This window comes from Fusibacter ferrireducens (assembly GCF_015352425.1).
Lineage (GTDB): Bacteria > Bacillota > Clostridia > Peptostreptococcales > Acidaminobacteraceae > Fusibacter_A > Fusibacter_A ferrireducens.
This window is the reverse complement of the sequence record NZ_JADKNH010000008.1, coordinates 1-115,343: the sequence shown is the minus strand read 5'-3', so window position 1 is coordinate 115,343 and position 115,343 is coordinate 1. Positions and strand designations below refer to the sequence as shown.

Sequence of the window (115,343 nt, the reverse complement as noted above, 5' to 3'; positions counted from 1 at the left end):
AGCGGATGTCTACCACGCCCCTTCAACGGGGTACGCTGGAATCGTTGGAAGTCTCGCCAAAAGACGGTATGGGAAGCCACTAATCATAACAGAGCATGGCATTTACACAAGAGAAAGAGAAATTGAGATTATAAAGGCCACATGGATGAAAAACTACTATAAAAATATGTGGATCGAGTTCTTCTATAACTTATCCAGATGTTCATATGATTATGCCGATCGAGTAATTACTCTTTTTAATCGGAACAAAGAAGTAGAGATTACACTGGGCTGTAATGAAAATATCATTAGCATTATTCCAAATGGCGTTGATTATGATGGTTTTTCCAAACTGGCAAAAGTAGAACCCATTCGGAAACCCAATTTGAAATACTCGGTGGGTGCTATTGTAAGAGTGGTTCCCATAAAGGATATAAAGACCATGATATCGGCATTTGCATTGGTTAAGCAAGAATTACCTGAGACGGAGTTCGTTATTATTGGTCCCATAGATGAAGATGAAGATTACTACAATGAATGCATACAACTTGTGGAGGACCTAAAACTCAAAGATCTTACTTTTACAGGTAAAGCGGATGTAAAGTCCTATATACCTCATTCGGATCTTTTCGTACTTTCAAGCATAAGTGAAGGTCAACCGCTATCGCTACTTGAAACCATGGCCTGTGGCAAGCCGAACATCGCCACAGATGTTGGCAGCTGTAAAGAAGTAATTTATGGCAGTGCAGATAGACTGGGGAAATGTGGTGTTGTTGTGCCGATTATGGACTATGTGACGCTTTCAAAGAGCATCGTTAAGTTATTGAGAGATGAACCTTTGAGGAAAGAAATGGGTGAAATTGCCATGAAACGTGTGGACAATTACTTCAGAAGAGAAATGATGGTGAACAGTTATATGGATATTTATGAAGAAATGGGTAATAGGTGATCTGGAATGGCAGGAATTGGATTTGAACTGAAAAAACTCTATAGTGAAAGAGGCATATTGAGAGGACTAAGAGCATTTCTCTATTCATTTGTGGTTACAGTTGGGCCGATGATTTTATGTATTTTACTCATTACTTTCATGCAGTATCTATTGGAAGAAAAAGGTGAAAATTATCTCAGCCGTCAAGTGTTTGTGGCAGTGATTCAATATGCATTTATCTTTTCTTTGCTCATATCTGGCGGAGCCGCCATGTATCTCTCTCGATTTTTTGCTGATATGATGTATGTGGAAAAGCTGGAGGAGATTCTCAACGGACTTGATTTCGCAATTATAGTATCCCTTGCAATAGGGACGGTTGAAGCACTTGTATTTTTATATTTTTCAAGCCTTGATTTTATTACGGCTCTTATGGCGTATTGCTTGTTTATGATTCTCATAATAGTGTGGGAGTATGCTATAATAATTACAGCGATTAAGAACTATAAGAAAATTTTCAGAATATACCTTTCAGGGGTGCTGATAGGCGTATTGGTGACGATTATCATGTTCATATTGGATGTGAGAAATTCGAATTATTATCTCTTTGCGATTTTGGTGACTTTTAGTATCATTGCCACAAGGTTGATTTATTATATTCGATCTGTATTTAAAACACGTGAGCAGTTTAGCGTTCGAGTGATTGAAAGCTTAGACATCTACGGGCGTTTGGTTTGGGTGGGCTTTTTTATGAATGCAGGCATTTATATACAGAATATGGTGTATTGGATGACTGATGATGCAACTGTTGTGGCGACGACGTTTAGAGTGGCACCCTTTTATGATGTGCCGATGTTCTACGCATTTATGACTGTCATTCCTGCAATGATATTTTTTATTATTTTCTTTGAAACAAACTTCTACGACCGATATAAGGACTATTACGATCAAATCATACATGGTGGTGGGCTTAAGGAGATGGAATCCTCTAAGAAAACCATGATTCGGGCACTCTATCAGGAGTACTCTGGCGTTATGGAGATTCAGTTGTTTTTCACAATTGTATTCTTACTTTTAGGAAGAGTATTGCTTCCAAGAATGGGCGTATCTCAATCTTCAGTGGACATATACAGCATTTTGACGTTTGGATGCTATATTTATGCGGGAATTTATGTGTGCGTCATGGTTCTACTCTATTTTGACGATATTCAGGGGGCCACAATGGTGAGTTTTTCGTTCTTTATGACGGATTTGGTGTTCACCATAATCTCATTGAGGTTTGGAGATCGTGCTACAGGTTTTGGATTTTTCTTATCAACTGTGGTTACTTTTGTAATTGGATATTATAGATTAAGCTACTATATGAAAAACTTAGATTATTATACCTATTGTAACCAGCCGTTGTTGCAAGTAAAACCATCAGGATTGTTTTCCAGATTGGCAAAAGTGGTGATGATGTTTGGAGCCAAATCTTGATAGTAGGGGGAGCGCATGAAACGAAGCATTAACATTAATACGATATTGATTGCAATCATATTCATTTTGATTTTATTTTTAGGCTATTCTATGTATCAAGCTTACTTGGATGTGGATGAGCGCGTAGAAACGCATTATGAATATCCCTATGCTGAACCTGTGATTGAGTCCAGCATTCAAATACCTATAGTAGACAACGAAAGCGTTTACTCAAATGATAAAGATGGCGAAGTGATTGATGTATATGTCACTATCCTTCAACCTGACAGTGATAAGTATTCAACACATGATGATCTTTTGGCGTATAAATTTGCCTATGATAGTGTCAATAAAAAACCTGCAGCCAAAGCCGTTTTTCAAATTGGAGATGAGAATGGCCCAAAACAAGGGATATTGAGCATGAGTCCCAAAGTAGCCAATGCTATACTTGAACCCAGAGGCAGGTCAACGAGTCGATCGCCATATAAGTCTTACAAGATTACGCTCTCAGATAAAGCGGCACTTTGGGGCGGTCAAAAAGTGCTCAATTTGAATTATCATCCCTATGATAAGAGTCGCGTTAGAAATAAGCTGAGCTTTGACTTTTATGAGATTTTGCCAAATGTTGCTAGTTTGAGAACCCAGTTTGTCAGACTTCATATCAAGGATAACTCAAAGGGGACAGAAGGTGAATTCGTTGACTATGGTCTGTTTACACATGTTGAACAGGTCAATAAAAGATATTTAAGTGCTCATGGTTTAGATCGAGAAGGTCAACTTTACAAGGCCAACAGCTTTGAATTTCACAGATATTTTGACACCTTAAAGCTAAAAACGGATACGGATTATGATCAAGAAAAGTTTGATGAGAGATTGGAAATAAGAGGCAGTGATGACCACAGTAAACTTTTGAACATGTTGAATGATCTCAACAATAATGCCATAGATATAGATGAGGTTATAGAGAAACATTTTAATCGAGAAAATTATTTGACTTGGCTTGCGTCTAATATCATTATAGGCAACAATGACACAGTGAGTCAGAACTTTTTTCTCTACAGTCCACAGGCCATTGAAAACTGGTATTTTATACCTTGGGATTGTGATGGTGCATGGGGATGGATCGATGAGCACAGTTTAGAGGACCGCAATAGTCTTTACTCCGAATGGCAGTTTGGGATTCAGAACTTATGGGGATCGAAACTCAATAATCGTTTTTTGAGAAAGAAAGAAAATGTGGTTCAGTTGGATCAAAAAATTGATGAGCTGATACGTTTTTATAATGAAGATCAGATTAATCATTTTTTATCGACATATTACCCAGAGGTCTTAAAATCTCAATCGAAACCAGAAGCCTTGATGAGGATGAATTCTTCACCTGAGGCATTTGCGAAAGCCTATAATTTGATACCATCTATACCTCAAAAAAATTATGAAACCTACGAGGCTTCCAAGCAGAAACCCATGCCCTTTTTCCAAAATCCAGTGGAGATGAGAGATGGAGAGGCGTATTTCAGCTGGGGGAATTCTTTTGATTTACAAAATGATCAGTTGGTGTATGACCTAGAAGTTTCAACGACTCCGGACATGATGAATATTGTATATTCGGCTTTGGGACTCAACGAGACAGAAGCTTTTTTGAAACTGGAAAAGGGCACTTATTATATGAGAACGAAAGTAAGAGATACTTCTGGCAACTCAATGATTGCGTTTGACACCTATACAGATCTCGAAGACGTGTCGTATTTCGGTGTGCTTGAAGTGCAGGTGGATTGAAGCTATGATGAAAATGAAGCTTAGAAATGAACTCAAATATCATATTGCCTATTTTGACTATGTGAAGCTCAGAAACATCCTCAAAGCCACTATGATGATGGATGATCATTCAGGTGAAGAGGGGTATTTCATTAGGAGCCTTTACTTTGATGACATTTGGGACAGTGCTTTATATGAAAAAAATGCTGGTGTTCTCAATCGAAAGAAGTTTAGAATAAGAATTTATAATTATTCTGATCAAGTTATTAAATTGGAGCGCAAGAGAAAATACAATCAGAATACCAATAAAGAGGACTTTTCGCTTACACGTGTTATGTTTGACGATATTATGCGTGGCGATGTTGGCGCATTGATTGGTGTGAAAGATAACGTTGCAAATGAGTTTTTTGCCGAGTACAAGTCCAAATGGCTTCGACCGAAAGTTTTAGTTGACTACACCCGGGAAGCCTATATCATGAAAGCAGGGAATGTAAGGATTACTTTTGATAAAAAATTGAGTGCATCTAGCAATATTGGAGAGATGTTCGCTGACACCGTGGGTAGGCCGATGATGCCTGACAATCAATTGATTTTAGAGGTCAAATACGATGACTTTCTGCCTGAAATTATAAAGCAGTTGCTTTCAAATGTTGACAAGAAACCACTTTCTATATCCAAATATGTGATGTGCAGAGAGGCATTAATAAACAACGATTGGGGATTAAAATGATGTTATTAGCTGAAACGAATTTCACAGATATTATTAAAAACAGTGTACTCAACAGTGATAAGTTCGGTAGAATTTCTACGGTGGACATTATAATTGGCCTGGTGATATCGTATCTGGTTGGGATGTTTATCTACTTTGTTTACAAAAAATCTTTTAAAGGTGTCGTCTATAGTTTTACATTTAATTACTCACTGGTTCTAATGACCATGATCACCACACTGGTGGTTATGACCATCAGCTCGAATATTGTGTTGTCTCTGGGAATGGTTGGGGCACTTTCAATTGTAAGGTTTCGTACAGCCGTTAAAGATCCGCTGGATATTGTTTTTATGTTTTGGGCCATCACAATGGGAATCACCATAGGAGCTGGTATTTATCCGCTTTCGTTTATGGGCTCAGTTGTGATTGGCATGGCCATCTTATCCATGAACTTATATAGAAACAAGGATAAGACCTTTATCTTGATTGTCAATTATGAGGAGAAGGCATATTCGGGGATTAAGAGCGTACTCAGCAGATTCCCATACTCAGTCAAATCCAAGTCAATTAAAAATGGTAAAATCGAACTCACTGTTGAAGTCAAACTCAAGACTTCGAATACGACATTTGTTGAGGAAATCTCAGATGTTGAAGGCGTTTCAGAAGCGATCTTAGTCAATTACAATGGTGAATATGCCCAATAAAATGATGTGAAAAAGCTGTCTCAAAGGATGTCTTGAGACAGCTTTTTTATTGGACGTTAAAAGAGGACATTGGGAGCAATCGGCTTGGAAGTTGAAAATTTGTTTTGGATATTATTCCAATTCGAATGCGGTTGCCTGACGCTATATCCATGCTTGAAAGCGGTACCTTATACTCCGACGCAGAATCTCCAAAGGCATACTCTGTGTGCATAATTCTTTGAAATGCCCAGTCAGAACCGTTGCCGATGTATTTGTATAAGATATTGTTTTCGATTAAATAATCCACACCAGCATTTTGCCATCTATAAGTCTTGTAACCCGTTGAGGCGGAATGATCTGTATCCAGATAGATTGAAATAATGCCATCGGAATGGATGGGTTCATAAATTAAATAAAGCGAGCGCATGTCGTTTGTAACACTGAAAATGGAGAGTTCTTTTGGAGAAACATAAAAGGGTATATTTTCAACCCAATCGGAATTGGAGCCATCCAATTTTATAGGACTCTTAAAAGGCTCTAAATTCAAATCCCCTCTTTCAGGCATTTTGAAAAGTGGATCATAAAATTTTGAAGAAAGATCTAAGTTTGTGGCAGCTTTATAAGCCGTGAAGCCGATATACTCTCGATCCTGCCATCTGAAGTAAGTGTCATTCATGCCAGCTGATGAAAAATAGATGTTGTTGGCAAGTGTAATATTTTTCGCAGGGAGTTCATTATAGAGTATTGGATAGTATTTTTTATCTCTTGAGAAGTTGGGTTTTTGAGTTTGAGAGCTGTAGAAAATATTGTCTGTGATTTCAATGTTTTCACTGATTTTTAGCGTTATTTCACTTTGATAACTCTTGCCAGCCAAATTGTTCTTATAAGTCTTGTTTAAAGTGATGTCACAATCTATAACCGATCCCAAGCCTTCCTTATATCCGCCTATGGCGATGCCGGATTTCTGATTCTTGTATACGACATTAGAGGTAACTGTAACGCCAGAGACCGTTTTTCCAGGGGTTTCACATCCCAGAGTGATGCCATAGTCTGAGTCCGTAACAACATTGTTCGAAACGACGAGATCTCTCCCGCCATCCACGTATATGCCTGATGCAGCGCCGCTGCCATAATCAGACTTACAATCTATTAATAAATTGCTATCAATTAAGCCGTTGCGCGCTTGATTCGTATCGGGATTGCCCTTATATTCGCCGTAGTGTCCAGCAATATCGATTCCAATGTTAGTCACATGATTAATGGTATTGTGTGCAATGGTAAAATCTGTGGTGTTTCCTGAGAGTACTAAGGCTTCCGAAAAACCGAGAATGCAATCATAAATGTGATTATTTTCTATGGTAAGATTGTAGTTTCTCAGTTTTTCGTCATAACTTTTAACCGTGATGGCATTGGCACCGCCGAAATTGTCTTTTTCGAGCTTGGTGGTGTTGATATCGTGGAATGTATTGCCACTTATGATGATATCATGGCTCCCATTTAGGATATAAATGCCCCTTGCGTATTCGAGGTTCAAGTTTCTAAATTCAAGGCCTTCTATTTGAATATAGGATTGCCCTTCAATTCGAATCAATTCATCGGATGCCACTTTTGCATTGATTCTTGAGCCGTCGATAATGGCGTGCTCTGACGCATAAGGAGTGATTTTAATGTATCCGTCAGCTTGATTTCCCGAACGGTTTACGTTGAAGGCTTCGTAGTAGATGCCATTGCGCAGCTGGATGGTGGTACCCGGTGAGGCGATATCGATGGCGTGTTGAATACTCGCCAAGGGCTGATTTATTGTACCATCATTCAAATCATTCCCATTTGGAGAGACAAATAGAATCTGAGCATTCTGATCGGTGTATTGCGCCTGTGACACCCCGAACGAAAGTGCAGAAAGCAGGACATATAATATCATAATGGATAAAGAAAAATTCTTTTTATTCATGAAATACCTCTAATCAAATTGTTTTAGATAGACTTATATTAAAGTGTACCTTAAAATAATCCATCCAAGCAAGAAATTTTTAATCAAAAGGTCAATACTTTAAGTTTTAAAAGTTTAATGGGAGCGTCTAAAATAGGCGTAGGACATTTCAAAATGAATATTAATGAGAAAGAGGGCATATAGATACATATTTCTCAGGAGACGGATAGTTTGTGTTTTGTAAAAAAAACATTGATACATAAATGCGTAAAATGGTTTTAGAACATAAAAAAAAGCTTTACAGATGGGTCTCTATAAATTATAATATAGAATAATAATTCATTAAGTAGATTTACATTAAGTAGATTTACATTCGGTCGTTTTGCATATTTATAGAGTTTATGAGAGTAAGTAAATATAGATTGTATTTAATGTTGTAGATACATTTTTCAGGCGAATTATGAAGTGTTTAAATTCGCATAAAAATGAGTGTTTCTACTTTTTTTTATTATAAACGGCCATCAGGTAATAATGGACATCTATAATTTTACATTAATCTAGAAATGGGGAGTGATTAAGTGGAAATGGAAATAAATGCGTTGAAAGAACTCTTATACAAAGCAGAAGATCAAATCGCTGAGTTGGGTGAGTACATCAGCAATGAAATTTTTGAGCATCCTGAATTGGGAGATCAAGAATTTTATTCAGCAGAATTTTTGACAAATCAGATGAGAAAATTGGGTTTTGAAGTGACCTATCCTTACTGCGGTTTGCCCACTGCCTTTAGATGTGAGTATGGCGATGATGAAGGGCCTAAAGTGGCTTTTTTGGCCGAATACGATGCTTTACCAGGGTATGGCCCCAATAAGGATGAATTGGGACACGCATGTGGGCATAACTGGATTGCAGCAAGTACATTTGCAGCTTGCGCGGCCTTAAAGTCAATTAAGTCACATTTTAAAGGTAAAATTGTTTTCATTGGAACGCCGGCAGAGGAAACCGAAGGGCGTAAAATTGATATTATGGAAGCTGGTGGCTTTGACGATTTGGATGCTGCTTTTCAGATTCACTTAGGAGAATACAATGCTGTGGAATGTGTGGCACTTGCCTGTACAGATCTCACATTTGAGTTTAAGGGATTTGCCGTTCACGCATCGGCAAGACCTGAAGACGGTATTAACGCACTTGACGCTTGTCAGTTGACTTTTGCAGGCGTCAACGCACTTCGGCAACATGTGTCTTCAGACGTTCGCATTCACGGTATTATAAAAGAAGGTGGTGCTGTGTGCAACACTGTACCAGATCAATGCAGTATGCAGTTATTCGTTCGTGCAGCAGACAAAGATTATCTAGAGAAAATTGTACAGCGTGTGATCAACTGTGCACGTGGTGCTGAACTCATGACAGGTGCGACACTGACCTATAGAAGGGCTAAAAACACGTTTTATGACTATAAAATGGTACCAGAATTACAGGAAAAATTGAGGCAAAATATGATGGCGCAAGGCATCACAGAGTTTGTAAAGGAAGATATTTATCATGCAGGGAGTACGGACATAGGCAATGTATCTTACGCCTGTCCGACGGCTTATGGCTACATCGGTACAGCTGCATACAGTAAGGCACAGACACATGATGTCGAATTTTTAGATGTGGCCAATTCGAAATTTGCGTACGAATTGCTCCATAAAGGGGCAAAATCAATGGCGGCAACAGCACTGGATATTTTCTGTGATGAAAGTTTTCAATCACAGATCAAGTATAAATAAAAAAATGGAGGGATATTATGAAAAGAGAAAAAATGAATATGCAATCAATTAAAACAATAATGACACTTTTATTAGCTGTAATTCTTGTTTTGGGGGGCTTAAGTGGTTGCGCAAAGAAAGAAGAGCCAGCAGCAGCAGACAAAACTGAGGTTCAAGCAGAAGAAAAAACGGAAAATACGGAACCTGCAAACTTACTTGAAAAAATTAAAGCAGAAGGTAAGCTACAAGTTATTATGGAACCTTATTTTGCGCCTTATGAATTTATTGATGTAAATGAAACGGGTCAAGATCAGTACAAAGGTGCTGATGTTCAACTTGCAAAGTATATTGCAGAGCAATTAGGTGTTGAACTTGAAATCGTACCGCTTGAGTGGTCGGCAGTGTTGACAGGAATCTCTACAGGTAAATACAACATGGCGATTTCTGGTATGGGATATACACCAGAAAGAGCTGAAGCGATGGAATTGAGTGATTCATATTATGATACAGATTCAAAACATGGCTTTGTACTAAAAGCAGATACTGTGGATGCCTATCCAGATTTAGCGGCATTTACAGGCAAAAAGATCGCGTACCAAAAGGGAACACTCCAAGAAATGTATGCTAATGCGCAAGTTAAAGATTTAGTAGGTAAACCTTTTGATAGTGTTCAAAATGCAATCTTAGCTTTACAATCAGGTAAAGTGGATGCAGTGGCAGTATCTTATGACAATGGGGCGCTCTTTGTGGATGCTAATCCTGATTTAGCAATGGCAACACCTATTTTTGAGGGAACAAAGGACGTTACTGTGGTCGCTTGTCCAAAGGGAGAAACTGAGTTAATTGAAGCGGTTAATGAAGCCATTGCTAAGATGAGAGCAGACGATCTTTATCTTAAATGGTGGGATGAAGCCACAGAACAAGCTCAAAAATTAGGAGAATAATAAATGATTGATAATATTATTCGAATTCTAGATAAGTACTGGATGGTTTTTCTAGTAGGTCTTTGGTATACCATCTGGATTGCATTAGTTGCTGTTATATTGGGTACAGTTTTGGGCACTCTAATCGCTATTGTGAGAATGTCTAAGAACAAAGTATCCAAATCAATTGCCTTGGTTTATATTGAAGTCATTCGCGGAACGCCTATTCTTTTACAGTTCTATCTGTTTTGGTTGGGATTGCCTTATATCTTCCCTAATATTTCAGATTTAACCAGTGTTTTAATTGCACTCTGTATCAATTCTAGCGCCTATGTGGCAGAATGTGTTCGTGCAGGTATTCAGGCAGTTGATTCAGGACAGCGGGAGGCAGCGCTTAGTTTAGGGCTTACAGAACGCAATATTATGCTTAAAGTCATATTGCCGCAAGCGATTAAAAATATATTGCCTGCACTTGGAAATGAATTTATAGTTATGATCAAGGAAACGTCTATTGCTTCAATATTCTTTGTTGGAGAGCTTATGACCGCATTTAAAACCGTTCAGTCCAACGCATTTTTGGCACTTGAACCATTGATTATCGTGGGATTCATATATCTTGTGATCACACTGACTTTATCCCACGGGATGAAAGTGGTTGAAAGGAGGTTAAATGCAAATGATTGATAAACCTTTAATTGAAATCGTGGATTTGCATAAGTATTTTGGTGAACTTGAGGTCCTTAAAGGCATCAATGAAACCATCAAAGAAAAAGAAGTTGTGACGATAATAGGACCAAGCGGCTGTGGCAAGAGTACACTCTTAAGATGTATGAATCAGCTTGAAATTCCCACAGCAGGCAAGGTGATCTTTGAAGGCACTAATATTTTAGATAAAAGTGTTGACCCAACCATTCACAGAAGAAAGATGGGCATGGTTTTTCAGCATTTCAATGTCTTTCCGCATCTGTCTGTTCTTGAGAATATCACACTTGCACCTGTTTTGAATAAGGTGATGACGAAGGAAGCCGCAGAGCAAAAAGCACTGGAACTGCTTGAAAAAGTAGGCTTACAAGACAAAGTCAATGAGTATCCTAGAAAATTATCTGGGGGACAAAAGCAAAGGCTTGCCATAGTGCGTGCCATGGCAATGGACCCTAAAGTACTGCTCTTTGACGAACCAACTTCATCACTTGATCCTGAGATGGTCAAGGGCGTGCTGGAAGTTATTAAGTCACTGGCGATTACAGGAATGACCACTGTAATCGTCACACATGAAATGGGCTTTGCCAGAGAGGTAAGCGATCGTGTTTGGTTTATGTATGAGGGTGTTATTGCAGAGCAAGGGACACCAGATGAAGTCTTTAATCATACGAAGCATCCACGTGCAATAGAGTTCTTATCTCAGATATTATAATTTATATGCGATACAAAGCAGCAAATACAAAAGCCGTACAGCTCTAGATTCAGAGTTGTACGGCTTTTTGATCGTACTAAATCATGTTTAAAATATAAAACCACCGGTTGCTTTCCATAATTGCATCATCATAAAATTGGAAAGATGGATAGAAAGTCTTCTTTAACTTACAAGCTAATAGGTGGGCTTGATCCATATACTGCTTATATGCAGATGCGTGTGTGCTAGACGACTTTTCTGGCCATGTCTGCTCTGGATCATCTAAAGCAGTCCTGAGACCAAACGGCGATATGGTGTTCTCCATATTGAAGTGTTTTGGCGTCCATGCACCAGATTTGCGATCCAACTGATAGTCTTGCAAGAAGAGATAGCCAAAATCAGCGACAAAGTGGATGGCATCTATGATAAATTTCACTTGCTCTGAAGACATGGCATAATGAAAGTTGACACGAACCCATCCCGGTTTAAGAGAGTGTGTCCCTTTACTGATGAAATCTCTGAAGATTTCAGAGGTGTTTCTGTCGATGCCAAGCAAAGCATGACCATATGGACCTGCACACGCGCAGCCTGCACGGGATTGAATACCAAATAAGTCGTTTAAAAGACGTGCCACAAATCGGTGGTGTAGATAACGGTCTTTGTATTTGATATTAAAGGATAAAATACTGATGCGCTTATTGGGATCCATAGGGCCTAAAATTTCAATGTTCGAATTTTCTGATAGATGTCCCATGACGATGGCAATGTATTGACGTTCAATGGTTTCAATTTTTTCGGGGCCAATCTCCGCTTTGAGTTCCATAGCGAGACACGTTTTTAAGATTTGGAGAATACCCGGTGTACCCGCTTTTTCACGCGACTCGGGATCAGAAGTAAAATCATAGCCAAATGAACTGACATAATCCACAGTTCCTCCACCAGCCACAGTGGGCGCCAAGGTACAATCATATATATTCTTTTTGATGACGAGCAAGCCACTTGAACCGGGGCCTCCTAAGAATTTATGCGGGGAAAGGTAGATGGCATCGAAATAAGAGACGGCATTATAATTCATGTTGATTTCCACATAAGGACCACTTGCTGCAAAATCAAAACAGGCCAAAGCGTCATGGGCATGAAGGATTTCTGCAATTTCATATAATGGGGATTTGACACCGCTGACATTCGAAGCAGCTGAAAACGATCCTATCTTTAAACGGTTATTATATTGGGGTTGTTGGAGCTTTAATTTGAGATCGTTTAGGTCTATGCCACCTTCTTTATTCAGGGCAATTGTGACGACTTCAGCAATACTCTCACGCCAGATCAGATCGTTTGAATGGTGTTCGTATGGTCCGATAAAGACCACAGGCGCTTGTTTTACATGAGCTTCAAGAGTGCCTTCTAAATAATGATCTAGCTTTGGCGGCACGTACAAGCCCAAGATTTCACACAGCTTTTGTATGGCACCTGTGGAACCTGTGCCCACAGGGATTACATAATGATCATCGGTAGCATGGAGGAGTGCTTTAATTCGATTTTCAGCTTGATGCAGATAGGTGGTCATGGCTTTGCCTGTATAGCTGTCTTCAGTGTGTGAGTTGGCATAGGACTCTTGAAGATTCAGCAGATACTTTTCTATAAAATGCACAGTTCGACCAGATGCGGTGTAATCTGCATAAGTGAGAAGACGTCTGCCATAAGGGGTTTGAATCTCTTTACTATTTCCAATGATTTCGTTTCTCAACGCATTTATCGTTAAATTCATTTTGACCTCCAGTATTAAAATTCTGGCGCCAAGTGGGATTCCCATCTGGCGCCAGAATGAAAGCTATAGGTTAACTTTTAGGACCTATTTTTTTCTGTAAAAATTGACTTCACATTTGTCATAGCCTTGAGCAATGGTCTTGCCGAGTTCAAAGTCAAATTGATCAAAACGACTTTCAATACCTCGATCGCCACACATTGCAATGTCACAGAGCTTATCCAAAAATTCGCCTTCAATCCCCACAGATTGCCATGCAGTAACAAGAGGGCAGTGACCGTACTCTAATCTGAGGACTTCTTCTGTGATCTCGGTAACCTTAATTTCAAAGATATTGCGAATATCTTCTGTGAAAAATGTGTTTCCAAAATCCACAAGACTATCCTTATCCGTCATGCGTTCTTTGATGCCATCGCCATGAATTTTTCCTGTGTTAAAAACAGCATTTCTGCCGATGCTTTCCCAATCTAAACCCTTATCCTTAGCTTCTTTTAAGATTAATCCCATCCACAAGCCTCTATGGATAATAGCACCTCTGAGTTTGTTGATTTCTGCGTTAGATGTGTTCTTTGGTTGATTTAATTTGCACATATGATGCGATCTCCTTTCTTTGATCAGAATTGTTTTTTAGAGTTATTTAGAAAAATAGGTTTATAAACAAGCCAGCAATGATTACTGAGCCCGATGTGGCACTTACAAATCCTGAAACCAATGTTTTAGGGAGGAAGTGTTCCAGTAATAATTTGTATTCTTCGTCTGTTTCTGATAACAATTTTGCAGACTCGTTGCTGAGTACATAGCTGGCTGGAAACCCTCCTGCAATGGTTCCAAGTCCAATGGCAAAGGACATGGCCTTGCTTAGTCCTAATTTTTTCCCAAGCGGGATTGTGAAAACTGCAATGCCCACAGCTGCAAGCGTTATTAAAATGGCAAAGTTCACAATGATAGATTTTAAAACTTCTATGGTGACACTGTTGAGGCCAGAAAACACGAACATCATGATGATGGTGATAAAGAGGCCAAAACTTCTTGAAAGCTCCAATGGCTTTCTCTCAATAAATCCAACTTCAGCTGCGAGCACACCAATGAGTAAAGCGAAAACATATTTTGAAACGGCACCATTGGTGAGTGTTTGAAGGTATGAGGAAATAACCACTAAGACCAATGTTTTCAAGAGAATAATATAATCGGTTTGATATGCTTTAGGTGTATCTGGAAAAATTTTAAATTTCGATTTTTTTTCTGTTGTCGTTTTAGAATTTAAACTATATTCACTTAAATCGAGTTCTCCAGCTCTGAATTTTTTTAGGATATTGCGACCTTCTATTTTTAGGCATGTATTGATCAGCGGAAATCCAACAAAACCTTGTAAAACATACATGGCCATAGCAATAATCACAAGATATTCATCGCCTTTTACAGCACCTTGCATAATGATTGCGGAAACCAGTCCACCAGTTAAAGGTGGTGTGGCGGTAGCCGCAATTTGTGTCCCTACAAGTAATTTCCCCACAGTCATAATGGTGATACAGATTCCAGCCATACCTGCAAGCGTTAATACTACAGTCTTCCATTGAGCGATGAGCTCATCTTTATCCAACATCGTGCCAAGATGTGTGACCATGATCATGACAAAAAGACCTGGTAAAGCAGGGCCGACGCCTGCGATTGTCAAAATATCTTTTGGAAAAATGGTCCAGAATCCAATAATAAAGAGTGCAGCTGTGACAAATATAGATGGAATGAGTGCTTTGGTTTTAATGGAGATAATCTCTCCAATTGCCAGCGCAACAAGCATCAATAAAAATGCTTCGCCAGAGTTTATGGTGTATTCGCCGTTTAAGCTCTTATAAATTGTAAAATAGCCGATTAGAGCCGCTAGACCTAAAATGATACTGCCATATAAAAATACATTTTTGTCGGGTTTAGCGATAGGCAAATCTTTAGATTTTAATTCCTTTTCCATGGTGTACCCCCTTCTCATAATAAATAGTGAATATTGTCCCCAAGTTTTTAAATGTGATCACATGAATATATAAAAGCAAGATAGATGCCAAAAAAAATTCAGAGCACAAAAAGTTTGAATACACTGAAAATTGAATATTTATCTATGAAAAGCGTCGTTTGAGGCTGTGATCAAGAGCATTCAAATTATCATTTTGATAATTATTTTTTCTGAAATCCTTATCAAAATGATAATTAAGATCGTTTAAATTTAGAAGAGCACTCTATTTCAATTGTTTCGGCGTTTATCATTATGATAATAATGTTTTATAGGCAAACAACCTTTGAGCCATCATTCGATGTCCCAAAACGATTTTCGCTGACGCTGTTTGAGGTTGAACATTCCTCTTCGCAGCTTTCGGCTCAAATCTTGTTGTTTTAAAAAGACCTCTATCTCAGGCGCTTGAGATAAAGGTCATTGGAGTTAAGCATTTTATAAATCGTACTTTTTGATTTTTCTGTAAAGTGTTGCAATACCTATCCCGAGAACTTGCGCTACTTTGGTTTTATCTTGAACGCCATGTCCGTAAACTTCCAGAGCTTCATAAATCAAATTTCTTTCCATTTCTTCAAGGGGAATAAGTTTCATATGAGGTTGCTCCTCCACTTGACTTACTCGGATACGTTGTGGAATGCTATTGAGGGTAATATAGGGACTCGTCTCCATGTTAACAGCGTATTCGATGACATTTTCAAGCTCCCTTACATTGCCCTTCCAGCTATTGTGCAATAAGATCTCCTCAGCACTTTGATGAAAACCCTTAATATTTTTACGCAATTTCTGATTGTAATGTTTTAAAAAGTAATTGAGTAATATTTTAATATCACCTTTGCGTTCTCTAAGCGGGGGAATGTTGATTGGGATCACACTGAGTCTGTAGAACAAGTCTTCCCGAAAAGAGCCATCGATGACCATTTGCTCTAGATATTTGTTGGTGGCGGCGATCACTCTGATATCGAGCTCAACACTTTTGTGACCGCCCAATTTTTCCAAACTTTTCTCTTGTAGTACCCTGAGCAGTTTAGTCTGTAAATGGATGGGGACATCTCCGATTTCATCTAGAAATATGGTGCCACCTTGAGCCAATTGAAATTTGCCTAGTTTGCCGCCTTTAGTGGCACCTGTAAAGGAGCCTGCTTCATAGCCAAACAATTCACTTTCAAGCAGGCTCTCAGGAATTGCCGCACAGTTAAAGGCGATAAAGGGCTTTTCATGTCTGTCACTGCTGTAGTGGATTGCCCTTGCGAACAATTCTTTACCTGTGCCGCTTTCTCCTAAGATGAGGACAGTGGAGTTGCTGTTGGCCACGAGTTTAGCTCTATCTTTAACGAGTTTAATCTCTGGACCTTCTCCGATAATGTCCTCGAATAATGTGGACTGATTGTTAAGCGAAATCGTGTTGACCACATTATAGATGTCCTCCATTTTTTTAAAGATCAATATAGAACCTGCACTTTTGGTGCCGAGAAGTACAGGCTTGCCAGAGACCAAAGTATGGTATTCGTGCTGGTTTTGTGCGATGGAGAGTTCAATGTTATTAAAGGTTTCTTTCTGGTGTACGAGTTTTTCAATATAGGGTTTAGGCAATAATTCGAAAATTTTCTGCTTTTCAATTTGAGCTTCATTAAAGAGAAACATATCATTAATGACAGAATTTTTATAGATGATTGTGCCGTATTCGTCCACAGCAATGATGCCTTCATCCACGGAATCGATAAGGGCCATCATCTGATTGATCGCGACTTGTAATTTGTCAGAAGCTTCTTGTTCTAATACTTTACTGACGATGAGGTCCGCCATGCGATTCAAGAACTCAATGAGGTTGTCTTGATTGTCCAGTAGTGTTTTTCGATAGTCCAAAGAAATGGCTATGAGGCCAATTGCCCCAAGTATAAAGTTGTTGTACTTAATGGGCACGCAGATCATGGCTTGAAGATTACATTTATTTTTTTCTTTACAGACCACACAGTTTTCATTGTCCTCTTTACCGGTGACGATAACAGGTTTTCCAGATTTTAGAACAGATCCAATGACATAAGTGTCCTTGATATAGAGTACTTCTAGATCAAAATGTTTTTTAGTGTCTCCAATTTTGTTGAATTCGTTATCTGAAATGATGACATCCATATTTAAGACACTTGCAATTGCCTCGGATATGTTCTGAACAACGTGCTTAATTTCCGTAAGTTTAATCATATTCAGCTCCTTATAATGGCATTTAAATCGGTAGTATTTTCAGATGACATATTTAAAACAACAGTTCTTGAATCTCAAATGCAATTTGAAGGCGCAGTCGATCTTGGTAGTTGTTTAAATCGAGGTTCAAAATTTCTTCGATGCGGTTTAGTCTATAGGTGAGTGTGTTCCCGTGAATGTGCAATTGTTCTTTGGTATAAGACCAATTGCAATTGGATTTTAAATAGGTGCTCAAAGTGTTTAAAAAATCTTCACGCGAAGCGTTATTATAATGTAATAAAGGATTCAACAAATTTTGAGTATAGCTTATCAGATCTTCTGGCTTATTTGCAAGCAAGAATCTCTTAATGTGGATATCTTTAAAGTAGAGCCATTTGACGGAAGCTTGATCGCTTTTAATCAAGTGAACGGTGTGGCGACTGTTTTCATAAGCTTCTTTAAATTGACTGATCTCTGTGAAAGTATTGCTGATGCCAATTTTTATGAGTAAATTTTTGAAAACATTTGAATAATTGTTTTGATATTCAGTTTGAACAAAGGCCAGTAGCGAATCTACTTGAAGCGATTCTGATGACAAGTTGACTTCTAAGATGCACACGATTTGATGATGTCTTATCAATGCCACAGATCCTGGACAATTGTTTTTTAAAAATGTGGAAAAATGATAATAATAGTATTTGATGCAATCCCTTATACGGCGTTCATAACTTTGCGAGTTTAACTTGGACTGATTTTCGAATGAAAAATCCATCAAGAGGATACGATGTGATGCAGAGAGATCAAAATGGTAACTTTCAGAACATTTTAAGACATAAGCTAGATTATCATTGCGGATCAGGCCATCCAAAAAATCACCTTTTAGGGATTGTTCGAGATCCATGAGTTCATTTTGCTTTAGAAATTCAAGTGCCAAAATCGTGACACTACGTTCAGCAGTGATGACTTCATTTTCTAAAAGGGGAGCTGTTTTACTGATGAGGCAGAGCCAACCTAGAGCTTCTTTATTGACCATAATAGGGAAGACAAAATAATGCTTTTCAGTGGACGCTTCATAAAAACTAATCTTAGAATCTCTTTGCGACTTTTGAATAATTAGAGGTTTGATGATCTCTAGAATTTTTAAATTATCTTGATCCAGTGCATGATGCGTAATATTATGGAAAATATCTAAGAGTAAAATATCTTTTTGAGTGAGCTGTTTAATCTCGTGGATAATATCTTCTATAGTGCTGCCTTTCAAAACCATATTTGTAAATTTGCTATGGACCTGTGTACTGTATCTGTATCTGTCACGCTGACTTTCGATAATTTTATTGTATTCTTCGAGCACACGATTGTTTTCAAGTTCTTTTTCTAAATTTTGTGCGTTGATGATAGCAATAGTAGCTTGTACCGAAATCGCTTGAAGCAGTTCAACATCGCTTGCAACAAGAGGGACTTGATTGCTAAAATTATCAACGACCAAAACGCCTAAGGTCTCATTGCGATGCAGAAGCGGGCAACAAATAGAACTGTTGATTTTCGAGGAGACAACTTTCCCCTTGACTGCAAGTTTGGTATTGTCTTCGGACATGGTACTCATCGCTTTTTTTACTGTATCATTATCTGGGAAAAAAATGGGCTCGTTACGTACGAAACACAAACCTGTCATAGATTCTCCGGGTTTCATCTTGACATCTTTTACGACATCTCCCATTCCCACAAAAGCATACATCTCTAACAATTCTGAAACTTTGTTATATAAAAAAATACATCCCGCATCACAACCATCTATGAGATCAATGGAAAGTTCCAGCAAAGTTTTTAAAATTTGATCCGTATCTTGGGCGCTGTTTAGAATTTTACTGGCGTCCAATAAGGCTTCCAGCTTTTTGACGTGTATATGTGAACGTTGCACGAGACCTCCTTGTACATTTTTTAATATTATATACCTTTAGCACAAAAAAAAACAGAATTATTTGGTGCTAATAACATGGTAAAAATGTTACGAAATTGTTAAACTATTCAGTAAATAAGTTTGGGAGGACTAAGAAATGGTATTAAATGTAGTTTTAGCGTTTAGCATTGTTTTGGCTATTTTGACGATTGGCGAAATCGTGTCAACGAAGACCAAAGCATTTGTTCCATCGGTTTTTGTTTCAGCAACTCTTTTCTTAATTGGGTACTGGACCATTTTACCAGCTGACATTGTCACACAGAGTTCATTTGCAACACCAATAGTATATTTATCCATGTATTTATTACTGACTCATATGGGGACGCTGATGAGCGTGAAAGAATTATTGGGACAATGGCGAACTGTATTAATTGCTCTGGCGGGAATTGCAGGTATTTGCGCTATGACGCTTTCAATAGGGCAAGTCCTATTTGGATGGCAAGCTGTTGTGGCAGGCACACCACCACTTACCGGTGGCGTAGTCGCATCTATTTTACTTTCAAATGCGGCAACTGAATTGGGATTGCCTGCAATTGCGGTACTTGCAACAGCGATGTATATCATGCAAGGCTTTTTCGGTTATCCAGTAACCGCTTTTCTTTTAAAAAAGGAAGCTAAAAGATTGGCAGAACAAGTACGAAGTGGTGAAGTTTCATTTAAACCACATGAAAAACTTGCGAAAGAAAATGAAGCAGAATCTGGCAATAAATTTAGAATTTTTCCACCTGTACCTGAACAGTACTTGACACCTTACGTGATTTTATTGAAATTAGGATTTGTGGCATGGCTTGCTGTTCTTGCATCACCATACCTTCACTTAAATCAATTTGTGGTGTGTTTACTCTTTGGTGTAATCGGTAGACAAATTGGCTTCCTTGAAGAGAAAGCACTTGTTAAGGCCAATGCATTTGGATTTTTAATGACAGTTTTAATGGCATTTATATTTGCAGGATTAGCTCAAGCAACGCCAGAAATGCTTAAAGAAATTGCAGCACCTTTATTCGGTATTATTGTACTTGGTGTTATTGGCATGGGTATTTTTTCGATTATTGTTGGAAAATTACTTGGCTATACAAAAGAAATGGCCTTTTCTGTTGCCATGACAGCACTTTATGGCTTCCCTGCCGATTATGTATTGACCATTGAAGCTATTAAATCGATGACGAAAACAGAAGAAGAGCATGATTATGCAACAGATCAAATGTTGCCTAAAATGCTTGTAGGTGGATTTACAACAGTTACCATCGCCTCAGTAATTATAGCAGGAATCTTTGTGAAATTATTATAACCCTTGAGGCCATACCTCACACTTTTTAAGTGTGAGGTATGGCCTAAGCCAGTGGGCGCGAAAGCACCAACTGGCTGCAATCCGAAAGGATTGCGCAAGGGTTACGAAGGTAGCGAAGCGGACTGAGTATAAGGTCCAATGCGATTGAATTGAATCGTGTAGCAAGGGTTACGAAGGTAGCGAAGCGGACTGAGTATACGTTATAATGAATCTAGCCATATTAGGTTTTAATTTAGAATCGGCATGAGTTTCCTGATAGGCTTGTGTCGATTTTAATCTGTTTTTAAATTTTAGGGGATAGGGCTTAAATTTTGAGAAAGTATGGCAGGCAATAATAATGACGAGGAGGTTGATATGTATACAAATCTGGATAGAATCAGACAGGGAATAGAAATGCTCTCAAAATTTAACGATTCCGATGGCGAGGGATTAACGCGATTCTCGCTCACCGATGCAGATCGTGGCGCAAGACTTTACTTGAAGACTGAGCTCGAAAAACTTGATCTTGAAGTATATGAAGATGCGGCTGGCAGTATCATTGGCAGATTGGAAGGCACAGATTCTTCAGCCCCGACGATTCTCATAGGATCTCATTTTGATTCTGTACGCAATGGGGGCAATTTTGATGGGCCGGCAGGTGTGATTATGGCACTTGAAATTATGCGAGTTTTGAAGACAAAGTCAATTGAATTGAAACATCCGATTGAATTCGTGGCGATGATTGAAGAAGAGGGCGGCCGATTTGGCGCCGGTGTTTTTGGCAGTCGTGCCATGACGGGTCAAGTCAGTTATGAAGATCTTGTCAGAAATAAAGATGAAGCTGGGATTTCCATGGCAGAAGCTTTTGAAGCATTTGGATTTGATCCCAAGCAGATTGGTAAAGCAGCAAGAAAATCAGAAGACGTAAAAGCCTTTATTGAACTGCATATTGAACAAGGTCCTGTTTTAGAAAATGAAAAAATCGATGTGGGCATCGTAGAATCTGTTGTCGGCATAAGAGAGTTTAAAGTCGCTATTAAAGGGCGTCCTGATCACGCTGGGACCACGCCAATGAAGATGAGAATAGATGCACTTTGTGCGGCAGCAGAGCTCATAACTGAACTGCCAGAGTATGCACAACAAGCAGGAGAGGGTACAGTGGCCACGGTGGGTGTTTTAAATATTAAACCTGGTGCGGCTAACATCGTGCCTGGAGAAGTGAATTTGACAGTGGACATTCGTTCAGGACAAACGATACACATTCAAGATGTATATGATAAAATTGAAAAGAAATTGAATGCCTTAGCAAAGTTAAAGGGTATTCAATTTGAAATAGAAATGCTGCTTTCCGTTGAACCTGTTGCCATGTCCAATGAACTGGTAGAAATTTTTAAAAAGCAGGCTAATCAGAATCAGTTTTCGTATAAAATGATGACCAGTGGTGCTGGACACGATGCTATGATTATGGCTTCCCTTACACACTCTGGGTTGATTTTTGTACCCAGTAGAGATGGTAGAAGTCACTGTAAAGAAGAATGGACAGATTACGACGCTTTGCAAAAGGGCATTGAATTAATCTGTCATTCTATAATTGAACTCGGGAGGTAGAAGAGATGACAGTTAGAGAACGAGCACAAGGATACAAGGATTATGCTATAGCCATACGACGCGAATTTCATATGAATCCAGAGCCTAGCATGAAGGAGTATAGAACCTCAGATCGTATTATGGAAGAACTAATAGCAGCTGGTATTGAATGTAGAAAAGTAGCCGGAACAGGTGTTATCGGTATTATTAAAGGCAACGGTGAGGGGAAGACAATTGCACTTAGAGCAGATATAGATGCACTGGATTTGCAAGAGACCAATGAAGTGGCTTACAAATCAAAAAATGCAGGTTTTATGCATGGTTGTGGTCATGATGGACATGCGGCAGGCCTTTTAACAGCGGCAAAAATTTTAAAGGAAATGTCGGATACGTTTAAGGGACAAGTTAAATTGATCTTTCAACCGGGAGAAGAGACAGCAAAAGGCGCTAAAAAATTGATCGAAGAAGGCGAACTCAAAGATGTGGATGGTATCTTTGGAATTCATCTCTGGAATGATGCACCTGTTGGCAAAATTTCAATAGAAGCTGGACCTCGTATGGCTTCTGCAGGTATTTTCAAAATCTATGTGACAGGGAAAGGAGGTCATGGGTCGATGCCACATCAAGGTGTGGATGCTGTTGTGGTTGGCTCTGCTATTGTGACGAATCTTCAATCTTTGGTCAGTAGAGAAATAAGTCCCCTTGACCCAGCTGTACTTTCAATTGGGATCTTCAACGCAGGAACTCGATTTAATGTGCTTGCAGGCGAAGCTTATTTGGAAGGTACAACACGTTGCTTTAGCATGGAAGTCAATGATGCTTTTGAAGGGATGATGAGGCGCGTAATCGACAACACCGCAGCGACTTATAGGGCAACCGCAGTCTTGGATTACGAGCAATTGGTCGTGCCTACGATCAATACACCAGAAATGTCGGCAATTGGTGAAAAAGCAGTGGAAGCATTGATGGGCAGAGAAGCGCTTGTGACTTATGAAAAAACCACTGGTGGAGAAGACTTCTCCTATTATTTAAAAGAAGTACCCGGTGCATTTGCCTTTGTGGGGACTAAAAATGCAGATAAAATTCCAAATTTTCCACATCATCATCCTAAGTTTGACATCGATGAAGATGCACTTGAGGTAGCAGCTGGTCTATATGCACAGTATGCCATAACATATTTGAATGAGTAAAGGTGGGTTTGTGATGGATGTAAATAGAGTCTTAGAAGGGCAAGCGGAATATGTTGTCAATATGCGCAGGGAATTTCATGCCAATCCTGAGGTGAGTTGGCAAGAATATAGGACTTCAAAACGTATAAAAGAAGAACTGGACAAGGCCAATATTGAGTGGAAAGCATGTGCAGAAACGGGTATAGTAGCGACTATCACTGGTGGATTACCAGGTGGCGTCGTTGCACTAAGAGCAGATATGGATGCACTGCCTGTTGCGGAAAAGAACGAAGTCAGTTATAAATCCGTGAATCAAGGGGTCATGCACGCTTGTGGTCATGATGGTCATTCTGCCATGCTATTAGGTGCTGCTAAGGTGTTACAAGCTTTAAAAGACGAAATTCCCGGGACGGTTAAGCTCTTATTTCAACCTGCTGAAGAGATGGTTGAGGGGGCAAAGCGCATGGTGGCTGAAAATGCAATAGACGCTGTGGACGCTATTTTGGGCATTCATCTTTGGAATGATCTTGAAACAGGAAAAATGAACATTCAGTCTGGTCCAAGGATGGCATCTGGTGATTACGTGGTTATTGACTTCAAGGGAAAAGGCGGTCATGGTTCTATGCCCGATCAGACAGTTGATCCCATTGTGGTTGCATCAGCCTTTGTAATGAATTCACAAACGATTTTGAGTAGAGAAAAAAGCCCGATGGAATCAGTTGTTTTCACAGTGGGTGAACTCAAAGCGGGAAGTCGATTCAATATAATACCCGAAAGTGCACATCTTGAAGGTACACTGAGATGTTATGGCGAGGAAGCTCGAGATCGATTTGCAGATGCCATTAAGCGACATGCTCACGAAACGGCAAAGACTTTTGGCGCTGAGGCAACTGTGACCATTCATAAGGGTACGCCTGCAACCATTAATGATCCTGAAATTTCAAAATTTGCGGCTAAAGTAGCTGAGGGCATTGTGGGTCATGATCACATGGTATACCAAGAGAAGACAACTGGTAGTGAGGATATGGCCTATTATTTGCAAAAGATACCGGGCGTAATGGCTTTTGTGGGTTCTGGGCACAAAGACAGCGCACTTAGTTTTCCTCACCATCATCCTAATTTTGATATAAATGAAGAGAGCCTAAAATATGGCACAGCGCTCTATGTGCGTTTTGCACTGGATTATCTTAATAGAATTTAAAACTTTTACTTGATATTATTTTATTCTGCGATAAAATAAGGTTAGAATATAAATCAGTGTTGATTAAAGCTAAGGTTTAAATTTTGGCGTAGAGAGCTGGCGGTTGGTGAAAGCTGGTGCAAGATTAAGCCCTTCCACTTTAGGAGCTGTCGACGATGAGTCGAAGGGAGAGCCCTTTATAGCTTATACGAGATGGCAACTGGGTTTTCGGTTGCAATTTGGGTGGCAACGCGGAACTTCCGTCCCATGTTTGGGATGGAGGTTTTTTTAGTTTTAAACCCTGTTTGAGACATTGAGCGATGCACCCAAATGGCGTTTAAATTATGAGATGTTGTCCAGTCTGGCGTCAGGCAAGTGAGCCATCTCTAAGCGGTTAGATGATGAAAAATAAAAAAGGTGGTGCAGTGATGTTAGATATCAAATTAGTAAGAAGTAACCCTGAGCTTGTTAAAGCCAACATCAAAAAAAAATTTCAAGATCATAAGCTGGTTTTGGTGGATGAAGTCATAGAGATGGATGAGGCTTATAGAGCTGCTAAAACAAGAGGTGATGAGCTCAGAGGCATTAGAAATGCAGTCAGTAAGGAAATTGGCGGCTATATGGCCAAAGGCATGAAAGAAGAAGCTGAAAAGACAAAGGGGAAAGTCGCAGCGATCAGTGCTGAACTTGAAGAACTTAAAGTTAAAGAGCAGGAACTGTCTGAGCAAATTAGAGAGAGAATGCTTGTGATTCCAAATATTATTGACGATTCTGTGCCGCTTGGTAAAGATGACAGCGAAAATGTTGAAGTCGAAAAATATGGTGAGCCCCTTGTACCTGATTTTGAAGTACCTTACCATGTTGAAATCATGGAGAAACTTAAAGGCATTGATCTTGAAAGTGCACGTAAAACCAGTGGCAACGGCTTTTACTATTTAAAAGGTGATATTGCACGTCTTCATTCAGGCATATTGTCTTATGCACGTGATTTTATGATCGATCGTGGATTTGAGTACTGTATTCCGCCATTTATGATTCGTTCTGAAGTGGTAACTGGCGTCATGAGTTTTACTGAAATGGAAAACATGATGTACAAAATTGAAGGCGAAGATCTTTACCTCATTGGCACAAGTGAACACTCTATGATTGGGAAATTTATAGACAATCTCATGGATGAGGAAGAATTACCTCAGGCACTTACAAGTTATTCGCCATGTTTTAGAAAAGAAGTGGGTGCTCATGGCATTGAAGAGAGAGGCGTTTACAGAATTCATCAATTCGAGAAGCAAGAAATGATCGTCGTTTGTAAACCAGAGGAGAGCCCTGAATGGTTCGTAAAACTTTATAATAATACGGTTGATTTCTTTAGAACCCTTGATATTCCTGTACGGGCACTTGAATGTTGTTCTGGCGATTTAGCAGATTTAAAAGTTAAAAGCATTGATGTTGAAGCATGGTCACCACGTCAAAAGAAATATTTTGAAGTCGGGAGTTGTTCAAATCTTGGAGATGCCCAAGCGCGAAGACTCGGTATCAGAGTTCGAAATAAAGAAGGGGGAAACTACTTTGCACATACACTTAACAATACAGTGGTTGCACCTCCTAGAATGCTGATTGCCTTTTTGGAAAACAACTTGCAGGCAGACGGTTCTATTAAAATCCCTGAACCACTTCAAATGTATATGGGCGGTAAAAGCGTTATCAAATAGAGATTGATAATGAGCAATTTTAAGTGGAAAAGCTGCGTTTTGACGTAGCTTTTTTTCTGTGAAAAATAGATGCAATTCAATGAATAAATGAAGTTTTAATTGAGTTGATTAAACTTGTTTGGGTATAAACATAATGTCCTTGTAATAAAGCAATTATATTTAATAGTGAGGCAGTTTTGAATAGGGATTGAAAAAGATTTACAAGCAAAAAATGAAAATTAGAAGGAGGGGCAGGACAATCATGCTAAAAAAAATTCGAACAGTTAAAAGTAAGGTTTTATGGAGTACTCTCCCAACTGTGATTGTGGCATTTTTAGTTATGGCAATTATGGTTTCATTAAATGCAAATAATGTGATCTCAGATGAAGTGATGAAAAAGGTGGAGACACAGGCAGAACTTGCCAATAAAAAAATTGTTTCACATCTTACAGCAAATCAGAAACTGCCCATAGGGCTTTCCAAAACAGTTGAGGCCATGGACATCACATCGCAAAATAAAGGCGATTATATTGAGTTGATAAAGAAAATGCCTTTAACAAACGCAGAAACACTTGGCACAGGTATTTTTATGGCTCAAAAATATGACGGTGCTTATTTTGCCCCATATGCCTACAAAGATAATAATACAATTGTTTACACGGAAGATTACTTTGTTGACAACACCAACGAAGGGTGGTACATGGTAGCGGATAACGATAAGGATGTCTCGTGGACGGACCCGTACTATGATCCTATATCTGGGATCACCATGGCCACTGCAGCTTCACCTATTAGAGATCAGAATAAAAAGCTCATAGGTGTGGCTACAGCTGATTTGAACATCACGAGTATTCAACAATTCGTTTCAGAGATAAGAGTGGGTAAAGAAGGTTACGCGATTTTGATCACAAGTGACGGTGCTTACCTCAGTAAGGGTGCAGAATCTATAAAAGTAAATGACGAAGGCGTATTTCCAAGTATTTTAGACGATGCAAATGCGTCGTTGGCATCACTTGGGAAGGAGGCGATCAGCAAAGGCAATGGCACTGGAGCTTTCATCGATGACAATGGCGAGAATTATGTCTATTATTCCAAAATTCCTGAAACAGGGTGGATTGTATTGCTTTCTATTGCTGAAAAAGAAATTGTTGCGCCAGTTATCGCTTTGGGTACTAGAATTGCTATTGTGACAGCAGTTGCATTACTGGTCTTGGTGCTGATATTGGTGCCTGTGGCTAAGAGCATCACGCGTCCGTTAAATCCTCTCAAAGAAGAGATTTCAGCAATTTCCAAAGGTGATTTGACAAGAGAAATCAACATAAAATCCAATGATGAAATCGGTGATATTTCTAAGTCCGTCAATCAGATGGTTATTGATCTCAGAGGGACGATGAATGATATTTTATCAAGTTCTTCAACCGTTGCCGCAACAGCAGAAGAGCTTGAAGCATCTGCAGCTCAAAATGGTCAAGCTGTGGAGCAAGTGGCCACTGCTGCCACAGAGATATCGGGCTCTAACTTTGAAATTGCAAAAGTAACTCAGGAGCTTGATGGTGTTATTGGTATTGTTCGTGAGTTGTCTCAAAGCATCGTAAGTCAAATGGATGTTGTAACGACCTCTTTATCTCACGTAAAACATGAATCAGGAGATAGCCAGAAATCAGTGGCACAATTGATCGCCGTTATGAATCAAGTTTTCGAGGATGTGAGTAGCTTATCGGCTGTGATGGATAATTTATCCGATAAGTCGAATCAAATTGATTCCATTGTCGGTGCGATTCAAGGGATTTCCACACAGACCAATCTATTGGCATTGAATGCTTCCATTGAGGCTGCAAGAGCTGGAGAAGCAGGGCGAGGATTTGCAGTTGTCGCAGATGAAATACGCAAATTGGCAGAGCAATCTTCAAAATCTGCGGATGATATTGCAGGAATTATATCAGAAGTAGGCGCAGTGACCAAGTCAGCCAATGCATCAACGGCTACTGTTGTTGAGTCTATCGGCACAGGTAAGGATGTCTTAGCATCTGTTGGTGAAGCTTTCACAAGTATCGTTTCCAGCATTACTGAAATCGATCATCTGGTCCATGAAGCAGATCGTCTAACCAATGATATCAATTCGAATCTAGATGATGCGAATCATTCTGCTTCTAGATTGACGACATTGACAGATCAATCTGCTGAAGAAGCTGCATCGATTGCGGCTGCCACAGAAGAGCAACTTGCCTCTGTGGAAGAATCCACTGCTGCAACGAATGCGTTGGCACAGCTTGCGGAAGAACTTCAAAATAAGATTAAAACATTTAAGCTATAAGCTTTAAATTATGAGTTTTAAATTATAAACTTTAAGTTATCCGTTCAAATGATGCTATAAAAGCGTATGGACTTGCCTTAATGTAACTTAACAGATAAAATGATAGTAAAAAGTGTCAATGCATATGAGAAAGTGAGGAGAATAAAATTTATGAAGGTAATTGCAATTAATGGAAGTCCTAGAAAAGAAGGCAATACTTATCATGCGCTTAAAATAGTAGGAGACGAACTCGAAAAGGAAGGCATTGAAGTTGAGATAGTCCATGTGGGCAATCAAATGATTCGAGGATGTATGGGTTGTAATACATGCATGAAAAACAGAAATGAAAAATGTGTCATTGACGATGACCTTGTAAATGAAGCCATTCAAAAAATGAAAGAGGCGGATGGCATTCTATTGGGTTCACCAGTACACTATGCTGCAGTGGGCGGCACGATGAAGTCCTTTTTAGATAGGGCATTTTATGCGGGATCAGGGCTCTACAGGCATAAAGTAGGTGCTGCTGTGGTGGCTGTAAGGCGTTCTGGCGGACTGCCGACTTTTACTCAGCTGAATAACTTTATCAACTATGCTGAAATGGTGATGCCAACTTCAAATTACTGGAATGTTATTCACGGTGGTGCACCTGGTGAAGTGATGCAGGATGAAGAAGGCAAACAAATTATGAGGGTACTTGGAAAAAACATGGCTTGGCTCATGAAGACGATTGAACATGGCAAACAAGCGATTCCAGCACCTGAAAAAGAGAAGAAGACTTATATGAGTTTTATCAGAAAATAGGCCACCGCAGTGGTTAAAAAATCCCCTTATACACAAATGTCTTAAAGTGAAAGACGCTCTATGTATAAGGGGATTTTTGAATGATCTCTAATTTGAGTTTTTTTAAAACAAGTATTGAATCATCAACATATAACTGACCGTGCCAATGCCGATACTGAGTAAGTTGTTGCGTTTCCAAAGGTGCAACCCTGCAACAATGCATACGGCGACAAATTCAGGCGCAAAGGCGCTGATCGTCGTAAAGTGAACGTGCTTCAAACAATAGACCACTAAAATAGCGATCACTGAGGCAGGGAGTACTTTACCCAGATATCGGATGATTGCAGGGGGTTGTTGATGTCTTCCAAAGACGGCAAAGGGAAACACTCTTGTCAAAAATGTAAAACATGCAATGGTGATGATGATGCCAATATCGCGAATGAAATTCATATCTGTGCCTCCTCTCTAGATTGAATGTTTTTTCTGAAAAGAATAATTAACCCAATGGTGGAGATCAGTGCAGGTAAAATAAAGCGATTGGGTCCAAAGACAATTAAGGATATCACGCCACAGAAAACACCAATAAGGGCAGGTATATGGATTTTTGAAGCGAGCCATTGCTCTATGAAGATCACCACAAAGAGTGCTGTCATGGCAAAGTCAATGCCTGTGGTATTAAAGAAGATCATCTCGCCAAGCAGACCGCCAAGTACAGATCCGATTACCCAGTAGGATTGGTTGAGACTGGCAATGGCAAAAAATACTTTGTCTTCCTGTAGGTCTTCTGGGATTTGCGTACCGCATAAAAGGGAATAAGTCTCATCGGTTAGAGAGAAAATCATGTAGGGATACGCTTTTCCCATGTGCTTGAATTTTTCTATAAAGGATAGACCATAAAATATGTGTCTGCTGTTAATGGAAAGTGTCATCAATATGATGGATACAAAGCTCATGGAACTCCCTAAAAAACTGATGAGAACAAATTGCATAGAGCCAGCGAACACAAAGGTACTGATAAAAAAAGCCCAGATGAAGTTGTAACCAGCTCTTTGAAGTAAAAGCCCAAATGCAATGCCCAAGAAGAGATAGCCGAATAGAACGGGGATCGTTTTTATAAAAGCGAAGCGCAGTGTTTTAGTCATTAAAAAACCTCCTAGAATTAAAAAACCTTCTAAAATAAGGGTTATGTTTAAAGCCTTTTTGTAGATAGGTGACTTTACTTTTCACAGAACGAACGATATAATGATATGAAATGAACGATATATTGTATTTTCGTGATCTTAATAATACAATTTGCATATGATCTTGTCAATAGGAGGTTTTAAAATGATACCAATGAATTTGATAATTGCAAGTAATGTAAAGAAAAATAGAGAAGCTCTAAAACTGAGCATGGAAGAACTTGCACGATTAAGTGGTGTGAGCAAAAGCATGCTTGCACAAATAGAAAGAGGAGAGGGGAATCCGACGATAACTACGCTTTGGAAGATTGCGAATGGCATGCAAGTTACTTTTGATACATTGACCATGAGCCCTAAACGTGATTTTGAAATCATTAAAACTTCTGAAATAGAACCTATTCTTGAAGACGGTGGTCGCGTGAGGACCTATATTATATTTCCAGATAATGAGAATAGAAAATTTGCAATTTACTGTATGGAAATTGATCCAGGTGGCTATTGGCATTCCGATCCACATTTGAGAGGTTCATCGGAATTTATTACAGTACATAATGGTCAGCTGACGATTTGTGCTTCGGAGCAGGCGTACACGGTTCAACAAGGTGAGAGTATTCGATTTGAATCTGATGTAGCACACTCTTACCACAATACAGGTGAAGCTCAAGTACTCTTCCATATGGTATTGTACAATTACTAATCGATAAGCAGGATAAGATGTGTTTAAAATCAACATGTTTGGGAGAATCAAAAAAGTGGTAGAAATAATCTATTAGGAATTACAAATTGTTTAAGGGGCTCCTTATGGATGAAAAAAAATCGATACGACAAATTATATATCGTGAATACGTAAAAGCAGCACTTTTACCAATTCTAATGGTAGCGCTTCTTCTGATCATGGTGCATTTTGTTATAATTTTTTATGTGGAGAGCTTTATTAAAGAGGCACTCTTGGAAGAGGCCAAATTTAATATAACAGAAATTACCTCACGTGAAGCTAAAAATATAAATATGACCATTGAACAAATCGTACAGCATGCTGAAATTCTACAAAAAGAGAATGAGCGGTTGTTTGATGATCCTGAATCCTTTGGCGTGACGCAGGAGTCCCCTGTGTTTAAAGTGGCAGAAAATGGTGTAACCTACAAGAGCAATAATAATGGGGGATCGTCGCTTTGGTACTCTAGTTTAACGCCAATGACGGATTTAACACTTGCAAAAGCCATTAAAACAGAAGCCATGGACCCGATCTTTAAAGCAATTTTAGAAGCGGATAATATGATTGTGGGGATTTATTTTAACTCTTATGACTCCATGAATCGATATTACCCTTTTTTAGATGAAGTGTATCATGTATTTGAACCCAATATGCATATCCCAAACTTTAATTTTTACTATTTGGCAAATGCAGATCACAATCCGTCTCGAAAACCGGTCTGGACAGATGTATATCTCGATCCCGCTGGACAGGGGTGGATGGCTTCATGCGTCGTCCCTATTTATAATGACGAGGCTTTTTTAGAGGGGGTAACGGGGATTGATATTACAATTGACAACATTGTGAATAATATTTTAGATCTAAAATTGCCATGGGAGGCCTCGGCGATTCTAGTGGATTCAGAAGGTGTTATTTTGGCAATGCCAGAGTCGGCAGAAGCTATTTTTGAGCTTAAAGAACTCCGACATGAAGTCTATAGCGAAACTGTAAAGCAGGACACGCTAAAACCGGAAGCTTTCAATCTATTTAAAAATAAAGATCCTGTTATTGCCTCTCAAATAGAAGCTTTTTTCAATTCAGGCAATTCAATAGGTGATTTTGAAGCCAATGGAAAGTCCTATTTTTTAACTCAATCTATGATCGATGCAACTGGATGGTCTCTACTAGTTTTGGTGGACAAAAGTGTCGTTCAGGAGCCAGTGAGAGCAATTGATGAAATGGCTCAAAAATTAGGCTCAATTGCCTTTGTCGCCATGGGACTATTCTATATACTCTTTCTCTTCTATTTGCTTTTGAAAACCAAGAGAGTGGCCAATTATATTTCGAATCCAATTATTCATGTTGCGGATAAGACAAGTGATATGATCGACAATTTATCAAATGTCAATTTTATAGATGAAGATATAGAAATCAAGGAAATAAACTTGTTAAATCACAATTTTAACGCAATGGCTCAAAAACTTTCAAATGTCTATACTGACCTTGAAAACAAGGTAGCGCAGCGCACTTTAGAACTTACGGAAATGTACGATAATCTTCAAGAGGTTAATAAAGAGCTGAAGAGTGCCAATCTACAACTAATTCACCAAGAAAAAATGGCATCTATAGGGCAACTTGCCGCCGGTGTTGCACATGAAATTAATAATCCAATGGGATTTATCATCAGCAATATTGCCCTATTGCAAGGCTATATTGAAAAACTTATGGCGTACATAAATACCATGGAAAGCACTCTGGGCAGGTTTGAAGGGACTCCGGTAACGCCAGAGCATATAGCCCTAATCCAATCAGATCTGAATGCAGTTAAAGAGAGATTGGAAATTGAGTATATTCAGGATGATGTGGTCGATTTACTCGTGGAAACGCTTGAAGGGACCAATCGAGTGAAAAATATCGTTCAGGAACTCAAGGTTTTTTCAAGAAGTGAAGTTGAGGAGACACAAGCAGATCTCAATGAAGCGCTGGATAATGTACTCAATATCATCTGGAGTGAATTAAAATATAAAGTTGAAATCGTCAAAGATTATGGTGAATTGCCACTGACTTATTGCCATGTGGACCAATTAAAGCAGGTTTTTATCAACTTACTGATCAATGCAGCACATGCCATTCAAGTAAACGGCACCATTACAATCAAAACTTACGAGCGAGACGATAGAATTTTAATCTTGATTTCAGACACTGGAAAAGGCATTCCAGAATCGATTATTTCTAAAATATTTGATCCCTTTTTCACAACTAAAGAGATTGGAGAAGGTACGGGATTGGGCTTGAGTATTTCTTATGAGATTATAAAATCACATGAAGGGACTTTATCTGTGGAAAGCACTGTAGGTGAAGGCACGACTTTTACGATTTCTTTGCCGGTTGTAGATCAAATGTCCATATAAATTTTTAAAATAATATTTTATACCTGACCTCATGCAAATGCATGAGTTTTTTTTGTTTAAAACAACAAGATTTGAGCCGAAAGCTGCGCTGAGGAATGTTCAACCTCAAGCAGTGTCAGCGAAAATCGGTTTGGGGTATCGGAGAGGACACAAATGTTGTTTTAGACAGATACCTATTATTGTCTATTGCAGTTTAATTGTTAAAAAAAGTACAATGTATACTATAAGTATATATTGAAAATGGAGGTAGAGCTAAATGGAAAAATATAAAGTACTTGAAATCAAAGAGAGTGTTTTTGAAGATAACAATCATCAAGCTGATTTGTTGAGAGCGCGTTTGAAAAAAGAAAAAACCTTCTTACTGAATTTGATGTCGTCACCTGGGTCAGGCAAGACCACTACAGTGCTTAGAACGATTGAAGCACTCCAATCAGAAATGAGAATAGGCGTTATGGAGGCGGATATAGATTCAGATGTGGATGCCAATACGGTGTCTAAGACAGGGACGAAAGTCATTCAACTCCATACGGGAGGTATGTGCCATCTGGATGCAGATATGACAAAACAGGGGATAGAAGGCCTAGGGACGGATGACATCGATTTTGCGATTCTTGAAAATGTAGGGAATTTAGTTTGCCCAGCAGAATTTGATACAGGGGCTTCTAAAAATGCGATGATTTTGAGCGTTCCTGAAGGGGATGACAAGCCTTTAAAATACCCATTGATGTTTTCTATCGTCGATGTGTTGTTGGTCAATAAGATGGACACTATTGGCATTTTTGACTTTGATCTAGAAGCGGTCAAAGCGCGTGCTTTAAAACTCAATCCTAACATTAAAGTGATCCCTATTGTAGCTAAAACAGGTGAGGGCATGGCTGAGTGGACAGATTGGCTTAGAAATGAAGTCAATGTTTGGAATGAAAAATAAAATATTGGACGCATAAAATAGAATTTAATATAAATACAAGGGGGCTCTTCATATGGCGAAGAAAAAGGTGTTACAGCTTGCCAATAAGATTGCAGCAGGTATCACAGGCGGCGTAATAAAGGTCAAAGAAACCGATCCAGAATATAAGATTTTAGATGCGGTGACAACAGATGAAATGGCAGAAATTGCACTTCACCTTGAAATCAGAAAACCCAAATCTATAAAAGAAATCGCAAAGCTTTGCGGTAAACCAGAAGCGGAAGTTGAAGCGGTTTTGTCTAAAATGGCAAGAGATGGCTCTGTTAAATCAGAAATTGAACATGGCGAAGTTTACTATTTTCTTGAACTCTTTGTACCAGGTGTTATGGAATATATGGTTGCCAACAGAGAAAATGTTGAAAAACATCCTGTTATCGGAGAGAGTTTCGAAGCCTATACTCGAAAAATGGGTAAGCTCATGGCGGGAAATCTCCCTGTTGGCCTTGGCGTTATGAGAGTAATACCAATTGAAAGTGCGATTGAAGGTGACACGAGAAGAGCTTCCTATGAAGAAATTTCTTATTTGCTCAATAAGCATGACCTGTTTTCAGTGGCAGATTGTTCTTGTAGAACTTCTATGCGTATCATAGGTGAAGGTTGCGGTCACACGGTGGAAGAAATGTGTATACAACTTGGACCAGCAGCAGATTACTACATTAGAACAGGCAAAGGCCGTCAAATTACAAAGGAAGAAGCCATTACTATTTGTCAAAATGCAGAAAAAGAAGGGCTCGTACATCAAATCCCAAATCTTTCAGGACCGGGTAAAGCACTTGCAATTTGTAACTGCTGTGGCTGTTCTTGCTTTGGACTTAGAAATACGACTTTCTATAACAATCCAGATTTTTCAAGATCAAACTATGTGGTTAAAGTAGATCAAGATAAATGTGTGGCTTGTGGCGCTTGTGTTGAGAACTGTCAAGCCAATGCACTTGTTTTAGGACAGAATCTATGTACCAATACACCATTACCACCAAAACCAGTAAAAGATATCCCATATGATACAAAATGGGGTGAAGATAAATGGAACTATGATTATAGAAATCGCAAAATTGTTGATGAGACTGGAACAAGCCCATGTAAAGCAGAATGTCCAGCTCATATAGCAGTTCAAGGTTACATTAAAATGGCTTCACAAGGTCGTTATAAAGATGCGCTTGAATTGATTAAAAAAGAAAATCCATTCCCAGCGGTTTGTGGTCGTATTTGTCCTAGAAACTGTGAGTCTGCGTGTACCAGATCTGATTTAGATGAGCCACTTGCAGTAGATGAAATCAAAAAGTTCATTGCAGATCAAGACTTAAATGAAGCACATCGATTTATTCCAGAACAAAGAGCTATGAGACCAGAAAAAATTGCGGTAATCGGTGCAGGACCTGCCGGCTTATCTTGCGCATACTTCTTAGCACTAGATGGTTACCAAGTTACTGTCTTTGAAAAACAAACTAAACTTGGCGGCATGCTGACTTTAGGGATTCCATCGTTTAGACTTGGCAAAGAAGTTGTCAATGCGGAAATAGATGTTTTAAGAGAAATGGGCGTTCAGTTTAAAACCGGTATGGAGATCGGAAAAGACATCACGATTCCTAAGTTAAGAGATAAAGGGTTTAATGCTTTTTATCTTGCAATCGGGGCACAGAGCGGTAGATACCTTGGTCTTGAAGGTGAAAATGCTAAAGGGGTCATTACAGGCGTTGAGTTCTTAAGAAATGTAAGTTTAGATGAGGCTTCAAAATTATCGGGACCAGCCATTGTCATCGGTGGGGGGAATGTTGCCATAGACGTGGCGAGAACAGCCACACGAATGGGCGCTACTAAAGTGGATTTATTCTGTTTGGAAAGCAGATCAGAAATGCCTGCACTTGAAGAAGAAATTGAAGAAGCATTGTCTGAAGATATAACGATCAATAATTCTTGGGGACCAAAACGCATTATCCAAGAAAATGGTGTGGTAAAAGGTGTCGAATTCCAAAGATGTTTAAGTGTCAAAGACCGTGATGGCAGATTTAATCCTAAGTTTGATGAGAGCGAAACTAAAATCGTGATGGCAAATCACGTGTTGATTTCAGTTGGACAAGGGATGGATTGGGGGAACTTAATTGCTGGGACTCAAATGCAATTAAACCCAAATAAGACGCTTAAAGTGGAACCTTTGACTTATCAGACGGGTGAAGCAGATGTATTTGCAGGCGGTGATGCGGTTACGGGTCCTAAGTTTGCAATAGATGCCATTGCTTTAGGTAAGCAAGGTGCTGTTTCGATTCACAGATATGTACATGGCGATAATATTGCGATTGGCAGAGAGAAAGAATATCGTGCACTGGATAAAGCTAATTTGGATATGAAGGGTTACGATCTTTTACCAAGACAGAAAACAATCCATGTTGAAGGCCAAAAATCTAAAGAGACATTTGTAGATCTTAGAACGACTTTTACAGAAGCACAAGTTCAAAAGGAAACAGAAAGATGTCTAGGTTGTGGCGCGGTTGTGGCTGACGAATACAAATGTGTGGGTTGTGGTGTCTGTACAACTAAATGTAAATTTGATGCGATTTCTCTTGAACGCAAATATGATAGTTCGGGTGTTGAGTTTAGTGAGATGAAATCAACCGTAATTAAACATGCTGTAAAACGCCAAGGCCGAATTGCTGTTAAGAATGTCAAAAATATGTTTTCGAGTAAAAATTAACGTTTTAAAACGATTAAATGATTTTATGAGGACTATATTGAGGATAAGGAGTGTTATCACTTGCATGAGATCGGGGTTGTAATAGAAGTTATAAAAACAGTTGAGCGATTTGTAAAACAAAATGACGTGACAAAGATCGATACTTTAGTTTTACAAATAGGCGAATTGTCGTCTATGATTCCAAGATATGTAGAAGCTTGTTATCCAGCAGCCATTGAAGGCACAATCTTGGAAGAAACGAAGTTGAAAATTGAAATCATGCCTGCAAACGCACTTTGCAAAAATTGCAATAAGGTATTTAATATCGTTGAGCACAATAAAATCTGTCCCAAATGCAGTGGTGAAGATTTTGATCTGCTCAGCGGAAGGGAATTTATGATTAAAGAGATTCTGGCTTACTAAATAGCCGATCAAGAAACTTGTTGGATAATAAGATGCATTATTACTGGGTAGTTTCTTGATGGCTTTATAAAAATCTTCCACGAAGGTCGTTAAAGAAATCGATTGACGACTATGTGGAAGATTTTTTTTTGAATCTTTTTAAGCGACGATTGTTTGTATCAGGTGATTGTAAGGCTTTTTCGCATTTAATTGAGCTTAAATAAAGGTTTCAAATATGATAAAATGGTGGCAATAAAGGCATGAGTAGGCAGTTGATGGAGGTGGATATGAAATATAAACCAATTGGCATGGCAATTTTAGCGGCAGCGCTCTATGGGATCAGTGCACCTATTTCTAAAATGTTATTGACAGAGTTACCCCCAACACTTATGGCGGCATTGCTCTATTTAGGTGCTGGGATTGGCATGGCAGGCATAAATTTATACAAGCGTTTAATGAAAAAAGAACAGCTAGAGGCAAGTATTACGAAAAAGGAAGCGCCTTATGTCATCGGGATGATTCTTCTAGATATTTTGGCACCCATATTTTTAATGCTTGGATTATCGCTTACCACTTCGTCCAACGCATCTCTTCTCAATAATTTTGAGATTGTTGCAACATCCTTGATTGCACTTTTCCTATTTAAAGAGACTATTGGAAAGCGCATGTGGATTGCCATAGGCTTTATCACAATTTCAAGTATTTTATTATCCGTAACAGATCTGAGCAGTTTAGACTTCTCTTTAGGATCGGTATTTATCCTATTGGCTTGTCTTTCATGGGGATTTGAAAATAACTGTACAAGGATGTTGTCCTTAAAAGATCCTTTACAAATCGTTGTTATCAAGGGATTTGGATCAGGTCTTGGCGCTTTGCTGATCTCTGTAGTTTTGAAGGCGTATAGTCAGAATATCGGTTACATCGCCGTGGCGTTAATTTTAGGATTTTTTGCATATGGCTTGAGTATTTTCTTTTATATTAAGGCGCAAAGAGATCTCGGTGCTGCTAGAACCAGTGCTTATTATGCCATAGCACCTTTTATTGGTGTTTTGATCTCTTGGATCGTGCTTCACGAGGGCATAACAGAGCAGTTTGTATTTGCTCTAATCCTGATGATAATAGGGACATATTTTGCAGTTTCCGAAGATCATAGGCATGTGCATGTGCACACTCAAGAAACGCATGAACATAAACATCGACATGACGATGACCATCATAGCCATCATCATGAAGGCGTTATATTAGGTGAACATTCACATAGTCATACACATGAGGAGAAAGTACATAAGCATCCTCATTTACCTGATTTACACCATAGACATTCTCATTAAAAAAAGCACAGCCAAATGAATTTAAAAATTGTTTGGCTGTGCTTTTTTAGGTTAACATCTCTTTTATTCTGAAAGTGCCGAAGCCGATTGATAGACAGCTTCTTTTGATTCAGCAGTCAGCATCTTTTCGATAAGCAGTGCCCCAATTAAAAAGACCGTTAAATTCGTGGTGATGTGTAAAAAGGTAAATAGGCCTCCGAAGGAAGTGTATTCAAACATGACCATTGGTAGCTTTGCAGTAGACCAAACGCCGAGGAAAAACATGACGTAAGATAAACGGGCACGCTTTTTAAGAAGAATAGCTGCCACTGGAAAAGCCGCATAGAGTGGACCAGCGGCAAAAGAGCCTAAAATAAGGGCTATGCCAAGACCTTTAATCCCTGAATGTTCCCCCATATACTTAATCATGATCTCCTTTGGAACCCATACGTCTAAGAGTCCAATCAGAAGTAAAATGGGAGGTAAAACACCAAGCATAGTCAAAAAGTTAGAGAGTGTCAGTTTATTTGCATTGGCGCCAATAGTGGGCATTGCGATATTGATTATTGTGAGAATGATTGCTGTTAAAAGCGCCCATTTGTATTTTTTTATTAAACCCCTTAAGTTTTGATTCATAGGTGTACCCTCCAAATAACGATCACAAAGACAAGAGATGCCGTAAGTGCTGTGAGATTTCGAATAAGAGCTGCTTTCTTTCCAAAATACTGAATTTCTAAGCCAAGTGACATAAAACCAACCGCCATTAAGCTGGAGATAAATGCTGCAATTTGAGGATAACCAGCGCCATGAGTTAATAAATTGGCACCTAGAGGAAATGCCACAAAACTTGGCATAAAAGCAACTGAACCGATGCCTAAACCGATGATGACACCTAAGAGACCAGATTTTTCACCTAAGATGGCACTGATTGTATCTGGACTCAAAAGGGATAACACAATCCCGATACCAATCATCATGGGAATGAGTGTCGGTAAAAGCTTTTTAAAAGAATTAAAGCCGATTTTAAATGCTTTTTTTGTTTTTTGTGGACTTTTGATAAATGAGATTATGACTAAAAGCGTCACAGTAGAGTAAATAATAAGAGTCGTCATGGATTTACCTCCATTTTTTCATAAGTGCTTAAGAAGTATTCTAAATTTTTGATTCTCATTTGAATATCTTCCTTAAATTGACGAAGTGCGTTATGGCCTTCATCTGTAATGGCATAAAAGCGTTTTGCAACGCCATGCTCTGTGTCTTCAGTATAAGATCGGACATATCCGCTGGCCTCTAAGCTGTTTAGAGCGCGGTAAATTGCAGCACTGTCTAATTTGCAAACAGCGAGGTTCTCTTTAAGTTGATTTAATATTTGCAGTCCGTAATTTGGACCCTTAGAAAGCTCTAAAAGCACAAAGGCTGGGGCGTGTCTGCCAGGTTTTCCTTTCATGTAAATACTCCTTTATTGTAAATATAATTTGTATATGTAGTTGACATATATGTTAACTACATAATACATGTGCGACGTTATTTTGTCAAACTTTTTTTGAGCAGACTATAGAAATTTGGCAGAAATGATTATATCCAATGAGAACTTATTTTGGTAGAATGAAAGTAACTCAGTCTAACGCATAGCACAAAAGGAGAAGCATATGGCAGAAAAGATGAAGCAAAAATTTATAGGATTTTGGCAACATAACTTAGGTTTAAAAATTTTAATGATGGGCATTATAATAGGATTGGTTGCTGTTATGTGGATACTTTCAGATCTCAAGCAAGAAATTATGGCACTCAATTCAGAAATGGGTTACATAAAAGACAACATAGTGAGTATCGATAGTAATTTTAATACGCAATCTCAGAGCTTTTTGAATCAATTATCTGGTACACTGGATTCAGAATCGAGTCTGATCGCTTCTTATGATGTAACAGCTGAAACGTATAAAACTGAAAACAATCAGTTGCCACTTCTGATTAAGATTATTCCAAAGGCAGATTATGCGGATCTATCAATCGAAATTAGAGCGATTGGCAAAAAGACATATATTCAAACAGCAATTGCAAATGAAGGCATTTATACTGCGAAGATGCCAATAGATATCACTGAAGACGATATAAAGTTCATGGTAAAGTTTACGCATAATGGTGGCGTTAACAATGAAGCACTTGATGTTTACCCTGATATCATTCAGAGTTATTTAATGAGAACAGATGCTGAAGGAGATCTCTCCTTCTCCAAGCAGGGAACCCAGTTACAGATTTCAGGGAAAGTAACCTCGATTTATGATCCTAAATACGCGTATAATCGTAATAACAATAGTGACGTCCTAAAATGTTACCCCGTAAGTGGACAAGTGATGATAAAGGTTAATGGTGAAGCGGTTAGAAACACAAGTATTTCAATAGACACGAGTTTAAATGATGGTGTATATTCTAATTGTCATATTTTCACTCAAATTAATGAAGTGCTCGAAAATTTTAAAGCGCAGGATCGTATTGAAGTCGTAAGTGAGCTAATTGATAATTATGGCAACGCCTATACACATGTGACCAATGTATATCCAGAGTAAACTTTTATAAGATGATAGACGCATTGAAAAGGACATCCTATTTGATAGAGGATGTCCTTTTTTGTGCGTCTAAAAATGAAGCGCATTGAAAGTCTTATAAAACACTTATATAATGTTTGTAATTACTAAGATGCGTTAGAGTGTCAAAATCTAGTTTTGCACGAACTCACGAGCATATGCTGTATCGTGTACTTGTCGTAAATGACATCATATGCTCGTGGGTTGCTCAACTATTGGATTTTGACACTCTAACCTAGAGCGCAATTATAAGAAGTCGATTTTGATTTGGGAGGTATAAAATGGGGTTACTGCTTCAACGACTGTTAATCGTATTGAATGACGAGGATTATAATTCAACACCGTATTATATTGCAATGACGATGCTCAATAATTTTTATTTGATTAATGAATTGACCATCAGTGAGCTGGCTAAATTGTGTAATGTATCTAAATCGACCATTTCTAAATTTATCAGAGAAATTGGATTTGAGGATTATACAGATTTTCGTGTGGCAGCGCCCTTTATAGAAAATCGATATAAAAATGAATTGAACTACAATACAAACGTCATGGGTTATATGAGCGAAAAAGGATTAGAAGGCTATTTTGAAGCCATTATTGGCGATATAAAAGATTACTGGCATGACATTGATATGGATAAGATTGATGAACTCGCCAAGGATTTAGTCGATTATAAAATTGTGGCATCCTTTGGCCTTATGTATTCAGAGTCGGCAGCTATAGATTTTCAAACTAAACTGGCTTATAATAAAAAATTTATAATTACCAAATTAAGTGATGTCAAGCAAGATGAATTCATTGAAAATGCAGGAGAGGATACATTGATTATCATTTTTACGAATTCAGGCAATTATATTAAAAAATATCAAATTACAGAGGGCAATTTAGAAAAGAGCGTCTTTGATCGGACTAGGGCAAAAGTGGTTGTGATCACATCGAATAAGGAGATGGAGCAAGATCCACGTGTTGACCTTTGCGTTTTATTTAAACATACTTCTAAAATGCAGACACATCCCATCATGTTCCAAATTATAAGTGATTTAATTGTACATCGATATAGATTGTATTCTAAGGGGCGGGAGAAACTTTAACCCCATCTCTAAAGCATATCATTATTTTCTGTTTTTTCTGAATAGTTTCCAAAAATCGAAATATCAAGGACCTTATCATCACCGTGATAAAATGAATTCGAATCAAAAATTCATTTTGGGAAGGAGTTGGGTCATTTTGAAAAAGAATTATGAGGCATTATCAAAACAAATTATTGCAAACGTGGGTGGCGTTAATAATGTTAACAGTCTGTATCATTGTGTCACGAGGCTGAGGTTTAAGTTAAAGGACGATTCGAAAGCCAATAAAAAAGCGCTAGAACAGATGGAGGGCGTATTATCGGTCGTAGAGGGAAATGGTCAATATCAAGTGGTTATTGGAAATGCAGTGTCAGATGTATACGAGACCATTATGAAGATGTATGCCATCAAAGGGGAACAACAAACTGGAGCATCTCATGAGCCATCTACTGGCAACGTGCTCACGCGTTTATTCAACACCATGTCCTCCATTTTTAATCCCATTATCATAGCACTTGCAGGTGCAGGGATGATCAAGGCGCTATTGGTTATTTTGACCACATACGTACTCTTGGAGAATACCACCAGTACTTTTAAGATTTTATCTGCTGCGGGCAACAGTGTTTTTTATTTTTTACCACTGTTTTTAGCCGTTAGTGCAGCAAAAACTTTCGGTGTGAATCCCTATATTTCACTTGCAATCGTAGCCGCTCTAATTGAACCTAATTTCATGGGATTAATTGAAAATACAGGTGATGTGGTGAGCTTTATAGGCATCCCCGTGGTACTGATGAAGTACACTGGAACGGTTATTCCCGCAATTTTAGCGATATATGTCTATTCAAAATTGGAAAGACAGCTCAAGAAAGTGATTCCTAAGAGTATTGAGCTCTTTGCACTTTCACTGGTATCGCTTTTGATCATGGTACCACTTACAGTTATGGTCATAGGTCCAATCGGCGTTACACTGGGTAACGGACTTGGCGATTTGATCAACTTCGTAAGCAATAAAAGTGGCCTTCTAGCAGGTTTGATTATCGGTGCAGGCTGGACTTATCTCGTAATTATGGGGATACACTGGGGCGTTGTGCCAATTATGGTGAACAATTTGGCAAACTATGGCTATGATGTCATAAGACCGATGATTGCAGCAGCTACATTTGCCAGTGCGGGTGTCGCATTTGGCGTATTTCTTAGAAGTAAGAAAAAGGCAAATAAAGCTTTTGCATTGTCCAGTATGGTACCTGCCTTGCTTGGCGGGATCACTGAACCCATCGTCTATGGTCTCTCCATAAAATACAGAAAACCACTGATTGCACAAACCATAGCAGGTGGTATTGCTGGCGCCTTTATGGCTGCAATGAAAACAAAGGCAATCGTCTATGTATTTCCAGCACTAACCACATTGCCCGCTTTCTTTGGGGATACCTTTGGATACTATTGTATCGGTATTTTTATGGCATTTTCAATTTCTGCGGCATTGACTTATATTTTAGGCTTCGACGAAAACGAAGCGTCAGAAGGCGAAGCCTTAGAAAAAGAAGATTTGATGTTGAGTATGAGTGCTTGTATCAATGGCGAAATGATTCCTTTGGAACAAGTGAATGACCCTGTTTTTTCGTCAAAAGGGATGGGTGATGGCGTGGCATTTATACCAAATGAAGGGATCTTATATTCACCAGTTGACGCTGTTGTGGAAATGATATTTCCAACTTTACATGCGATAGGCTTAAAAACTTCAAGCGGAGCAGAGATATTGATGCATATCGGCATAAACACAGTGGATCTTAAAGGAGAAGGGTTTGCAACGACTTTAAAGCAAGGTGACCCTGTTAAAAGAGGTCAGGTATTAATTGAATTTGACTTGAAAAAAATAATGGGAAAGGGTTATGATCCGACGACGGTACTCTGTGTGACCAACATGGATAAAGTCCAAAAAATAGAACCTATAATCCAAGAGCATATCACAAAGAATGACACGGTATTAAACGTGGTCATGGAAGGAGCATAAGCATGAATTCGTTTCAACCTAATTTTTTATGGGGAGGTGCGATTGCGGCAAATCAGGCAGAGGGCGCTTTTAGGGAAGATGGAAAAGGGTTAAGTATTGCAGATATCTTACCTGTGGGTAAAAATCGATTTGACCACATCAACTTAGAAATTCAAGAGCATGTTTTTTATCCGAGTCATGAGGCGATTGATTTTTACCATACGTATAAAGAGGATATTAAATTGATGGCGGGAATGGGACTTAAATGTTTTAGAACTTCCATCGCATGGAGTCGTATATTTCCAAATGGTGATGATGAATCGCCCAATGAAGCAGGTCTTAGATTCTATGATGATCTATTAGATACTTTACTGTTCTATGGTATGGAGCCCATTATAACGATTTCTCACTTTGAAACGCCTCTTAATCTCGTTAAAACTTATGGAGGCTGGAAAAATAGAAAACTGATCGACTTTTATGAAAAATATTGTGAAGTTATTTTTAAGCGTTATAAGGATAAAGTGAAATACTGGATGACCTTCAATGAGATCAATCATGCGCATACACTTACTTTTTTAGCGGCGGCTATTTTGGTTAAAGAGGATGAACATAAACTGACAGATGTGTATCAGGCAAGTCATAATATGTTGGTTGCCAGTGCAAAAGCGGTTATACTCAGTCGAACTATTAATCCAGAGTTCAAAATGGGTTGTATGCTGTCATTGAGTCCGATATACCCTGCCAGTACTAAACCCAATGATATCTTTTCTTCCTATGAACTCAGACGCCGGTCTCTGTTTTATAGTGATGTTCAGTTGAGAGGCTACTACCCATCTTATTTTGATAGGATTCAGAAAGAGAATGACATTAAGCTTGAGATCGGTGAAAATGACCTAGAAATGCTTCGAAATGGCACTTGTGATTATCTGGGATTCAGTTATTATCGCAGTTCGTTACATGAAGAGGGCATGAAGATTCTAGGCAATACCGGTGGTATTATGGGCAAGAAAAATCCTTTTCTAAAAGAAACAAAATGGGGATGGCCCATTGATCCTATCGGTCTAAGGTATGTCTGTAATGAACTCTACGATCGCTATCAAAAACCGCTTTTCATTGTGGAAAATGGTTTAGGTGCTAGAGATACCTTTGATGATCGCGGTGAGATCACGGATCAGGAACGCATGCAATATTTAAAAGATCATGTAATCACGATGAGCGAAGCCATCAGAGATGGGGTTGAAATTCTAGGCTACACGTGGTGGGGACCTATAGATATTGTTTCTGCAGGAACGGGTGAGATGGAAAAACGTTATGGCTTTATCTATGTGGACAAGCAGAATGATGGCAGTGGTGATCGAAAGCGGGTTATAAAAAAGAGCTATAATTACTACAAGCAAATTATTGAATCCAACGGCAAACGGTTAGATTTCAAAGCATATGTATAAAAATGTAATGATGACAAAATTAACAATTGAACGAAACTTTGGAATTATGCATTAGTATTCAACGATTAAAGGCATTATAGCACAATATAGTAGAGGGATTTATTCGAAATGAGCTCATATTTGAATAGATCCCTTTTTTAGATTGTGGACATGTTTCGGAGTAATAATAGCACAATTGTGATTTGAAAATAGAAATGGGTACTTATAAGAATGGGTACTTATAAGGATGTAGGCAAATGGCGAGAAGTGTGAAAAATTAAGCTATCAGACGAAGGCCTTTATATTATGGACTATTCAGAAGGCAATATTATTTTCGAATAGATGTTTTTTTAAAAAAATATTATGTCGGCAAAAATTAGTTATAATAATAATTACATAAATTACAATTAATGAAATATATATAATGGTGAAAACAAAATTGAGTTGCATAGTGATAATCTATGAGATGTTGACACTATTTTGGGGATAAAGCAAAAAAAACTTGACTAAATGAAACCGGTTTCCTAAAATGAAATTAGAGTATGAGGAGGTGTTCTTATGCAAAAAAATGAGAAGGCTTTGATTTTTAATCAAAGATTGGCAAGTTGTAGAGAAGAACTTAAGATAAAATATGGCAGACTGTATCCAGATTGTGAAGCGGCATTTGACCGTTTGACGCATATGATGCTGGAAAGTTTTGTGGGAAGAACCAGTGCTTATATTGATAAAGATTTGAAGACAACCGACTGGACGGCTTCGGGAGAAACCGTGGGCATGATGCTTTATGTGGACTTGTTTTCTGATGATCTCAAGCAATTAAAGACACATGCAGATCACTTTAGCGATTTGGGGATCAGTTTGGTTCATCTGATGCCATTACTCATGCCAAGGGTAGGTGAAAACGACGGCGGATACGCTGTGAAGAATTATCGAAAAATTGATCCAAGAGTAGGTGATATGAAAGACTTTAAAGCCGTGATTTCAGAATTTCACCGAAAGGGCATTAAAATTTGTATAGACTATGTGATCAATCACACTTCAAATGATCACGAGTGGGCACTCAAGGCTTTAAAAGGAGAAGAAAAATATCAGAACTACTACCTGATGTACGATGATGCTGCGATTCCAAATGCATTTGAATCACATCTTGGCGAAGTGTTTCCAACGGTGGCACCGGGAAACTTCACTTTTTATGAGGCCATTGGGAAATACGTCATGACGACGTTTTATCCTTATCAGTGGGACTTGAACTATCAAAATCCAGAAGTCTTTCATGAAATGGCGTCGAACCTCTTGTTTTTAGCCAACATTGGTGTCGATATGATTCGACTCGATGCGATTCCTTACATTTGGAAAACATTAGGCTCCGATTGCAAGAACTTGCCTGAAGTACATATGATTCTCAGTCTGTTTAGGGATATCATCGGCATATGTGCACCTTCCACAGCACTTTTGGGAGAGGCGATCGTCTCTCCAAGCGTCATTGTAAGATATTTCGGCAGAGAAGATCGCTTGGAATGTCATGCGCTTTACAACGCTTCCTATATGGTTGAAATCTGGAATAGCATTGCCACAAGAGATGCGCGGCATATGGCGCTTATGCCCAAATATGAGCTGCCTGAGCAAAGCGTATGGATCAATTATGCACGTTGCCATGATGATATTGGTTGGGGACTTGATGAGACAAGGATCAGGAATTTGGGATTTGATCCACAAGCGCATAAAAATTTTCTAATCGACTTTTACTTGGGTTCTCTGGATGGCAGTTTTTCAATCGGTGAGCTCTATGAATACAATCCAGAAAAGCAGGATGCACGAAACTCTGGTACTCTTGCCAGCCTTGCAGGACTTGAAAAGGCAATTCGCGCATCCGATCGATACCAGATTGAACTTGCACATAAGCGCATTTTGTTGATTCATGCATTGATCTTATTGAGAAAAGGCATTCCAATGCTTTACGCAGGGGATGAGATGGGACAGCTCAATGATTATTCTTATGTGGATGACCCTAAAAAGATGAAGGATTCAAGGTGGCTTCATCGTGGTCGCTTTGATTGGTCTAAAACGTCTCCATTGTTCGATGCCATAAGAGAGCTAATCGATTTTAGAAAGCGGATATACGGCAAAAAGTACATTGTTGAGGATCAGCCACTTCTCATTGGAAATGAACATGTCCTTCTGATTCAACAGGTTATCAGAGACCAGTTTGAGGACAATCTTTTGCTCTTCAACATGACTGAAGATCGTCAGTGGGTTTATACAACTGATTTAAAGCGTTATGGGTATCATGGTACTTGGACAGATTTATTACAAGGGAAGAAGCTTTTCTTTGAAGAAGAAAAAATACTTCTTGGTCCTTATGAGTACTTGGTGGCTACAAAACAAGGTCTTTAAAAGTCAAACCCATATGTCAATTTGGATCGCAATAAATGGCATTTAAAAATCCAAATGAGAAATATGTTTCTAAAAAGCCATGCAAATATGACTTAGAAGAGCAAAGGTTTTAAAAAAAAATGTGAAAAAAAGAAAAAAAGACTTGTAAACATGAAACCGGTTTCCTATAATATAATTAACAGATTATTCTATAAATAGTTTGGGTATAAGTGTAATGCTGGCGATATTTATGGATTTGCCGGTCGAACTAAAGTAGTACTATAACAAATTCCTAAAGGGGGAACGAAAATGAAGAAGAGTTTAGCGTTAATATTAGTATTGGTTTTAGCATTATCGATGTTGTCAGGATGCAGTCAATCTTCTACTAAAGAAGAACAAACCGTTGTTATTTACCAAAACAAAGTTGAAATCGGCGAACAATTAACAGCGTTTGCAGCAGCTTACACAAAAGAAACAGGTGTCAAAGTAACCGTTAAAACCTCTGGTGGGGATACACCTTATGCTGAGAATTTAAAGGCAGAATTCCAGTCAGATCGTCAACCAGATATCTTTGTCATTGAAGGTATGGGCGGATACAATACTTGGAAATCCAAACTTGCACCATTTGAAGGAGATCAATGGATTGACTTGACTTCTTTGGAATTTATGGCTGACGGCAAGGTTTATGGTTTCCCTGTGGCAGTTGAAGGCTGGGGTATGGCATATAACAAAGACTTGCTTGATAAAGCAGGCGTTGACCCAGCGACATTGACTTCACAAGAAGGCTACAAAGCGGCATTTGAAAAAATTGATGCTATGAAAGCAGATCTAGGCATCACTTCTGTGGTGGCTATGGCAGCTGGCCCAGATATGAGATGGGTAACAGGGCTCCATAACTTTAATGGATACTTATCGGCAGGTTTACCATATGGTGATACAACCGTACTTGATAAACTACTTAGCGGCGAACCAGATATGCAACGTTTGACAGAATATGCTGATTGGGTAGAATTACTATTCAATTATGCGGATGAATCTGTTCTCTTAACAGGTAACTACGATTCACAAGTTGGTCAGTTTGCAACTGGAAAATCTGTATTCATTCATCAAGGCAACTGGATTGATCCTTGGTTGATGGATAATGGTGTGACATTCCCTATGGCATTTGCACCGCATGCGTCTGTCAAAGGTGAATTTAATGGCATCTTCATCGGTGCACCATCATTCTATGTTATAAACAGCGATAGCAAAAATCAACAAGCAGCTCGCGACTTCTTGAACTACATGGCTACCAATGAAAAAGGTCATGAGTACATGGTTAACGAAGCTAAGATGGTTCCTGCATTTACAAATGTAAAATTGACACCATCGACACCTCTTTCTGCAAATATTTCTGAGTGGCTTGCGAAGGGCACTGCATATACTTGGTTGCAAAATGATATGCCAGACGGATTTGGTATGGGCACAATAGCACCTCTATATGAAAGTTTTGCTAAAGGGGATATCAATAAACAAGAGTTTATCGACCAATTAGCTGGCAAAATTGAAGCGTTAAAATAATAGGTATTAAGGCAATAGGGTAAAATTTAAAAGGGTGTTTAACAACACCCTTTTATAGAATTTGTCAATCGGGCATAAACTATATGTGTTGATGACATCACCAGTATAGTATTGATAATAAGTGAGAAGGGGATAATATGAAGAAACAGAAAAATGACAAACTGGTCTTTTGGTTGTTTCTTGCACCTGCTTTAATTTCATTTTTAGTGGTGGTTATCATACCGTTCATTATGGGACTTTATTATTCCATGACGGACTGGACCGCTATTGCAGGGGTGAAACCGACCTGGGTAGGGCTTGAAAATTATAAGGCAATGTTCTCCGATGTATCCTTTAGATATTCATTCATGAGAACGTTTTTATTCACATTGCTCAGTGTTATTTCGATCAATGTGGTTGCACTAACATTTGCATTTTTGGTAACAAGGGAAATCCGATTTAGAAATCTATACCGTGCAGGCTTTTTTATTCCAAATTTAATCGGGGGCTTAGTACTCGGTTATATTTGGCAATTTATCTTTAAAAGTGTTGTGCCTTCTATTGGGGCATTACTTGGGATTGAAGCCATTGAAAACTTACTGATATTGGCTGATCCAAACTGGACATTATTTGGTCTAATTTTAGCATTTACATGGCAATATGCAGGTTACATTATGATGATCTATGTGGCGGCACTTCTCAATGTACCTCAAGAACTATTAGAAGCGAGTGAGATTGATGGCGCAAATTTCTGGCAGAAACTTGTGAACATCACAATTCCAATGATCGCTCAAGCTTTCACAATTACTTCTTTCTTGACGCTTGTCAATTCGTTTAAGCAGTTTGATATTATTTTGGCACTCACAAATGGCGGTCCAACTGCGATGTATCAAGATCAAGTCGTAAATTCAACAGAACTTTTGGCACTTAATATCTATAACGTTGCCTTTAAATATAACAACATGGCTGAAGGTCAGGCAAGAGCGATTATATTCTTCCTGGTACTTTCAATTATTTCCATAGGACAGGTTTACTATAATAAGAAGAAGGAGGTTGAAATGTAATGAAGACAAAGAAAACAATTACAACCATATTCCTACAAATCATTACAATTGCTTTTTTTCTTCTGACACTTTTTCCATTTTTTATAGTGGTGATTAACTCGGCGAAGGCATCACTGGAAATTATCACTGATCCAATTGCATTTCCAACGCATTGGGGTCAAATTTTTACGAATATCAAGACCATCTGGAGCAGTCCAAGTATTCGATATGCTTCAAGTGTTTATGCTTCAGTGCTCATTACGGTCTTATCTCTAATTTCCATAGCTGTGTTTTCAGCCATGGCAGCGTGGGTTTTGGTAAGAACCAAGACCAGAACATCTACCTTTGTATTTTTACTCTTTATTTGTGGTCTCATCATACCTTTTCAAGTGGTTATGTTTCCACTTGTTGCACTGTTTAGAATCATCAATGAAACCATTGGGATCAGCATGCTCAGAACCTATCACGGTATGATATTTGCCTATATTGGGTTTGGTTCACCGCTGGCCGTCTTCATGTTTCATGGGTTTATAAAGTCTATTCCTGCCGAACTTGAAGAAGCGGCACTTATTGACGGCTGTTCTAAACCTCAAATTTTCTTTAGAATTATCATGCCTATTTTAAAACCGATCTTTGTAACCATTTGCATCTTAAATGCGATTTGGATTTGGAATGATTTTCTTTTGCCATCGCTTGTTTTGGGCGTAGGTCAAGAAATTCAGACTATTCCGCTCGCCATCAGAGCTTTTGCAGGTTCGTTCGTCAAAAAATGGGATCTCATTATGACAGCGGTACTCATGGCAGCATTCCCAATTGTCGTAGGGTTTATTGCAGGTCAAAAGCACATTATCAAAGGGATGGTTGCCGGTTCAATAAAATAGAAGCGACCCCAATTATATATGATTTAAACAAATTAACCATGGCAAAAATCGTCATGGTTAATTTTTAATAGAGAGATCAACAGATGAATACACTATGATTCTTAGGAGGCATACACGATGTGGAAGTTTGAGAAAAATAGTTATGAACCTAAAACACAAATATTGGATGAGAGCTTATTTATGGTGGGCAATGGCTACATAGGTGTCAGAGGATGCTTTGAGGAAGGCTATCCAGAGGGAGATTCCATCAGAGGTACATATATCAACGGGCTCTATGACAGAGTGCCAATGGTACATGCGGAAATGGCATACGGGTTTCCAACCGTTCAGGATAAGCAACCTCGTTTATTGGATACGCAAACTTGTGCAGTCTACCTTGACGGAGAACCGGCAGGTCTTGTGGAAGGGCGTTATCAAGCGTATTTGAGAACTTTGGATTACTTAAAGGGCGAAACGCGTCGAAGCTACATTTTTATAACAAAATCGGGTAGAAAAGCACAGTTATGCTTTAAAAGATTGGCCTCTTTTGTAGAAAAAAATATTTTGGTCTATAGGATAGAGGTTCAATATGAAGGCGTCATAGAACTGGTGAGCATTTGTGATACCAACATTGAAAACTATAGCAATCCCAATGATCCACGGACAGGGCAAAGTCATACCCAATTGATGAAACTCATGGCACTCTCCCATGAGGGCGAAGATGTTCATGTGATGATGCAGACTCAAAACACATCTATCAAACAGGCGACAACGGTTCGCCATCATGTAAAGACAGGCTTGAACAGTGAAATGGTACACATCACAAAAGCAGGCGCCATAGAAACGCATATTCAAGGCAAAGACCATCTCGTATTAGATAAAATTTGCTTATTCACAGATGGCTTGAGAAATGAAAATATAGATATGGATATACAACCGCTTTTAAATAAACTAAAGGACAGCTATGATTACGATTATTTTTCGAACTTACAAAGTCAATATTTGGATGAATTTTGGTTGAAAACAGGCATCGAAATTGAAGGGGCGTCATCAGATCAAAGTGCGATTAGGTATATGCAATATCAGTTGCTTCAGTCTGTAGGGACAGATCTAAATGCCAATATTTCTGCCAAAGGTCTATCAGGTGAAGGCTATGAGGGCCATTATTTTTGGGATACTGAAATCTATGTACTGCCAGTGATGCTCTTTAATCAACCTGAACGTGCAAAGACGTTACTGGAATACAGATATCATATATTGCCTCAGGCGCGATTGCGTGCTCATGAGCTAGGTCATCACAAAGGTGCTGCGTATGCATGGCGTACGATTTCAGGCATTGAGTGTTCTGGTTATTTTCCTGCGGGGACTGCACAATATCATATTAATTCAGATATAGCCTATGCCTTTATTCAATATTATTTATATACAGGGGATTTGGCATTTATGGCATCCAAGGGTGCAGAAGTCATTTTTGAAACCGCTCGAATTTGGCTTGAGATTGGTCATTTCCATCAGGGGACGTTCCAGATTCACAATGTGACAGGACCAGATGAATACACTGCTATTGTCAATAACAACTACTACACCAATGCCATGGCAAAATATCACTTAATGTGGGCAAATCGATTTTACAATATGTTGAAGAATACGACTGATATTGAACTCTTAAAACAAGCTGAGATGCTTTTTGAGAAGATTGGGATTACAGATGATGAGGCTGAGACCATGCTCAAAGCATCGGATCAGATGTATTTTAAGTTCGATGAAAACTTGCGCCTTTACGCGCAAGATGATTCTTTTCTAAGCAAGCCCAGATGGCCATTTGAGACAGCGGATCCATCTAAAAAGCCCTTGTTATTGCATTATCATCCGTTGACCATCTATAGACATCAAGTTCTAAAACAAGCAGATACGGTTTTAGCGCATTTTCTATTAGAACAATATGCAGAGCCAGAATTTATAAAAAATGCATTTGATTTTTACGAGGAGCTGACAACACATGATTCTTCTCTTTCAAGTTGCATCTATGGTATTGTGGCCTCCAAATGCGGTTTGAATCAAAAAGCTTATGCTTATTTTAAAGAATCGATTGTACTCGATCTTGAAGACACACATCACAACACAAAAGATGGCCTTCACATGGCCAATATGGCTGGAAGCATATTAGGCGTTGTCGCTGGGTTTGCAGGTCTCAGAGTAACCGAAAACGGCATTTCGATTAAATCCAATCTACCTAAATCGTGGCAAAAGCTCAAATTTAAAATTGAGTTCAGAGGTCGCATCATTGAGATTGAAATTCATCATGATGGAGTGGATTGTAAACTTATAAAGGGCAATCCTATAAATATTAAGGTCAATGATAAGTGGCATCTCTTAAAATTGGACCATGACAGCTACAGAGGCATTGTATTTGATTTAGATGGGGTGTTGACAGAGACCAGTCATGCGCACTATTTAGCGTGGAAAGCACTTGCAGAGGGGTTGAATTTCAGCGTACCAGATGCGCTTGAAGATCAAGTGAGAGGTATTTCGAGAAGGGCAGCGCTTGACATGGTATTGGCGTATTCGGAGAATGCTTTAAAATATACTGAGGCAGAAAAAGAAGCTCTTGCCACACGAAAAAATGAAATCTATCTAGAAAAGATAGCGCATTACACAGATCGAGATTTATGTGATGGCGCGCGAACCTTGTTAGATTTCTTAAAGAACAATGGTTTTAAAATAGCGCTTGCCTCAGCAAGTCGCAATGCACCATTTCTGATAAAGGCAATGGGGATTGAATCTTATTTTGATGCTGTGGTCAATCCACAGGATATTAAAAAGGGCAAGCCGGCACCAGATATTTTTTTAAAAGCTTGTGAGCTCATCGATTTGAACCCTTCTGAATGTATTGGCGTTGAAGATGCTTATGCAGGCATTGAGAGTATTAAAACAGCGGGGTTGTTGCCTATAGGGATTGGGCATATGGACACACTGTATAATAGCGATATTGTCATGAATGATTTAAACCTGTTGCTCAGTTTATTAGAATGATTTTCTAAAGGCGTAAAGAAAATAAAGATTGTATAGTAGCTTTTAGAAACATATAATGAGAACAACGAATGCATCATTTGAGAGGAGCCCTATTATGAACAAAAGTGAAAGTTTCACTGTAGACCATCTAAAGCTTCAAAAGGGATTATATGTTTCTAAAATTATGAAGATCGGTGAAGAATCGCTCACGTTTTTGGATTTAAGGATGAAATTGCCGAATAGAGAGAAAATGAGTGTCAATGGTATTCATACGATTGAGCATTTAATGAATGCCTTTTTTTCAAACGATAAAGAAATGAGTGAACGCTTTGTTTATTTTGGTTCAAGAGGCAGTCTCACGGGGATGACTTTAATCCTTCAAGGCACTTACACCTCAGAAGAAATATTGCCACATGTAAAACGAGCCTATGAATATGTGGCTTCGTTTAGAGGGGATATCATTAAAGGCAACAAGACAGAATGTGGGAATCATGAGCTTCACAGTCTGACAGATGCAAGACAGGAAGCGGAAGATTATCTAAGAATTATAAAAAAAGCAGATGATAGCATTCTAAACTATGCACTGATGTAACTGAAACACATCATATAACTGGAAAAATAGCTTTAAGCGACAAGGTACCCTTTAAAGACACTTGCGAAAGCATCTTTAAAAGGGTGCTTTTTTTATCTTTAATCTGGAGTAAAGGCATAGAAAATGAAAACCAAAAACTAAAACAAAAAAATAAAACCAAGAAATGAGTTAAAGGGATTGATAGGTATATCGTGACGTGATATAATTATCTTGGATATATCGCGACGCGATATAGAAAGGTGGTAAAAATGTTGACGCATATTATCAATAAATATATACCTATGACAGAGACGGCCTATCTCATCTTGCTTTCGCTTTCAAAAGAAAATCATGGCTATGGCGTTATTTTGGAGGTGGAAAAAATGACCAAGGGTAGAATTCGCATAGGCCCTGGAACTATTTATGGCACATTATCCAAAATGGAAGCAGATGGTTTAATCATTGCAATCAGAGAAGAGAATCGAAGAAAGATTTACAAGCAGACGCAACTTGCAATTGAAGTGATGCAGGTTGAAATAAAACGGATTGAAGAATTATATCAATACGGTCTTGAGTGGAGGTTAAAAAATGAACGATTATAAAAAGCAGTTTTATTGGTGGTGGGGATGGCAATGCGATGCTTTTGAAGCGTACTTGGAATCGATGGCATTAAAGGGGTGGATTCTTGAAAGAACTACATTTGCTCATACATGCCTGCATTTTATAAAGGCAGAACCCACTAAAATAAGATATTGCGTGGACTACCAAAATGACATCCAACTATCTCAGGAATACCGTCATATTATGGAGGATGATCATTGGCAGTTGGTCAATAAGTTGAGCGGTTGGTATTTGTGGCAGAAGCGTTATGAGGCAAAGAGACCCTCTATTTTTACGGACAAACAATCATTAATAGAACGCAATAGCAGATTGCTTATAGTTGCACTTATTGCAACAGTGGCCCAAATACCGTTGGCGGCAATTGTCTTATCAGAGGCCTTGCGTTGGCATCCCGGCGTAAGAGTACTGCTCTTTTGTCTTTATGGGTTATTTTTTGGACTTGTAGGCTATGCAATTTACCGTCTCGTGCAACAAAATAAGAGATTGAAAATATAAAAAAATATGGAAAATTCAGAAAGTATAAAAACCAAGGACAAAAGTTTTATTTTAGTAAAACTTTTGTCCTTGGTTTTTATAGTGGGAAAATAGTATAATAAAGTAGATTCATGTGCGTTTTATTGTATTTTTCCTTTAAAATGTGAGATTGTAAAAAGTGTATGTGGGTATAAGAGAAAAATGTATATGGAATGAAGGGTTTTATGGCCAAAAAAAGAAAAGGTGGGTTGGGTATGTTATTTAAAAGAAAAAAAATGGAGGCGGTGCATCAGGTTGAATCAACTGAGCAGGGGAAAGAAGATCAGACACTTGAAAAAGAAGATCAGACACTTGAAAAAGAAGACAATGGAAACGCGAAAATGGTGGAATTGCTTAAACAAGTCAATAGCTTATTAAAATATGTGACAGAGCAAGACTATGTTAAGAATATGCTGATGGATGTCAATAAGCAAACAGAGATGATAGAAAATATTTCCGCAAACAGTGAGGAAATGACGGCAACAATAGAAGATATATCTAGTTTTGTACAGAGCTCGAATGAATCCACAGCACAGTCCATTGATGTTGCCAATCACTCTATTCAAATGATTACAGAAGCTTTTGAACAGATTGAAGTCACCTTTGAGGCTTCTCAAAAAGTTAAATTGACTATGGGTAAACTCAATGATGAAGCACAGAAAATTAATAGCATGGTGGGCATCATCAAGGGGGTTGCGGATCAAACCAATCTTTTAGCCCTTAATGCTTCCATTGAAGCTGCAAGAGCTGGGGAGTACGGGCGAGGTTTTGCAGTGGTTGCTGATGAAATCAAAAAGCTTGCAGAAAGTACCAAAGAACAAGTTGATTTTATAAGGGAAATTGTAGATGCACTGTCCAATGAAATAGACAATACAGATCAAGCGCTCGAAGTTTCAAATCAAGCTTTTGAAAAAGGCAAGGCCCAAATGTCAAAAGCAGTTTCTGGTCTAGGGAATATGAAACAGGGGCTCAGTGGTATCAGTGAAACCTTTATGGAGATCAGCGGCAATATCGAGGAGCAGACGGCCGCATCCGAAGAAATGTCCAGTGCCGTTATGGTGGTCAACGATAAGGCCAAAGTGATTCATGGTGAAACTAATAAAACTGGGCTTGCCTTTAACGCTGTATCCAAGATTATCAACGATATTCGTATGGAAATTTTAAATAACACTTCTACATTGGATATGAAAACTCAGATTGAAATTTGTATTAGCGATCATTTAATTTGGAAATGGCGTGTATATAACATGATATTAGGGTATGAATCCATAGAGGAATCTGAAGTGGGCACACATCATACTTGTAGACTTGGCAAGTGGTGCGACACGACTGAATTTAAAGATGGCGGCATAAAAAAAGTGGTTTCGGAGATGGAACAACCGCATGCTTCACTTCATGAATTGGCTAAAAAGGCAATAAGAGCTTACAATAGTGGCGATGTTTCTGGTGCGGAATCTACACTTGAAATGATGGATCAGGTTTCCAAAGAAGTTGTAGATTGCCTCAATCAAATGAAGAAGATAAGCAGAAGCAAAAAAGGAAAACCTAGAAAGAGTGATGTCTAGTAGACAACTGAGGGACTTAAAATGGACGTTATGGATCCAAAACGGGAAAAAAGTAAATGGACGATTCTAGAATATATAGCTATAATATTTTTTGTCATGTTCATCATTTTTTTTCTAGTGCTGTTCTATGTTGAAAAAAATGTACGGGAAGTAAAGTTCCAGGAGCTCATTAAAAATGAGCAACGTGTGATCGCGCTTGAAAATTCAATTTTAGATCAAGAATATCGCATGGTGCTTGAAGATCTCAAATTTCTGCAACACACCTTCAATAATGCTGAGACAGGTGCACATAAGGTAGACGACGTTGCATCGGTTTGGCGTGAGTTTTCAACACATAGAAATATTTATGATCAAATTCGTTTCATTGACCTCGAAGGGGATGAAAGGATTCGCATCAATTACGAAGATGGCAAAGGTAAAATCGTTCCTGTCGATCAACTTCAAAACAAGGTAGAGCGCTACTATTTTACGAATACAATTCATTTGCCTGAGGAGAGCATCTATATCAGTCAACTGGATTTGAACATGGAAAATGACAGTATTGAAGAACCTTACAAACCTGTGATCCGAATTGGGACGCCTCTATACGACCTCGATAAACAACTGAAGGGGATCGTCGTACTCAACTATTTAGCAGACCATATGCTGGACAATTTTAGAAGCATGGCTACAAATGGTGTGGGTGAAATCGTTTTGCTCAATTCAGAGGGGTATTGGCTGTCCAGTGAAAATCCAGATTTGGAATACAGTTTCATGTTTGAAGATGCCCAAGAACAAAGTTTTGGAAACTTCTATCCCAAAGAATGGGGTGATATTTTAGATGGCAAGACAGAAATACTCACATACAATGGGTTATTTGTAGCTACAAAAGTGAACTTGACGTCAAGAGTTACCCAGGATATAGGGTATCCAGATAAAAGTCAATTAGAAATGGATCTTGGAGATTGGTATATGGTATCCACTGTTCTTAGAGATAGTGAGCATCAACTCTATTTTAGCGACGATGATCAAGCGATTTTGTGGTTTGTTTTAAGAGAAAACAGTATTTTTTGTCTCCTTATTCTGATTATATCTGCGCTGATCTCTTATTTGATATGGGTCAATAGAAAAGCATATCTGAGCATTAAATTTTATTCAGAATACGATGCGGCTACCAAGACTTACAACCGGAGAGCTGGCCTTAAGAGGCTCAAGGAGCTCATGTCTCAAGTGGGGCGTTTAAACTTCAAGATGAGTCTTTGCTTTATAGATGTCAATGGCCTAAAAATGGTCAATGACAACTTGGGACATAAATATGGCGACGAATTGATACTATCCGCAGTTCAAGGCATTAAGGATCAAATTCGAAAGAAAGACTTTATTGTCAGATTTGGTGGGGATGAGTTTTTGGTGGTATTTCATAACAGCAATTTGGAAGATGCAGAGAAGATCTGGCAACGTATTGCAATGGGATATGAAAACATCAATCAATCCGAAAATAGATCGTATAATCTCAGCGTGAGTCATGGCATCGTAGAAGTGACTGTTGATTCTGAAGAAGATCTTGAGAATCTGATTAAATTAGCGGATGAAAAAATGTATGAAGAGAAGCGGGTTATCAAGCAATCCGTTCAAATCTTAAAATAGGATAGACAAAGGCCGTGCGCAGGGTTTATGAGGGCAGATATCTGTATAATAACAGGATGTCCTAGCATGAATCCTTTTGCATGGCCTTCTTTTTTAAACGATTATTTAAAGCGTTTTCTGAGCTCGTCTTCGAGTTCACCGATCTCAATATTTTGATTTGCCAGAAGCACTAAACTATGATAAAAGAGATCACCCATTTCATAGAGGAGTTCTTCTTTTGAATTTTTTGCACCTATAATGACTTCTGCACTTTCTTCACCGACTTTTTTGAGAATCTTGTCGATGCCCTTTTCAAAGAGGTAATTGGTGTAACTGCCTGCCACAGGATTTGCCTTACGATCTTCTATGACGGCCATCAATTGATTGAAGACATTTTTATTTTCAGGCACTTGGTTAAAGCAAGAATAGCTGCCTGTGTGACATGCGGGGCCTGCCTCATCAACGATCATTAGAAGGGTATCGTTGTCACAATCGTATCTTAAATCCACAAGTGCTTGCTTGTTGCCAGAAGTTTCACCTTTAAACCAGAGCGATTGTCTACTTCTGGAATAAAAATGCGTATAGCCTGTTGAAATCGTCTTTTCAAGAGCTTCTTCGTTAACATAAGCCAGCATGAGAACTACACCTGTTCGAGCAGATTGAACAATGGCTGGGATGAGCTCAGCGTCAAAGAGGGGAGCGAAATAACTTCGAACGGGAATATTCTCACGCTTGAGTTCAAATTTGACTTCAGGGATGCTGACTTTTTTAGAGTGAAAAATGCTTGCGGCTAACCCTGCAGATATTGTGGTCTCTTTAAAGAGTTTTACGAAGTCCATTTTGTCGCCAGCACCGCCAGAAGCGATGATTGGCACTGTAACTTCAGATTCAATCTGTTTTAAAAGTGGCAAATCGAATCCTTTCTTACTGCCATCTGCATCAATGGAGTTGATGCAGAGTTCGCCAGCACCAAGTTCAATGCCTTCTAAAATCCAATCGAGTGCCTTTCTCCCTGTGTTGGTTCTGCCGCCATGTGTGAAAACGATATATTCATCCTCCACCTTCTTAATATCCACAGAAAGCACCACACATTGTGCGCCGTATTTGAGGCTGGCAGCCTTGATCAAGCTTGGATTAATAAAAGCTTGCGTGTTAATGGATACTTTATCTGCACCTGATTTTAAAAGTGCGTCAAAGTCATCTATGGACTTTACGCCACCGCCCACTGTAAAGGGGATGTTGATGGTTTTAGCGATTTGAGAGACGAGGTTTAAAAAGGGGCCTCGATCTTCTGTTGAAGCCATAATATCATAAAAGATGAGTTCGTCAGCACCTGTATCGCTGTAGTATTTTGCGATTTCAAGCGGATCTGCTATGGAGACGACATTTTCAAACTGTTGTCCTTTGACGACTTTACCTGCTTTAATGTCTAAGCAGGGGATTATTCTTTTAGCTAACATACGGGACCTCCTACGGCTAGTACTGCCTCTGAAAAAGTAAATTTTTGCTCATAGAAGGCTTTACCTATGATCACAGAAGGCATACCAATGGATTTGAGTGCTTTTAAATCTTCGAGTGAACTCACCCCACCAGAGGCGATGATTTCAGCTGAGGTTAAATCTTTAATGGCCTTGTAGGTGTTGATATCTGGACCTGTAAGCATGCCGTCTCTGGAAATATTGGTGACGAGCAGAGATTTACATCCGATATCCGAAATGGTTTTAATAAAGGTATTTAGACTGATTTTGCTTTCCTCTTGCCATCCTTCCGTCATCACATAGTCGTTTTTAAAGTCTATAGCGCAGACGATTTGAGAAGTATAACGCTCTAAGATGTCTTTAAAAGTCTTTAGATCCTTAAGGGCGAGTGAGCCAATGACAATACGATTGACGCCACTTTCCACAAGCGTTTGAACATCCTTTAAGGATCTGATGCCCCCGCCAAATTGTATATTCAATTTCGTCTCTTGGGCAATCTCTCTAAGATTTGAAAGATTCACAAACTCGCCATTTAGAGAACCGTCAAGATCCACGATGTGTATATCACGAGCACCTTGTGATTCCCAAAATTTAGCGGCATCCAACGGATTGTCATAATAAACTTTTTTTTGATCAAAATTACCTTGAGTCAATCTGACACATTTTGAACCACTGATATCAATGGCTGGAAAAATTCTCATAGGGCCTCCTGTGTTAATTCATAAAATTGTTGGATGAGCTTTGCGCCAGTTGCACTGCTCTTTTCCGGATGAAACTGCATGCCGTAAACATTGCCTGTGCCCACTATGGCAGGGACTTTACTCTTTTCATATGTCACATAAGCATAAACGTATTGTGCATCAGGAGGTGCTAGGTAAGAATGCACAAAATAAGCAAATCCACTGATATTCACAAAAGGAGATTGATCCGTAAAAATGAGATCATTCCAGCCCATATGCGGAATGGTGGTAACTGCATCTCTATTAAAGATATCGATGGTGCCCGGTAGCAGACCTAAACCTTGCCACTCTCCGTTCTCAAGACTCTTTTCATAGAGCAGTTGCATGCCAAGACATATGCCAAGGATGGGAATGTTCATGTTAGCCGCCGTTTTAATTGTCTCATCAAGGCCGAGCGCCTCAAGTGCCTTCATGGCATCTTCAAAGGCACCTACACCTGGCAATATGATATGTGATGCTGCTAAAATTTCTTTAGGATCAGCAGAGAGCTTTGTATCCGGATCAATTTTGCTGAAGGCATTTAGCACATTAAAAATGTTGCCTACGCCATAATCGATGATAATCGTCATTATAAAACTCCTTTCGTGGATGGCAGTGAATCGCTTGTAATCATCAATGCGCGTCTCAGTGTGATGGCAGTGCCTTTGAATATGGCCTCAAGCATGTGATGCGTGTTTTTGCCTGCAAGTGTGGTAATGTGAAGCGCCATTTTGGCATTCTGTAAAAAGGCGGTCATGAATTCAAGACACCATTCGGTTTCAAAGCCACTGGTAATGGTGGTTGGAAAGGTTGCATTGAAGGCTAAATAGCTCCTGCCAGATAGGTCAATAGCAATCTGGACTAAAGTTTCGTCCATGGGAATCAGACTATCGGCAAAGCGCTCAATCCCTGTTTTATCAGGTAGACTGTCGTTGAAAGCCTTACCTAACAGAATCCCCACATCTTCAATAATATGGTGTGGATCATCTCCAGTGACTGTAAGTGTGAGATTGAAACGTCCGTGTTTTGCAAATTGTTCGAGCATGTGTGTGAAAAAGGGAATTGGAGTTTGGATATCGTATTGCCCTTTACCATAGGGTTCAAATTCTAGCTCGACCTGAGTCTCAAATGTTTTTCTACTAAGTTTCATTGTCCTGCCGCCCTTTCTAATCCCAATACGGCATCAATACATGCCATAACCTGCTGAGCTTCGTATTCAGTACCCACAGTGATTCTAAAATAATCTGCCAAGTAGTCTTTTTTGAAATATCTAATTTTAATATTCTTTGCAGCAAATGCTTCTAAAAAGTATTCTTTTGAGATTTGCTCGGAATCAATTTTCATCCAGATGAAATTCGCATATGAGTCAAAGACTTCCAGTGCTTTATACTGTTTAAGTTCTCCAATCAATCGATCTCTAGTTTCAATAATTTGAAGACGATTAGAGTTGATGGTTTCTTTAAAATCAGATTTCAAAAGTGCAATACCAAGGGCTTGCGAGAGATTGCTGATGGTATAAGGGTATTTACAGCTGTAGAGTTTTGCCATGTTGGCTGCGTTTGAGAGTCCAAATCCAATTCTGAGCCCAGCGAGACCGCATGCTTTAGAAAGTGTTTTAAGGACAATTAAATTTGGCAGTTCATCTATCTTATTAAGCAGGGAATAATCCATGAACCGATCACATATAAATTCACCATAGGCTTCATCGATTACCACGTAGGCATCGGTAGACTTGATGATTTTAATGAGATCCTCCGGGTTTAAAAGTGCACCCGTGGGATTGTTTGGATTGCAGATGAAGATCAGTTTGGGTTTCAATATTTCAACATATTCTATAAAGTTATCTGGGGTAAGGCCATAATAGGCTTCGGGCTGATATCGTCTGAATTCACATTTATAAATAGATGCCATAATCTCATACATTACAAATGAAGGGTCCACAGAAAGCACAATATCCTTTGGCGTGGTGAATGCTTTATAAATGAGATCTAAAACTTCGTCTGAACCGTTGCCAGCGATGATTTGACTTTGTGGGATACCAATGTATGCACTGTAAGCTTCCAGGAGCTCAATGGCATCTGCATCGGGATACCGATTGAGTTTTTGCAGATCCAGTTCAGCGCGCAATTTTTCAATCTGCGTTTCCGATAGTGGATAAGCGAGTTCATTTGCATCTAATTTAATCATATTTTCAAGAGCATTCATAAGTCACCTCGTTCATTTAGTTGGTTAATCACGGCATCGATTTGAGCTTGATTAAACTTATAACTGGATTTGTTGGCAATGAGTACAGGATTGATAGAGAGCACATCTTTAATGACGGAAAGCCCATTTTCCTTAAGTGTTGTGCCAGTTTCAACGATGTCGAAGATGACATCGGAAAGATTGAGAATCGGTGCAAGTTCCACAGAACCATTTAAATAAATGGTTTTAGAAAGTGGAAAGTACTGCTTGCATATTTTAGGATATTTGGTGGCAATGGTCATGGGTGCTTCTAAATTTATATTCTGATCAAAGCCTGCAATGGAGAGTGTGCATTTTGAAAAGGGGAATTCAAGAAGTTCGTAAAAGGATTCTCCAGATTCTAAAATGACATCTCTGCCAACCACACCGATATCAGCCACACCGTTAGCCACATAGGTGGGAACGTCTACGGGTTTTACCATGATCATTTTTATATTGCCAACTTGTACAATCAGCTTTCTAGAATTTAAGGCCTCTTCGGCATCAAAAGCTTTTAAAAAAGCTTCGGCAATTCGACCTTTGGAAAGTGCAAATGTGATAGATTCCATGGGGGGCCTCCTCTTAGTGAATGCTCTTATTGGCATCAGTGATGGTCAAGTATTGATCAAATGTCGAATAGGGCATTTTCTGCACATTGTCTTTTCGAATATCGATGACTTTGGCAGAGCGTTCACCAAATAGGATGACTTTTTCAAAATTTTCTTTAGAGGCGAGATCAATGGCCTCTTTTTCTGTTTCATAAGTTCTTAGGTTGACTTCAAATCCCTTTTGGCGATAGTATTCAGCATATTTGATGCCTTTTGCTGAGAGCTCGGTCTCAAGTAGTAGTAAGCTATTTTTCCGTGTCATTTTTTTTACCTCCGTATAATTCATTAATAAATCTAGTGTGAGTGCAAATCCAGCTGCACAGTTCGCTTTTCCAAATTCTGTACTGAGTTGGTCATATCTGCCGCCGTTTAAAACTTCAGAAGGACAATTTTTGATGAACCCTTTGAGAACAAGCCCATTATAGTATTTGAGTTCAGGTTTTAAAGTGAAATCCAATTGTGTGTATTCCAGAAGGTCATACGCCTTTAAGAATGCGCTACGATCTCTGATTTGATTGAGGATGGTATCTAATTTTACTTGCAATTGCTCATCTTTAAAGGTGATTTGATCGATTAATTGTTTGGCGTTTTCCAGAACAATTTCTGTGGGGCCGAATAATTTAAAAAGTGATGCTAAGAGATCCCAATCCTGAGATTTTATATTCTGAAAGAGTTCAAGTTCTTTTAAAGTCATCATATTTTTGGAAGGCAATGCTTTCACAATGGCCTGTATTTGCTCTGAATTAAAGGGCATGCTTTCAAGCAGTGTTTCCAAAAAGCTCACATCACCAATATCCAACATAACTTTGTCAGTAAAAAGTCTGAGCGATTTCACAGCTAAGACGATGATTTCGAGATCGTGAAGCAATGTATCTTTGCCAAATGTTTCAACGCCAATTTGTGTTTCTTCATTGAGTTGACGATGACCCCATTTGTAAGTGGGTGCGTAGTAGCAAATTTTTTGTTCAATGTTGGTTGCAGAGGAGAGTCGGAGCATTTTCATGACGGATACAGTTGGATCATCTTGAAGATAAAAGATTTCGCCGGATTGATCCATAAATTTAACCTGTGTACGACTCGGGTACTGTTTTTCAAGTTCTGAAATTGTGGCGAGTGGTTCGCAAGCGGGTATTGAGACTTGACGATAGCCGTATTGTGCATATAGCTTCATCAGTGAAGCCTGCATGGCATATTTGTTTTGGTTGCTGACGAGTAAATTCGATTTCATATAGACCTCCAAAGGTGTGATCGTATTTTCTGCTTAGATTAGATGAGTGACAGTGTTCTTAAATTCATAGGATTTGTGCATAAAAGTTTGTATAAAAAAAAGAGCCATATAGGGCGAACCTATATGACTCTCGTTATATTTTCGATCATCAACAGGTAAGGCCCGATTCAGTAGATAAAAACGAATAGGGCTTTACCTTCGATGATATTATTTCATCGGATGATAAATCCCTGACCTGTGATGATGATGGAATTGTGAGGATAAAAACGTATAATTATTCATAGTGTAAACCTCTTTCCTTGTATTGTTCACTATATTACTGGGTTTTTAGCGTGATGTCAATAGGTTTTTGAGAATTTTTATTCAAATTGTGACTTTTCTTTAAAATATCTGACTTTTGAGTTTTTTTAAATATTTATAAAAAGGTCTTTAGAATATCGAAACATTTCTGTTATAATAAGTTGAATATAGAGCTTTGATCCTGAATTGAAAGTGGGGAATAGAGATGATTCATCAAAAATGGGGGATATTCATAGCAGTCGTTTTTATAGTGAGTATTGTCACTTGTCTAAGTCTTGGCATTACATTACTCTATGGTTTTTTGGTGACTTTGGTCATCACAAGTGTACTGCTAAAAGCAAATGGCATTGAATTAAAGAAAACACTTTCTTATGTGTTAGAGGGTATAGGCCATGCTAAAAGTATATATTTTGTAATTTTGATGATTGGTGTCAACGTGGCGTTATGGATTGCATCGGGTATTGTGCCTTCCATGATTTATTTTGGTTTCTCAATTGTCAATCACGTTAATTTTATCCTTTTTGCCTTTTTGGCAACTGGCATATTTGCCCTTTTTATAGGCACTGGATTGGGCTCATTGAGCACAATTGGCGTGGCGATCTTTTCTTTAGGAATCAGTGCCGGCATGCCTAAAGCTCTTTTATCAGGAGCTATTTTGTCCGGTGCATATGTGGCAGATAGGCTTTCGCCGATTTCTGCACTGGTTAATTTCACCACAGAGACCGTAGGGGTGAGTTTCAAGACTTACTTTGCAAAGACGATAAAGCTCATGTTGCCCGCATTATTTTTAACAGCTATAATTTATCTTGTGATGAGCATGAATATTGAATCCACTCTGACAGACACTGCTATTTCAGAATACAAAGAGGTACTTTCAAATGCTTTTGTGATATCCGGTTGGTTTTTTGTCGTGCCCATTGTTGTGCTCATTCTATCTTTAATGGGCTTTAAATCTAACTTGACCTTAGGTTTTGGTCTGATATCCAGTATTTTAATCGCCATTTTTATACAGCATGTGCCCATGACAGAACTTGTGAGATTTATGTACAGCGGCTTTCATACGGATAGCCAAGTGGATTTGATTAGATCCCTTCAAATTGGAGGTGGGCGTTCCATGATAGAAGTCATTTTTATCATCATGGGCGGCATATCCATGAGCACGGTTTTTGAAAAATGTGGTTGGATTAAACCGCTGGTGGATGCAGTCACTCAGAACTCCAAGACGAAGAGTGCACTTTATTTGAGAACCAGTTTAATGAGTATAGGTCTGGATGCTTTGACTTGTGACCAAACGGTTGGCATCATCATTCCAGGCAGAAATTTAAAAGAGGCGTTCTTGGAACACAATTTAGATGAAGGTGATTTAGCTGCGCTAATTGCCAACTCTGGAACGGCTTTAGCACCTTTGATGCCTTGGAATGTCAATGCAATTATCATATTGGCCATCATAGGTGTGCCTGCTGTAGAGTTTGCCCCATTTATGATTTTTAACTTTTTGACAATCCTATGGATACTGTTTTACACTTTTTTAAGGGAAAACTCTGAAAAAATCAAAGTAAGGGCCAAAATAGAGCCATGATCTCGGCTCATATCTGGTTGTTTTAAAATGGACACTAAGCACATTGGGCTTAGTGTTTTTTGTCGTTGGAAAGCTTTGGAAATTGAAAATGTGATGCGAGCTATAGAGTATCCAAGCAGTTATTACAATTTAATTAACAATTTATAAAGAAAACAGCTCAAACGTTGACTTTATAAGGGTTTCATCCTATACTGGGACTATCAAAAAAGTTTGAAAATCCAATGGATTTTGAGTGTCAAATAGATTTATATAGTCGTTTTGAAAAAGAGATCGCTTATGGATTTAATAGAAAAGAGGGATGTGTATGCCAATTACATTAGTGACGGACAGCACTTGTGATCTAACGCCAAAAGAACTTGCAGATCAAGGCATTTTATTTGCTTCACTTAAAGTGCTTTTTAAAGATGCAGAATACATTGATAAAATCAACTTAGATACAGCTACTTTTTATGAAAAAATGAGAAATTCTCCTGAATTGCCAACGACATCTCAAGTGAATCCAAACGAGTTTTATGATATTTTCAGTGCTGAAATTGAGAAGGGCAATGCCGTTCTGGGCATTTTTATATCAAGTGAGCTCAGCGGCACTTATAATTCGGCAAAAATCGCCAAAGAGATGATTGGCAGTGATCAAATCTATCTTGTGGACAGTCGAACAACCAGTTTTTCACTCGCCTTGATCCTTTTAAAGGCAAATCAGTGGATCAAAGAAGGCAAATCCATTGACCGCATTCAAAGGGATCTTAATGTACTCGTTGAAAAGGCACAATTATACGGCATGTTGGATTCTTTAGACAATCTGAAAAAAGGCGGTCGCCTGTCTTCTGGAACCGCTATGATTGGCAAGATGCTCAATCTAAAACCGATTATAGAGGTCAAAAATGGTGTTGTGGAAATGGCCAATAAGGTAAGAGGGACACGCAAAGGCATGTCATGGATGATTGAGCAATTGAAAAATGAATATCCAGAGGGGATCATAGATACCTTGGCATTAGCACATGCCAACGATCTTAAAAAGTTAGAGGAATTAAAAGCGCTTATAAACGCAAGCTTTGATGTGCATAATATATACGAAGTGGAGATCGGTTCAGTGGTGGGAACGCATACTGGAGAAGGCGTTGTGGGCGTTGCCTATTTTAGAAAGTAAGTTGAAGCTTAGAAGTTCATATTAATCAAAATTATAGTATAAAAAAAGTGGCTCATAATGAAGCCACTTTTTATGTTTTAATGGTGTGTATTAGGCTGTAATAAAGTGTAGATATAACGTTGTGACGATGAAAAAGGACAGAATCGCCAATGTGATTTGATTAAAGCTCAGTTCCATCTTCTTAACAGTTGCAAAGAATGGATTCTTCTTCACAAAGGCTTGATAAGCTAAATAACTACCAGCATAAGTGAGCAAGTATTTAGGCCATTTAACAAGCTGAGATAAAAAGCCATAGTGTGCATCAAAAGTAGTGAGTAGCTTGAACATGTAATCCCCAGCCACACCGAGCAAAATACAGGATAAGGCCATCAGACTGAGTGCTATTACGGAATTGTAAGGCAATATTTTTTTGCCTATAGGCGATGGCATAGGTGCAAAAAATGGCTGATCATCTTTAAAGAGCACATGCCAAAACTTGATGAAGGACATCATGGTCCCCATGTTGATCAAAATGAATAAGAGTTCAAATCCAATACCTGAAAAACCTTTCATGATGTAGTATTTAGAATAAGCACCGCTAAAAAAGGGTGCACCTGTGATACTGAGCACGGCAATAATCAAAATAACGGATAGAAACTTTGAACGTCTAAATAAGTCGTTCATCTTTCGAATGTCCCGTGTGTGATAAGTTTCAATGAGTAAACCGGCAATTAAGAAAAGTAAAGTCTTAAAGATGCCGTGAGCGACAATATGGTAGAGACCGCCATAGTATGAAGCTGTTTGGGCAGAGCTGAGGCCAATCATCATGAGGCCTATTTGAGAAATAGAATGGTAGGCTAAAATCAGTTTGATATCTGTTTGGGCCAGCGCAAACATAAAGCCTGCAATGGCAGTTAAAAAGCCAATACCAACAAAGAAATTAGACAAAATAAAAATATTTCCAAATATAAAATAGACGCGTATGAAGAGGTAAATCCCAATTTTAACGAAGATGCCAGATAACACGCCTGAGACAATTGAAGGGGCGCTCGCAGTACCGTGGGCCTTCGGCAGCCAACTGAAGAGTGGCAATAAAGCCGCTTTTAAGCTGATGCCAGTAATCATCAACGCAAAAGGCATGATGAGATTTTTTTTAGAGGTGATCGTCTCTACTGAAACGGCAACATTATCAAAATCAAGGGCGCCAGTGTATTTATAAAGATACCCAATTCCCAATAAAAAGAAGGTCATGGCAATCATATTGACCATGAGGTAGATCATGCCATCATACATAGATTGACTGTCCTTTTTGTACATGATGAGGATACTCACCACTACAGTGGCCACTTCTATTAAAATATAGACGTTAAAAAAATCAGTGGATAAGAAGACACCATTTATGAGGCCTTGTAAACCTAAAAATAGAAAGATAAAGAGCTTGTTCATATAGGATTTATGCATGTTAAAGAGTATCATAAATCCAAATAGGAAATTGTTGAGCACTAACATCGTGGCTGAGAGCGTATCTACTCTAAGTTTCATACCCATTGGAAAGGCAATGCCCGAAAGCAATTGGACAGAGGACTCAGCAGAACTCATCAGAAAGTTCAAGGCAATACCAATTAAGACAGCCTCTAAAATGAGTGTTGCCTTCATTAAGAATTTACAATGACAAATGTAAAAGAAAAGACCCACTAGAATTGGCCCGAGCACAAGAAATATCATCGAAGACCTCCACGCTTATTTTTAACTTTATTCCAGTTGGTAGAACCATATTTGTGGTAGAGTGAAATAAACATCGTAAGGCTGACGGCGGTAACTGAAATCCCCACTACAATAGCCGTTATCATAAGTGCTTGGGGAATTGGGTCGGCAACAGGGACTGAGAGTTGATGCCCAATAGGAGGTACACGACCTTCTGAATTGTTGATGGATAAAAAGAACAATATAATTGCAGCCTGTATGATGCTGAGTGCGATAATCGTCTTTACGATATTGCGTCTAGAGGCCAGTGCATAGATGCCAATCATAAATAGAGCAAGGCTTACATTTTCACCGTTGATTAAGTCGAGAAGTTTTTCAAAAGTCATAGAGTCACCTTGTTTCATAGAATACAAATCGGATAAAGATAATGGACATACCGCAAGCCACTTTGATGCTGATGAGCAGATTCATCAGTATCAAGTATGAGCAGTTAAACATTGGAAATTGAAGGTGGATAAAAGTCAGCAAAAAACCCAGTGGAAATAAAAATATGAGCAGCAGTGCTAGTTTTTCGATGGTTCTGATCTTTTTGAGTGAGGTTTCAACACTGGGATCAATCAAATACTTGAGGATCAGTATGGAGGCAATAACAGCCCCACCTTGAAAACCACCACCAGGCGTCACATGGCCATTCACTACAATGTATATGCCGAATAGGAGCACAAAGGGATAGGTGATGGGTAAAGTTTTAGAAATCAAATCGGAATGGTCATTCATCGAGCTCATCTCCTTCGTGAATAGATAGATATACAACGCCTATAATGCTGAATAAGAACATGAGAGCTTCAAATAGAGTATCATAGTAGCGATAAACTAAATAAATCGAAGTCACAACATTGGTGGCGCCAGTTTCAGCATAGGCATTTTCTATATAGTGATTTGAAATGTCATAAGTAACCTGTTCGGGTACAGTCGTCGATAAGATCATGATGACGAAACTGATCAAACAAAAGAGTGCAATGCTTTTACGCCTCATTCGATCACCTCTTCCACTTTGATGAACTCAATTGGTATCTTGAAATGAATCTCTGAATCAAAAAAGGCAATGATGGAATCCAATTTATAATTTTCAGGATGTCCCCAAATGGTTATGTGTGAAGATTCGTTTAAAACAATTAGAGCATATTGATGATGCGCTTTGATGGTGTCTACGTTGTCTACGGTATAAATGATCTGAGGCTCTAGTTCTTGCTTGGCACAATATTTGTCCAAAAGTTTATTAAACTGAAGATGTTCCGTTGTAAGATGTGATTGGTCTTTAAATTCCTCTTCCGATAGACAATAATATACTGTGAATATCTTGTACTTTTGAAGTGCCACCAGATAGAGAATTGTGGAAAGTGTACTGCCAATTATGGCCTCTGCAATGGCGACATCTGGTGCATTATAGAGGAGATAGACAAAGGAAATGGTCAAGGAAAACGCACCTAAATAGACGACAGCGTGTCGCATTTTTTGAGTTTGGATGGTAAATATGGCGAGTATGATCAATACAATCAAGGCGAGTTTTAACATGAGATCACTCCTTTTTTATTTTAAAGCCACTGTTGTATGCAGAACGCGTAATCGCATGTGTAATCAATGGATTGACAATGAGAACAAGCCCAATAATGAAGCCAACTTTAAGCGAAAAAAAGGAAAAACCATGCCTGATGATCACACCGGCTAAGAGCAGTATAAAACCGGCAGTGTCTACATTAGAAGCAATCAATATGCGTGTGTAAAAGTTTTTAAAACGATATAATCCCAATACGCCAAATCCAATGAAAAAGAGACCACCGCTCATGAAGATTAAAGCTACTATTTCTCTCATTAAAATCTTCCTTTCCGCTGTACGTAAATCGATAAGAATATAATGCCAACAAAGCCTAATAAGGCATAGACTATAGCCAAATCCAGATACATAGACATGCCTTTATAACTGGCATAGAGCACAATGAGGGCGAGGAGCTTTGAGGCAACCATATTGAGTCCAAGTAACCGATCCCATAAAGAGGGCCCAAGTAAAATTCTTATTAAGCTGAAGGTTAGAAGTAAAATCAATACGATGATGATTGAAAACATAGAAGACTCCTTTATCCACTTAAAAACTGTTTATCAACTTAAAAATCGTTCCAGTTTGCCTTTGATCAAATTGCCGGCAATGACACTGTTTTTATTTTTGGCATTGAGCCAAAGTACTTTTAAAGTTTGTCTTTCAAGTTCAATGGTGACTGTGCCGGGTGTCAAAGTGATGGAATTTGCCAATACACACTTTTGAGCATTTGTCTTGAGATCGGTATGAAGGGTGACGATATCTGGATTAATTTGCAAAGTGATGATCTGATAGATGGTCACCAAAGCATTTGCATAAATTTCATAGAGAAGTACAAAGAAATAGATAAAAATCTTTAATATATTAAAATTTAAGAGTTGATAAAAAGATTTTTTTAGAAGATATTTTTCAGTGAAGAAGATGACCGCAACGCTGGATATCAGACCAGAAATAACTGTAATCCAGTCATTTTTTTCAAAGAGCACAATCCAAAACAGTGTTGTTAGAAGATATAATTGACTGTAAAAAATATATTTGTTTTTCATCAGATCATCACCTCGTTAAAATGGATGCTTGAATTATAGTCAGAGTGTCAAAAATCAGTTTCTTAGCCCAACTCAATCGAAGTTGTGTCGTGAACTTTCAGTAAACGACATCATGGGAGAGAGGGGGTGTTCAACTTACGACTTTTGACACTCTGATTAATTATTATATTGTTATCATTTTACCCTTCTTGAAAACACGTAAATCATCTTTTTAAGTTCACTTTTATATAGCTCGGATTGGAAAGTCTGCTTCGAGTTTGAAAGAAAACTTAGAATTTACAGTAAAGGCCCCCCAATTAGGCACAAGGAGGGCCAAATTTATTTTATTTAGTTAAATACAAAGCGACTAATTTCATGGTGTTTTCCAGAGCTTCATAGTGCGTGCGTTCCATGCCATGAGAAGCGTGGACACCTGGACCAATAAGTGCCCCTTTGATATTATGACCGCCACGCAACGCAGACCCAACATCTGAGCCATAGTAAGGGTAAATATCCACGGCATAACTCAGTGCATTTTCTTTAGAGAGTTCAATGAGTTTTGAAACCATCTGATAGTCATATGGGCCACCAGAATCTTTGGCACAAATGGACACATCGTATTCTGTACACGTCAAATCCTCTCCGATACAGCCCATATCCACGGCTAACATTTCAGAGATATCCTCAGGGATGAAAGAAGCGCCATGCCCCACTTCTTCATAATTTGAAATGATTATTTTAGTTTTATATTTTGGTTTAATACCATTTCGAGATAAATACTGCATGACTCCAAACAGGATTGCCACAGAACCTTTATCGTCAATAAAACGAGATTTCAAAAAATCATTTATAAGCGTCGTTTTGGGATCAATACAGATAAAATCGCCAACGGCAATGCCTAGCGCAAGCACATCCTCTTTATTTTTAACCTTTTCATCAAGGCGGACTTCCATGGTATCTGGTGTTCTGGCAAGTGTTGAAGCCTCTTTGTAAACGTGCGCAGCAGGTGCTGTGCTCAGAAAAGTGCCTTGAAAAACTTTGCCATCGCGTGTATGAATTCGACAGTACTCGCTGTCTAATGTGGGCACAATAGGGCTTCCAACAAGCGTAAATTTCAAAGTGCCTTCGCTGGTGATGCTCCGAACCATTGCACCAAGCGTATCCACATGGGCTGCAAGTCCAACTGTCTTCATATGATCTTGCCCTTCAATTGTGATGATGCCGCCACCCTTGTGTGTGAGTTCAAACTCATAACCTAATGCTTCGGCCCAACCACCAACTGTGTTCATTATATTATGTGTAAAACCGCTGGGGCTATCCGTTTTTAAAAGAGCTTCTGCTTTTTCAAGAACATAGTTCTTGTTGAATGTCATTGTCATATCCAACCGCCTTCCTAATCTAGTCTTGTTCCATCTATATGATTTTGATACTTGAATTGTATCATTTTAAAATCTATTGCGCTAGATATTCATCGATTGAAGTTAAAATAGAATCTAAAGTTTTTTCATCCAGCATGCCAGGATAAGCATATAGATACTCAAAATTTGGGCCTATAAAGACAGAAGTAGGAAAGCCAGTAACACTGAATTGACTTGCAAGAGATTGATCTTCGTCTAGATAGACGTCCAATGTGAGTCCTTTTTCATCAAGATACTTTTGGATGGTATCTGGATCTTCTCCCACGTTGACCGCTAGAACTTGATATTTTTCCTTTTCACTTAAACTTTCAATAAGTGGCATTTCCAGATCGCAAAAATGACACCAAGTTGCCCAGAAGTTGATAACAATAATTTTGTCTTTAAAATCATAAAGTTGTGCAGAGGTACCGTCCAACTTTTTAAGTGGAAAATCTGGGAAAATATAAGCTTCCTGTGCATTTGATGACCCTGTGGATTCAGCAGATGTTGACTCTGTGGATTCATCAGATGTTGACTCTATGGATTCGGGTGGATTGGTCGATTCTGCCGCTACATCTGATTGATCAGAAGGGGACTGTTGATCAATGGCCATAGGGGCTTCTATCTTTGAACTGCCACAAGCGGTCGTGAAGAGCAGAACGAGGATTATCGGTATCAGTCGTATTTTTTGGTACATTGGAAATCTCCTTTCGCTATAAAAAACGGTTGACGAAACTGCCCAGTTTTCCTGTTGCCATCAAAAGGCCCAGAAGGGCAAGTACAGCGCCGGCAATTCGATTGATTACTTTAGAATGTTGACTTAATTTTTGAGTATACTTTTCAACGGTATTGATGAAGAGGGCAGTGATAATAAACGGAACAGCCATGCCCATGGAGTAAACCCATAAAAGGCGTGCACCCTCGGCGACATTTTGACTCATGGCAGCTGTGGAAGCGAGAATGGCCCCTAGTATCGGACCAAAGCAAGGCGTCCAACCAAATGCAAATGCCATGCCCATACCGATGGATGTGAAAAAAGTCATTTTGCCTCTGGCCTTGGATTTCCTGTAGTCCTTATTGAGCATGGGCAATTTAATAAAGCCCATAAGATAGAGTCCGAAAAATACAATCAGTATGCCGCTGATCCTTGTAAGGAGGACTTTATGCATCGCAAAGAGTCTGCCAAGAGCGCTTGCAGATATGCCGAGAAGCATGAAAATTACTGTAAAACCTATGATGAAACCAAATGTTCTAAATAACATCAATGTACGCTTTTTAGAAATGGCTTGCGGATCATAGGCACCAGCCATGTACATGATATAAGCTGGAATGAGTGGCAAGAGACAGGGTGAAAAAAAAGAAGCCACACCAGCAGAAAATGCAGTCCAATAAGAGACCTGTAAAAACATATAGACACCTCGATTCTAAAGGAAAATATTTCAGACATCTTATGATGCCTCAAATCCAATTTTGCTGACGCTGTTTGAAGTTAATCGCACTTCAGTACAGCGTTCAGATTAAATTATATTTCTAAATGAGAATATTCTCATTTATTATAAACTAAATGAGAAAAGGTTTCAATTATGTTATTGTTTTCACAGTTTCAAAAAAAATTTTTGGGGTAAAAACAGGATATCACTAGAAATTGATGCTGGAATAAAGTAGAATATTGAGTAGACACAAGTGAAATACTATAATGTTCAAATGGGGTGTGTTCTATGGGTGAGTATCGAATTACAAGGCGTGGTAAATGTGCTATTGGCATTGTTGTTGCGCTTGGATTGATAGCTCTTATAAAGGGTTCTATATTTTTAGCGGTGTTTGGGCTGTTACTGAGTGTTTTTCTGTTGACAGTCAGTATATATGAAATCTTTATCAATAAATGAAGCATCCCTTTTCTTGGGGTGCTTTTTATTAAAACAACAAGATTTATATACAACAAGATTTGAGCCGAAAGCTGCGCTGAGGCGTGTTCAACCTCAAGCAGTGTCAGCGAAAATCGTTTTGGGTCATTGGGAGAAGACACAAATGTTGTTATATACAACAAGATTTGAGCCGAAAGCTGCGCTGAGGCGTGTTCAACCTCAAGCAGTGTCAGCGAAAATCGTTTTGGGGGCATTTGGAGAGGGCTCAAATGTTGCTTGATTAGGAGGTATGCATGGTATATTATGGTCCCTTTATTTGTATTTTAATTTTAATGTTAAGCGGCTTAATCCTATTGAGCACAAGGCGGAAATGGAAGATCCAACTTTTGAGTGGCTCTGCGTTTTTTCTTTGTGCTTTTTTTATGTGGATTTCGTACAGATCATTTTCAAAAATACAGGTGGAACAGCTTTACCTTGGTCATGTTTTTATGTTGAATGCGTTGAATTTAGTACTTGCATTTACTTTCATGATCGTCAATATGCTCATTATTTGGTTTTCTTATTATGCCATACATAAGTACATGGATGAAACGGCGTTCAATCCATATTACGGTTCTCTTCTTGTGATGAATGCGTTCATTACGATGATTTTATTTTTAGATGACACCCGGTGGCTCTATGGGGCCTATTTCTTAGTGATTTTGATGTCTTACAACCTTATCAAGATCAAAGTAAACAATGCAGTTCAGTATGAAAAAACAAAATTTATCGTTTTGAATCTCTTTGGGTTATTGTTGCTGGCGGTGGGATTCATGATGTTAAAAGAGCTCTCAGGCACGACTCGCATTCATCTCCTCAGAGATTACATAAATCTAGAAAGATTGAATTACTTAACACTGAGCGTGACGCTTTGCATCATTGGACTGGGCATCAATGGGGCGCTCTTTCCGTTTTATTCATGGTTGCCGGATCTATATAGTGCTATGCCTGCAACTTTGAGTGCGCATTTGTCTTCGATTACCATTAAAGTGGGGCCCATCATTATGATGAAAATCCTGTATGATGGCCTGGGTTCAATGTGGTTTTCAGAGATAGAAATTGATCGTGTTTTGGTGGTCTTAGGGGGCCTAAGCATGCTCACGGGATCTCTGTTTGCAATTTATCAAAGGGACATCAAGAAGATGATTGCCTATTCTACGATTTCTCAACTGGGCTATATTTATTTGGGAATGGGGCTTGCCAATTCTTTGGGGATACAAATCGCAATCTATCAGATCATAGCACATACGATAACCAAGTCAGCAATTTATCTCAGTGTGAGCTCTATTTACGAACAAGCCGGAACGACAATCATAGAAGATTTAAAAGGTATTGGAAAGGAAATGCCTGTGACGCTTATGTGCTTCACCATGGCGGCGCTTTCCATGATTGGTATACCGCTTTTGCCAGGGTTTATCAACAAGTGGTATATGTCCCTTTCGGCCATAGCGAATGGCAGCGTCGTGCCGGTATTCATCATTTTGATCAGCACCATTTTAAATGCAACTTATTATTTGCCAATTATCATCAACGGCTATTATGGGAAACACAATGTGTCTGATAAGGTATTTTTATCAAAAGCAAAGCCGCTTAAGGAAGTGGTTCCCCTGATCATACTTGTGGTAATGATGGTCTTGTTAGGTATTTTTTCAAATGAATACTTTGATATTAATCCTGTGCATTATTATTTTTAAGGAGGGTCGAGATGAATTTTGTTTTGTTAAGCATCTTACTATCCCCTATATTTTCTGGTCTCATCAATATCATCGCTTTTAAGCGGCAAAGGCTGTTTTCAAAAGTACTGATACTGTTGACGCTTCTAGGCATTATTGGGCTTGAACTTTACTTATTCAAAGGCCATATAGGTGCAGAGACACAAGGTATACAAATTATCGGACCGATGCGCATCCATTTTAAAGTAGATGGTCTTGCAATGATTTTTATGCTCCTTGCGAGTTTTTTATGGTTTTTTACGGCTTGCTACAGTTTTGACTACATGAGGGGTGAAAACCGTGAAACTGCTTTTAACGGCTATCTCATGTTTGTGTTGACGCCTGTACTAGGTATTGCCATGTCGGCTAATTTGATGACACTCTACATATTCTATGAACTTTTAACCTTGACGACATTCCCTCTGGTCATTTTTAGAGGGACAGAGGAATCCCTGCAACTTGGCAAAAAATATCTGGTTTATTCTTTTGTGGGTTCCAGTATGATTATTGCAGGTATGAGCCTCTATTTTTTTCAAACAGGATTGCTGGATTTTTCGCCTTTAATTCAATTTGCAAGCCCATATTTTAAACTGAGTTACATACTTTTATTTTTGGGGTTTGGCGTCAAAGCCGCACTTGTGCCGTTTCATAGCTGGCTACCATCTGCTATGATTGCACCTACACCTGTAAGCGCTTTGTTACATGCAGTAGCAGTGGTCAAATCAAGTGTGTTTTCATTGATCAGAGTTACGTATTTTTTGTTTGGATATCAATTTTTAAATGTGTACCATGAAATACAAGTTGGGCTCTTGATTCTGATTACAATCTCTATTTTAGTGGGCGCTTTTCTCGCATTTCATCAGTCGAACTTAAAAAAGAGATTGGCGTATTCAACGATTAGTCAGTTAGGCTATATCATGCTCGGTATCGTATTATCCAATGAGGTGGCTCTAACAGGATCTATTTTGCATTTGATCAATCATGCGCTGATTAAGATCAGTCTGTTTTTCACTGTGGGCATGATGTATAAACGCGCTCATATTACTGATTTTCCTGAAGTAGATGGACTCGGCAAGCGCATGCCACTTACATTTAGCGTGTTCATGTGGTCTACGATTTCTATTATGGGACTGCCACCGTCCAATGGCTTTGTAAGCAAGTGGTTTCTCGCAATGGGGGCGATTCATCAGGGTCGGATTTTATTCGTGTTTGTCTTGTTGACCAGTGCATTTATGACTGCAATATACCTTTTACCGGTGGGGATCAATGCCTTTTTCAAAAAGGAGACAACTCTGCATGAAGTAGAGCCTTTGAGCTTATCCGTAACGCTGCCGCTAATGGCGATTACAATTGCCAATATCTATTTAGGTCTTTTTCCAAACGGTGTGATTCGCTTTATAGAAGTCCATGTCATTCAAAACATATTTTAGGGGGTGAGCAAATGAGTACAAACTTGATTTTACTTGTTGGAATACCGCTAGTATCCAGTTTTGTGAGTTTTCTAATTGGTCTTTACAATGAAAAATACAGAAATGCTTTTTTACTGGGCATGTTGTCGTATGAAGCTTATTTAACGCTCCAATTCTATCGAATGATTCAGTACGGCGGGTCCATCGACGTCTACATCAGTAATGTCATGGGGACGGGCATTGTTCTGAAATTGAATATGTACAGGTATGTATTCGTAGTGATTACGGTTTTTGCCTTTTTAATGACCACTATATATTCGTTTAATTACCTCATTCGGTATGAACATAGAAATCGCTATTATCTCTTTTTTATGTTGACATTCGCCTGTACGATTGGCATGTTTGTCTCTGAAAACATTATCAACATGTTTACCTTTTTTGAAGTGTTGTCCATCTCTATTTATCTCTTAATTATCCATGATGAAGATGAATATGCACACGAAGCAGGTGAAGTGTATTTAAATATGGCTATTTTTGGAGGTCTGGTACAGCTCTTAGGTATTTTCATGCTTTATGCGTACACAGGCAATTTATTAATTTCCAAAATTGGCGCATCTTTTATGTCTCTTGGTGGTGAAAAAATTATCATCTCTCTTTTGATTTTTGTGGGCTTTGCCGTGAAAGCAAGTTTGTTTCCCCTACATGTGTGGTTGCCAAAGGCACATCCAGCTGCACCTTCACCGGCCTCTGCCATTTTATCAGGTGTCATGCTAAAATGCGGTATTTTTGGTATTCTCATGATTGCAAAAGACTTTTTAAATTACGAAGCGTGGTTTTTAAATATACTGATGGTATTTGGATTCTTAAATATGGTTGTCACAGGTATTTTGGCAATGTATCAGAGAAATTTGAAGCGCATTATGGCTTTTAGTTCCATGAGTCAGATTGGATTTATTTTGGTGGGCATAGCGGTACTTGGCATCTCGAAGAATTATGGGACTTATGGTGTACTGCTCTATATTGTCAATCACAGTCTTTACAAGGTCTTGCTGTTTTTATGCGCAGGCGCAATCTACATGGTTGTAAAGGATTTAAGTCTCAATCAGCTGGTGGGGTTTGGCAATAGAAAGTATATTTTATATGCCGTTTTTCTATTGGGGGTTTTGGGCTTAATTGCTTTTCCAGGTTCCAATGGGTTTTTGAGCAAAAGCTTGATTTATCATGCACTTGAAGAATATGTACACGTAAAAGGACGTGTTTATGGCGTTCTCATTTTGGGCTTTGAATTTGGAAGTATGCTCACAGTGGCGTATTCGCTAAAAATGTTTATGGCGATCTTTGTATTTAAACCTAAGGCAAAATACGATGAGGCTTCCACGAAGCAAATCAACAAGTTCCTCTACGTACCTCTGATTTTGTTGGCCATTGCAATCGCTTATGAAGGAACACATTCCAATCTGATTATGTCCTTTCTCAGTCCGGCCTCAAAAATTATGGGCGGCGAGACAAACTTTATACCTCATTTTTACACGATGGAAAATATCGTTCATTCACTTGTAATCACAATATTCGGCGCGCTGATTTATATCTTTTTCATCAATGGGACACTTAGAGTCAAAGTGGGAGACGAAAAGATATATGTCAATCCAACGGTGAACTGGATCAGTTTTGAAAAAATGCTTTATCGGCCTATGATGCATGTGGCAATTCATGGCATTCCGAAGCTCATTGTCCTTTTGGATGCTTATCTGACATTGAGTATCGCTATTTTCTTTAATGCACTGCATCGTTTGACTCAAATCAAATTTAAGACGACGACAGATAAGGAATACAGCGTATCCAAAGCGGTGGGGACTATGGGCATATGGGTCAATACAGTGAGCGGCAGTATAATCATAGCGCTTGTTGCCACTATGGTAATCTATATGATTTTGACTGTTTAAGCACTTTGAGCACGATACTTTAAAAATCTAGGTTTTTAGATACGTGCTCTTTAAATGTTGTACTCTAGAGCATACTTTGAAATGATATCCACATCGCCATCTTCAGAAATGACCACAGTGAGGCAGTCCGAATACTGTTGATTATGTGCGATGGTTTCAACGTATCGGATCGCTGAATTATATCGGGCGCCTCGTGAAGGGTCGCCCTTTTCAGTTGCGACGCCGTCTAAGATGACGCCAATCCCGTGGCAGAAGCCTTCTACGTCCACAAGGACGGCACCGTCTATACTGGTAATCGATTTAATCGTAGAGACATTTAGAAAGGTTGCATTAATAATAAAACCTTGATTTCTCAATCGATAAGCTTCACTGCGCGCATTTTTCGAAATCACAAGAATAGTGCCTTTAACTTGTTTTAGGGCTTCCAGAACGAGTTTGTAGAGGTTGAGAATCTTTTTGGTCTCAACTTCTGGAAATACTTTTTTAAATTCTGCGCTAAAGTTGAAGTAGCTAATTTTGGGCTTGGGAATATAAACCTCTTCATTAGTCACTTGCATCAATTTATTATTATTGTGATTGAGTTGCCAAGAGTAATAAGTGTTAAATTCGACGATAAAATAATGTCTTGTCTTATCCAAATGATAGGATTCCTCGGTAAATTGAATAACGCTATAAATGTACTCACCATCAGAGAGCAGATAGATATCTTTTTTTGAGAGCTCAAGAATCTTGCGAATATGTCTAAAACTCGATAGAGGAATGCGCTCTTCAAAAGTCAGTAAGAGCTTAATATGTGACGAATCGATGATACTTTCAATGAAGTTGGGTTTAAAAAGCAGAATCTTGCCATTGCTAAAAGCTTTTTCATAACTCAAGGACGAGATTTTACTGAATTTATCGAACGGATTAGGGAAGGATTCATCTTCAAAAATACTGCCTAGAAGAGCTTTGCCAGCATCTTTAAGAAGATCTTTAATACTTTTTTGAGTGATTTCTCGACTTTCAATAAAATTCACGGCGCACTGGTCGATATATTTTATTGCTTCAAATATAATGGCATCTATAATGGAAGTGATTTGAACGCTGCTGTCATCTGTTATTTTGTAGTAGGAATCTAAAATTTTACGATCAAACTTAAAGGCGTATGTGAAAATACTATTGTTGTAAACGAAAAAATCCGAATAGAAAATAGTAGTAGCATCAGAGAAGGCCTTTGAAATATGAAGTGCCATCAGATCTTTTAGGAATTCTTTGCGTTGATTGAGGTGTTCTATGGATTCAACCTCAGTAGGTATACTGACCATATCATCTGAGAAGCTCATGTTGATGTGCTCATTGGATATATCAAATAAAACTAAATAAAAACTGGGCACCAATTCATTATCAATTCTTTTAAATAGTGCTTGTGAAAATTGGTCTAGGAGCTCTGATAGCTCATGAACTGTTTTGATCAACATGGAGACCACCTCTTTTTGGATTTGCTGTGATTTGCTATACTATATATATACCTTGAAAAAGTGATTTTAAATAAAATAACTCTATTTGTGAGCAAACAAATTAAAAAAAGAGCCTAATCATAAAAAAAATGCTAAAGTAAACTTTAGCATTCAAGGAATGACTTATCAACCAGTATATTTAACTGTAACATAGGGATTTACAGAGGGAGGTACAGTTAAATAGACTATTGTGTTGTTCGTCACAATAATTTTAACACAATTATGCTATGAGTTTCAAGAAAGTAATTTATAAATCGTAAAAACCTTAAAAAATAAGTTGTGAAATTTGTGGGTGCTAGGGTATACTTAGAATGACGAAAGGGTTTGGCAGAGTAGATCAAAACGAGATTGGAGTCTTAGATGAACAGCTTATTGCTTGTGTCCAATGATAAAATATTTATAGCAAAATTTAGTAATAGATTGAACCACGATGCATATGAGTTAGCCATATCTTCAAGCTTGGAAGAAGCTAAGATAGAGCTTGCTCAAAAAGATTATAGAATGGTGTTGGTGGACCTATCAGAGGAAGCGGAAAATGAAGTTCTGTTGAGATTTTTAAAACTCAAATATCCAAAAGTGATTCGACTTGCAGTAATGAATGCCTCCACGTCAATGGACTATTATATGCCTAAACAGCAAAATAGTGCCCAGATGAGTTGGAAGAAAAATATTGATAATGAAGAATTATTTATCATCATTGATAAAGTAATTGCCATTGATGCACAGGTGAAAAACAGCGAGCTGGTGAACCTCGTGTCCAATTTCAAACACTTGCCCACTGTGCCTGAAATCTATAATCAATTGAGCCTCCTCATTCAAGAGAACGCTTCCGTTGAGGAAATTGCACTTAAGCTTGAAGAAGATCCTGCCGTCACTTCGAATATTTTAAAAATGGCAAATTCAGCTTTCTATAATGCGAAGACAGGTTCTATTAGGCAAGCGATTATGTATATCGGTTTGATTAACGTCAAGAATATCATATTGACCAATGCTGTATTTGGGAATGATGGCTTACCACCTGAAACAAGACAGATTCATTGGGAGCATGTGAGCTTGACCAATAAAATTCTAAATGGCATGTACCAGGAGTTACTGGGTAAAAAGCTCAATAACAATATCTCTTCAGTGGGGTTGCTTCATGATATTGGCAGCATCGTTTTAATGAGCAATTTCCCAAAGGAATTCAAAAAAATTGTGGAAATTGTCAATTGTCAAGAGGGCACTAATATCAATGCGGTTGAAAAAGAATGGATTGGATTTAATCACGAAGAACTAGGTGGTCATTTGCTCGATTTGTGGGGATTGCCATTTCCAATTATTGAGGCAGCTTTATATCATCATGAACCCTTCAGTGAAAAAGTGATTAACAAGGAGCTTGTGATCAGCATGCATGTTGCAAATTACTATGCTTGGAAGTTCATGAATATCAACCATTATCAACAAAGTCTAGATGTCAAAGCATTTTCAGAACTGGGCATAACACAAAAGATGTTTGATGTCTTTTTTGAAAATTTAAAGCGAAAGCTATAGTCGTTTATCGTAAAATTTGATATGATAAATGGGAATACAATGTGGAGCTAGCAGGAATGTTGGCTTTTTCTATGAGAAGGGAGACATAAAATGTCTAAAGTTTTAGTAAAAGTAAATGGTAGAGAAATTACAGAAAATGATTTAAACGCATTTTTTGCAACATTAGGTCAGCAGGTACAAGGACAGTTTCAAGGCGAACAAGGTAAAGCACGTCTTTTAGACGAACTTGTTTATCAAGAGTTATTTTACGCTGAAGCAGTGGAATCTGATGTGGAAAATACACCTGCTTTCAAGGCTGAGCTCGATAAAATGAAAGAAAGCCTGTTAAAGCAATTTAATATTAAGGCTTTAATTGATAGTGTTGAAGTGACTGAAGAAGAGGCAAAAGCTTTCTACGATGCCAATCCTCAATATTTTGAATCACAAGAGCAAGTAAAAGCGTCTCATATCTTAGTGGATACAGAAGAAGAAGCTCAAAAGATCAAAGCGGAAATTGATGGTGGTTTAAATTTTGAAGAAGCAGCTTCAAAATATTCGTCTTGTCCATCAAGTGAAAAAGGTGGCGATTTAGGCTTTTTCCAAAAGGGACAAATGGTGCCTGAATTTGAAAAAGTTGCATTTGAACTCGCTGAAAATGTGGTTTCTGAACCCGTTAAAACACAGTTCGGCTATCATATAATTGTTAAAAAAGGGACTCAACCAGGGGGCGTTCAAGAATTGCCAATGGTGATTAATCAAATTATGCAACAGCTTTTAATTCAAAAGCAAAATGAAGCTTATCTCTCTAAAGTGGAAGCTTTAAAATCGAAGTATACAATTGAAAGATTCTAGTCTGTCTTAAAGGGAAAGGGTGTTAATGTGTTAGTTAAAGATTTAAAGATTGGTGAAGATGTTACAGCTTTTTATCTCATCAAAGCTAAAAATGTGAAAACTTCAAGTGCAAATAAACCATACATTGACTTTACCTTTCAGGACATTAGCGGTGAAGTGAATGGCAAGCTTTGGGATGTAAAAGGTGATATTGAAAATATCTATAATCCTGGTGAAGTTGTTAAAGTACATGCAAGTGTGACTCAGTGGCAGTCTTCGGTACAACTTAAAGTCATTAAAATCAGGACTGTGCAGGAAAGTGACCAAGTGGATTATAGTCAATTCATTCCAGTTGCGCCTATTGATCCAGAAGTTATGTACAACGAAATTTTATCCTTTGTCCACAGAATGGATTCTGAAGACATCAAAAAACTCGTATTGGCTTTGTTAGAGGAGTATAAGCCCAAATGGATGTACTATCCAGCGGCGAAGTCCAACCATCATGCTATTAAATCCGGTCTTTTATATCATGTCCTCAGGATGTTACGCTCAGGTGATGTCTTGTGTGATATCTATAAAAATTTAAATAGGGATTTGGTTTTTGCAGGTGTTATTTTGCATGATATTGAAAAAATGAATGAAATGGATGCAAATGAAGTTGGCGTTGTGGGAGAATACACCATGGAAGGTCAACTCTTAGGACATATCATCATGGGGATAAAGAAAATCGATCAAAAATGTGTTGAGCTCCAAGTGGATCGAGAAATATCACTTTTAATACAGCACATGATTTTATCTCATCATTATGAAGCAGAATATGGCAGTCCTAAAAAACCTTTGATTCCCGAAGGGGAATTACTACATTACTTGGATATGATCGATGCGAGAATGTATGATATGAACAAGGCACTTAGAGATTTAGAAGAAGGTCAATTTACAGACCCGATCTTTGTACTAGACAGAAGAAGACTTTACAAATCGTCATTGAGTCAATCCGATTTGTAATCACGTTACTAAAAAATAGACTGAATGGATGCAGTGCATTTATTCAGTTTTTTTGTGCTCAATCCAGTTAAGTTCACGGATGCGGGCCTTTAAAAAATGGATTGAGTAGACAAAAATACAACTAAACTAAGAAATCTGTATTTTTTTAACTTTTAATTGACAACAAATTTTATTATAATGGTCTAGTATATACCGATTTTAATAAAAATCAATTCGTTTACATGGAGGCAAAATGGTATTAGAGATCACTTTGGTGATGATTACATTTTCAATTATCACTTATATTGCGATTGGTATTAAGTCTGCCTACACTGGTGGAAATCCATTTAAAGATTTTTTTGTGTTTGGCTACTCTTGGCAAATTGTGGCTACAATTGTTTGCTACCTCATGTTTTATCCGAAGGTCTCACGGTATATAGGACAACCTTGGCTGGTCTCATTGGTGTTAAATGGGATTTTATTTAGTGCTATTTTTTCATATGTTAGGTATGTTCGTCAAAATAAACTTGAAAAGAAATACATAACAGGTGTTCTTTCAATTATTATAATTTTGAATGCGCTGATGTTTATACCATTGGCATTTACTAAAATAAGCATATCTACACTGTTGGTTTTAGGTTGTCTCATATTCTTTATCTTCTTCGGAGTACTCTACTTTTTTAGAGATTATAGACAAAAAAATCTTGCATTTCTACAGATGGTTGTGGGCGGAATTATCTTTTTGGCGTCAGCAGTTATAAGGCAAGATGACGTGGATTACTACTTAGTGGGCATATCAAATGCCGCACTCTTTCTGATTCTTTTCGGCATGATCTTTTATTATATTGAATACACGCACTTAAAATTAAGCGATAGCAAATCCAATTATAAAAAGGAAAGTGAAAAATATAAAAAGCTCAGCGAGAAGTACAATGTTACCATGAAAGCTGTACAGGAAGGTGTATGGGAATATGACCATGAAAATGATATATTATTCATCACCGAAAGTATGGCGAAAGAACTTGCGATAAAAGATGGCATATTAGAAAATGCATATGAGACTTTAAAGAATAGGATTCATGTGAATGATGTGTCAAAATGGGAAAATAGGACCTTTGATGAATTGATGGCTTTCATCAAAAGCAAGACATCCCATAAGACAGAGAAAGAGTATCGACTTCTATTTCCTGACAGTGAGTACAGGTGGGTGAGACAAAAAATATCCGTAGAAAAAGACGCAATCGACGGCCAATATAAAATTTTTGGTGTACTTTCCATTATTCAAGAAGTCAAAGAGGCACAAAATGAAATCTATAAACTTGCGTATACTGACAAGTTGACTGGGCTTAAAAATTTTACTTCTCTGAGATTGGATCTTGAAAGAATGGTTAGGGAAGAATATAAAAAAAATGCGTCTCCTGTGAGGCTGATTTTAATTGATATTGATCGATTTAAATATATCAATGATACGAGAGGACATCAATTCGGAGACCTTGTTTTAGCAAAAGTGGTTGAAAAGCTCCAAAACCACATGGATATGGTCTATCGTGTGGGGGGGACGGAATTTTTGATTATACAGAAAGAAGATGCTCTCAATGCCACGAATGCCTCTATTTTTAAATGCTTTGAAACGCCATTTAACATCAAGCATTCGGATATTTACTTGACGGTGTCCATGGGTATTTTGGAAGGCAATGCGCTTAACAATTGCAATAGTTCGGATGAAGTATTAATGAAGCTGGATCTTGCCAAGAATAAGGCTAAAGAGTTAGGTGGGGGCTGTTTTATAGCCTTTGACGATGCATTGATGGAAAAAATCAGTGAAAAGGTAAACATCAGTGAAGCCTTAAGAGGGGCGATTCTAAACGATGAACTGTTCATGCACTATCAGCCGCAACTCAATTTGATCTCTCAAAAAATTGTGGGCTACGAAGCGCTCCTAAGGTGGCAATTAAACGGTCAGCCCGTTCCTCCGGACACAATCATTGCAATCGCTGAAGAAACAGGACAGATATCAGCGCTTGGAGAGCATATAATAGAAATGGTCTTCAGAGATTTTAAATTATGGGATGATCATATGAAGGTGGCCATTAATCTTTCTGTGCTACAGCTGGAAGATGCCCGTTTTATAACTCAGGTGGAGGCATTGAGGGAAAAATATCAAATAGATCCTACACGTGTGTATTTTGAAATTACAGAGAATATCTGGATTAAATCACAGCAGGAGAAGATATCTGTTCTGCATTTATTGAGAGAGAAGGGCTATAGAATATCACTAGATGATTTTGGAACAGGGTATTCTTCATACAGTTATATAGAAGCCCTTCCCCTAGATGAGCTGAAACTGGACATGTCTTTCACTAAAAAAATGATGACTTCAGATAAACACAAGCAGATGACCATTAACATCATTCAATTGGGTAAAATTTTTAATTTGTCTGTCATCTGTGAAGGGATTGAAACAGAAGAAGCTCTGAAATTTTTAACCCTAAATGGTTGCGACATTGGACAGGGGTATTTAATCAGTGAACCCAAAGCGATTTCAGACTTAGTCACTTAAAATCATTAGAAATTGACAAAATACAATCATGAGAATGCATTAAATAGAGCACAGCAAACAGCCGTTATTGGGATAAAAACCCCAATGATGGCTGTTTTGTTTATTATTAATCGTTTATTTTATAATCGTTTAAATATTTGCTTGACATCCAAAATGTTTTTGTATACCATATATTTAGCAACGCTAGGTATATGGTGTTGTAAAGGAGGTAGCACTTGAATAGCATTCATCAGCAACTCAAAAAAGGCGCTTTAGAAATTATGGTCTTAAAAATCATAAGCGAAGAAGATGTCTATGGATATGAGCTCATAAAAAAGTTAGAGCTCTATAGCGAGCAGTATTTTTCTCTTAAAGAGGGTTCTTTATACCCCATATTGTATAGATTGGAAGATAAAAAGATGCTTGAAAGCTATCAAAAGTCATTTGAAGGCGAGAGACGTGTGCCGCGGAAATATTATCATATAACGCAAGTCGGTATAGCGTGGCTTGAAAAAGCAACGGAAGAGTGGTTTTTTTTCCAATCTAAAGTAGAGACAATTTTGAAGAGATGAGGAGGTCAAAGTGAAAATTAGAGCATTTGAAAGCTATGTGAATCAAGTTATAAATCAAATTCCGGCGTCCTATAAAGTGAAGAAGAGAATTAAAATGGATTTGTTGGAAGCGCTATACGCTCAGGCTGATGCAACTGGTTTAAAAGATCCGGTAGAAATGATGGGACCGGTGGTGGAAGTTGCAAGGGAGTTCACAGAAAATTTATCGAAAGACCAGATTAGGAAGGACTTCTATCCATATGAATATAAGAGTGTTACGCATGTATTTGGCATGCCACTGATACATGTAATCAGTGGCAAATTTGGAACTGCAATTGGGGTGATTGCCATTGGGCCCAAATCCATTGGATTGGTCAGTGTTGGCGGCATAGCACTGGGTATAATCAGTTTTGGGGGCTTTTCGGCTGGCCTGATAACACTTGGCGGCATGGCTTTAGGTTACTATTTGGCAATTGGCGGTATGGCCATATCAAAAGTAGCGGCAATCGGCGGCCTTGCAGTGGCGCACACTTTGGCGATTGGTGGTCTTGCAATATCAAAAGAGGTTGCAATAGGTGGACAAGCTTCTGGTGTATTAATGGGGTATACGGAGACTTTTAAGGCGATTTCAGGTAAAGAGACCTTTGCTTTCCGATTGCCTGATCAAGTTGATGCATTCATGCTTAAATTTGAAAATCTTTACCCTAGAATGAGTTTGCTTTTAAAGGGATTCATAAAACTCATTTTATGACCCCTATTATGATCTACGTAAAAAAAGCTTATCCCAGTGTGTGATAATACTGGTGATAAGCTTTTTTAAAAGTCCTAAGACTATTTATTTAAGCAGCATTTTTTATATTTCTTACCACTGCCACATGGACAAGGGTCATTTCGGCCAATTCTTTCCTCAATGCGTACGGTAACGGAATCGCCATAAGCTCTTTTGATCTCTTTTTGTTTTTCTTTTGTCAAGATGTCATCCCATGCAGGAATTGTATAAAGCCATTCTGCTTTAGCTTTGTGCATGTTGAAATAAAGTTTTTCAAAATCAATTGAAATTTCAAAAGCACTTTCCTCGGTAAGTTTTTCAAGATCGAGTTCTGTTTCAAGGCTTGTGTTGATACCATCTAAAAATCCTAGACATAAAACGGGCTCAAGATCGTGTTCTTTACTGAAGTCTGCAACAGTACTACTGATTTGAGTTGTTTTATTTTCTAAAATCACCTCGTAGATCGATTTCTCTTTCGATAGATATTCATTCCAAAAAGCATCTGATTGTGCTTGATTTATGCCATTACCTTCTAGTATTGCATTCCATGAGTCATACAATGTCATATTGAATCTCCCTTCATTAAAATTCCAAAAATAAGTTTATCACAGAAATTAAATGGTTTCAACTTTTATATTTTTTGGTATAATCGTAGAGTACACTATACAATTTATAGCATAGGGATATTTTCATCCGATTGAAGGGAGCAGGGGCGATGGCGATTCATTCTATTCATGACGCAATACATAGATTCGAAGAATCACAAAGTAAAATTAAAGCTTTGAATTATGCGACATCTATGTTGTTTTGGGATGCATCAACAGGTGCACCTAAAAGTGGTGCTGATGCTAGAAGTAAATCTATAGGAACGATGAGTGGTTTTTTATATCAATTGACTGTAAATGAACAAATCAAAGAAGACTTGACACTATTGATGGCAAATCTGGAGTCACTTGATGAAATCAAACGTGTCTCAGTGATTGAAGCCAAAAGAGAATATGATAAACTCACGAAGATTCCAATGGATGAATTTCAAGCCTATAATGAGCTCGTTTCCAAATCTGCAATGGTTTGGGAAGAGGCTAAAGAAAAATCTGATTTCAAGATGTTTGAGCCTTATTTAGAAAAGGTTATCAACATGCTTTTGAAATTTGCTGATTACCGTGGATTCGAAGGTCATCCTTATAATTTATATATTGATGATTTTGAACCGGGGATGTCAGTGGATCAACTAAATGTTTTTTTTGACACATTAAGAGCAAGAGTAGTCCCTCTACTTCAAAAAATCATGGATAAAAAAAGAGAAATCCCAACAGACTTCTTAAAGAAAAACTATCCGAAAGACTTACAGGATCAGGTTTCAAGGCAACTTTTGAGCCTTATGAAATTTGATTTGGAAAGAGGCCTGCTCAAAGAAAGTGTGCACCCCTTTACAATGGGCGTTGACATTGATGATGTGCGATTAACCACACATTATTATGAAAACGACTTGGCATCAGCCATGCTGAGTACAGCTCATGAGGGTGGACATGCAATTTACGAACAGAATATCGATCGTAAATTGCAACAGACGTTGCTTGCAACAGGGACATCCAATGGTATTCATGAATCTCAATCTAGGCTCTACGAGAATAATTTTTGCAAAAGCCATGCATTTATTTCGTATTTCCTACCGTATCTTAAGTCTGTTTTTCCTGAACAATTGAAAGAAGTTGGCGTGGAAACCTTCTATAAGGGACTCAACAAAGTTGAACCCTCATTGATTAGGATTGAAGCAGACGAATTGACTTACTCGCTTCATATTATGATCAGATACGAAATTGAACTGGGATTAATTGATGGTACCATTAAAGTCAGTGAACTTCCGAGCGTTTGGAACCAAAAAGTTAAAGACTATTTAGGCATTGTACCAAGTAATGATGCCGAGGGCGTTCTACAGGACGTACATTGGTCAGAAGGCTTATTTGGGTATTTTCCTACTTATGCACTTGGAAGTGCTTATGCCGCTCAAATTGCACATTATATGGGCAAGGAGATCGATATTGAAGATTGCCTTTCAAAAGGCGATTTTGAACCGTTGACAAAGTGGTTAAATAGTAAAGTTCATCAATATGGTGCCTTAAAAAAACCAAATGAGTTAATTGAGCTAATTACAGGAGAGCGTTTAAATTCTAAGTATTACTGTGACTATTTAGAAGAAAAATTTTCGAAGGTTTATGAGCTGTAAACCTCGGATAAGAATTGTGATTAGGAGGAAATAATATGAGTCAACAAGTATTAAAAGGTAATTTATTAGTCGCACAAGGTGGCGGTCCAACTGCAGTTATTAATCAATCTATGGTGGGCGTTGTACTTGAAGCGAGAAGATATGCTCAAGTGGAAAGAATTTACGGCGCAGTACATGGCGTTGAAGGCATTGTAAATGAAGAGTTTATGGATTTGACTAGAGAGACCGTTGCCAATCTTGAAGCGGTTGCGGCGACACCATCATCAGGGCTATTATCCACACGTGTTAAACCGACACCAGAGTTTTGTAAAAAAATGTTTGAATCTATGAAAGCACATAATATTAGATTTTTCTTCTATATTGGTGGCAATGATTCATCAGATACAGTAAGAATTGTCAACGAAGAAGCTCAAAGTCAAAATTATGAATTTAGAGCAGTTCACATTCCAAAAACAGTGGACAACGATCTTGTAATCAATGATCATACGCCTGGATTCGGTTCAGCAGCAAGATATGTTGCTTCTGCATTCGCAGGCATCAACTATGACAACAGAGCACTAGCAGGTGTTTATATTGGCGTCATCATGGGTAGACATGCTGGGTTTTTAACAGGTGCTTCTGCACTGGGTAGAGTTTTTGAAGAAGATGGTCCACATTTGATCTATTTTCCAGAAAGACCGTTTATCATTGACAACTTCCTTGCTGATGTTAAGAATGTCTATGAAAAATATGGCAGATGTATCGTGGCAGTTTCTGAGGGTATTCAAGATGAAACAGGTGAAGCCATTGTGACGAAGCTTCAAGATAATGTTGAGAGAGATGCACATGGTAATGTACAATTATCAGGAACAGGCGCTCTTGGTGATTTACTTGTTGCTGAAGTTAAAGCGAAACTTGGCATTGGCAGAGTTAGAGCGGATACTTTAGGTTATATGCAAAGATCTTTCCTAGGCTGTGTGTCTGATACAGATCAAAAAGAGGCGAGAGAAGTTGCTGAAAAGGCAGTTCAATTTGCTTTAATTGACAATTTAGATGGTTCAGTGGTCATGGAGAGAACAGGTGATTATGCAGTGGGATACAGATTGGTAGACCTTAAAGAAGTGGCTGCCAAGACGAAGCATATGCCAGAAGAATTTATGAATGCAGAAGGCAACAATGTAACGGAAGCATTTATTAAATATGCTAGACCATTAATTGGATCAGATTTTAACCCAGGGGCAAAATTAAGAGCGCCAATGGTTGAAAAAATATTGAACAAATAACATGAATCACCTAAAATAGAGGTGAAATTTGTTGTAATTTATAATTTGCAAGCGTTTAAAGGACTCAATTGATTTTTTAATGAAATTCAATTGGGTCTTTTTTTGTCTTTTTATGTGAAATGATGCAACGACTTATGTGAACCTCTACACATTTTAGGGACTATAATTTTGAACGATAATTTGAAATAAATATTGAGGATAGACATTCTTAAAATTTAAGAGGATAATATTAAGTATGAGGGTATGAACTTATAGTCATAGAAACCATAATTTTGAAATGTTAGCATAGAGGAGGCCAGTAGATGAAAGTACTCTTTAAACAACAACAGAATTTTTTTAAAAGCGGATTAACACGATCGGTGCAATTTAGAAAAAATCAACTGACGAAGCTTAGAGAAGGCATTCAGCTTCATGAAAAGGAAATATTAGAGGCGCTTCAAAAGGATCTTGGAAAACCTCACTTTGAGGGCTACGCCACAGAAGTGGGATTTGTACTTGAGAGTATTTCATATATGATTAAGCATGTTGCAGAGTGGTCTAAAGATCAGCAGGTTAAAACCCCAATACATCAGCCTATGGCAAAGAGTTATTTTAAATATGATCCCTATGGAACGGTTTTGATTGTAGCGCCTTTTAATTATCCGTTTCAACTTCTGATAGAGCCCATGATTGGCGCAATGGCGGCAGGCAATACTGTGATCTTAAAGCCTTCTGAGTACACCCCTCACACAGAAGCGGTGATTTTAAAATTAATTTCCAAGCTATTTGATCCCAATTATATAGCAGTGGTCACAGGGGGTCGTGAGGCGACAACGACACTGATCAACTTGCCGTTTGATTATATCTTCTTCACAGGGAGTGTTCCCGTTGGCAAGGTCGTTATGAAAGCTGCTGCGGAAAACTTGGTACCAGTGACACTTGAACTCGGTGGGAAAAGTCCTGTCATAGTTCACAAAGATGCCAATATTAAAGTAGCTGCAAAGCGCATTGCTTGGGGAAAGTTCATGAATGCTGGACAGATCTGTGTGGCGCCAGACTATGTATATGTTCATAAATCACAAGAAAAGGCACTCATTGACGAACTGACCAAGGTGCTTGTTGAGTTTTATGGTATTGCACCGATAAAGAGCCCTGATTATTGCCGCATTGTAAATGAACGCCATTTTGATCGCATTACAGCGCTTATTGACCACAGTAAAGTCATTATTGGCGGGCAGTATGATCGATCAGAACGATTCATTGCGCCAACGGTTATGAAGGACGTCAATTGGTCAGATGATGTCATGAAAGATGAGATTTTTGGACCGGTACTTCCAATTTTACGCTATGATAATTTAGAAGAAGTGATTGATCAAGTGAGATCACATCCCAAACCACTGGCATTCTATGTCTTTTCAGAAAACGAAAAGATACAGGAATTGCTTGTGGAACAGATTGCTTTTGGTGGCGGTTGCATCAATGACACAGTTTCTCATGTGGCATCATCCTTGTTGCCATTTGGTGGGGTTGGCAACTCCGGTATGGGTTCCTATCACGGTCATGACAGCTTTTTGACCTTTTCACATCGCAAAAGCATCTTAAAGAAATCGACGAAGTTTGAATTGCCGTTGATCTACCCACCTTATAAGAACAACATAAAATGGGTTAAAAAGATCATGAAATAAAAGATCATAAAATAAAAAATTATGAAATAGTGGATAAGACAATCGCCTGTGTTCAGTTTAAGCAAATCACATAACTGAATACAGGCGATTTTTTCTATGTCTATATTGCCTAGTCCCCTAAGAAAACGGGGCAGTAGAACCTTAAACGATTTTATAGCCAACGCCCCAAACCGTTTCAATAAAAGTTGTGTTCGGCGAGACGACTTCAATTTTTTCCCTAATGCGCTTCACGTGCACAGTGACTGTAAATGCATCTCCCAATGAATCATATTTCCACACGCGCTCATAAATTTCTTCTTTTGAGAATACGCGGCCTCTGTTCTTCGCTAGAAGGACGATGATTTCAAATTCTTTCGGCGTCAGATCCAATTGTTCACCCATTACTGAAAAAGTCTTGGTCATTTCGTTAATGACCATATCACGGATGATGATATTGGAATCGTCATATGAACCTTCTTGAGCTGATTTCATCTTTTGATAACGTCGAAGATGTGCTTTGACTCTGGCGATGAGTTCACTGGTGCTAAAGGGTTTTGTCATGTAATCATCCGCACCGACACCTAGACCGAGAACGATATCCATGTCTTGATCTTTTGCAGAGATGATGATGATGGGTACATCTTTGACCGATTGAATACGCTTGCAAATGTCGATACCATTGCCCTGTGGCAGCATTAAGTCTAAGATGATGAGGTTGACATTTTCAAGCATGGGAATAATCTTTGTTAAGTCGCCGGTTGCTTCAATTGCCACTTCATAACCGTTGATTTCCAGATAGTCCTTTTGAAGACGTGCAATGCTTTGATCATCTTCAATAATGAGTATTTTTTCCATATTTTCTCCTATTCTTCGTCATAAGCCATTAATCGGATTGAGACGGTTAACCCTTTAGAGTCATTACTATATGCACTTATGCGACCACCGTGTGATTCAATGATATCTTTACAAATACTGAGGCCGATACCACTGCCTTTGATGTTAAGGTTTCTAGACTTATCGGATCTATAAAAGCGTTCGAAGACCTTGTTGAGGTCATCTTCATTAAGGCCGATACCATTATCTGAAATATTGATAAAGACGCCATCATCATCTTGGTTCGCCAAAATGATGATTTCAAGGGGATCGCTACTCCTGTATTTAATGGAGTTGCCGATGATGTTGATAAAGACACGCATGAGTTTTTCAGGATCGGCAAGAATGTGCGTATCTTTGATGATGTAGTGAAGCGATAAACTGCCCCCCATTTTTTTAACGTCCGATTCAAGTGCATCTAAACAATCGTATAAGAAATTTCTGAGGTTGATCTTTTGACGATTGAGCTGGATACCCTGTTGATCATATTTGGCGATTACAGATAGATCGTTTACCAGACTTTCAATCATATAAGTTTTTGCTTCAATGGTATCCAAGTATTCCTTCTGCATGATTTCCGTTCGTGCAACGCCATCTTTTAGGCCTTGTATATAGCCTCTAATCGAAGTAATTGGCGTCCTTAAATCGTGCGATATATTGGCGATGATTTCTTTCTTCTCAAGTTCCAGTGTCTGTTGTTTTTCCACAGATTGCTTTAGGGATTGTCTCATGCGCTCAATACTGCTTGCGAGTTCATCGAAGTCATCGTTCTCATAGTATTCAAGATTGGCGTTGAGATTGCCTCGACCAATTTCGTTTGTGGTGAAGGTTAACTTGCGAATACTGCGTTTAAGCGGGTTTGAAATCCATGACAGAATAATGGAGAGCACTGCCACATTGAATACGGCATAGAGCATTAAGAATACGCGCTCAGACAGAGAGTAAGCCATGTCCAATCTCGTGCTGTCAATTAAAAGTTTGACATCGATAGAGGTGGCATTGGGGCGATCATAATGATGATGCTGAAGTGAATATTTTGCCTGAGGGGCATTCTCCAGATGACCTTCATATAGGATTTTCTCAAAAATATTATTGTATTGAATTTGATCGGAATATGAAGAATAATAAAGTGTGTCGTTTTCATAAACTTCAATGATCAAAAAGGAGGAACTATAAGCTTCGGATTCGCTTCTGAACTGCTCGCTTAAAAAAAACTCCGGGGTGTTGGCATATGGTGTAACGAATTCTTCAAAATCACGGGACACCTTTGAGAAATTGTTGAAGATATCATAATAGGTGTCGAAGAAATGAATGAAATTCAGATTGTCGCTTAGAAAATTAGTAGTGACCATAGTTGTTGCAATTGCAGGGATCACAATGATTAGAATGAGCGAGATGATAAATTTAGTTCTTATTTTCATGATTACCTCATTTATATTTCAAAATTGATCAGCGAAAGTCGCTTTACTGGATGGCTCCTTCTATTATATTATAACATCCTGTCATTTTTCTAAATGAAAAATTACAAATTAATAAATAAATCAAGTATTCACAAAGAATTTGACTTTTAAAAAATGCTATAATGAATCATATGTCATGTAAATGAGGAGAATTTCGATGTTCCGAAAAAAAGAAAGCCAAGCTCTAACTTTAAGAGAAAGACATTACAAATACGTGTTGGATGAAGATTTTAAATACTATGATGCATTTATAAGCAAACGGATTTATGAAACGGCTGTGATTAAAGGTCATGAAGTGCGTTATATAGAAATGGGATCTGGTCCATTGCTCTTGATGCTACCGGGTTCTACAGGGAAAGCCATGTCCTTTTATGAGTATATAGAAGGCCTTTCTACTGAATTTAGAACAGTTGCCATAGATTATCCAGTGGTTGAATCACTAGATGAAATGAGAGCTGTATTGATTGAATTCACACAGTTCATCTTGAAGCAAGGTGAAAGGGCTTATATTGTTGCAAATTCATTTGGCACGGTGATTCTTCAGGAAGTGTTGATAGAACGACCGGATTTGTTTGAACAGATTTATTTCGTCCATGGCATGAGCAAAGATAAAAGCATTTCTAAAAAAACAATTCAGTTACACCAACGCTCTATTAAAAGTTTCTTAAAATCGGTTACGTTCCTCAATTATGATCGTTTTCAGAAAAGGTTCAGCAAGAGAATTAGAAAGAGTATTGATATTTGCCCGGACAACATCAGCAGGAGACTTTTCTGGGAGGGATTTTTTGAAGAGATGATCTACAGCACAACTCAAAGCGAGATGATTTCGAATTATAAGTTTATAAAAGATTTTTGGGATCATAGAGTATATGATACGACGATGTTTGAAAGTGTAACTCAACCCGTCTTTATTATTGAATCCTTCAGAGATATGGAAGCGGAACTTCCTGAGAAGTTGGCACTCTGTTCATTATTTAAGACATCTGAGCTCTTTAAATTAAGTGGTGATGCCAATCTATCGCTCATTAAAAATAGAGACGCGATTATTCAATTTATTGTGGAAAAAAAATTGGAGCATATGGCAAATCAGAATGTTTGAAGCCCCTCTATCAGGCTCGTTTTTTTTGAAAAAGAAGTGGATTATGAATTATTAAAAAAAACTTAAATTAATATTATGATTCATTTACAGAGCACTATTTAGATTTTATTATGGTAACATTGTATTAGAGATCCCTTATTTTAAATCACGACTTGAACGCAGAAGGGCGCGCATCAATAATGTTGAACTGATATTTGTAAAATGAAACTTAGGAGGTAAAGATTATGATTCAAATGATACTAAGTATGAATCCAATTGGCCAGTTGATTATTGGTGTAATTGTGATCATTCTGTTATTGACGATTGTGGCACTTTTTAGAATAAAGGCAAGATATCTTGGCCTTATATACGACATGACTGAGCATGAAAATCGAAACAATGCGGTGTTTAAAAATGAGATCAACAATGCTATTGTGGATGATTTTAAATCTGCACAAAGTTTAAAAATTCAGGAAGTGAACACACCGGCTATTATTGATAAAAATATTAATCAATTTTTAAGTAAAACACTCTTAGCAGAGCGATTTGCTCAGAGATCTTCGGCACTTATGATCGTTTTAGGATTAGTGGGGACTTTTTTCGGTTTGACACTTTCTATTTCCGAGCTCGTATCCCTTTTGAGCAACACAAATGAGGCGATTATAGGCGATGTCAATATGATTACAGGCGGCCTGCTGAGCTCTATAAATGGCATGTCTGTGGCGTTTGTAACCTCATTATTTGGGATTACTGCATCTATTTTGGTCAATCTTCTGACCATTGTATTTGGCATTCATGAAACTCGAGAAAGTTACATTGCCGTGTCTGAAGAATATTTAGACAATGTTTTAGGCCTCAAAATTCAAGACTTGACTCATACGGATGAAAACGGGAAAACACCTCTTGAAAATGCATTTGAAGCACTTGGGGAGCAACTTACGAAGAGCTTAGATGACGTTTCACAGCAAATGAGCTATCGTTTGACGGTTGCGTCTTCGAACATGAAGGATACTGCAGAAACCATTGAGAAAAGTCTTGCTACATTTGATCAATCCATTCAGACTTTCTCTCAAAATACGAGAGATTTTTCAGAGTTCAACCATCATTTAAAGACAAATATTCAAAGGATGTCTGTGGCATTTGAAGATTTAACTGAGGGTATCAAGGCCAATCAAAAGTAAGCTTGAAATTTTAAGGAGGAACATATGAAAGCGAGAAAAAGACGCATTCATCAGGTTGACCAAGAGAATTTCTGGCCTTCTTTTACAGACATGATCTCCACGATTGCCATTATTTTATTCTTCGTCATGTTTTTGATGTACATCAATAACATTGTCACTGGCAAGAACTTGGAATTCATGAAAAAAGATCTTGATGATACGCAGAAGCAATTAGAAGCGAGTAAACTAGAAATCAGCCAAGCCCAAGAAAATTTGAGACTTTTAAAAATTGAGTTGGACAGTACCATGGCAGAAGTTCAACAGGGCCAAATTGCACTTAAACTATCGCAAGAAGAGATTGATGCTCAAAAGCAAATTATCGCCAGCAGCAATCAAGAGCTCGGCAATTTGAGACAAAAGCTTCAAGGGATAGCTGTTTTGAGATTAGATGTGCTCACAGCGGTGAAAGACAGCATAGAGACGAATATTGGCAAAACGAACTCAGCAGGTGAGCCACTTGTGACAATAAGTGATACAGGTAACATTGTCATCAATGAAAGTTTAGTGTTCGATACGGATTCTTATGTGATCAAGCAAGGCGGTAAGGCTTTATTGGACCAACTTGCAAAATCTTTTGAAGATGTTTTGAAGAATCCCGAAATTAGAGCGAGTATAGATTCCATTAATATTCAAGGACACACAGATGAACGCGGTTCTGGCACTTACAACAGAGAGTTAGGTTCCAAAAGGGCAACGGCTGTTGTGAACTATCTGATGACTTCCAATCCAAACCTTGAGAATCAATTTGGGAAGTACTTCTTGGCAAGTTCGTTTTCTGAATACAGAAAAGTGGTTGCTGGTACAACCGAGGAGGCTTACGCACAAAATAGAAGAATTGAAATCAGTGTGATTTTAAAGGATTCACATATTCAAGATGTCATCAACGATTACTTGCAAGAATCCTTAAAGGCTTTCGAAAATGTACAGAATCCTGGACAATAAAACAAGTTTAGATTGCAGAGCATAATTTAGGTTACAGAGCATAATTGTATAAAATAGTGCATTTAAAGGTGCATACTTCAATGTCAACACATGGAGTATGCGCCTTTTTATTAAAGCAACAAGTTATGAAGTGAAAGATTTTTTAAGACTTTAATCGGGAAAGACAACCATAAAAATTGTCATTAACTCGTAATCAGAAATTCATTGAGAGGACACAATAGAGCGGTATAATATAAGAGATTATAACACGAGGCAATTCAGCTAGATTAGAGACATTTGGAGAGGTAATTATGAAAAGACGTGTGAGTTTATTATTGGTGGTTATGGTGCTTTTATCGCAATGTTTGGTATTTGCGGACTATGTTACAATTTATGAAACGGAAAGCGAAATAGAGTATTTGGCAGATGGTGTTACAAAGCAAACACTTATGAAATATACGAATGAGGGTTGGTTAAATATCAATGTTGTCAGAGTAGATCTCAGGAAACAGATGGATTTAACGGTTTTGACAGATGAAAAACTGTCCAGCAGAGATACACTATCTCATTTACTTGAAAAAAATAATGCAGATCACTCGGTTGTTGCAGCAATCAACAGTGATTTTTTTGACACTGCGAACAATACGACCATGGGGAATTTGGTGCTGGATGGCAAAGTGCTTACAACGAGTGTGGGATCCAACGAATTTGCATCCTTTAATGTGACGAAGGATAATGTGCCTTATATTGGCTATATAAACTCTCCGAATAACAGTTTTACCAATGGCATTTACACACAGAAACTCACTTACATCAACAAGCCCTATCTGTCCTATGATCGCAGCATTCTCTTTACCTCGGATTGGGCATTGCAGTCTTACGGGAAAACTTTGGATATCGATATTTTGGAAATACTCGTTCAAAAGGATCGAATCAAGGAAATTAGAAGAAAGGGAGATCCTTTTACAATTCCGGAGGATGGTTATGTCATCGCTTGCGTAGGCAATGACATCAACTCAGCTTTACAAAACTTCAAAATGGGTGATATCATCACGGTAAACTATGATGTCAATTTTAGGTTTATGGATTTGAGTGTCGGTGGCGGTGCGCAAATTGTTTCAAATGGCAAAGTTTTAGAAGTTTTTTCTCAAAATATTAGCGGCAAACATCCCAGAACGTCAGCAGGTATCTCCAAAGATCGAAAAGAGTTGATTATGGTGACGATTGATGGTCGAAGCAGTTCTTTTAGAGGGGTTACACAGACGGAACTCGGCAATATTATGATTGGTCTGGGCGCCTATGAAGCCATCAATTTAGACGGTGGTGGTTCTACGCAAATGGTAGTTCAATCGCCGTGGGAAACAAAACCAACAACTGTAAATTCGCCTTCTGATGGCAGTGAAAGAAAGATGTACACAGGACTTGCTGTGACAAAAATTTTATCTTCTGATCCAGTGCTACTTCAAACGAAGATTGATCTGGATAGCCCTAACCTCGTATTGGGTACTCAAACACCGATTGCCCTTAAAGCGATTGACTCCAATTATGTCCCAGTGGCAGTGGATCAGGACAATGTTAGCTGGACCTTGTCTGGTATTGAAGGCCGTATTGAAAATGGTGTTTTGACGCCTCAATCTGAAGGAGAAGGTGTTTTAAAAGCGATTTATCAGGGACATAGTGCGACATTTAAAATTCGTGTTTATGATAATGCCGTAAAGCTCAATGTTTCCCCATCAATTATCAAGGTGGATAAAAATGAGATCAAGCCATTGGCCTTCTCAGTGACGACAAATGATGGCAAAACGATTGATCTTTCCAAGGATTCTGTCAAAGTGACCATTCCAAATCTGGTTGGAACTTACGACTATGAATCGGGCAGTCTCATAGCAGGCAGTGAAGCGCAACAAGCTCTGGCTCAATTCGAGTTTAATGGTTTGGTAACTTATATTCCTGTGGCAGTTGGCACACAAAAGGTAACCTTGGCAAGTTTTGAAAATGAAACGGGAAAATTTATGGGTTATCCTGCAACAGTAACCGGTAAGTACAGGGAAATTCCAGTGCCTAAAAATGGATTGCAATCGGGGATTTTGGAGTATGATTTTACCGGATCATCGGATACAAGGGCGGCTTATGTGGCGTTCAATACACCCCTTGAACTGCCGGATAATACACAATCAATAGGTATGTGGGCTTTTGGAGATTTTGGAAACGATCATTGGTTAAGGGGTAAGATTGTGGATGCTGTGGGTGCAACGACAAACATCACTTTTGCCAGACACGTGGATTGGCAGGGATGGCAGTATGTCAAGGCAGAATTGCCAAGCAATATGGTTTATCCACTTCAACTCAGTAGAGTCTACTTGGTAGAAACAGATGGTGCTTTAAAAGACAGTGGCACCATTTTGATGGATGATATCACTGCAATCGTGGGACAAAATATCATCGTGAAGGCTCCTGAAAACATCACCAAAATAAAGGCACTTTCTTCGTATAGTATCCCTGATGCGCTCAAAAGCAAGGCATTGAAGTTTGTGTTTAGCGATCTTAAGAATGATTTACTGGCTTCATACAATCAAATCGTTCTCAAAGACAATAAGGCGAAGATGCGTATAGAGGAACAAGAAGGGGCATGGGTCATTCATATGAATAATGTGGGTTCAAGCATTAGAACAAATGACTATACCCAATGGACGAAACTCATAAACTTTGCTCAAAACAACGTACAAAAACCAGTGATTGTCGTGATGAATGATGTGAATAAATATAATGATGTCTATGAAGGCGATTTGTTGATTAAACAAATGGGCAAGATAAAAGCCCAAGGTGTAGATGTGGCGGTTGTCTATCCGACCACCAATCCAGATTATGATATCAAAGTCAACAATGGCATCACTGTGATTCGTGTGCCAAGAGTTAAAACGGAATTGTACGGTTTATCAGTGGCGGCAGATCAATCCAAATTATATTTTGAAATTATAAAGTAAGGCTCGTGGTGAAAGTGGCAATTCATAACAAATAAGTTACAAAAGAAGGTGTTCTATGGACATCTTCTTTATTTTGAGATAGCATAATGATGAGCTGTCAAAGTTTATTTCGATGAAATGATCTGATTTGACAAGATGATAAAATAGGAAGATAGGAGTATTTATGACACCTTCAATGAACTAATCCGGCGCAATAGAATAAGCATGAGCCCCCTTATCCGTAAGGGTTATTAAGTGTGCTTAGAGGGATTAGTTTTATAGAGTAACACACAATGCCTCTAGGTCTAATAGGAGGATTAGTCTATGAGAGACCCAATATCACTGATTATAATGGACACTTTATAATCAGGAGGTATGAATAGATGCAGATAACCGAATATTCGATTGAGTTTGTACCTCTGTCAATCATGAGAAGAGGTATAAAAGATGATAAAATCGAAACATATAAATTGGGTTATCCAAACAAGTGGCGTTTCAGAAGTAGAACGCTATTGCCACAATTGTGGTCAAAAAGTGATCTTTAAGGATTCACTTGTGAGAAGACAAAATGCAAACGGCAAAAACATACATCACTTTGCCATTTATAAATGTGATCGCGGTCATACGTGGAATAAAAAAATAGAGCAATTTAAAGTCAAAGGAGATTTGGAAAATAAAAAAGATTTTTTGACGTCAACTGAAACCACCTCAGAGCATGGGGAGATTATAATTGATAAACTTCTTTCTGAAGGGTATGAAATACTTGAAATCTCAGTTCGAAGTGATATGAAAATAAGAGTGGACAAGGTGCTCGCCCAGTGTATCTCAGATCGATCACGCACACAGTTAAATGTGTTTTTTGAGCGAAACGATGTGACAGTTAACAATAAAAATGTAAGTGGATGTTTTAAAGTTTATCAAGATGCCGTGATCAGAATTAGATTATAATTCAAAGGGCTACTTTACAATGAATAAAATCATTTTAAAGTAGCCCTTTTTTAGGTTTTAGATGTTGAATGAATATGGATGAACATGAGGACTTAGTAGGTTCTTGCGAATTGATTCTTGCCCTTTGCCTTTGCCCTATAAAGTGCGGTGTCTGCTTGGTGAATAAACATGCCGCGTGAAGTGGTTAAATCTGGGATCACAGCATTGACGCCGCCACTGATGGAAATATAGCCATAATCGCTGAGTTTATGTGGTATTTTGAGGCTCCTAATATGTTCTAAAAGACCTTTTGAAATAGATTCAAGTGTTTCAATATCTTGATCATAATAGATGATGGCGAATTCTTCACCACCATATCTTGCAACCATTAAAGCTTGATCGCAGAAGTGAGCAATTTCATTGGCCAACAGAGATAAGGCGGCATCACCCTGAACATGTCCGTAAACATCGTTGTAAACTTTAAAATCATCCACGTCAAAGAGAATCAATCCAACGTATTTTTGTTCTTGAAACCCCTTTGAAATTAACTCATCCAATAAATCATCAAATGCAAAACGGTTATGGAGGCCTGTAAGTCCATCGTGTATAGCTCTGTATGCCAAGAGATTATTAGCCGTTTCCAGCTGGGTGTTAATGACTTTTAGGGAGGTATTTTTTTCTTCAAGGGATGTGGTGGTCTCAATTATGCGTTCATTCAATATATGAATATAAAAGAGAACGCCCATAAATAAAATCCAAAATAGCAAATTGACAATGGTCTGCGAATGAACCCAAAAGGAAAAACGATTTGTATAAAGCGATAAATCCACTTTGGCACTGAGGAAACAGTTGAGTTTATCAGAAAAATAATACACATATAAATCACGATCATCGATGATTTCAGTATTATAACCTGGATTTTCTCTTGCACTATCAAAAAGAATCATAAAGAGGTCATCTATTTTTTTATTGATTTGTGAAGGGGCAGAAGTGTTGGCCAATATGATGCCCTGGTCATTTATAGCAAGGGATTCAAAGTTGTCAGAAGATCGGTTCGTGAGCAATTTTGTGGTGAGATCTTCTAAATACAAATCTGTGCTCAAAACGCCCACAAGCTTATCTTGAACATAGAGTGGCGTACTGATGGCAATCACAGAATGATTGGAGATTTGATCCACATAGATGTTGGATATGAGGGTCCTGTTTTTTTCTAGGGCATCCTTAAACCAAGAGCGTTCTCTGGGATCGTAGCCTTCAGAAGGTATCCAATTTGTATTCGAAGTAAACTGGCCATCAAGAAATCCAATATAGGTTTCATGGACAAATTCAGATGAAAAGTTATATGCCAAATGTTTGTTTTCAGTAACGGTATAGTTGACCTCTGAAAGTGTCAATTGATTGAGCTGGCTCTTGATCAGATCGACATTGTCGACATAATCAAATAACCAATCCTCAAATATCTTAAGATCCGTTTTCATCATATTTACAAGATGTTCTTCTGTCCTCTGAACGGCTTCTGTTTTAAAAGAATGTATGTTATATACGTTGAGGATTAGCATTATCAATGCAAGGAATCTTATTGGATCTAGTTTTTTTTGTTTCATATGGGCACCTCTTATATCTTGGTCTCCAACACTATATTCTATTTACATTAATTCTTGAATGCACAAGGTTCTTTTAAAAGTAAGAATACGATTAAAAAACCGTAAGAAAAAATTAAGTCAATACTAAACTGTTGTTGGTAGCTGTTTGCTTAATACAAGCGTATCATGAAACTACAGAGGTGATGTCAATGCTGAATTTTAAATCTAAAACGCTTAGTGAGCAAGAGCTCATGACACAACTGAAAAAGGTTATAGAAAACTGTGACCGTGAAGATTTTAAAACGAAGAAATTTGTAGGGTTGCTTTATGATTATATACCCTATAATAATGGCTTAAAAACAAGGCTAGAACTGATTGGAAAAACAGGTTACATCGATGAAGTCATGAAACTTGGCAAAGATGCGGATAGCAACACCAAAAAGCTTGAGAGATTTTCCGTCCAGATTGCAAGTGAATATGGCTTTAGGCCAGAAATTATGATCAAAACATTTACACTCCTCGCAAAGACACTTAATCTACCGGTAAATTCGGAGCAGAGTGAAATTGCAAGAGATGGCAGTCAGATTATTACAAATACAATCAGAGGTAACTTTTCTAAAAATCACAGAAAAGAGGCTGTCATGCAGGAAGTTGTGAGGATGAATCCGGTAGATTCGCCTACTGTGGTGGAAAATAAAAAGGTTAGAAGCAGTGGACAGACGCGTGCAGTTAATCCCAAAAGGAGATGGCTCAGGAATAAAGGCAATTTATTTAAAATACTATTTTTCTTGTTTGCATTGACCGCTGGAGAGCTTTACTTAAATTACTATTTTGAAAATATACCCGTTGCCTTTCAAGCGCTTGAGTCCGTTGTTGTTTCATGGTGGCCCATGTTGATTGTGGCAAGTGTGTTGATAAGTTTAGTGGCACAACTGAGTTATAGAAAATTGAAAGTCAATTTGTGCAATTTCTTTCCAATTATCATGCTTATATTGCAACTTGTCGGTATTGTCTTTAAGGTGGAAGCGCCTGCCTTATACGAAAGTGCACAGCTGGCAATTCTTATGACATTGGCAGGGAGTTTTATTTTGACCACAGGATATGCAGTTAGATTGCCAAAAGGTGCAACAGATTTTATATCTCATAAAGCCATTTACAGTTATTATGCGACGGGCATTCTCTATTTTTTAGGACAATATTTAGTGAGGATATCTGTATGAGGCATAAGCAGATGAGGAGAAATCCATTAAATATGAGGAGGAAACCGTTTATTCGAAAGAGAGGAGCTTATTTATGTCAGATGTATTAAACAAAGGCGATAGTATATCGTCCAATACTAATCGGTATGAGGTGATTCAAGAAATAGGAACAGGCGGTCAAGGACATGTCTACAAGGTCAGAGGGAACGAAGGTGAATACGCTTTAAAATGGTATAACAAAACAGCATCCACACCAGAACAATACGAAGCGATTCAAATGCTAATCGAAAAAGGCAGCCCCAGCGAAAAATTCATATGGCCGCTGGCATTGTGTGAAGGTGAATCTCCAGATCACTTTGGCTATATCATGCCGCTGATTGACACTTCAAAGTACACTAAAATGTCACAGTATTTTGCAGGCGAAATACAAGTAAAGCGCTTTGAAGTCCTTATAGACGCTTGCATCAGATTAGCACATGGATTTAATGAACTGCATCTTAGTGGACTGTGCTATAGAGATATTTCCTTCGGCAATCTGTTTGTGAATTTTGAAACGGGTGATATTCGCATATGTGATAACGATAATGTCACTTTTGACAATTTGAAAGATACTGATGAAATTTGGGGAACAAGTGGATTTATGGCACCTGAAATCGTAAGAGGCGAAAGCGCACCAAGTTCTCAAACGGATTTGTTTTCACTGGCAGTTGTTATTTTCAGAATGCTCAATCTACAGCATCCACTTCAAGGTCAAAGAGAATATGAAATTGAAATTTCGGATGTTGAGTCAGAACGCATGCTCTATGGCACTCACCCCGTATTCATATACGACCCAATAGATGCAACCAATCGACCAGTCCCAGGCTATAAGGATATTGCTGAAGCTTACTGGCCTTATTATCCAGAAGAGATCAAATCACTTTTTACAGAGGCGTTCACAACGGGATTGCATGATCCACATCAAAGGATACGTGAATCCATCTGGATAAAAGCTTTAAGTCAACTGAGAGGACAAGTCACTTATTGTTATCACTGTGAGCATCAGATTTTCTATGATAAGACCATGGTGAAGCAGACTTCAAAATGTCCTAAATGTCATCACACAGTAAGGATATTACCCCTTAGGATGAAAGTTGGAAATCAGATCATAATGCTCAATCACGATTCGAGGATCTTTAAAAATCAGATAGATCCATCTTCAATTATGGATTATGATATTCAAGTTGCAAGAGTGGAAATTCATCCTAAACATCCAAGTGTGTGGGGACTCAGAAATCTTTCAAGCGATATCTGGACCTATACCACTGCTGAACAAGAGATTAGAGAAATTTCAAAAAATGGTGTCGTTCCAATCCGAGCAGGTCAAGAAATAAACTTTGGTGGATCGATCGCTATTATTCGATAGAAGAGGACCAAGAGAATACTCAAATAAAAGATGAAATAATAAGGAGGCTATTATGTCAATAGAACGTGAAGGTAAAATGGGTGCAAGAGATTTACATTTATTCTTTTTAATAGATGCGTCAGATTCCATGAGTTATGGTGGCAAGGCAGAAACGCTCAACAATGCCATAAGAGAGTCTATCCCACATATTAAAGAGATTGCAAAAGAAACAGAAGGGACAATTAAAATTCACGCACTTTCTTTTTCAACAGGTGCAAGGTGGATTGTGAGAAATGTAGACGTCAAAGATTTTTCTTGGGAAAACATTGTGACCAAAGGTGTCACAGACATGGGCCGCGGCTTCGAAATCCTCGCTGAAAAATTAGATACGGAATTCCAAGGGGCGAGAGGCTATCAACCTGTTATGATCTTACTATCCGATGGCCTGCCCACAGATGATTATGAACAGGGGCTTAAGAAACTTAAACAGACAAAGTGGGGCAGTAAGGCTATTAGAATTTCAATTGCAATTGGCTCAGAAACAGACATGGATGTTCTGCAAGATTTTATTGGCGATTCTTTCAGAGGGGAATTAAAACCATTACTCGCTAAAAATGCAAGTGACCTCAAAAATTACATCAGATGGGCATCCACAACGGTATCAACGGCATCCATCAATCCTGTTAAAAATACAATTCCACTGCCGCCCACGTTGGAATCAGAGATCAATGTAGAAGAATTGGATTGGTAAATGAAATGAAGAATTGGAAGGTGATGAGCCATAGTCAAACGGGCTCATCACATGTTAAAAGTCAAAAGCCAAATCAAGATGCATGCTTGTATAAGACATGTCCCACTTTTATCGGTGCTGTAAGTGATGGTCACGGCAGTATTGCACACGCCCGAAGTGATATTGGATCATCCTTAGCGGTGGCGTCTGCAATGGAGTCCATTGAATTTTTTCTCAATGAAAATACATTTGATTGTTTTAAAGCAGCTTATTTTAAAACAATTGAAAGTGCTCAACCACTTATGGAAACCGAAAAAATAGATGCCCTCAAGATACTAATTGCCAATGTGCTTCCTCATAAGATTGTTGCAAATTGGAGACAAAAAGTATTAATGCATCATGCTCAAAGTGAAAAAACAGAGCACGTGGACAGCGTGTTGGAGACATTTGACAGGGCCTATACCGAATCGGAAATTTATAAACTGTATGGCTGTACATTGCTCTGTGCATTTGAATACGATCAATATATGATCTTTTTGCAAATTGGAGATGGTTTAATTGGCATTTATGAACAAGAGGGCAAAGTCATTCATCCCATTTTAGAGGATGCAAGACATAAAGACAACATCACAACTTCAATTTCAGATTTCTATGCACCACTGGCATTTAAAACGGCAATCTATCCCTTCAGAGCATCCACTGAGTTTATTGCCTTGACCACAGACGGTGTGGAGAATGCCTACCCCAATAGTGCATCGGATTACATTTATTTTTATCATGCCGTCCACGGTTTAATTGTGGAGGCATTACCGGATTTGGAACAGTTGCTTGAACGCACGAGTCGTTATTCGGGAGATGATTCCACAGCCTTGATCCTATATAGGCCGTTGCAGTCTGAATCAGATTTTAAGCAGTCCGAATCAGATGCTAAAATGTACTCAGATGTGCAGCACAATGAGAAAAATGTTGAGGACGCTTCCATTTTATATGCAGGTGTTCCAGAAGGGTATGTTCCCATAGAACATTTGCTAAGCGATCCGATGAGCAGCAGTTTTTTGGAGATTGCAGGAGAACTCTGTTATTCATTCGATCAGTTTGAAGTTTCAGGATTTTGCATAGTTGGCTTGGCGCTTCAGGACATTTGGTATGATCCCATAGAGAATAGAATGTTACTGGTCAGTAAAATTTTAAGAGCGGCAACACCACAGATTATTTTGGAATCGAGAAAACTTTTGGCAGATCTGCTCTATCTCATTTACTATAAAGTATATCCTGCCTTTGAAGTAGCTCTTGTCGCTGAACCTCAACAACGCATTCTCATATTTGATGAAGCCTATGCAGAAGCACTTGAAAAGGCGTATACACCGAGAAAATGGATTCACACAGTGGACCAAATTAGGCAGGCAGCCCACTTTAATTACGAATGGGGCAAATTTAATTTTGACGGACAGATTGATCCTCATCCATTAAGCCTTACAACACAATTGGGTTCTTATGAGATCTTTCATGATAGTACGCTCTTTTTACATCAAATTTTGAAGTCTAAAAAAATAACAAACCATAAAATTGCCAAAGTAGTGGTTCATCCTAAAAGACCTCAAATTTGGGGGCTTCAAAACAATTCAAATCATGAATGGATACAGTATATAAAAGGCAATTCTACGCCTAGATATATCCCAAGGGGTAAAACAGCAACTCTAATTGAGAACAGTGTAATTTTTATGTACGGCATTCCAGTTAGAATTGTACCCAATATTGAGAAAGTGAGTTCATCCAAAGGGCTATCTCTAAAATGATTTTGAGTCATTTTGGAGAGGCTTTTTTTTTGATATAATAATATTATAATAGTAATGTAATTAAAATTGTGTGAGAAATGATTATTGGGGTATAATACTCATTATCCAACTTAAAATCACAAGATGAACAGGATAGGGGCTAAGCAATCATCGGTCACAATGCAAAATACGAGTAATAACACAGGAGAAATGTATGTACAATATTTTATTAATCGCTATTGGTCCATCTATAGCACTACTGCTCTTTTTCTATTTTATTGACCGATATGATCGGGAACCCTTGACACTGCTTGGAAAATTGTTTTTAGGAGGGATGGTAAGCGTTGTGCCCATTCTGCTTGTTGAGACGGGATTGATGGGTCTCAACTTTTTCCCAGGAATCATGGGAGCTGCTTATACTGCGTTTGTTGTGGCAGGTTTTACCGAAGAGTTTTTCAAGCGTTTTGTCGTTATGAAAATTGCTTTTAAGGATGAACACTTCAATGAACGTCTTGATGGCATCATATATTGTGTTTTTGTATCACTTGGAATGGCCACTGTCGAGAACATTTTTTACATATTTGGGAATGAAAATCCAATTTCAGTTGGGATTATGAGGGGTTTTATTAGTGTTCCCATGCATATGTTGTTCGCAGTAACAATGGGCTATTATCTTTCATTCGCTAAATTTACTACAGAGGAGGTTAGAAGAAAAAAATATCTAAAAATGACTTTATGGCGACCTGTTTTACTGCATGGTATCTTTGATTTTCTTTTGATGAGTGGACAGACTTTATTGACATTGGCTGCGATTCCATTTGTGCTGTGGTCATGGAAAGTCAATTTTATCAAATTGAAGAAGTACTACAACGATTCAAAAATGATGCAAAATATGGGCAATTTGGATGATTAAACAAAATGTATTTTGGTATATAAAAGAAAACATAAACTTAAAGGATGTGAATTGGGTGAAAAAACAAAATTATGAATTATTAACGGAGTATATGCTGAAACTCATGCCAACGATGAATAAGCGGTTTTTTAGAGATGATGAGGTTTTTAAATCAGAAGAGCTCTTCCCTTCGCATATACAAATTTTATTGGTTCTTTCGAATCACAAACAATTGACCATGTCACAAATTTCTAGACAAATCAATGTCATCAATTCTAATTTAACACCATTAGTGGACAAGTTAATCAAGTTTGGTTATTTGAAACGTCAACCCTACAAAAAAGATAGACGCGTTGTACACATTTCTTTAACGCCATTGGGGAAAACATTTGTTGAAAAACACAAAAAATATGTTGAATCACTCCTTGAAGAAAAACTGAGTGCACTTTCTGATGAGAAAGTAATTGAATTTGAAGAACATTTAAAAGCAGTATATGACACTGTTATCGAATGTTTGGGAGAAAAATAAAAGAGGCTCAGTCCATATTGAAACAGGGGACTTTAAAAGATGCATGTCGATAATTGATCAATAATAGCAGCTCTGTAATAGGGGTTTTATAATCCATGGGATAAGGGGATTTGAGTGGAGGCTATCTTAGCAAGAAAAATTTTGATATGATAGAAATAGGATTAATGTATTTTAATCCTAATTTTTTTTGAGAGGTGTTACATGTTTGAAAATAAACTTAAAAAATACGCTGAACTCCTTGTTAAAATTGGCGTCAATTTAAAGAAAAATCAAATTTTGGTGATTAGATCTCCTATTGAGTGTGCTGATTTTACTAGGATGGTCACTGAAATTGCCTATAGAGAAGGCGCGAGAGAAGTTGTCGTTTCTTGGGGCGATGAAAAATTGGATAAAATTAAATATACGATGGCACCAGATGAAATTTTCGATGAATTTCCAGAGTGGCAAAAGTGTTTCTATGTGGATTATGCGATGCAAGACGCGGCATTTCTAACCATTTCAGCATCAGATCCAGAAATCATGAAGGCCGTGGATACAGAACGCCTCATGAGAGCTCAAAGAGTAAGAGGTAATGCACTAACAACTTATAGGGAAAGAACGATGAACAACATCAACAGCTGGTGTGTGGCCTCAGTGCCCACTTTGGCCTGGGCTAAAAAGGTATTTCCCAATGTCTCAGAGCATATTGCCATAGAGAATTTGTGGGCGGCTATTTTCAATGCAGTCAGAGTGGACTCAGAAGATCCAGTGGCAGCTTGGGAACTTCATAAATCAGCACTAAAAAAGAATACGGACTACTTGAATCGAATGAATTTTAAAACCCTAAAATATAAAAATAGCATGGGAACGGATTTAACAATTGAACTTCCAGAGCATCATATTTGGTTTGGAGGATCGGATTTGACAAAAGAAGGTCATGAGTTTATTGCCAATATGCCCACAGAAGAAATTTTCACGGCACCAAAGAGAAATGGTGTTCATGGTAAAGTGGTGAGTTCGAAGCCACTTAATCTTGACGGTAACCTCATAGATGAGTTTGAATTGGTGTTCAAAGAAGGAAGAATAGTGGATTTCAGTGCAAAAGTGGGATATGAAGCCTTGAGTAATTTAATCAATGTGGATGAAGGTGCGCATTATTTAGGGGAAGTGGCGTTGGTGTCGTATGATTCTCCAATATCCAATTCAAATATTTTGTTCTATAATACTTTGTTCGATGAGAACGCCTCGTGTCATTTGGCCATAGGGAAGGCTTATCCCGTCTGTATCAAGGATGGCGATGAGATGTCTTCAGAGGACTTGATTAAAAATGGTATCAATGACTCCCTAGTGCATGAGGATTTCATGGTGGGGACGAGTGATTTAAATATTGTGGGCATTACGCAAGAAGGTGAAGAAATTTTAATTTTCAAAGAGGGTAATTTTGCAATACCTTCTTAGAGGTGGCTTATGATGATTAGAAAGGCAGAAAAAGACGATTACCTTGATGTGATTCCTCTTATAAAACTGGCAATTGGAGATATGGCCAACACCTATACTGGCTATCAAGATGAAGCTTTAATGGACAAGACTTTAAAGGCCCTTTATCTGGAAAAACAGTCTCGGTTCAGTTACGAAAATGTCTATATAGCATGTTTTGAAAATAAAATTGCGGGTCAAATAACCGCTTATCCCGCAGAAGTGATGGCAACACTCAACAGACATTTTGAAACCTATTTTAATCCTGACGCAGAAGATCGTGAGGCTCGTCTAAAGGCTTTGGTGGCTTCCAAAGAGGGATTTGAAGGCGAATATTATATTGACAGTTTGGCCGTTTACAAAGCCTATAGAGGCCTTGGATTTGCAAGTGATCTGATTCATGAAGTCGAAAGGATCGCATTCGATGCCGGCTATGACAAGTTGTCATTATTAGTGGCTTTAAACAATCCAAAAGCCGAAAGACTGTATGAAAAATTGGCCTTTAAATCAGATCAAATGGTGCAGGTTTTGGGGCATCCATATAAGCATTTGGTAAAACATATATGAATAGTAAATGGAGTCATTTCAATTGATAAGTTTTTGTAACGATTGAGTGATTCCATTTTTTTGAGGTATATATTTAAAAGATCAAGACATAAATATAAAAGGTGGTTAGCGTGAAAAATAAAGTAGCTCAAAATAAAAAAGGGCATACTTAATAAAGGTCTTTTAGGCCCTACAAAAATGAAGCTTTAGTCTAAGCCACGGAAATATCAGTTTCTTTTATTAGACCAAGGGAAATCAAAAGTTTTACAGCTTGC

General features: G+C 38.3%; 98 protein-coding genes (1 of these 98 running past the window's edge). 64 read left to right on the top strand and 34 right to left on the bottom strand.

The features are described 5' to 3' along the window. The 5 genes in view from pelF to ISU02_RS13835 are tightly spaced (at most 15 nt apart) and all read left to right on the top strand, a layout consistent with a single transcriptional unit that may run on beyond the window. Positions 1-928, top strand: partial view of a GT4 family glycosyltransferase PelF gene (pelF, locus tag ISU02_RS13855; protein WP_194702438.1) — the 3' portion only. Its footprint begins 494 nt before the window's first position; only the last 928 of its 1,422 coding nucleotides appear in the window; its start codon lies off the left edge, out of view; the stop codon is at positions 926-928. A 6-nt stretch (positions 929-934) separates the two neighbouring features. Next, positions 935-2,380 (top strand): exopolysaccharide Pel transporter PelG, encoded by a 1,446-nt coding sequence (gene pelG, locus ISU02_RS13850; RefSeq protein ID WP_194702437.1) that lies wholly within the window; start codon positions 935-937, stop codon positions 2,378-2,380. A gap of 15 nt (positions 2,381-2,395) precedes the next feature. Further along, positions 2,396-4,135, top strand: coding sequence for a CotH kinase family protein (locus tag ISU02_RS13845; protein ID WP_194702436.1), 1,740 nt, complete (start codon positions 2,396-2,398; stop codon positions 4,133-4,135). A 4-nt stretch (positions 4,136-4,139) separates the two neighbouring features. Beyond that, positions 4,140-4,844, top strand: a complete 705-nt coding sequence (locus ISU02_RS13840) for a polyphosphate polymerase domain-containing protein (protein ID WP_194702435.1) — start codon at positions 4,140-4,142, stop codon at positions 4,842-4,844. Further along, positions 4,841-5,527, top strand: a complete 687-nt coding sequence (locus tag ISU02_RS13835) for a DUF4956 domain-containing protein (RefSeq protein ID WP_228727826.1) — start codon at positions 4,841-4,843, stop codon at positions 5,525-5,527. The genes ISU02_RS13840 and ISU02_RS13835 overlap by 4 nt, the downstream gene beginning before the upstream one ends. Positions 5,528-5,573: 46 nt before the next feature. Here ISU02_RS13835 and ISU02_RS13830 read toward each other — a convergent pair whose 3' ends face one another. Next, on the bottom strand, positions 5,574-7,457 hold the full coding sequence (locus tag ISU02_RS13830; protein ID WP_194702434.1) for a right-handed parallel beta-helix repeat-containing protein: 1,884 nt from the start codon (positions 7,455-7,457) through the stop codon (positions 5,574-5,576). Positions 7,458-8,020: 563 nt separating this feature from the next. Between ISU02_RS13830 and ISU02_RS13825 the strand changes: the two genes are divergently transcribed. From ISU02_RS13825 to ISU02_RS13810, 4 genes are read left to right on the top strand one after another with little or no spacing between them, the layout of a single operon-like run. Further along, the gene (locus ISU02_RS13825; RefSeq protein ID WP_194702598.1) at positions 8,021-9,205 is read left to right on the top strand and encodes an amidohydrolase; all 1,185 of its coding nucleotides are present in this window, start codon (positions 8,021-8,023) and stop codon (positions 9,203-9,205) included. Positions 9,206-9,222: 17 nt separating this feature from the next. Next, on the top strand, positions 9,223-10,128 hold the full coding sequence (locus ISU02_RS13820) for a transporter substrate-binding domain-containing protein (protein ID WP_194702433.1): 906 nt from the start codon (positions 9,223-9,225) through the stop codon (positions 10,126-10,128). 3 nt (positions 10,129-10,131) lie between these two features. Beyond that, positions 10,132-10,791, top strand: a complete 660-nt coding sequence (locus ISU02_RS13815; protein ID WP_194702432.1) for an amino acid ABC transporter permease — start codon at positions 10,132-10,134, stop codon at positions 10,789-10,791. Next, entirely contained in the window at positions 10,778-11,521 is a 744-nt protein-coding gene (locus ISU02_RS13810; RefSeq protein WP_323985047.1) for an amino acid ABC transporter ATP-binding protein, read from the top strand. The genes ISU02_RS13815 and ISU02_RS13810 overlap by 14 nt, the downstream gene beginning before the upstream one ends. A 76-nt stretch (positions 11,522-11,597) precedes the next feature. Here the strand turns inward: ISU02_RS13810 and ISU02_RS13805 are convergent, their stop codons facing one another. The 5 genes from ISU02_RS13805 to ISU02_RS13785 all read right to left on the bottom strand — a co-directional run bounded on the left by ISU02_RS13805 (position 11,598) and on the right by ISU02_RS13785 (position 19,363). Continuing rightward, positions 11,598-13,268: an aminotransferase class V-fold PLP-dependent enzyme gene (locus ISU02_RS13805; protein ID WP_194702431.1), complete on the bottom strand. Its 1,671-nt coding sequence runs from the start codon at positions 13,266-13,268 to the stop codon at positions 11,598-11,600. A gap of 84 nt (positions 13,269-13,352) precedes the next feature. After that, the gene (locus tag ISU02_RS13800; protein ID WP_194702430.1) at positions 13,353-13,856 is read right to left on the bottom strand and encodes an L-2-amino-thiazoline-4-carboxylic acid hydrolase; all 504 of its coding nucleotides are present in this window, start codon (positions 13,854-13,856) and stop codon (positions 13,353-13,355) included. Positions 13,857-13,902: 46 nt separating this feature from the next. Beyond that, positions 13,903-15,231, bottom strand: coding sequence for a hypothetical protein (locus ISU02_RS13795; RefSeq protein ID WP_228727825.1), 1,329 nt, complete (start codon positions 15,229-15,231; stop codon positions 13,903-13,905). Between the two features lie 471 nt (positions 15,232-15,702). Continuing rightward, the gene (locus tag ISU02_RS13790; RefSeq protein WP_194702429.1) at positions 15,703-17,466 is read right to left on the bottom strand and encodes a sigma-54-dependent Fis family transcriptional regulator; all 1,764 of its coding nucleotides are present in this window, start codon (positions 17,464-17,466) and stop codon (positions 15,703-15,705) included. A gap of 52 nt (positions 17,467-17,518) precedes the next feature. Next, on the bottom strand, positions 17,519-19,363 hold the full coding sequence (locus tag ISU02_RS13785) for a helix-turn-helix domain-containing protein (protein WP_194702428.1): 1,845 nt from the start codon (positions 19,361-19,363) through the stop codon (positions 17,519-17,521). A gap of 136 nt (positions 19,364-19,499) precedes the next feature. On the opposite strand from ISU02_RS13785, the gene ISU02_RS13780 reads away from it, so the two are divergent. The 7 genes from ISU02_RS13780 to ISU02_RS13750 all read left to right on the top strand — a co-directional run bounded on the left by ISU02_RS13780 (position 19,500) and on the right by ISU02_RS13750 (position 29,387). Continuing rightward, complete coding sequence (locus ISU02_RS13780; protein ID WP_194702427.1) at positions 19,500-20,690, top strand: hypothetical protein; 1,191 nt, start codon at positions 19,500-19,502, stop codon at positions 20,688-20,690. A 354-nt stretch (positions 20,691-21,044) separates the two neighbouring features. Continuing rightward, a complete protein-coding gene (locus ISU02_RS13775; RefSeq protein WP_194702426.1) occupies positions 21,045-22,277 on the top strand; it encodes a Zn-dependent hydrolase in 1,233 nt (410 codons plus the stop codon). A 5-nt stretch (positions 22,278-22,282) separates the two neighbouring features. After that, the gene (locus tag ISU02_RS13770; protein ID WP_194702425.1) at positions 22,283-23,446 is read left to right on the top strand and encodes an amidohydrolase; all 1,164 of its coding nucleotides are present in this window, start codon (positions 22,283-22,285) and stop codon (positions 23,444-23,446) included. 13 nt (positions 23,447-23,459) lie between these two features. Continuing rightward, complete coding sequence (locus tag ISU02_RS13765; RefSeq protein WP_194702424.1) at positions 23,460-24,626, top strand: M20 family metallopeptidase; 1,167 nt, start codon at positions 23,460-23,462, stop codon at positions 24,624-24,626. Positions 24,627-25,033: 407 nt separating this feature from the next. Continuing rightward, positions 25,034-26,314 carry a serine--tRNA ligase gene (gene serS / locus ISU02_RS13760; protein WP_194702595.1) on the top strand — a complete coding sequence of 427 codons (1,281 nt, stop codon included), beginning with the start codon at positions 25,034-25,036 and terminating at the stop codon, positions 26,312-26,314. A gap of 241 nt (positions 26,315-26,555) precedes the next feature. Beyond that, a complete protein-coding gene (locus ISU02_RS13755; protein ID WP_194702423.1) occupies positions 26,556-28,607 on the top strand; it encodes a methyl-accepting chemotaxis protein in 2,052 nt (683 codons plus the stop codon). Between the two features lie 150 nt (positions 28,608-28,757). Further along, positions 28,758-29,387, top strand: a complete 630-nt coding sequence (locus tag ISU02_RS13750) for a flavodoxin family protein (protein ID WP_194702594.1) — start codon at positions 28,758-28,760, stop codon at positions 29,385-29,387. 102 nt (positions 29,388-29,489) lie between these two features. On the opposite strand, the gene ISU02_RS13745 is transcribed toward ISU02_RS13750, so the two are convergent. Together ISU02_RS13745 and ISU02_RS13740 are read right to left on the bottom strand one after the other, a co-directional pair. Further along, a complete protein-coding gene (locus ISU02_RS13745; RefSeq protein ID WP_194702422.1) occupies positions 29,490-29,816 on the bottom strand; it encodes a branched-chain amino acid transporter permease in 327 nt (108 codons plus the stop codon). Continuing rightward, positions 29,813-30,508 carry an AzlC family ABC transporter permease gene (locus ISU02_RS13740; RefSeq protein ID WP_194702421.1) on the bottom strand — a complete coding sequence of 232 codons (696 nt, stop codon included), beginning with the start codon at positions 30,506-30,508 and terminating at the stop codon, positions 29,813-29,815. The genes ISU02_RS13745 and ISU02_RS13740 overlap by 4 nt, the downstream gene beginning before the upstream one ends. 184 nt (positions 30,509-30,692) lie before the next feature. On the opposite strand from ISU02_RS13740, the gene ISU02_RS13735 reads away from it, so the two are divergent. The 6 genes from ISU02_RS13735 to ISU02_RS13710 all read left to right on the top strand — a co-directional run bounded on the left by ISU02_RS13735 (position 30,693) and on the right by ISU02_RS13710 (position 39,020). Then, positions 30,693-31,244 carry a helix-turn-helix domain-containing protein gene (locus ISU02_RS13735; protein WP_194702420.1) on the top strand — a complete coding sequence of 184 codons (552 nt, stop codon included), beginning with the start codon at positions 30,693-30,695 and terminating at the stop codon, positions 31,242-31,244. 104 nt (positions 31,245-31,348) lie between these two features. Further along, positions 31,349-33,652, top strand: coding sequence for an ATP-binding protein (locus tag ISU02_RS13730; RefSeq protein ID WP_194702419.1), 2,304 nt, complete (start codon positions 31,349-31,351; stop codon positions 33,650-33,652). A gap of 256 nt (positions 33,653-33,908) precedes the next feature. Continuing rightward, positions 33,909-34,580: a hydrogenase nickel incorporation protein HypB gene (gene hypB / locus ISU02_RS13725; protein ID WP_194702418.1), complete on the top strand. Its 672-nt coding sequence runs from the start codon at positions 33,909-33,911 to the stop codon at positions 34,578-34,580. A 52-nt stretch (positions 34,581-34,632) separates the two neighbouring features. Beyond that, the gene (locus tag ISU02_RS13720; RefSeq protein WP_194702417.1) at positions 34,633-37,308 is read left to right on the top strand and encodes an FAD-dependent oxidoreductase; all 2,676 of its coding nucleotides are present in this window, start codon (positions 34,633-34,635) and stop codon (positions 37,306-37,308) included. A gap of 60 nt (positions 37,309-37,368) precedes the next feature. After that, a complete protein-coding gene (locus ISU02_RS13715; protein WP_194702416.1) occupies positions 37,369-37,710 on the top strand; it encodes a hydrogenase maturation nickel metallochaperone HypA/HybF in 342 nt (113 codons plus the stop codon). A 266-nt stretch (positions 37,711-37,976) separates the two neighbouring features. Continuing rightward, the gene (locus ISU02_RS13710; RefSeq protein WP_194702415.1) at positions 37,977-39,020 is read left to right on the top strand and encodes a DMT family transporter; all 1,044 of its coding nucleotides are present in this window, start codon (positions 37,977-37,979) and stop codon (positions 39,018-39,020) included. Between the two features lie 63 nt (positions 39,021-39,083). Here ISU02_RS13710 and ISU02_RS13705 read toward each other — a convergent pair whose 3' ends face one another. Genes ISU02_RS13705 through ISU02_RS13695 form a run of 3 tightly spaced genes read right to left on the bottom strand, consistent with a single transcriptional unit; the run spans position 39,084 to position 40,446 of the window. Next, a complete protein-coding gene (locus tag ISU02_RS13705; protein ID WP_194702414.1) occupies positions 39,084-39,635 on the bottom strand; it encodes a permease in 552 nt (183 codons plus the stop codon). After that, positions 39,632-40,111, bottom strand: coding sequence for a permease (locus ISU02_RS13700; protein WP_194702413.1), 480 nt, complete (start codon positions 40,109-40,111; stop codon positions 39,632-39,634). Before ISU02_RS13700 ends, ISU02_RS13705 begins: the two co-directional genes overlap by 4 nt. Continuing rightward, positions 40,108-40,446 (bottom strand): PadR family transcriptional regulator, encoded by a 339-nt coding sequence (locus ISU02_RS13695; RefSeq protein WP_194702412.1) that lies wholly within the window; start codon positions 40,444-40,446, stop codon positions 40,108-40,110. The genes ISU02_RS13700 and ISU02_RS13695 overlap by 4 nt, the downstream gene beginning before the upstream one ends. Before the next feature lie 202 nt (positions 40,447-40,648). Here ISU02_RS13695 and ISU02_RS13690 point away from each other — a divergent pair, with 202 nt between their 5' ends. The 14 genes from ISU02_RS13690 to ISU02_RS13625 all read left to right on the top strand — a co-directional run bounded on the left by ISU02_RS13690 (position 40,649) and on the right by ISU02_RS13625 (position 59,794). Further along, entirely contained in the window at positions 40,649-41,566 is a 918-nt protein-coding gene (locus ISU02_RS13690) for a hypothetical protein (RefSeq protein WP_194702411.1), read from the top strand. 299 nt (positions 41,567-41,865) lie between these two features. Then, positions 41,866-42,678 carry a MurR/RpiR family transcriptional regulator gene (locus tag ISU02_RS13685; protein WP_194702410.1) on the top strand — a complete coding sequence of 271 codons (813 nt, stop codon included), beginning with the start codon at positions 41,866-41,868 and terminating at the stop codon, positions 42,676-42,678. 136 nt (positions 42,679-42,814) lie between these two features. Then, entirely contained in the window at positions 42,815-44,668 is a 1,854-nt protein-coding gene (locus tag ISU02_RS13680; RefSeq protein WP_228727824.1) for a beta-glucoside-specific PTS transporter subunit IIABC, read from the top strand. Between the two features lie 2 nt (positions 44,669-44,670). Beyond that, positions 44,671-46,092, top strand: coding sequence for a glycoside hydrolase family 1 protein (locus ISU02_RS13675; RefSeq protein WP_194702408.1), 1,422 nt, complete (start codon positions 44,671-44,673; stop codon positions 46,090-46,092). Positions 46,093-46,629: 537 nt separating this feature from the next. Beyond that, positions 46,630-48,465, top strand: a complete 1,836-nt coding sequence (locus tag ISU02_RS13670; RefSeq protein ID WP_194702407.1) for an alpha-amylase family glycosyl hydrolase — start codon at positions 46,630-46,632, stop codon at positions 48,463-48,465. A gap of 288 nt (positions 48,466-48,753) precedes the next feature. Further along, complete coding sequence (locus tag ISU02_RS13665) at positions 48,754-50,004, top strand: ABC transporter substrate-binding protein (RefSeq protein WP_194702406.1); 1,251 nt, start codon at positions 48,754-48,756, stop codon at positions 50,002-50,004. A 137-nt stretch (positions 50,005-50,141) separates the two neighbouring features. Continuing rightward, positions 50,142-51,047: a carbohydrate ABC transporter permease gene (locus tag ISU02_RS13660; RefSeq protein ID WP_194702405.1), complete on the top strand. Its 906-nt coding sequence runs from the start codon at positions 50,142-50,144 to the stop codon at positions 51,045-51,047. Continuing rightward, positions 51,047-51,907 (top strand): carbohydrate ABC transporter permease, encoded by an 861-nt coding sequence (locus ISU02_RS13655; protein ID WP_194702404.1) that lies wholly within the window; start codon positions 51,047-51,049, stop codon positions 51,905-51,907. The genes ISU02_RS13660 and ISU02_RS13655 overlap by 1 nt, the downstream gene beginning before the upstream one ends. A gap of 117 nt (positions 51,908-52,024) precedes the next feature. After that, on the top strand, positions 52,025-54,919 hold the full coding sequence (pgmB, locus tag ISU02_RS13650) for a beta-phosphoglucomutase (protein ID WP_194702403.1): 2,895 nt from the start codon (positions 52,025-52,027) through the stop codon (positions 54,917-54,919). A gap of 94 nt (positions 54,920-55,013) precedes the next feature. Continuing rightward, positions 55,014-55,490: an S-ribosylhomocysteine lyase gene (locus ISU02_RS13645; protein ID WP_194702402.1), complete on the top strand. Its 477-nt coding sequence runs from the start codon at positions 55,014-55,016 to the stop codon at positions 55,488-55,490. A 248-nt stretch (positions 55,491-55,738) separates the two neighbouring features. Then, a complete protein-coding gene (locus ISU02_RS13640) occupies positions 55,739-56,071 on the top strand; it encodes a PadR family transcriptional regulator (RefSeq protein ID WP_194702401.1) in 333 nt (110 codons plus the stop codon). Next, on the top strand, positions 56,058-56,585 hold the full coding sequence (locus ISU02_RS13635; protein ID WP_194702400.1) for a DUF2812 domain-containing protein: 528 nt from the start codon (positions 56,058-56,060) through the stop codon (positions 56,583-56,585). The genes ISU02_RS13640 and ISU02_RS13635 overlap by 14 nt, the downstream gene beginning before the upstream one ends. Before the next feature lie 233 nt (positions 56,586-56,818). Beyond that, on the top strand, positions 56,819-58,168 hold the full coding sequence (locus ISU02_RS13630) for a methyl-accepting chemotaxis protein (RefSeq protein ID WP_194702399.1): 1,350 nt from the start codon (positions 56,819-56,821) through the stop codon (positions 58,166-58,168). A gap of 21 nt (positions 58,169-58,189) precedes the next feature. Continuing rightward, on the top strand, positions 58,190-59,794 hold the full coding sequence (locus ISU02_RS13625; RefSeq protein WP_194702398.1) for a diguanylate cyclase domain-containing protein: 1,605 nt from the start codon (positions 58,190-58,192) through the stop codon (positions 59,792-59,794). Between the two features lie 101 nt (positions 59,795-59,895). Here the strand turns inward: ISU02_RS13625 and hisF are convergent, their stop codons facing one another. The 7 genes from hisF to ISU02_RS13590 are packed head-to-tail and all read right to left on the bottom strand — an operon-like array spanning position 59,896 to position 66,029. Then, entirely contained in the window at positions 59,896-61,233 is a 1,338-nt protein-coding gene (hisF, locus tag ISU02_RS24360; protein WP_194702397.1) for an imidazole glycerol phosphate synthase subunit HisF, read from the bottom strand. Next, entirely contained in the window at positions 61,227-61,952 is a 726-nt protein-coding gene (gene hisA, locus ISU02_RS13615) for a 1-(5-phosphoribosyl)-5-[(5-phosphoribosylamino)methylideneamino]imidazole-4-carboxamide isomerase (protein WP_194702396.1), read from the bottom strand. The genes hisF and hisA overlap by 7 nt, the downstream gene beginning before the upstream one ends. Beyond that, positions 61,949-62,560 carry an imidazole glycerol phosphate synthase subunit HisH gene (gene hisH, locus ISU02_RS13610; protein ID WP_194702395.1) on the bottom strand — a complete coding sequence of 204 codons (612 nt, stop codon included), beginning with the start codon at positions 62,558-62,560 and terminating at the stop codon, positions 61,949-61,951. Before hisH ends, hisA begins: the two co-directional genes overlap by 4 nt. Next, complete coding sequence (hisB, locus tag ISU02_RS13605) at positions 62,560-63,120, bottom strand: imidazoleglycerol-phosphate dehydratase HisB (RefSeq protein ID WP_194702394.1); 561 nt, start codon at positions 63,118-63,120, stop codon at positions 62,560-62,562. The genes hisH and hisB overlap by 1 nt, the downstream gene beginning before the upstream one ends. Next, complete coding sequence (gene hisC, locus ISU02_RS13600; RefSeq protein ID WP_194702393.1) at positions 63,117-64,175, bottom strand: histidinol-phosphate transaminase; 1,059 nt, start codon at positions 64,173-64,175, stop codon at positions 63,117-63,119. The genes hisB and hisC overlap by 4 nt, the downstream gene beginning before the upstream one ends. Then, a complete protein-coding gene (gene hisG / locus ISU02_RS13595) occupies positions 64,172-64,762 on the bottom strand; it encodes an ATP phosphoribosyltransferase (protein WP_194702392.1) in 591 nt (196 codons plus the stop codon). Before hisG ends, hisC begins: the two co-directional genes overlap by 4 nt. Before the next feature lie 13 nt (positions 64,763-64,775). Beyond that, positions 64,776-66,029: an ATP phosphoribosyltransferase regulatory subunit gene (locus ISU02_RS13590; protein ID WP_194702391.1), complete on the bottom strand. Its 1,254-nt coding sequence runs from the start codon at positions 66,027-66,029 to the stop codon at positions 64,776-64,778. 505 nt (positions 66,030-66,534) lie between these two features. Between ISU02_RS13590 and ISU02_RS13585 the strand changes: the two genes are divergently transcribed. Continuing rightward, entirely contained in the window at positions 66,535-67,908 is a 1,374-nt protein-coding gene (locus ISU02_RS13585; protein ID WP_194702390.1) for a Na+/H+ antiporter NhaC family protein, read from the top strand. A gap of 304 nt (positions 67,909-68,212) precedes the next feature. Then, on the top strand, positions 68,213-69,055 hold the full coding sequence (locus ISU02_RS13580) for a DegV family protein (RefSeq protein WP_194702389.1): 843 nt from the start codon (positions 68,213-68,215) through the stop codon (positions 69,053-69,055). 90 nt (positions 69,056-69,145) lie between these two features. On the opposite strand, the gene ISU02_RS13575 is transcribed toward ISU02_RS13580, so the two are convergent. The 11 genes from ISU02_RS13575 to ISU02_RS13525 all read right to left on the bottom strand — a co-directional run bounded on the left by ISU02_RS13575 (position 69,146) and on the right by ISU02_RS13525 (position 76,163). Next, a complete protein-coding gene (locus tag ISU02_RS13575) occupies positions 69,146-70,759 on the bottom strand; it encodes a complex I subunit 5 family protein (RefSeq protein WP_194702388.1) in 1,614 nt (537 codons plus the stop codon). Then, complete coding sequence (locus ISU02_RS13570; protein WP_194702593.1) at positions 70,756-71,124, bottom strand: sodium:proton antiporter; 369 nt, start codon at positions 71,122-71,124, stop codon at positions 70,756-70,758. Before ISU02_RS13570 ends, ISU02_RS13575 begins: the two co-directional genes overlap by 4 nt. 4 nt (positions 71,125-71,128) lie before the next feature. Continuing rightward, positions 71,129-71,515 carry an MnhB domain-containing protein gene (locus ISU02_RS13565; RefSeq protein WP_194702387.1) on the bottom strand — a complete coding sequence of 129 codons (387 nt, stop codon included), beginning with the start codon at positions 71,513-71,515 and terminating at the stop codon, positions 71,129-71,131. Further along, positions 71,508-71,774: a hydrogen gas-evolving membrane-bound hydrogenase subunit E gene (mbhE, locus tag ISU02_RS13560; protein WP_194702386.1), complete on the bottom strand. Its 267-nt coding sequence runs from the start codon at positions 71,772-71,774 to the stop codon at positions 71,508-71,510. The genes ISU02_RS13565 and mbhE overlap by 8 nt, the downstream gene beginning before the upstream one ends. Next, entirely contained in the window at positions 71,771-72,313 is a 543-nt protein-coding gene (locus ISU02_RS13555) for a Na(+)/H(+) antiporter subunit B (protein ID WP_194702385.1), read from the bottom strand. The genes mbhE and ISU02_RS13555 overlap by 4 nt, the downstream gene beginning before the upstream one ends. A 4-nt stretch (positions 72,314-72,317) precedes the next feature. Then, positions 72,318-72,611 carry a cation:proton antiporter gene (locus ISU02_RS13550; protein WP_194702384.1) on the bottom strand — a complete coding sequence of 98 codons (294 nt, stop codon included), beginning with the start codon at positions 72,609-72,611 and terminating at the stop codon, positions 72,318-72,320. Continuing rightward, positions 72,611-72,862, bottom strand: coding sequence for a monovalent cation/H+ antiporter complex subunit F (locus ISU02_RS13545; protein WP_194702383.1), 252 nt, complete (start codon positions 72,860-72,862; stop codon positions 72,611-72,613). Before ISU02_RS13545 ends, ISU02_RS13550 begins: the two co-directional genes overlap by 1 nt. A gap of 33 nt (positions 72,863-72,895) precedes the next feature. Beyond that, on the bottom strand, positions 72,896-73,378 hold the full coding sequence (locus ISU02_RS13540; protein ID WP_194702382.1) for a Na+/H+ antiporter subunit E: 483 nt from the start codon (positions 73,376-73,378) through the stop codon (positions 72,896-72,898). 323 nt (positions 73,379-73,701) lie between these two features. Next, positions 73,702-74,730, bottom strand: coding sequence for a M42 family metallopeptidase (locus ISU02_RS13535; protein ID WP_407646443.1), 1,029 nt, complete (start codon positions 74,728-74,730; stop codon positions 73,702-73,704). Between the two features lie 79 nt (positions 74,731-74,809). Then, positions 74,810-75,451 (bottom strand): TlpA family protein disulfide reductase, encoded by a 642-nt coding sequence (locus ISU02_RS13530; RefSeq protein ID WP_194702380.1) that lies wholly within the window; start codon positions 75,449-75,451, stop codon positions 74,810-74,812. Between the two features lie 16 nt (positions 75,452-75,467). Further along, positions 75,468-76,163, bottom strand: a complete 696-nt coding sequence (locus tag ISU02_RS13525; RefSeq protein WP_194702379.1) for a cytochrome c biogenesis CcdA family protein — start codon at positions 76,161-76,163, stop codon at positions 75,468-75,470. A gap of 309 nt (positions 76,164-76,472) precedes the next feature. Between ISU02_RS13525 and ISU02_RS13520 the strand changes: the two genes are divergently transcribed. The 4 genes from ISU02_RS13520 (at position 76,473) to ISU02_RS13500 (ending at position 81,722) form a co-directional block, all read left to right on the top strand. Beyond that, complete coding sequence (locus tag ISU02_RS13520; RefSeq protein ID WP_194702378.1) at positions 76,473-76,640, top strand: hypothetical protein; 168 nt, start codon at positions 76,473-76,475, stop codon at positions 76,638-76,640. A gap of 272 nt (positions 76,641-76,912) precedes the next feature. Beyond that, complete coding sequence (locus ISU02_RS13510) at positions 76,913-78,352, top strand: complex I subunit 5 family protein (protein ID WP_194702376.1); 1,440 nt, start codon at positions 76,913-76,915, stop codon at positions 78,350-78,352. A gap of 11 nt (positions 78,353-78,363) precedes the next feature. Further along, positions 78,364-79,800 (top strand): complex I subunit 5 family protein, encoded by a 1,437-nt coding sequence (locus ISU02_RS13505; protein WP_194702375.1) that lies wholly within the window; start codon positions 78,364-78,366, stop codon positions 79,798-79,800. 11 nt (positions 79,801-79,811) lie between these two features. After that, complete coding sequence (locus ISU02_RS13500) at positions 79,812-81,722, top strand: complex I subunit 5 family protein (protein WP_194702374.1); 1,911 nt, start codon at positions 79,812-79,814, stop codon at positions 81,720-81,722. A 50-nt stretch (positions 81,723-81,772) separates the two neighbouring features. Here ISU02_RS13500 and ISU02_RS13495 read toward each other — a convergent pair whose 3' ends face one another. Beyond that, the gene (locus ISU02_RS13495) at positions 81,773-83,179 is read right to left on the bottom strand and encodes a DNA integrity scanning protein DisA nucleotide-binding domain protein (RefSeq protein ID WP_194702373.1); all 1,407 of its coding nucleotides are present in this window, start codon (positions 83,177-83,179) and stop codon (positions 81,773-81,775) included. A 399-nt stretch (positions 83,180-83,578) separates the two neighbouring features. Here ISU02_RS13495 and ISU02_RS13490 point away from each other — a divergent pair, with 399 nt between their 5' ends. From ISU02_RS13490 to ISU02_RS13465, 6 genes are all read left to right on the top strand, one after another. Beyond that, positions 83,579-84,748, top strand: coding sequence for an HDOD domain-containing protein (locus ISU02_RS13490; RefSeq protein WP_194702372.1), 1,170 nt, complete (start codon positions 83,579-83,581; stop codon positions 84,746-84,748). 90 nt (positions 84,749-84,838) lie between these two features. Then, entirely contained in the window at positions 84,839-85,579 is a 741-nt protein-coding gene (locus tag ISU02_RS13485; RefSeq protein ID WP_194702371.1) for a peptidylprolyl isomerase, read from the top strand. A gap of 27 nt (positions 85,580-85,606) precedes the next feature. Beyond that, positions 85,607-86,563, top strand: coding sequence for a 3'-5' exoribonuclease YhaM family protein (locus ISU02_RS24355; protein WP_194702370.1), 957 nt, complete (start codon positions 85,607-85,609; stop codon positions 86,561-86,563). A gap of 232 nt (positions 86,564-86,795) precedes the next feature. Next, entirely contained in the window at positions 86,796-89,102 is a 2,307-nt protein-coding gene (locus ISU02_RS13475; RefSeq protein ID WP_194702369.1) for an EAL domain-containing protein, read from the top strand. A 215-nt stretch (positions 89,103-89,317) separates the two neighbouring features. Next, the gene (locus tag ISU02_RS13470; protein WP_228727823.1) at positions 89,318-89,653 is read left to right on the top strand and encodes a PadR family transcriptional regulator; all 336 of its coding nucleotides are present in this window, start codon (positions 89,318-89,320) and stop codon (positions 89,651-89,653) included. 10 nt (positions 89,654-89,663) lie between these two features. After that, positions 89,664-90,383, top strand: coding sequence for a hypothetical protein (locus ISU02_RS13465; RefSeq protein WP_194702368.1), 720 nt, complete (start codon positions 89,664-89,666; stop codon positions 90,381-90,383). 80 nt (positions 90,384-90,463) lie between these two features. Here the strand turns inward: ISU02_RS13465 and ISU02_RS13460 are convergent, their stop codons facing one another. Next, positions 90,464-90,967 carry an SEC-C metal-binding domain-containing protein gene (locus ISU02_RS13460; protein WP_194702367.1) on the bottom strand — a complete coding sequence of 168 codons (504 nt, stop codon included), beginning with the start codon at positions 90,965-90,967 and terminating at the stop codon, positions 90,464-90,466. Positions 90,968-91,116: 149 nt separating this feature from the next. Between ISU02_RS13460 and ISU02_RS13455 the strand changes: the two genes are divergently transcribed. From ISU02_RS13455 to ISU02_RS13445, 3 genes are all read left to right on the top strand, one after another. Further along, entirely contained in the window at positions 91,117-92,628 is a 1,512-nt protein-coding gene (locus ISU02_RS13455; protein WP_194702366.1) for a carboxypeptidase M32, read from the top strand. Positions 92,629-92,663: 35 nt separating this feature from the next. After that, positions 92,664-93,890 carry a 6-phosphofructokinase gene (locus ISU02_RS13450; RefSeq protein WP_194702365.1) on the top strand — a complete coding sequence of 409 codons (1,227 nt, stop codon included), beginning with the start codon at positions 92,664-92,666 and terminating at the stop codon, positions 93,888-93,890. Positions 93,891-94,192: 302 nt separating this feature from the next. After that, positions 94,193-95,554 carry an aldehyde dehydrogenase gene (locus ISU02_RS13445; protein ID WP_194702364.1) on the top strand — a complete coding sequence of 454 codons (1,362 nt, stop codon included), beginning with the start codon at positions 94,193-94,195 and terminating at the stop codon, positions 95,552-95,554. A 141-nt stretch (positions 95,555-95,695) separates the two neighbouring features. Here the strand turns inward: ISU02_RS13445 and ISU02_RS13440 are convergent, their stop codons facing one another. Both ISU02_RS13440 and ISU02_RS13435 read right to left on the bottom strand, forming a co-directional pair. Continuing rightward, positions 95,696-96,388: a response regulator transcription factor gene (locus tag ISU02_RS13440; protein WP_194702363.1), complete on the bottom strand. Its 693-nt coding sequence runs from the start codon at positions 96,386-96,388 to the stop codon at positions 95,696-95,698. An 8-nt stretch (positions 96,389-96,396) separates the two neighbouring features. Continuing rightward, on the bottom strand, positions 96,397-97,827 hold the full coding sequence (locus ISU02_RS13435; RefSeq protein ID WP_194702362.1) for a sensor histidine kinase: 1,431 nt from the start codon (positions 97,825-97,827) through the stop codon (positions 96,397-96,399). A gap of 196 nt (positions 97,828-98,023) precedes the next feature. Here ISU02_RS13435 and ISU02_RS13430 point away from each other — a divergent pair, with 196 nt between their 5' ends. The 5 genes from ISU02_RS13430 to ISU02_RS13410 all read left to right on the top strand — a co-directional run bounded on the left by ISU02_RS13430 (position 98,024) and on the right by ISU02_RS13410 (position 104,996). After that, the gene (locus ISU02_RS13430) at positions 98,024-98,965 is read left to right on the top strand and encodes an alpha/beta fold hydrolase (protein ID WP_194702361.1); all 942 of its coding nucleotides are present in this window, start codon (positions 98,024-98,026) and stop codon (positions 98,963-98,965) included. Positions 98,966-99,189: 224 nt separating this feature from the next. Next, entirely contained in the window at positions 99,190-100,125 is a 936-nt protein-coding gene (locus ISU02_RS13425) for a hypothetical protein (RefSeq protein ID WP_194702360.1), read from the top strand. Between the two features lie 24 nt (positions 100,126-100,149). Continuing rightward, positions 100,150-101,106 (top strand): OmpA family protein, encoded by a 957-nt coding sequence (locus ISU02_RS13420; protein WP_194702359.1) that lies wholly within the window; start codon positions 100,150-100,152, stop codon positions 101,104-101,106. A 290-nt stretch (positions 101,107-101,396) separates the two neighbouring features. Further along, positions 101,397-104,069: a phosphodiester glycosidase family protein gene (locus ISU02_RS13415; protein ID WP_194702358.1), complete on the top strand. Its 2,673-nt coding sequence runs from the start codon at positions 101,397-101,399 to the stop codon at positions 104,067-104,069. Positions 104,070-104,495: 426 nt separating this feature from the next. Beyond that, positions 104,496-104,996, top strand: a complete 501-nt coding sequence (locus ISU02_RS13410) for a DUF1062 domain-containing protein (protein WP_194702357.1) — start codon at positions 104,496-104,498, stop codon at positions 104,994-104,996. A 92-nt stretch (positions 104,997-105,088) separates the two neighbouring features. On the opposite strand, the gene ISU02_RS13405 is transcribed toward ISU02_RS13410, so the two are convergent. Further along, complete coding sequence (locus ISU02_RS13405) at positions 105,089-106,579, bottom strand: sensor domain-containing diguanylate cyclase (RefSeq protein WP_194702356.1); 1,491 nt, start codon at positions 106,577-106,579, stop codon at positions 105,089-105,091. A 188-nt stretch (positions 106,580-106,767) separates the two neighbouring features. On the opposite strand from ISU02_RS13405, the gene ISU02_RS13400 reads away from it, so the two are divergent. The 8 genes from ISU02_RS13400 to ISU02_RS13365 all read left to right on the top strand — a co-directional run bounded on the left by ISU02_RS13400 (position 106,768) and on the right by ISU02_RS13365 (position 115,089). Next, complete coding sequence (locus tag ISU02_RS13400; RefSeq protein ID WP_194702355.1) at positions 106,768-107,778, top strand: hypothetical protein; 1,011 nt, start codon at positions 106,768-106,770, stop codon at positions 107,776-107,778. Positions 107,779-107,851: 73 nt separating this feature from the next. Beyond that, positions 107,852-109,162, top strand: coding sequence for a serine/threonine protein kinase (locus ISU02_RS13395; protein WP_194702354.1), 1,311 nt, complete (start codon positions 107,852-107,854; stop codon positions 109,160-109,162). Between the two features lie 52 nt (positions 109,163-109,214). Beyond that, entirely contained in the window at positions 109,215-109,892 is a 678-nt protein-coding gene (locus tag ISU02_RS13390) for a vWA domain-containing protein (RefSeq protein ID WP_194702353.1), read from the top strand. Between the two features lie 5 nt (positions 109,893-109,897). Continuing rightward, positions 109,898-111,667: a protein phosphatase 2C domain-containing protein gene (locus tag ISU02_RS13385; RefSeq protein WP_194702352.1), complete on the top strand. Its 1,770-nt coding sequence runs from the start codon at positions 109,898-109,900 to the stop codon at positions 111,665-111,667. 193 nt (positions 111,668-111,860) lie between these two features. Beyond that, positions 111,861-112,559: a PrsW family intramembrane metalloprotease gene (locus tag ISU02_RS13380; protein WP_194702351.1), complete on the top strand. Its 699-nt coding sequence runs from the start codon at positions 111,861-111,863 to the stop codon at positions 112,557-112,559. Between the two features lie 55 nt (positions 112,560-112,614). After that, entirely contained in the window at positions 112,615-113,067 is a 453-nt protein-coding gene (locus tag ISU02_RS13375) for a MarR family winged helix-turn-helix transcriptional regulator (protein WP_194702350.1), read from the top strand. A gap of 201 nt (positions 113,068-113,268) precedes the next feature. Next, positions 113,269-114,504 carry an aminopeptidase gene (locus ISU02_RS13370; protein ID WP_194702349.1) on the top strand — a complete coding sequence of 412 codons (1,236 nt, stop codon included), beginning with the start codon at positions 113,269-113,271 and terminating at the stop codon, positions 114,502-114,504. Positions 114,505-114,513: 9 nt separating this feature from the next. Next, positions 114,514-115,089 carry a GNAT family N-acetyltransferase gene (locus ISU02_RS13365; protein ID WP_207736310.1) on the top strand — a complete coding sequence of 192 codons (576 nt, stop codon included), beginning with the start codon at positions 114,514-114,516 and terminating at the stop codon, positions 115,087-115,089. The last annotated feature ends 254 nt before the right edge of the window (positions 115,090-115,343 follow it).

What these genes read in the sequence shown, in the direction of transcription:
- ISU02_RS13390 (WP_194702353.1), top strand. Translation starts at nt 109,215, where the DNA reads ATGTCAATAGAACGTGAAGGTAAAATGGGTGCAAGAGATTTACATTTA.
- ISU02_RS13660 (WP_194702405.1), top strand. Translation starts at nt 50,142, where the DNA reads ATGAAGAAACAGAAAAATGACAAACTGGTCTTTTGGTTGTTTCTTGCA.
- ISU02_RS13625 (WP_194702398.1), top strand. Translation starts at nt 58,190, where the DNA reads ATGGACGTTATGGATCCAAAACGGGAAAAAAGTAAATGGACGATTCTA.
- ISU02_RS13770 (WP_194702425.1), top strand. Translation starts at nt 22,283, where the DNA reads ATGACAGTTAGAGAACGAGCACAAGGATACAAGGATTATGCTATAGCC.
- ISU02_RS13720 (WP_194702417.1), top strand. Translation starts at nt 34,633, where the DNA reads ATGGCGAAGAAAAAGGTGTTACAGCTTGCCAATAAGATTGCAGCAGGT.
- ISU02_RS13410 (WP_194702357.1), top strand. Translation starts at nt 104,496, where the DNA reads ATGATAAAATCGAAACATATAAATTGGGTTATCCAAACAAGTGGCGTT.
- ISU02_RS13695 (WP_194702412.1), bottom strand. Translation starts at nt 40,446, where the DNA reads ATGAAAGGAAAACCTGGCAGACACGCCCCAGCCTTTGTGCTTTTAGAG.
- ISU02_RS13810 (WP_323985047.1), top strand. Translation starts at nt 10,778, where the DNA reads ATGCAAATGATTGATAAACCTTTAATTGAAATCGTGGATTTGCATAAG.
- ISU02_RS13670 (WP_194702407.1), top strand. Translation starts at nt 46,630, where the DNA reads ATGCAAAAAAATGAGAAGGCTTTGATTTTTAATCAAAGATTGGCAAGT.
- hypB (WP_194702418.1), top strand. Translation starts at nt 33,909, where the DNA reads ATGGAAAAATATAAAGTACTTGAAATCAAAGAGAGTGTTTTTGAAGAT.
- ISU02_RS13435 (WP_194702362.1), bottom strand. Translation starts at nt 97,827, where the DNA reads ATGAAAATAAGAACTAAATTTATCATCTCGCTCATTCTAATCATTGTG.
- ISU02_RS13735 (WP_194702420.1), top strand. Translation starts at nt 30,693, where the DNA reads ATGATACCAATGAATTTGATAATTGCAAGTAATGTAAAGAAAAATAGA.
- ISU02_RS13385 (WP_194702352.1), top strand. Translation starts at nt 109,898, where the DNA reads ATGAAGAATTGGAAGGTGATGAGCCATAGTCAAACGGGCTCATCACAT.
- ISU02_RS13845 (WP_194702436.1), top strand. Translation starts at nt 2,396, where the DNA reads ATGAAACGAAGCATTAACATTAATACGATATTGATTGCAATCATATTC.
- ISU02_RS13365 (WP_207736310.1), top strand. Translation starts at nt 114,514, where the DNA reads ATGATGATTAGAAAGGCAGAAAAAGACGATTACCTTGATGTGATTCCT.
- ISU02_RS13490 (WP_194702372.1), top strand. Translation starts at nt 83,579, where the DNA reads ATGAACAGCTTATTGCTTGTGTCCAATGATAAAATATTTATAGCAAAA.
- ISU02_RS13440 (WP_194702363.1), bottom strand. Translation starts at nt 96,388, where the DNA reads ATGGAAAAAATACTCATTATTGAAGATGATCAAAGCATTGCACGTCTT.
- ISU02_RS13450 (WP_194702365.1), top strand. Translation starts at nt 92,664, where the DNA reads ATGAGTCAACAAGTATTAAAAGGTAATTTATTAGTCGCACAAGGTGGC.
- serS (WP_194702595.1), top strand. Translation starts at nt 25,034, where the DNA reads ATGTTAGATATCAAATTAGTAAGAAGTAACCCTGAGCTTGTTAAAGCC.
- ISU02_RS13540 (WP_194702382.1), bottom strand. Translation starts at nt 73,378, where the DNA reads ATGAAAAACAAATATATTTTTTACAGTCAATTATATCTTCTAACAACA.
- ISU02_RS13475 (WP_194702369.1), top strand. Translation starts at nt 86,796, where the DNA reads ATGGTATTAGAGATCACTTTGGTGATGATTACATTTTCAATTATCACT.
- ISU02_RS13590 (WP_194702391.1), bottom strand. Translation starts at nt 66,029, where the DNA reads ATGAAATCGAATTTACTCGTCAGCAACCAAAACAAATATGCCATGCAG.
- ISU02_RS13805 (WP_194702431.1), bottom strand. Translation starts at nt 13,268, where the DNA reads ATGAATTTAACGATAAATGCGTTGAGAAACGAAATCATTGGAAATAGT.
- ISU02_RS13535 (WP_407646443.1), bottom strand. Translation starts at nt 74,730, where the DNA reads ATGACATTCAACAAGAACTATGTTCTTGAAAAAGCAGAAGCTCTTTTA.
- ISU02_RS13370 (WP_194702349.1), top strand. Translation starts at nt 113,269, where the DNA reads ATGTTTGAAAATAAACTTAAAAAATACGCTGAACTCCTTGTTAAAATT.
- ISU02_RS13750 (WP_194702594.1), top strand. Translation starts at nt 28,758, where the DNA reads ATGAAGGTAATTGCAATTAATGGAAGTCCTAGAAAAGAAGGCAATACT.
- ISU02_RS13500 (WP_194702374.1), top strand. Translation starts at nt 79,812, where the DNA reads ATGAGTACAAACTTGATTTTACTTGTTGGAATACCGCTAGTATCCAGT.
- ISU02_RS13565 (WP_194702387.1), bottom strand. Translation starts at nt 71,515, where the DNA reads ATGAATGACCATTCCGATTTGATTTCTAAAACTTTACCCATCACCTAT.
- ISU02_RS13520 (WP_194702378.1), top strand. Translation starts at nt 76,473, where the DNA reads ATGGGTGAGTATCGAATTACAAGGCGTGGTAAATGTGCTATTGGCATT.
- hisF (WP_194702397.1), bottom strand. Translation starts at nt 61,233, where the DNA reads ATGTTAGCTAAAAGAATAATCCCCTGCTTAGACATTAAAGCAGGTAAA.
- ISU02_RS13675 (WP_194702408.1), top strand. Translation starts at nt 44,671, where the DNA reads ATGAATTCGTTTCAACCTAATTTTTTATGGGGAGGTGCGATTGCGGCA.
- ISU02_RS13525 (WP_194702379.1), bottom strand. Translation starts at nt 76,163, where the DNA reads ATGTTTTTACAGGTCTCTTATTGGACTGCATTTTCTGCTGGTGTGGCT.
- ISU02_RS13705 (WP_194702414.1), bottom strand. Translation starts at nt 39,635, where the DNA reads ATGAATCAAAACTTAAGGGGTTTAATAAAAAAATACAAATGGGCGCTT.
- ISU02_RS13455 (WP_194702366.1), top strand. Translation starts at nt 91,117, where the DNA reads ATGGCGATTCATTCTATTCATGACGCAATACATAGATTCGAAGAATCA.
- ISU02_RS13795 (WP_228727825.1), bottom strand. Translation starts at nt 15,231, where the DNA reads ATGGAAAAGGAATTAAAATCTAAAGATTTGCCTATCGCTAAACCCGAC.
- hisA (WP_194702396.1), bottom strand. Translation starts at nt 61,952, where the DNA reads ATGAGAATTTTTCCAGCCATTGATATCAGTGGTTCAAAATGTGTCAGA.
- ISU02_RS13580 (WP_194702389.1), top strand. Translation starts at nt 68,213, where the DNA reads ATGCCAATTACATTAGTGACGGACAGCACTTGTGATCTAACGCCAAAA.
- ISU02_RS13775 (WP_194702426.1), top strand. Translation starts at nt 21,045, where the DNA reads ATGTATACAAATCTGGATAGAATCAGACAGGGAATAGAAATGCTCTCA.
- ISU02_RS13430 (WP_194702361.1), top strand. Translation starts at nt 98,024, where the DNA reads ATGTTCCGAAAAAAAGAAAGCCAAGCTCTAACTTTAAGAGAAAGACAT.
- ISU02_RS13405 (WP_194702356.1), bottom strand. Translation starts at nt 106,579, where the DNA reads ATGAAACAAAAAAAACTAGATCCAATAAGATTCCTTGCATTGATAATG.
- ISU02_RS13415 (WP_194702358.1), top strand. Translation starts at nt 101,397, where the DNA reads ATGAAAAGACGTGTGAGTTTATTATTGGTGGTTATGGTGCTTTTATCG.
- ISU02_RS13420 (WP_194702359.1), top strand. Translation starts at nt 100,150, where the DNA reads ATGAAAGCGAGAAAAAGACGCATTCATCAGGTTGACCAAGAGAATTTC.
- ISU02_RS13570 (WP_194702593.1), bottom strand. Translation starts at nt 71,124, where the DNA reads ATGACTTTTGAAAAACTTCTCGACTTAATCAACGGTGAAAATGTAAGC.
- ISU02_RS13780 (WP_194702427.1), top strand. Translation starts at nt 19,500, where the DNA reads ATGGTATTAAATGTAGTTTTAGCGTTTAGCATTGTTTTGGCTATTTTG.
- mbhE (WP_194702386.1), bottom strand. Translation starts at nt 71,774, where the DNA reads ATGAGGCGTAAAAGCATTGCACTCTTTTGTTTGATCAGTTTCGTCATC.
- hisC (WP_194702393.1), bottom strand. Translation starts at nt 64,175, where the DNA reads ATGAATGCTCTTGAAAATATGATTAAATTAGATGCAAATGAACTCGCT.
- ISU02_RS13730 (WP_194702419.1), top strand. Translation starts at nt 31,349, where the DNA reads ATGGATGAAAAAAAATCGATACGACAAATTATATATCGTGAATACGTA.
- ISU02_RS13635 (WP_194702400.1), top strand. Translation starts at nt 56,058, where the DNA reads ATGAACGATTATAAAAAGCAGTTTTATTGGTGGTGGGGATGGCAATGC.
- ISU02_RS13575 (WP_194702388.1), bottom strand. Translation starts at nt 70,759, where the DNA reads ATGATATTTCTTGTGCTCGGGCCAATTCTAGTGGGTCTTTTCTTTTAC.
- ISU02_RS13685 (WP_194702410.1), top strand. Translation starts at nt 41,866, where the DNA reads ATGGGGTTACTGCTTCAACGACTGTTAATCGTATTGAATGACGAGGAT.
- ISU02_RS13545 (WP_194702383.1), bottom strand. Translation starts at nt 72,862, where the DNA reads ATGTTTTCAATCATCATCGTATTGATTTTACTTCTAACCTTCAGCTTA.
- ISU02_RS13395 (WP_194702354.1), top strand. Translation starts at nt 107,852, where the DNA reads ATGTCAGATGTATTAAACAAAGGCGATAGTATATCGTCCAATACTAAT.
- ISU02_RS13665 (WP_194702406.1), top strand. Translation starts at nt 48,754, where the DNA reads ATGAAGAAGAGTTTAGCGTTAATATTAGTATTGGTTTTAGCATTATCG.
- ISU02_RS13700 (WP_194702413.1), bottom strand. Translation starts at nt 40,111, where the DNA reads ATGACGACTCTTATTATTTACTCTACTGTGACGCTTTTAGTCATAATC.
- hisH (WP_194702395.1), bottom strand. Translation starts at nt 62,560, where the DNA reads ATGACGATTATCATCGATTATGGCGTAGGCAACATTTTTAATGTGCTA.
- ISU02_RS13380 (WP_194702351.1), top strand. Translation starts at nt 111,861, where the DNA reads ATGTACAATATTTTATTAATCGCTATTGGTCCATCTATAGCACTACTG.
- ISU02_RS13485 (WP_194702371.1), top strand. Translation starts at nt 84,839, where the DNA reads ATGTCTAAAGTTTTAGTAAAAGTAAATGGTAGAGAAATTACAGAAAAT.
- hisB (WP_194702394.1), bottom strand. Translation starts at nt 63,120, where the DNA reads ATGAAACTTAGTAGAAAAACATTTGAGACTCAGGTCGAGCTAGAATTT.
- ISU02_RS13740 (WP_194702421.1), bottom strand. Translation starts at nt 30,508, where the DNA reads ATGACTAAAACACTGCGCTTCGCTTTTATAAAAACGATCCCCGTTCTA.
- ISU02_RS13505 (WP_194702375.1), top strand. Translation starts at nt 78,364, where the DNA reads ATGAATTTTGTTTTGTTAAGCATCTTACTATCCCCTATATTTTCTGGT.
- ISU02_RS13425 (WP_194702360.1), top strand. Translation starts at nt 99,190, where the DNA reads ATGATTCAAATGATACTAAGTATGAATCCAATTGGCCAGTTGATTATT.
- pgmB (WP_194702403.1), top strand. Translation starts at nt 52,025, where the DNA reads ATGTGGAAGTTTGAGAAAAATAGTTATGAACCTAAAACACAAATATTG.
- ISU02_RS13510 (WP_194702376.1), top strand. Translation starts at nt 76,913, where the DNA reads ATGGTATATTATGGTCCCTTTATTTGTATTTTAATTTTAATGTTAAGC.
- ISU02_RS13800 (WP_194702430.1), bottom strand. Translation starts at nt 13,856, where the DNA reads ATGTGCAAATTAAATCAACCAAAGAACACATCTAACGCAGAAATCAAC.
- ISU02_RS13790 (WP_194702429.1), bottom strand. Translation starts at nt 17,466, where the DNA reads ATGATTAAACTTACGGAAATTAAGCACGTTGTTCAGAACATATCCGAG.
- ISU02_RS13765 (WP_194702424.1), top strand. Translation starts at nt 23,460, where the DNA reads ATGGATGTAAATAGAGTCTTAGAAGGGCAAGCGGAATATGTTGTCAAT.
- ISU02_RS13460 (WP_194702367.1), bottom strand. Translation starts at nt 90,967, where the DNA reads ATGACATTGTATGACTCATGGAATGCAATACTAGAAGGTAATGGCATA.
- pelG (WP_194702437.1), top strand. Translation starts at nt 935, where the DNA reads ATGGCAGGAATTGGATTTGAACTGAAAAAACTCTATAGTGAAAGAGGC.
- ISU02_RS13555 (WP_194702385.1), bottom strand. Translation starts at nt 72,313, where the DNA reads ATGTTAAAACTCGCCTTGATTGTATTGATCATACTCGCCATATTTACC.
- ISU02_RS13820 (WP_194702433.1), top strand. Translation starts at nt 9,223, where the DNA reads ATGAAAAGAGAAAAAATGAATATGCAATCAATTAAAACAATAATGACA.
- ISU02_RS13745 (WP_194702422.1), bottom strand. Translation starts at nt 29,816, where the DNA reads ATGAATTTCATTCGCGATATTGGCATCATCATCACCATTGCATGTTTT.
- ISU02_RS13690 (WP_194702411.1), top strand. Translation starts at nt 40,649, where the DNA reads ATGGCAGAAAAGATGAAGCAAAAATTTATAGGATTTTGGCAACATAAC.
- ISU02_RS13840 (WP_194702435.1), top strand. Translation starts at nt 4,140, where the DNA reads ATGATGAAAATGAAGCTTAGAAATGAACTCAAATATCATATTGCCTAT.
- ISU02_RS13495 (WP_194702373.1), bottom strand. Translation starts at nt 83,179, where the DNA reads ATGTTGATCAAAACAGTTCATGAGCTATCAGAGCTCCTAGACCAATTT.
- ISU02_RS13640 (WP_194702401.1), top strand. Translation starts at nt 55,739, where the DNA reads ATGTTGACGCATATTATCAATAAATATATACCTATGACAGAGACGGCC.
- ISU02_RS13585 (WP_194702390.1), top strand. Translation starts at nt 66,535, where the DNA reads ATGATTCATCAAAAATGGGGGATATTCATAGCAGTCGTTTTTATAGTG.
- ISU02_RS13825 (WP_194702598.1), top strand. Translation starts at nt 8,021, where the DNA reads ATGGAAATAAATGCGTTGAAAGAACTCTTATACAAAGCAGAAGATCAA.
- ISU02_RS13835 (WP_228727826.1), top strand. Translation starts at nt 4,841, where the DNA reads ATGATGTTATTAGCTGAAACGAATTTCACAGATATTATTAAAAACAGT.
- ISU02_RS13710 (WP_194702415.1), top strand. Translation starts at nt 37,977, where the DNA reads ATGAAATATAAACCAATTGGCATGGCAATTTTAGCGGCAGCGCTCTAT.
- ISU02_RS13655 (WP_194702404.1), top strand. Translation starts at nt 51,047, where the DNA reads ATGAAGACAAAGAAAACAATTACAACCATATTCCTACAAATCATTACA.
- ISU02_RS13530 (WP_194702380.1), bottom strand. Translation starts at nt 75,451, where the DNA reads ATGTACCAAAAAATACGACTGATACCGATAATCCTCGTTCTGCTCTTC.
- ISU02_RS13815 (WP_194702432.1), top strand. Translation starts at nt 10,132, where the DNA reads ATGATTGATAATATTATTCGAATTCTAGATAAGTACTGGATGGTTTTT.
- ISU02_RS13755 (WP_194702423.1), top strand. Translation starts at nt 26,556, where the DNA reads ATGCTAAAAAAAATTCGAACAGTTAAAAGTAAGGTTTTATGGAGTACT.
- ISU02_RS13445 (WP_194702364.1), top strand. Translation starts at nt 94,193, where the DNA reads ATGAAAGTACTCTTTAAACAACAACAGAATTTTTTTAAAAGCGGATTA.
- ISU02_RS13645 (WP_194702402.1), top strand. Translation starts at nt 55,014, where the DNA reads ATGAACAAAAGTGAAAGTTTCACTGTAGACCATCTAAAGCTTCAAAAG.
- ISU02_RS13400 (WP_194702355.1), top strand. Translation starts at nt 106,768, where the DNA reads ATGCTGAATTTTAAATCTAAAACGCTTAGTGAGCAAGAGCTCATGACA.
- ISU02_RS13830 (WP_194702434.1), bottom strand. Translation starts at nt 7,457, where the DNA reads ATGAATAAAAAGAATTTTTCTTTATCCATTATGATATTATATGTCCTG.
- ISU02_RS13550 (WP_194702384.1), bottom strand. Translation starts at nt 72,611, where the DNA reads ATGAGAGAAATAGTAGCTTTAATCTTCATGAGCGGTGGTCTCTTTTTC.
- hisG (WP_194702392.1), bottom strand. Translation starts at nt 64,762, where the DNA reads ATGGAATCTATCACATTTGCACTTTCCAAAGGTCGAATTGCCGAAGCT.
- ISU02_RS13630 (WP_194702399.1), top strand. Translation starts at nt 56,819, where the DNA reads ATGTTATTTAAAAGAAAAAAAATGGAGGCGGTGCATCAGGTTGAATCA.